This is a genomic window from Mycetocola sp. Y719 (assembly GCF_056713205.1).
The window spans coordinates 1,080,458-1,166,152 of the sequence record NZ_JBWYGY010000002.1 but is presented as its reverse complement, the minus strand read 5'-3'; the positions used below and the strand labels follow the sequence as shown (position 1 = coordinate 1,166,152).

95 protein-coding genes (1 of these 95 running past the window's edge) are annotated in these 85,695 nt (G+C 67.4%); 50 read left to right on the top strand and 45 right to left on the bottom strand.

Annotated elements, in window-relative coordinates; translation table 11 throughout:
- Window positions 1-954 (top strand): HNH endonuclease signature motif containing protein (locus AC1M0F_RS11865; RefSeq protein ID WP_480238431.1); only part of this gene is annotated, 954 nt, incomplete at its 5' end.
- A 370-nt stretch (window positions 955-1,324) separates the two neighbouring features.
- On the opposite strand, the gene AC1M0F_RS11860 is transcribed toward AC1M0F_RS11865, so the two are convergent.
- On the bottom strand, window positions 1,325-1,933 hold the full coding sequence (locus AC1M0F_RS11860) for a hypothetical protein (protein WP_480238430.1): 609 nt from the start codon (window positions 1,931-1,933) through the stop codon (window positions 1,325-1,327).
- A 147-nt stretch (window positions 1,934-2,080) separates the two neighbouring features.
- Here AC1M0F_RS11860 and AC1M0F_RS11855 point away from each other — a divergent pair, with 147 nt between their 5' ends.
- Window positions 2,081-2,449 carry a TFIIB-type zinc ribbon-containing protein gene (locus AC1M0F_RS11855; RefSeq protein ID WP_480238429.1) on the top strand — a complete coding sequence of 123 codons (369 nt, stop codon included), beginning with the start codon at window positions 2,081-2,083 and terminating at the stop codon, window positions 2,447-2,449.
- Between the two features lie 20 nt (window positions 2,450-2,469).
- Here the strand turns inward: AC1M0F_RS11855 and AC1M0F_RS11850 are convergent, their stop codons facing one another.
- Window positions 2,470-2,856 (bottom strand): thioredoxin family protein, encoded by a 387-nt coding sequence (locus tag AC1M0F_RS11850; RefSeq protein WP_480238428.1) that lies wholly within the window; start codon window positions 2,854-2,856, stop codon window positions 2,470-2,472.
- A gap of 107 nt (window positions 2,857-2,963) precedes the next feature.
- On the opposite strand from AC1M0F_RS11850, the gene AC1M0F_RS11845 reads away from it, so the two are divergent.
- From AC1M0F_RS11845 to crcB, 3 genes are read left to right on the top strand one after another with little or no spacing between them, the layout of a single operon-like run.
- Complete coding sequence (locus tag AC1M0F_RS11845) at window positions 2,964-3,470, top strand: universal stress protein (protein WP_480238427.1); 507 nt, start codon at window positions 2,964-2,966, stop codon at window positions 3,468-3,470.
- Window positions 3,467-3,892 (top strand): fluoride efflux transporter FluC, encoded by a 426-nt coding sequence (locus tag AC1M0F_RS11840; RefSeq protein WP_480238426.1) that lies wholly within the window; start codon window positions 3,467-3,469, stop codon window positions 3,890-3,892. The genes AC1M0F_RS11845 and AC1M0F_RS11840 overlap by 4 nt, the downstream gene beginning before the upstream one ends.
- Complete coding sequence (gene crcB, locus AC1M0F_RS11835) at window positions 3,889-4,263, top strand: fluoride efflux transporter CrcB (protein WP_480238425.1); 375 nt, start codon at window positions 3,889-3,891, stop codon at window positions 4,261-4,263. The genes AC1M0F_RS11840 and crcB overlap by 4 nt, the downstream gene beginning before the upstream one ends.
- Window positions 4,264-4,320: 57 nt before the next feature.
- Here crcB and AC1M0F_RS11830 read toward each other — a convergent pair whose 3' ends face one another.
- Window positions 4,321-4,932, bottom strand: a complete 612-nt coding sequence (locus AC1M0F_RS11830; RefSeq protein WP_480238424.1) for a DUF2238 domain-containing protein — start codon at window positions 4,930-4,932, stop codon at window positions 4,321-4,323.
- A gap of 44 nt (window positions 4,933-4,976) precedes the next feature.
- On the bottom strand, window positions 4,977-7,319 hold the full coding sequence (locus AC1M0F_RS11825) for a transketolase-like TK C-terminal-containing protein (RefSeq protein WP_480238423.1): 2,343 nt from the start codon (window positions 7,317-7,319) through the stop codon (window positions 4,977-4,979).
- Window positions 7,320-7,467: 148 nt separating this feature from the next.
- On the opposite strand from AC1M0F_RS11825, the gene AC1M0F_RS11820 reads away from it, so the two are divergent.
- The gene (locus AC1M0F_RS11820) at window positions 7,468-7,935 is read left to right on the top strand and encodes an Lrp/AsnC family transcriptional regulator (protein ID WP_480238422.1); all 468 of its coding nucleotides are present in this window, start codon (window positions 7,468-7,470) and stop codon (window positions 7,933-7,935) included.
- Window positions 7,936-7,942: 7 nt separating this feature from the next.
- Here AC1M0F_RS11820 and AC1M0F_RS11815 read toward each other — a convergent pair whose 3' ends face one another.
- A complete protein-coding gene (locus AC1M0F_RS11815) occupies window positions 7,943-8,761 on the bottom strand; it encodes an endonuclease/exonuclease/phosphatase family protein (RefSeq protein WP_480238421.1) in 819 nt (272 codons plus the stop codon).
- A gap of 117 nt (window positions 8,762-8,878) precedes the next feature.
- Between AC1M0F_RS11815 and AC1M0F_RS11810 the strand changes: the two genes are divergently transcribed.
- Window positions 8,879-9,607: a DUF72 domain-containing protein gene (locus AC1M0F_RS11810; protein WP_480238420.1), complete on the top strand. Its 729-nt coding sequence runs from the start codon at window positions 8,879-8,881 to the stop codon at window positions 9,605-9,607.
- Between the two features lie 24 nt (window positions 9,608-9,631).
- Here AC1M0F_RS11810 and AC1M0F_RS11805 read toward each other — a convergent pair whose 3' ends face one another.
- The gene (locus AC1M0F_RS11805) at window positions 9,632-10,255 is read right to left on the bottom strand and encodes a LysE family transporter (protein ID WP_480238419.1); all 624 of its coding nucleotides are present in this window, start codon (window positions 10,253-10,255) and stop codon (window positions 9,632-9,634) included.
- A 68-nt stretch (window positions 10,256-10,323) separates the two neighbouring features.
- Here AC1M0F_RS11805 and AC1M0F_RS11800 point away from each other — a divergent pair, with 68 nt between their 5' ends.
- From AC1M0F_RS11800 to AC1M0F_RS11775, 6 genes are all read left to right on the top strand, one after another.
- The gene (locus AC1M0F_RS11800; protein WP_480238418.1) at window positions 10,324-10,752 is read left to right on the top strand and encodes an Lrp/AsnC family transcriptional regulator; all 429 of its coding nucleotides are present in this window, start codon (window positions 10,324-10,326) and stop codon (window positions 10,750-10,752) included.
- Between the two features lie 9 nt (window positions 10,753-10,761).
- Window positions 10,762-11,223: a hypothetical protein gene (locus AC1M0F_RS11795; protein ID WP_480238417.1), complete on the top strand. Its 462-nt coding sequence runs from the start codon at window positions 10,762-10,764 to the stop codon at window positions 11,221-11,223.
- A gap of 3 nt (window positions 11,224-11,226) precedes the next feature.
- Window positions 11,227-11,760, top strand: a complete 534-nt coding sequence (locus AC1M0F_RS11790; protein ID WP_480238416.1) for a hypothetical protein — start codon at window positions 11,227-11,229, stop codon at window positions 11,758-11,760.
- A gap of 233 nt (window positions 11,761-11,993) precedes the next feature.
- Complete coding sequence (locus AC1M0F_RS11785) at window positions 11,994-12,653, top strand: TOPRIM nucleotidyl transferase/hydrolase domain-containing protein (protein WP_480238415.1); 660 nt, start codon at window positions 11,994-11,996, stop codon at window positions 12,651-12,653.
- A gap of 359 nt (window positions 12,654-13,012) precedes the next feature.
- On the top strand, window positions 13,013-14,236 hold the full coding sequence (locus AC1M0F_RS11780; protein ID WP_480238414.1) for an MFS transporter: 1,224 nt from the start codon (window positions 13,013-13,015) through the stop codon (window positions 14,234-14,236).
- A gap of 17 nt (window positions 14,237-14,253) precedes the next feature.
- Entirely contained in the window at window positions 14,254-15,642 is a 1,389-nt protein-coding gene (locus AC1M0F_RS11775) for a YibE/F family protein (RefSeq protein ID WP_480238413.1), read from the top strand.
- A 13-nt stretch (window positions 15,643-15,655) separates the two neighbouring features.
- On the opposite strand, the gene AC1M0F_RS11770 is transcribed toward AC1M0F_RS11775, so the two are convergent.
- From AC1M0F_RS11770 to AC1M0F_RS11760, 3 genes are all read right to left on the bottom strand, one after another.
- Entirely contained in the window at window positions 15,656-17,020 is a 1,365-nt protein-coding gene (locus AC1M0F_RS11770) for an FAD-binding oxidoreductase (RefSeq protein WP_480238412.1), read from the bottom strand.
- Window positions 17,021-17,096: 76 nt separating this feature from the next.
- Window positions 17,097-18,248, bottom strand: a complete 1,152-nt coding sequence (locus AC1M0F_RS11765) for an AI-2E family transporter (RefSeq protein WP_480238411.1) — start codon at window positions 18,246-18,248, stop codon at window positions 17,097-17,099.
- A 139-nt stretch (window positions 18,249-18,387) separates the two neighbouring features.
- Window positions 18,388-18,909: an N-acetyltransferase family protein gene (locus tag AC1M0F_RS11760; protein ID WP_480238410.1), complete on the bottom strand. Its 522-nt coding sequence runs from the start codon at window positions 18,907-18,909 to the stop codon at window positions 18,388-18,390.
- A gap of 511 nt (window positions 18,910-19,420) precedes the next feature.
- On the opposite strand from AC1M0F_RS11760, the gene AC1M0F_RS11755 reads away from it, so the two are divergent.
- From AC1M0F_RS11755 to AC1M0F_RS11740, 4 genes are all read left to right on the top strand, one after another.
- Window positions 19,421-20,257, top strand: coding sequence for a M23 family metallopeptidase (locus tag AC1M0F_RS11755; protein ID WP_480238409.1), 837 nt, complete (start codon window positions 19,421-19,423; stop codon window positions 20,255-20,257).
- Window positions 20,258-20,382: 125 nt separating this feature from the next.
- The gene (locus AC1M0F_RS11750) at window positions 20,383-21,285 is read left to right on the top strand and encodes an alpha-1,2-fucosyltransferase (protein WP_480238408.1); all 903 of its coding nucleotides are present in this window, start codon (window positions 20,383-20,385) and stop codon (window positions 21,283-21,285) included.
- 237 nt (window positions 21,286-21,522) lie between these two features.
- Window positions 21,523-23,106, top strand: a complete 1,584-nt coding sequence (locus AC1M0F_RS11745; protein WP_480238407.1) for a glycoside hydrolase family 16 protein — start codon at window positions 21,523-21,525, stop codon at window positions 23,104-23,106.
- A gap of 189 nt (window positions 23,107-23,295) precedes the next feature.
- A complete protein-coding gene (locus AC1M0F_RS11740; protein WP_480238406.1) occupies window positions 23,296-23,883 on the top strand; it encodes a sortase domain-containing protein in 588 nt (195 codons plus the stop codon).
- Window positions 23,884-23,951: 68 nt separating this feature from the next.
- Here the strand turns inward: AC1M0F_RS11740 and AC1M0F_RS11735 are convergent, their stop codons facing one another.
- The 5 genes from AC1M0F_RS11735 to AC1M0F_RS11715 all read right to left on the bottom strand — a co-directional run bounded on the left by AC1M0F_RS11735 (window position 23,952) and on the right by AC1M0F_RS11715 (window position 28,471).
- The gene (locus AC1M0F_RS11735; protein ID WP_480238405.1) at window positions 23,952-25,025 is read right to left on the bottom strand and encodes an alpha/beta fold hydrolase; all 1,074 of its coding nucleotides are present in this window, start codon (window positions 25,023-25,025) and stop codon (window positions 23,952-23,954) included.
- Window positions 25,026-25,557: 532 nt separating this feature from the next.
- Window positions 25,558-26,283, bottom strand: a complete 726-nt coding sequence (locus AC1M0F_RS11730) for a hypothetical protein (RefSeq protein WP_480238404.1) — start codon at window positions 26,281-26,283, stop codon at window positions 25,558-25,560.
- 80 nt (window positions 26,284-26,363) lie between these two features.
- Window positions 26,364-27,323 (bottom strand): alpha/beta fold hydrolase, encoded by a 960-nt coding sequence (locus tag AC1M0F_RS11725; RefSeq protein ID WP_480238403.1) that lies wholly within the window; start codon window positions 27,321-27,323, stop codon window positions 26,364-26,366.
- Between the two features lie 15 nt (window positions 27,324-27,338).
- Window positions 27,339-27,764 carry a YybH family protein gene (locus AC1M0F_RS11720; protein ID WP_480238402.1) on the bottom strand — a complete coding sequence of 142 codons (426 nt, stop codon included), beginning with the start codon at window positions 27,762-27,764 and terminating at the stop codon, window positions 27,339-27,341.
- Window positions 27,764-28,471, bottom strand: coding sequence for an SDR family NAD(P)-dependent oxidoreductase (locus tag AC1M0F_RS11715; protein ID WP_480238401.1), 708 nt, complete (start codon window positions 28,469-28,471; stop codon window positions 27,764-27,766). The genes AC1M0F_RS11720 and AC1M0F_RS11715 overlap by 1 nt, the downstream gene beginning before the upstream one ends.
- A 75-nt stretch (window positions 28,472-28,546) precedes the next feature.
- Between AC1M0F_RS11715 and AC1M0F_RS11710 the strand changes: the two genes are divergently transcribed.
- On the top strand, window positions 28,547-29,158 hold the full coding sequence (locus AC1M0F_RS11710; RefSeq protein WP_480238400.1) for a TetR/AcrR family transcriptional regulator: 612 nt from the start codon (window positions 28,547-28,549) through the stop codon (window positions 29,156-29,158).
- A complete protein-coding gene (locus AC1M0F_RS11705) occupies window positions 29,130-30,209 on the top strand; it encodes a nitronate monooxygenase (protein ID WP_480238399.1) in 1,080 nt (359 codons plus the stop codon). Before AC1M0F_RS11710 ends, AC1M0F_RS11705 begins: the two co-directional genes overlap by 29 nt.
- Before the next feature lie 2 nt (window positions 30,210-30,211).
- Here AC1M0F_RS11705 and AC1M0F_RS11700 read toward each other — a convergent pair whose 3' ends face one another.
- The 4 genes from AC1M0F_RS11700 to AC1M0F_RS11685 form a co-directional block, all read right to left on the bottom strand.
- Window positions 30,212-31,495: a coiled-coil domain-containing protein gene (locus AC1M0F_RS11700; protein WP_480238398.1), complete on the bottom strand. Its 1,284-nt coding sequence runs from the start codon at window positions 31,493-31,495 to the stop codon at window positions 30,212-30,214.
- A 52-nt stretch (window positions 31,496-31,547) separates the two neighbouring features.
- A complete protein-coding gene (locus AC1M0F_RS11695; protein WP_480238397.1) occupies window positions 31,548-32,252 on the bottom strand; it encodes an HAD hydrolase-like protein in 705 nt (234 codons plus the stop codon).
- Between the two features lie 85 nt (window positions 32,253-32,337).
- Entirely contained in the window at window positions 32,338-33,033 is a 696-nt protein-coding gene (gene nucS, locus AC1M0F_RS11690; protein ID WP_480238396.1) for an endonuclease NucS, read from the bottom strand.
- Window positions 33,034-33,100: 67 nt separating this feature from the next.
- Entirely contained in the window at window positions 33,101-34,363 is a 1,263-nt protein-coding gene (locus tag AC1M0F_RS11685) for an MFS transporter (RefSeq protein WP_480238395.1), read from the bottom strand.
- A 142-nt stretch (window positions 34,364-34,505) separates the two neighbouring features.
- On the opposite strand from AC1M0F_RS11685, the gene AC1M0F_RS11680 reads away from it, so the two are divergent.
- On the top strand, window positions 34,506-35,585 hold the full coding sequence (locus tag AC1M0F_RS11680) for a LacI family DNA-binding transcriptional regulator (protein WP_480238394.1): 1,080 nt from the start codon (window positions 34,506-34,508) through the stop codon (window positions 35,583-35,585).
- Between the two features lie 2 nt (window positions 35,586-35,587).
- On the opposite strand, the gene AC1M0F_RS11675 is transcribed toward AC1M0F_RS11680, so the two are convergent.
- The 9 genes from AC1M0F_RS11675 to AC1M0F_RS11635 form a co-directional block, all read right to left on the bottom strand.
- Complete coding sequence (locus AC1M0F_RS11675) at window positions 35,588-36,688, bottom strand: FUSC family protein (protein ID WP_480238393.1); 1,101 nt, start codon at window positions 36,686-36,688, stop codon at window positions 35,588-35,590.
- A gap of 48 nt (window positions 36,689-36,736) precedes the next feature.
- Window positions 36,737-37,198, bottom strand: a complete 462-nt coding sequence (locus AC1M0F_RS11670; protein WP_480238392.1) for an SRPBCC family protein — start codon at window positions 37,196-37,198, stop codon at window positions 36,737-36,739.
- A complete protein-coding gene (locus AC1M0F_RS11665; RefSeq protein WP_480238391.1) occupies window positions 37,195-37,803 on the bottom strand; it encodes a GNAT family N-acetyltransferase in 609 nt (202 codons plus the stop codon). The genes AC1M0F_RS11670 and AC1M0F_RS11665 overlap by 4 nt, the downstream gene beginning before the upstream one ends.
- 117 nt (window positions 37,804-37,920) lie before the next feature.
- Window positions 37,921-38,574 (bottom strand): response regulator, encoded by a 654-nt coding sequence (locus AC1M0F_RS11660; RefSeq protein ID WP_480238390.1) that lies wholly within the window; start codon window positions 38,572-38,574, stop codon window positions 37,921-37,923.
- On the bottom strand, window positions 38,571-39,746 hold the full coding sequence (locus AC1M0F_RS11655; protein WP_480238389.1) for a sensor histidine kinase: 1,176 nt from the start codon (window positions 39,744-39,746) through the stop codon (window positions 38,571-38,573). The genes AC1M0F_RS11660 and AC1M0F_RS11655 overlap by 4 nt, the downstream gene beginning before the upstream one ends.
- Window positions 39,747-39,873: 127 nt before the next feature.
- Entirely contained in the window at window positions 39,874-40,746 is an 873-nt protein-coding gene (locus AC1M0F_RS11650; RefSeq protein ID WP_480238388.1) for an ABC transporter permease, read from the bottom strand.
- The gene (locus AC1M0F_RS11645; protein ID WP_480238387.1) at window positions 40,739-41,665 is read right to left on the bottom strand and encodes an ABC transporter ATP-binding protein; all 927 of its coding nucleotides are present in this window, start codon (window positions 41,663-41,665) and stop codon (window positions 40,739-40,741) included. Before AC1M0F_RS11645 ends, AC1M0F_RS11650 begins: the two co-directional genes overlap by 8 nt.
- A gap of 170 nt (window positions 41,666-41,835) precedes the next feature.
- Complete coding sequence (locus AC1M0F_RS11640; protein ID WP_480238386.1) at window positions 41,836-42,402, bottom strand: RBBP9/YdeN family alpha/beta hydrolase; 567 nt, start codon at window positions 42,400-42,402, stop codon at window positions 41,836-41,838.
- A 37-nt stretch (window positions 42,403-42,439) separates the two neighbouring features.
- Window positions 42,440-43,753, bottom strand: coding sequence for an MATE family efflux transporter (locus tag AC1M0F_RS11635; RefSeq protein WP_480238385.1), 1,314 nt, complete (start codon window positions 43,751-43,753; stop codon window positions 42,440-42,442).
- Window positions 43,754-43,839: 86 nt separating this feature from the next.
- Between AC1M0F_RS11635 and AC1M0F_RS11630 the strand changes: the two genes are divergently transcribed.
- From AC1M0F_RS11630 to AC1M0F_RS11620, 3 genes are all read left to right on the top strand, one after another.
- On the top strand, window positions 43,840-44,199 hold the full coding sequence (locus tag AC1M0F_RS11630; RefSeq protein WP_480238384.1) for a VOC family protein: 360 nt from the start codon (window positions 43,840-43,842) through the stop codon (window positions 44,197-44,199).
- Window positions 44,200-44,266: 67 nt separating this feature from the next.
- Entirely contained in the window at window positions 44,267-45,223 is a 957-nt protein-coding gene (locus tag AC1M0F_RS11625) for an ABC transporter ATP-binding protein (RefSeq protein WP_480238383.1), read from the top strand.
- The gene (locus AC1M0F_RS11620) at window positions 45,220-46,839 is read left to right on the top strand and encodes an ABC transporter permease (protein ID WP_480238382.1); all 1,620 of its coding nucleotides are present in this window, start codon (window positions 45,220-45,222) and stop codon (window positions 46,837-46,839) included. The genes AC1M0F_RS11625 and AC1M0F_RS11620 overlap by 4 nt, the downstream gene beginning before the upstream one ends.
- Window positions 46,840-46,843: 4 nt before the next feature.
- Here AC1M0F_RS11620 and AC1M0F_RS11615 read toward each other — a convergent pair whose 3' ends face one another.
- Complete coding sequence (locus AC1M0F_RS11615; RefSeq protein ID WP_480238381.1) at window positions 46,844-47,275, bottom strand: Lrp/AsnC family transcriptional regulator; 432 nt, start codon at window positions 47,273-47,275, stop codon at window positions 46,844-46,846.
- A gap of 123 nt (window positions 47,276-47,398) precedes the next feature.
- Between AC1M0F_RS11615 and AC1M0F_RS11610 the strand changes: the two genes are divergently transcribed.
- The 4 genes from AC1M0F_RS11610 to AC1M0F_RS11595 all read left to right on the top strand — a co-directional run bounded on the left by AC1M0F_RS11610 (window position 47,399) and on the right by AC1M0F_RS11595 (window position 52,636).
- Window positions 47,399-48,430: an ornithine cyclodeaminase gene (locus AC1M0F_RS11610; RefSeq protein ID WP_480238380.1), complete on the top strand. Its 1,032-nt coding sequence runs from the start codon at window positions 47,399-47,401 to the stop codon at window positions 48,428-48,430.
- Window positions 48,431-48,440: 10 nt separating this feature from the next.
- Window positions 48,441-49,430, top strand: coding sequence for a citrulline utilization hydrolase CtlX (gene ctlX / locus AC1M0F_RS11605; protein ID WP_480238379.1), 990 nt, complete (start codon window positions 48,441-48,443; stop codon window positions 49,428-49,430).
- A 79-nt stretch (window positions 49,431-49,509) separates the two neighbouring features.
- The gene (locus tag AC1M0F_RS11600) at window positions 49,510-51,525 is read left to right on the top strand and encodes a M13 family metallopeptidase (protein WP_480238378.1); all 2,016 of its coding nucleotides are present in this window, start codon (window positions 49,510-49,512) and stop codon (window positions 51,523-51,525) included.
- 181 nt (window positions 51,526-51,706) lie between these two features.
- Window positions 51,707-52,636 (top strand): serine hydrolase, encoded by a 930-nt coding sequence (locus AC1M0F_RS11595; protein ID WP_480238377.1) that lies wholly within the window; start codon window positions 51,707-51,709, stop codon window positions 52,634-52,636.
- 1 nt (window position 52,637) lies between these two features.
- Here AC1M0F_RS11595 and AC1M0F_RS11590 read toward each other — a convergent pair whose 3' ends face one another.
- The gene (locus tag AC1M0F_RS11590) at window positions 52,638-52,985 is read right to left on the bottom strand and encodes an HNH endonuclease (RefSeq protein ID WP_480238376.1); all 348 of its coding nucleotides are present in this window, start codon (window positions 52,983-52,985) and stop codon (window positions 52,638-52,640) included.
- A gap of 147 nt (window positions 52,986-53,132) precedes the next feature.
- Between AC1M0F_RS11590 and AC1M0F_RS11585 the strand changes: the two genes are divergently transcribed.
- Window positions 53,133-53,540, top strand: a complete 408-nt coding sequence (locus tag AC1M0F_RS11585) for a VOC family protein (RefSeq protein WP_480238375.1) — start codon at window positions 53,133-53,135, stop codon at window positions 53,538-53,540.
- A gap of 129 nt (window positions 53,541-53,669) precedes the next feature.
- Here AC1M0F_RS11585 and AC1M0F_RS11580 read toward each other — a convergent pair whose 3' ends face one another.
- Genes AC1M0F_RS11580 through AC1M0F_RS11570 form a run of 3 tightly spaced genes read right to left on the bottom strand, consistent with a single transcriptional unit; the run spans window position 53,670 to window position 55,557 of the window.
- Complete coding sequence (locus AC1M0F_RS11580; protein ID WP_480238374.1) at window positions 53,670-54,077, bottom strand: NUDIX hydrolase; 408 nt, start codon at window positions 54,075-54,077, stop codon at window positions 53,670-53,672.
- Window positions 54,074-54,811, bottom strand: coding sequence for an esterase/lipase family protein (locus tag AC1M0F_RS11575; protein ID WP_480238373.1), 738 nt, complete (start codon window positions 54,809-54,811; stop codon window positions 54,074-54,076). Before AC1M0F_RS11575 ends, AC1M0F_RS11580 begins: the two co-directional genes overlap by 4 nt.
- The gene (locus tag AC1M0F_RS11570; protein ID WP_480238372.1) at window positions 54,808-55,557 is read right to left on the bottom strand and encodes an alpha/beta fold hydrolase; all 750 of its coding nucleotides are present in this window, start codon (window positions 55,555-55,557) and stop codon (window positions 54,808-54,810) included. Before AC1M0F_RS11570 ends, AC1M0F_RS11575 begins: the two co-directional genes overlap by 4 nt.
- A 110-nt stretch (window positions 55,558-55,667) precedes the next feature.
- Here AC1M0F_RS11570 and AC1M0F_RS11565 point away from each other — a divergent pair, with 110 nt between their 5' ends.
- The 3 genes from AC1M0F_RS11565 to AC1M0F_RS11555 all read left to right on the top strand — a co-directional run bounded on the left by AC1M0F_RS11565 (window position 55,668) and on the right by AC1M0F_RS11555 (window position 57,859).
- A complete protein-coding gene (locus tag AC1M0F_RS11565) occupies window positions 55,668-57,053 on the top strand; it encodes a glycine--tRNA ligase (RefSeq protein ID WP_480238371.1) in 1,386 nt (461 codons plus the stop codon).
- A 103-nt stretch (window positions 57,054-57,156) separates the two neighbouring features.
- Window positions 57,157-57,357: a hypothetical protein gene (locus AC1M0F_RS11560; RefSeq protein ID WP_480238370.1), complete on the top strand. Its 201-nt coding sequence runs from the start codon at window positions 57,157-57,159 to the stop codon at window positions 57,355-57,357.
- A 115-nt stretch (window positions 57,358-57,472) separates the two neighbouring features.
- Window positions 57,473-57,859, top strand: a complete 387-nt coding sequence (locus tag AC1M0F_RS11555; RefSeq protein WP_480238369.1) for a DUF4190 domain-containing protein — start codon at window positions 57,473-57,475, stop codon at window positions 57,857-57,859.
- 64 nt (window positions 57,860-57,923) lie between these two features.
- On the opposite strand, the gene AC1M0F_RS11550 is transcribed toward AC1M0F_RS11555, so the two are convergent.
- From AC1M0F_RS11550 to idi, 8 genes are all read right to left on the bottom strand, one after another.
- On the bottom strand, window positions 57,924-59,264 hold the full coding sequence (locus AC1M0F_RS11550) for a glutamyl-tRNA reductase (RefSeq protein ID WP_480238459.1): 1,341 nt from the start codon (window positions 59,262-59,264) through the stop codon (window positions 57,924-57,926).
- A gap of 61 nt (window positions 59,265-59,325) precedes the next feature.
- Window positions 59,326-60,210, bottom strand: a complete 885-nt coding sequence (locus AC1M0F_RS11545) for a prenyltransferase (RefSeq protein ID WP_480238368.1) — start codon at window positions 60,208-60,210, stop codon at window positions 59,326-59,328.
- Complete coding sequence (locus tag AC1M0F_RS11540) at window positions 60,197-60,535, bottom strand: lycopene cyclase domain-containing protein (RefSeq protein ID WP_480238367.1); 339 nt, start codon at window positions 60,533-60,535, stop codon at window positions 60,197-60,199. The genes AC1M0F_RS11545 and AC1M0F_RS11540 overlap by 14 nt, the downstream gene beginning before the upstream one ends.
- On the bottom strand, window positions 60,532-60,858 hold the full coding sequence (locus AC1M0F_RS11535) for a lycopene cyclase domain-containing protein (RefSeq protein WP_480238366.1): 327 nt from the start codon (window positions 60,856-60,858) through the stop codon (window positions 60,532-60,534). The genes AC1M0F_RS11540 and AC1M0F_RS11535 overlap by 4 nt, the downstream gene beginning before the upstream one ends.
- On the bottom strand, window positions 60,855-62,429 hold the full coding sequence (gene crtI, locus AC1M0F_RS11530; RefSeq protein WP_480238365.1) for a phytoene desaturase family protein: 1,575 nt from the start codon (window positions 62,427-62,429) through the stop codon (window positions 60,855-60,857). Before crtI ends, AC1M0F_RS11535 begins: the two co-directional genes overlap by 4 nt.
- A complete protein-coding gene (locus AC1M0F_RS11525; RefSeq protein ID WP_480238364.1) occupies window positions 62,426-63,313 on the bottom strand; it encodes a phytoene/squalene synthase family protein in 888 nt (295 codons plus the stop codon). The genes crtI and AC1M0F_RS11525 overlap by 4 nt, the downstream gene beginning before the upstream one ends.
- Window positions 63,310-64,380: a polyprenyl synthetase family protein gene (locus AC1M0F_RS11520; protein WP_480238363.1), complete on the bottom strand. Its 1,071-nt coding sequence runs from the start codon at window positions 64,378-64,380 to the stop codon at window positions 63,310-63,312. The genes AC1M0F_RS11525 and AC1M0F_RS11520 overlap by 4 nt, the downstream gene beginning before the upstream one ends.
- Window positions 64,377-64,952, bottom strand: a complete 576-nt coding sequence (idi, locus tag AC1M0F_RS11515) for an isopentenyl-diphosphate Delta-isomerase (protein ID WP_480238362.1) — start codon at window positions 64,950-64,952, stop codon at window positions 64,377-64,379. The genes AC1M0F_RS11520 and idi overlap by 4 nt, the downstream gene beginning before the upstream one ends.
- Window positions 64,953-65,009: 57 nt before the next feature.
- Between idi and AC1M0F_RS11510 the strand changes: the two genes are divergently transcribed.
- Both AC1M0F_RS11510 and AC1M0F_RS11505 read left to right on the top strand, forming a co-directional pair.
- Window positions 65,010-65,552 carry a MarR family winged helix-turn-helix transcriptional regulator gene (locus AC1M0F_RS11510; RefSeq protein WP_480238361.1) on the top strand — a complete coding sequence of 181 codons (543 nt, stop codon included), beginning with the start codon at window positions 65,010-65,012 and terminating at the stop codon, window positions 65,550-65,552.
- A gap of 30 nt (window positions 65,553-65,582) precedes the next feature.
- Window positions 65,583-66,185: a thermonuclease family protein gene (locus AC1M0F_RS11505; RefSeq protein WP_480238360.1), complete on the top strand. Its 603-nt coding sequence runs from the start codon at window positions 65,583-65,585 to the stop codon at window positions 66,183-66,185.
- Between the two features lie 6 nt (window positions 66,186-66,191).
- Here AC1M0F_RS11505 and AC1M0F_RS11500 read toward each other — a convergent pair whose 3' ends face one another.
- The gene (locus AC1M0F_RS11500; RefSeq protein ID WP_480238359.1) at window positions 66,192-67,664 is read right to left on the bottom strand and encodes an SDR family oxidoreductase; all 1,473 of its coding nucleotides are present in this window, start codon (window positions 67,662-67,664) and stop codon (window positions 66,192-66,194) included.
- 66 nt (window positions 67,665-67,730) lie between these two features.
- Here AC1M0F_RS11500 and hemE point away from each other — a divergent pair, with 66 nt between their 5' ends.
- The 12 genes from hemE (at window position 67,731) to AC1M0F_RS11440 (ending at window position 78,367) form a co-directional block, all read left to right on the top strand.
- Complete coding sequence (hemE, locus tag AC1M0F_RS11495) at window positions 67,731-68,843, top strand: uroporphyrinogen decarboxylase (RefSeq protein ID WP_480238358.1); 1,113 nt, start codon at window positions 67,731-67,733, stop codon at window positions 68,841-68,843.
- Window positions 68,840-70,372 (top strand): protoporphyrinogen oxidase, encoded by a 1,533-nt coding sequence (gene hemG / locus AC1M0F_RS11490; RefSeq protein ID WP_480238357.1) that lies wholly within the window; start codon window positions 68,840-68,842, stop codon window positions 70,370-70,372. The genes hemE and hemG overlap by 4 nt, the downstream gene beginning before the upstream one ends.
- A gap of 44 nt (window positions 70,373-70,416) precedes the next feature.
- Window positions 70,417-70,788 (top strand): hypothetical protein, encoded by a 372-nt coding sequence (locus AC1M0F_RS11485; protein ID WP_480238356.1) that lies wholly within the window; start codon window positions 70,417-70,419, stop codon window positions 70,786-70,788.
- Window positions 70,789-70,806: 18 nt separating this feature from the next.
- Entirely contained in the window at window positions 70,807-71,220 is a 414-nt protein-coding gene (locus AC1M0F_RS11480) for a phage holin family protein (protein WP_480238355.1), read from the top strand.
- Window positions 71,207-71,455, top strand: coding sequence for a DUF3618 domain-containing protein (locus AC1M0F_RS11475; protein WP_480238354.1), 249 nt, complete (start codon window positions 71,207-71,209; stop codon window positions 71,453-71,455). Before AC1M0F_RS11480 ends, AC1M0F_RS11475 begins: the two co-directional genes overlap by 14 nt.
- A gap of 183 nt (window positions 71,456-71,638) precedes the next feature.
- A complete protein-coding gene (gene hemQ / locus AC1M0F_RS11470; RefSeq protein ID WP_480238353.1) occupies window positions 71,639-72,361 on the top strand; it encodes a hydrogen peroxide-dependent heme synthase in 723 nt (240 codons plus the stop codon).
- Complete coding sequence (locus tag AC1M0F_RS11465; RefSeq protein ID WP_480238352.1) at window positions 72,358-73,539, top strand: ferrochelatase; 1,182 nt, start codon at window positions 72,358-72,360, stop codon at window positions 73,537-73,539. Before hemQ ends, AC1M0F_RS11465 begins: the two co-directional genes overlap by 4 nt.
- Entirely contained in the window at window positions 73,536-74,495 is a 960-nt protein-coding gene (gene hemC / locus AC1M0F_RS11460) for a hydroxymethylbilane synthase (protein ID WP_480238351.1), read from the top strand. Before AC1M0F_RS11465 ends, hemC begins: the two co-directional genes overlap by 4 nt.
- 8 nt (window positions 74,496-74,503) lie before the next feature.
- Entirely contained in the window at window positions 74,504-75,313 is an 810-nt protein-coding gene (locus AC1M0F_RS11455; RefSeq protein ID WP_480238350.1) for a uroporphyrinogen-III synthase, read from the top strand.
- A 107-nt stretch (window positions 75,314-75,420) separates the two neighbouring features.
- Complete coding sequence (hemB, locus tag AC1M0F_RS11450) at window positions 75,421-76,347, top strand: porphobilinogen synthase (RefSeq protein ID WP_480238458.1); 927 nt, start codon at window positions 75,421-75,423, stop codon at window positions 76,345-76,347.
- Window positions 76,344-77,666 (top strand): glutamate-1-semialdehyde 2,1-aminomutase, encoded by a 1,323-nt coding sequence (gene hemL / locus AC1M0F_RS11445; protein WP_480238349.1) that lies wholly within the window; start codon window positions 76,344-76,346, stop codon window positions 77,664-77,666. The genes hemB and hemL overlap by 4 nt, the downstream gene beginning before the upstream one ends.
- A 95-nt stretch (window positions 77,667-77,761) precedes the next feature.
- Window positions 77,762-78,367, top strand: coding sequence for a hypothetical protein (locus AC1M0F_RS11440; RefSeq protein WP_480238348.1), 606 nt, complete (start codon window positions 77,762-77,764; stop codon window positions 78,365-78,367).
- A 124-nt stretch (window positions 78,368-78,491) separates the two neighbouring features.
- On the opposite strand, the gene AC1M0F_RS11435 is transcribed toward AC1M0F_RS11440, so the two are convergent.
- Entirely contained in the window at window positions 78,492-79,475 is a 984-nt protein-coding gene (locus AC1M0F_RS11435) for an MDR family oxidoreductase (protein WP_480238347.1), read from the bottom strand.
- 32 nt (window positions 79,476-79,507) lie between these two features.
- On the opposite strand from AC1M0F_RS11435, the gene AC1M0F_RS11430 reads away from it, so the two are divergent.
- The 3 genes from AC1M0F_RS11430 (at window position 79,508) to AC1M0F_RS11420 (ending at window position 81,707) form a co-directional block, all read left to right on the top strand.
- Window positions 79,508-80,908, top strand: coding sequence for an MFS transporter (locus AC1M0F_RS11430; RefSeq protein WP_480238346.1), 1,401 nt, complete (start codon window positions 79,508-79,510; stop codon window positions 80,906-80,908).
- 47 nt (window positions 80,909-80,955) lie between these two features.
- Window positions 80,956-81,243, top strand: a complete 288-nt coding sequence (locus tag AC1M0F_RS11425) for a hypothetical protein (RefSeq protein ID WP_480238345.1) — start codon at window positions 80,956-80,958, stop codon at window positions 81,241-81,243.
- Window positions 81,244-81,455: 212 nt separating this feature from the next.
- A complete protein-coding gene (locus AC1M0F_RS11420; RefSeq protein ID WP_480238344.1) occupies window positions 81,456-81,707 on the top strand; it encodes a hypothetical protein in 252 nt (83 codons plus the stop codon).
- On the opposite strand, the gene trhO is transcribed toward AC1M0F_RS11420, so the two are convergent.
- The 3 genes from trhO to AC1M0F_RS11405 are packed head-to-tail and all read right to left on the bottom strand — an operon-like array spanning window position 81,704 to window position 83,576.
- Window positions 81,704-82,609, bottom strand: coding sequence for an oxygen-dependent tRNA uridine(34) hydroxylase TrhO (gene trhO, locus AC1M0F_RS11415; RefSeq protein ID WP_480238343.1), 906 nt, complete (start codon window positions 82,607-82,609; stop codon window positions 81,704-81,706). The two genes, AC1M0F_RS11420 and trhO, sit on opposite strands and share 4 nt — an antisense overlap.
- Window positions 82,610-82,654: 45 nt before the next feature.
- Window positions 82,655-83,002, bottom strand: a complete 348-nt coding sequence (locus tag AC1M0F_RS11410; RefSeq protein ID WP_480238342.1) for a DUF488 domain-containing protein — start codon at window positions 83,000-83,002, stop codon at window positions 82,655-82,657.
- Window positions 83,003-83,006: 4 nt separating this feature from the next.
- Window positions 83,007-83,576: a dihydrofolate reductase family protein gene (locus AC1M0F_RS11405; protein WP_480238341.1), complete on the bottom strand. Its 570-nt coding sequence runs from the start codon at window positions 83,574-83,576 to the stop codon at window positions 83,007-83,009.
- A gap of 135 nt (window positions 83,577-83,711) precedes the next feature.
- Between AC1M0F_RS11405 and AC1M0F_RS11400 the strand changes: the two genes are divergently transcribed.
- Both AC1M0F_RS11400 and AC1M0F_RS11395 read left to right on the top strand, forming a co-directional pair.
- Window positions 83,712-84,905: a thiolase family protein gene (locus AC1M0F_RS11400; protein WP_480238340.1), complete on the top strand. Its 1,194-nt coding sequence runs from the start codon at window positions 83,712-83,714 to the stop codon at window positions 84,903-84,905.
- 235 nt (window positions 84,906-85,140) lie between these two features.
- Window positions 85,141-85,695, top strand: the 5' portion of a protein-coding gene (locus AC1M0F_RS11395; RefSeq protein ID WP_480238339.1) for a 3-hydroxyacyl-CoA dehydrogenase. Its footprint extends 210 nt past the window's final position; only the first 555 of its 765 coding nucleotides appear in the window; the start codon lies at window positions 85,141-85,143; its stop codon lies beyond the right edge, outside the window.

Genomic DNA, 85,695 nt, shown 5'->3' with positions numbered 1-85,695 from the left:
CGGTTGGAGTTCCAGCCCGCCCCAGACGGGATGGCGTGGCTGAACCTCTACACGACCGCACCCCAAGCAACATCGATCTACACAACCATCCGCGACCGGGCCGTGGCGTTGAAGAACCCGGCCGAACCGCGGACTCTTGCCCAGCTCACCGCCGACGTCTGCACCGACGCACTCTCCGCGGCCTTGTCCGGAGAACTCACGTCCAGCTCGGCCGGAGTGCCCGGAAACGCCGGTGTCGGATCGCCGGCTTCGAGGTCGACCTCGACCTCGACTCCGAGCACGGCCGTCGGGTCCGGGTTCGGTGCCGACCCCGCCAGTGCGTTCCGCCGGATCCGTCCCACCGTCACGGTCACCGTCCCCGCGCTGACACTTCTCGGTATCACCAACGAACCGGGCACCCTGGAGGGGTATGGGCCGATCGACCCGGACACGGCACGACGGCTCGCCGGCCAATCGAGCACCTGGTTCCGGATGCTCACCGACCCGAAGTCCGGAGCACCGCTCGCCCTGGATTCGACGAAATACCGGCCGTCGAAATCGATGAAACGGTTCCTCGCCTACCGGGATGGGACCTGTCGGTTCCCGGGCTGTAACCGGGCGGCCCGGCACTGTGACATCGACCACACCACCGCGTTCGCGTTCGGCGGTCCGACCGAGTGCGAGAACCTGTCCCACCTCTGCCCGAAGCACCACCGACTGAAACACCAGACCACCTGGCACACCAGGCAGCTCGGCAACGGCGTCCAGGAGTGGACCTCCCCCGGAGGCCACACCTACGTCACCCAACCCGAGGTCCTGCTCACAGCCCCAGACCCGCCGCCGCAGTTTGCTGAACCGTACGCATCGCAGCCGCCGAAGGCGCTGCGAATCAGCCCAACCGACCAGCAGCCGCCGAAGGCGCTGCCGAGCGAACCAACGCAATCGCAGCCGCGGAACGCGCTGCCACCGTTCTGACGCACAGCTGCACATCCGGAACTCGCGGTCGACAAGAGGGCTGGATGAGTGTTTTCGGGGTGTCGAGTTATGAGGGGTGAGGCCAGGGGCGTCACCCGGGCGTCATGATCCGCGCGGCTCGGCGCCCCTGGCCTCACGCCTCATTGTTTGAGCTGAGGAGAAAATTCTCATCCAGCCCCGACACCCCAGCCCCGACACCCCAGCCCCGACACCCCAGCCCCGACACCCCAGCCCCGACACCCCAGCCCCGACACCCCAGCCCCGACACCCCAGCCCCGACACCCCAGCCCCGACACCCCGACCGCATTCCACCCCGACCGCACCCAGCCCGACACATTCGCCGCAGCTTCAAGCCCCAGCCCGAGACTCCTCAGTAGACAAACCGCAAAGCCAGGGCACACCCGATCGTCTGACCAGTGATCTCCGAGTAGTCGAGCACTTCCCCCGTCGACACTTCTTCCCGGGCATCGAACAGCTCAGTCGCCCTCCGTGCCACAAGGGATGTGTCCACAGTTCCGGTGATGTCCACCGCATTGATACTCAGGTTCATGCCGTACTCGTTCGTCGCCTGCCGGCTGACCCTGGTGATTACCGACAGGATCTCCTTGTCCATCCGCGCCTTGTGCGAAGCATCCATTCCGCGTGCAAGAACAAGTACTTGTGCGGGCTGCGCGAGGAGGGGGAGCAACCGGTGAAGGGTCCCGGACAGCTTCGACGCCAACTCCTTGCGGGCGGTCCGCTCAGACAGCGCCGCTGCATCGATCGACAGGACGACGCCGGTGGCCTGGTTCTTGCGCAGCGAGTCCACGCAGGCCGACACATCAGTGGCACGCACTGTGTCTACTCCATGCTGTGTAAGCCCATCGACGATCGCCGCGAACGTGGCGTCTTCGTCGCCGAGCACAAGGACGCGTGTCGCCGTTCCGGCGTAGCCCGTGCCGCCTGTCGAGGTGGCACGTTCAGGATGTCCCGTCGTCATGCGGCTCCAATCAGCCCAGTCGAGCAACCCGGTCGAGCATACACATCAGCACTGCAAAACCAAATGAACTGAGGATGGTTCTCTCAGGTACCGCAGGATGTCTGCTCATAGGATCGAACAGCTGGATTCAATCTCTGGAGGACCATCGTGAAGTGCCCCATCGACTCGGCAACGCTCGTGATGAGTGAGCGCAGCGGCGTGGAAATCGACTACTGCCCCGAATGCCGTGGCGTCTGGCTGGACCGCGGCGAACTCGACAAGATCATCGCCCGCGTCGAGTCCGAGCTTCCGGCCGCTCCTGCGACCCCGCCCGCCCCCGCAGCTCCTGCAGCCCCAGCCCCAGCAGCTGCTGACTGGGGAACTCGCGCCCCCCAGTACGGTGTGCCCGCCAACGACGCGTACCGCAATGGCGGCTACGACGAGCGCGAGCGCGGCTACGGAGACCGTGAACGCGGGTACGACGGCTACCCGCGCAAGAAGAAGAAGGAAAGCTGGCTCAGCGACCTGTTCGACTGAGCCGTCTCGTCAGGCTGCCGCTAGTTCGACGGAGCGGCCTGTTCGGCCGCTTCGGCCTCAGCGATCGACTTGCGAACCTCGTCCATGTCGAGACCCTTGACCGCGGTGATGACCTGGTCGAGCTGGGGCGGGTTCAGCGCGCCCGGCTGGGAGAAGACGAGGATCTGGTCGCGGAACACCATGAGGGTCGGAATCGACGTGATCCCGGCCGCCGCAGACAACTGCTGCTCGGCTTCGGTGTCGACCTTGCCGAACACGATGTCCGGGTGCGCTTCGGATGCCGACTGGAACGTCGGAGCAAAGGCACGACATGGGCCGCACCAGGCTGCCCAGAAGTCGACGAAAAGGATGTCGCTGTCTTCGACAGCGGAATTGAACGAGGTCGTTGTCAGATCGATGGTGGCCATGGCATCTGTAACACCGACCGGCTTTCACGGATTCCTCATTTCTGAAACACTGCTGTCATCGCAGAATTGCGATGCGGCGGAGGTGGACCCGCAGAGATGGGGAGTTCATGCCTGATCCGAACGTGATCATCGTGGGAGTCGTACAGCGCCAGCCGGCGTATGTCCTTCAGCAGGCGGCCGAGTTCGCCCTGAAGTTCGACGCCATGCTGGTCTGCGCTTCGGTCGACCCGAGCCGCTACCTCGTCGAACGGTTCTCCGACGGCCGGTTCACATCGATGCCGGTCGACCCGGAGATCCAGGACCTGCGTGTGGAGAGATTCGACGAGGCCCTGCGGGACAAAATCGCCGCGATCCTCGAGCCGACCGGAGTGCGCTGGAGCGTGCGCCCACTCGTCGGTGACCCGAGCCACGAGCTGATCGCCCTCGCCGACCGGGTGGATGCCGTGATGATCGTCGTCGGCACACGGTCCCCCGGATTCCGCGGCTCGATCCAGGAGTTCTTCAATGGCTCGGTGGCCGCGCATCTCGCCCACCGGCAGCACCGGCCGGTCGTCGTCGTGCCGCACGCGTCGACGTCGCCCGCGTCACCGCTGCCCTGGGAGCGCACCGAGTGAGCTCGGTGCACCTGCGACCGTCGTTCATCGCGCTCGTGATCATCGGCGGCGCCCTCGGAACGGCCGCTCGGGAAGCCGTCACCCTTGCGGTTCCGCCGATCGGCTCCCTCCCCGTTGCCATCTTCGCGATCAACGTTCTCGGCTCCTTCGCGCTCGGCCTCCTCCTCGAAGGCCTGGTCCGGAACGGCGAAGACACCGGGCGCAGGCAGCGCCTCCGCCTCTTCGCGGGGACCGGATTCCTCGGCGGCTTCACCACGTACAGCGCACTCGCGACCGACACGGACCTTCTGTTCAGGGCAGGTGACGTGGGCACCGGCATCCTCTACGCCGTGGGCTCTCTTCTCCTCGGCCTTGTCGCCGCCTGGGCGGGCATCGCCATCGCCGCGTGGCGCCACCGAGACAGCACGGCGGCCGGCGCATGACGCCGCTGCTGTTCATCGCGCTGGCGCTCGCCGGTGGGCTCGGCGCCGGCGTCAGGTTCGTCCTCGACGGGCTGATCCGATCGCGAGCGACGTCGGCGTATCCGCTGGGAACGTTCACCATCAACATCACCGGCTCGTTCCTCCTCGGACTGGTCACCGCCCTGGCACTCTCAGCGGTGCTTCCGCCTGAGCTCCAGCTCATCCTCGGCAGTGGATTCCTCGGCGGCTACACGACCTTCAGCACGGCCAGTGTCGAGTCGGTGCGGCTCGTGCAGCAGCGCCGCTACGGTGTCGCGCTCGCCAGCAGTGTCGGGATGCTCGTCGCTGCCGTCCTGGCCAGCTCGGCCGGGTTCCTGCTCGGCGGGCTCTGAGCCCACAGCCCCGAGCCCAGCCCGAGGCCAGCGCCTTGAGCGACGACTGTCACGGCGTCAGGCGTGTTCGTTCCGCAGCGTCTGTTGCGCCGGAACATACCGACTCTCGTCGAGGAGGGAACGGCCGAACAGTCCAGCGCAGAGTGCGCCAAGGCCGCCGGCGGCGAAGTCCGCGATCGTGTCGTCGTAGCCGACGAAGATGGATTCGTCGATGTAGGTGTGTCCCACCCACTCCGCCAGTTCCCACAACACCCCTGCGGCGAGTCCGAACGCCGTGGTCAGGGCAACGATCGCCCCGAGCGGGACGGGGGTCTTCGTCGGATCAGGCACGATGTCGAGGCGCACCGCAAGGATGTAGCAAACGGCGGCGGTGAGGCCGTTGAGGAAGAAGTGCACGACGAAATCGAGGTACTCGATCGCGTCGTACAACTCGAGCAACGCACTCCATGCGGCGATGAGCACAATGACGCAAAAGGCGATGTCGAGCCCGGGCCGGATTCCGAGGAAGCGCGGCACGACCAGCCCGACGAGCGCGAGGGCGAACACGGCGACGTCGACCCACGGCCAGCCGATCAGCGCGACCACGATGCAGACGGCACCGACCAGTCGAAGGCCGTCGGCGATCACCTCTGCGGCCCCGCGGGGGACCCGCAGAAAGGTCTGGATCATTCCCCCAGAATATCCACTGGGGGCTCGTCCGACAGGGGTTGCGCTCAGGCGATGACGTCGAGTGTGGCCCGCACGATGCTGTCGACGTCGATCCCGTGATAGCGGTAGACATCCTCGACATCGCCCGCCTGCCCGAACCTGCTCACCCCGAGGTTGCGGCTCTTCACCTGGTTGACGCCGGAGAGGAACGCGAGGGTGTGCGGATGCCCGTCGAGCACGGTGACGAGAGGAACGGCCCGGTCTCGTGGCAGGATCTGGTCCAGGATCCAGCTTGGTGCTGAGTCCTGTCCGTTGCGGCCCTGGACCGCCTCGAAGAGGAGACCGGGGCTGGTCACACAGATGACGTCGACGGGAGAACCCTGCGCCTCGAGCCGATCGGCTGCCGCCAGGGCATCCGTCACCATGGCCCCCATCGTGACGATCGTCGCGACCGGCTTCTCGACCGAACGGAGGGTGTACCCGCCGGCGACGACCTGTCGGCGGCGGCGTTCACGCGCGGCGGGGTCGCTGGGCACCTGCGCCAACTGCTGGTCGACCGGCTTCGTCGACAGACGGAGGTAGGCCGAGGTGCCGCCCTCGCGACCCAGCTGGGCCATGGCGGCGAGGAGCGTCCACTCGACGTCGATCGCGAATGCCGGTTCGTAGCTCGTGCACCCCGGCTGCTCCAGACCGATCGACGGCGTCTTGATCGACTGGTGCGCTCCGCCCTCAGGGGCGAGGGTGACCCCTGACGGAGTGCCGACGAGGATGGACTGCCCGCCCGCGTAGATCCCGTACGACCACGGCTCCAGGGCACGCTCCACGAATGGATCGTACAGAACCCCGATCGGGAACAGTGGCTGCCCCCATCTGCTCCACGTCGCACCGAGTTCACCGAGCAGGCAGACGAGGTTGACCTCGGCGATACCCAGTTCGATGTGCTGCCCGGTGGGCTTCTCGCGCCAGTGCATGATCGTCTCGGCGTCGTCGCTGAACCAGTCCTGACGTTCCTCCGTCGACCACACCCCCACCTTGTTGAGCCAGCCGGCCAGGTTCGTGCTCGAACTCACGTCAGGGCTCACCGTCACCACGCGACGAGCCGCGTCAGGCGCCGCCCTGGTGAGGTCGAGCAGCGCACGGCCGAGGGCCGCCTGGGTGGTCGCCGTCCCCGATGGCGTCCTGCCGAACTCGGTGGGAACGGCCGGCGGTGCGACAGCGACCTCGTCCTCGCGCCTGAGGGCATCGGCCGTCGACGCGCACAGCCGGCCGGCGGCGCTGTCTGCGTCGAAACGTGACCAGGGAGCATTCGGATTCTCGTCCATTCCCGCCGCGAGCTCGCGGTATTGCTCCATGGTGAGGAGAGAGGAGTGATTCTGCGGGTGACCCTCCGTCGGCAGTCCGTGGCCCTTCACCGTGTAGGCGATGATCACCGTCGGTTTGCTGTCGTCGATCTGTGCATACGCCTCGCGGAGGGCGCCGAGGTCGTGTCCGCCCAGGTTCCTGATGGCGGAGACGAGGGTGGTGTCGTCGACGGTGGCGATCACGCTTGCGATCGCGGCACTCTCCTCGCCGGCACCGGGGAGCCGGGTCCGAAGCTCACGTGCCGTGCAGCGCAGGAGGCGCTGGTACTCGGGATTGGACATGTCGACGATGCGGCGACGGAGAGCGTCTCCGCCGTCCAGTGCGAAGAGGTTCTCGAGCAGACGCCCGAAGCGCACCGTGAGGACCTGCCAGCCCGCGGCCGTGAACAGCGCTTCGATCTTTCCGGCGGCGATGTTCGGCACGACCCGGTCGAGGGACTGCCTGTTGAGGTCGACGATCCACACGATCTCGCCGAGGTCGGCGACGCTGGAGTCGAGCACGGCCTCCCAGATCGCACCCTCGTCGAGTTCGGCGTCGCCGACGAGCGAGTACTGCCTGCCACGACTGGGAACCCCGCTGACCGTCTCGGTGTACCGGCGCGAGATGGCGCCCCAGATCGGAGCGGTCGCGCCGATGCCGACGGACCCGGTCGAGTAGTCGACCTCGTCCGGGTCCTTGGCGCGGCTCGGGTAGCTCTGAAGGCCGCCGAACTCACGGAGTGTCGTCAGGTACTTCTCATCGAGTTTGCCGAGCAGGTAGTTGATGCTGTGCAGTACCGGAGACGCGTGCGGCTTGACCGAGACCCGGTCTTCCGCGCGCAGCTGGCCGAACCAGAGCGAGGTCATGATCGACACGATGGAGGCGCTCGACGCCTGGTGTCCGCCCACCTTGATCCCGGACGGCGTCACGCGCACCCGGTTGGCGTGGTGGATCATCGAGGTGGCCAGCCAGAGCACGCGCTTCTCGACGGTGGCAAGCGTGTCGAGCTCGACGTCTCCGTACGGCGATGCGTCCAGCGTCCTGCGGTCTTCGAGAAGTGCGTCCATGATGATGTCCCGGCTGTTCGGAAAAGCGCTGCGGTGCGCATTTCTGCCCTAGAGTCGACCATGAGACATCCTGTCGCGCAAGAGAGGTCACTCGAAATGCGCAGAACGTCCTTCACTCCTTCCCATTTCCCCAGCCGAGGTGAGCACAATGAGCACGAAGCGAACCGCAGACGCGATCGACACCCTTCTCCTGAACGCCCTGATCGCGGATCCGGATGCCACGAACGTCGCGATCGCCGAAACGACCGGCCTCGCCAGGAACACCGTGCGCGCCAGGCTCGCGCGGTACGCGGAGGAAGGCACGCTCCGCTCGTTCGACCGGAGGATCGACCCGGCGTTCCTCGGCTATCCGCTCCGCGCCTACGTGGTGACGAAGGTCACCCAGCGCAAGCTGGCCGCCGTCGGTGAGGCCCTCGGCGCGATCCCGGAAGTACTCGAAGTGCACGGGCTCACCGGCGTCACCGACCTCCTCATCCACGTCGTCGCCCGCGATGCCGACGATCTCTACCGGATCGCCGGACGCATCCTCGGGATCGACGGCGTCAAACGCACCGCGACCGGCTTCGCCATGCAGGAACTCGTGGGCTACCGGATCGGGCAGCTGAACAAGCAATAGGCGCGCGTCAGAACCGGATGCGCGCCTGCACCGGTTCGTGATCGGATGCCGCTGCGCCGTCGAAGCGCACCGCGTTGATGGCGATCGACTCCACGGTCACCGACTCGGTGACGAGGAGCCAGTCGATGCGCCTCCCGCCCTCCTTGGGTGCCCGATAGCCGGAGTACGTGGCCCACGCTGGCGTCAGTCGCTTGCGAGCGACCGACCAGGCATCCAGGAGGAAGCCTGGTTCGGTCAGGGCGCGATACGGGACCGATCGCACGCCGGAGTTCATGTCGCCCATGACGATCGCCGGGGTGCTGAGGCCTTCGACGAGGTCGCTGAGCATCGCGGCAGAGCGTGCCCGAGAGGTGCGGGAGATGTGGTCGAAGTGGGTATTGAGGACGGAGAACTGGATGCCGGTGGCTGTGTCGGTGAAGTCGGCGACGACCACGATGCGCGGGAGCATGTTTCCCCACGATCGCGACCCGGCGATGCGGGGGCTGTCTGACAGGGAGAGCTGACTCCAGTCACGCAGAATCACCCTGGTGCTGTCGTAGAAGACCGTGCACTCCTCGCCCTCGCCGTCGGCGTTCCTCCCGCGGCCGATGCGCCGGTAGGCGGCCCCGAGGGCCTGCGAGACGAAGTCGACCTGCTCGGGGAGTCCCTCCTGGATGCCGAGGATGGCCGGCCGTTCGAGCTGGAGGAGCTTCTTCAGAAGCGGTCGCCTGCGGGCCCACTGGTCGGGGCTGCGGCGGGGGACGCGAGCCATCCGACGCCGGATGTTGTAGGTCATCACATGCAGCTCCGGTGCGGCGACCGGGCCGATCATGGCGGCATCCGTCATCTGTCCAGCGTAGGGCGTGAGCGTGCGCACACCCGCGCGCACGCTGTTCACCGCTCCGTCGGCGTGATCAGACAAGGGGGTTGTGGCCCGTCACGGCGCCACTTATACGGTGGGCGGATGAGTCGCGTCTGGATCGGAACATCAGGGTGGAGTTATGACCATTGGAACGGCGTGCTGTACCCAGAGGGTCTCGCGCCGCGGGACCGGCTCGCCCACTACGTCCAGCGCTTCGACACCGTCGAACTGAATGCGAGTTTCTACCGCTGGCCGCGGGAATCATCCTTCGCGAGCTGGCGGAAGCGTCTGCCGCACGGGTTCCGCCTGACGGTGAAGGCGCCGCGCGGCCTCACCCACGCGAAGAAGCTCTACGCGCCCGAGGTGTGGATCGACAGGATCGCCCGGTGCTGGCACGAACTCGGCGACAAGCGCGCCGTTCTCCTGGTGCAGCTTCCGCCCGGAATGGCCAGGGATGACGCACGGCTCGGCTACTTCCTGGAGCGGATGCCCGAGTGGATCCCTGTCGCCGTCGAGTTCAGGCATGAGAGCTGGAACAACGAGGACGTGTTCCGCCTTCTCGAGGCACATGGCGCCGCCTATTGCGTGATGAGCGGCGCCAATCTTCCCTGCATCCTCCGGGCGACAGCGGGGTTCGCCTACGTCAGGATGCACGGCCCTGACCACGACCACCTCTACGGCGGCTCGTACTCGGACGACGATCTGAGGTGGTGGGCCGATCGCATCACCGAGTGGAGGAACAGCGGGACGGATGTCTACGTCTACTTCAACAACGACGGCGGCGGCAATGCCGTGCGGAATGCCGAGACGCTGAGGACAATGGTGGCCTGACGCTCAGCCGGCCTTCCCATTGCGTCAGGCTCCGGCGAGAACGACAACGACGAGCGTCGAGAGGCCCATCGCGAGAACCACGGCGGAGCCGCCGACGCTCAGGGCGCGCTGCCCTGTGCCGGTCAGACGGCCCCCGAGGACCGCGCCGACGCCGACGAGGCCGAGCTGCCACAGCCCGGAGGCGACAGCGACCCCGACGACGAACGCCGCGAGACTCCCATCCGGTCGAAGCGAAGCGTTCAGGGCCGCGGTGAGCGCGGCGAAGTACAGGAGTGTCGACGGGTTGATGGCTGTGAGCCCCGCGAAACGAGCGAAAACCCCTACGACCGACGGGGCGACAGGTGTATCGGACGCGCTCGGTGCCCCGATTCCAGATTTCCGCAGGCCGGCAGCGCCGAGCGCGACGAGAACGAGCCCGGCGATGATCGTCGGGGCTGCGCCGAGCGACTCGATCCACGGGGCGGCGACGGCGCCGACCGTCACGGCGAGCACACAGTAGGCCGTATCGACGAGGGCGACCGCGACGGCGCCCGCTGCTGCGACCCGAAAGCCGACCCCAACACCTTCCCTGACCAGAAGCACGCCGATCGCGCCCATCGGCATCGCGACACCGAGGCCGGCCAGCGTACCGACGAGAAAGAGGGACATGCGTCCAGTGTCGCGCTGACCCGCAGATCGATCTGTGCATCCTGCCGCTGACCAGATATATTCGCGGTGTGGACACCGTCGACAGTGCAATTCTCGGTCATCTCCGGAGAAACGGCAGGATATCTTTCAGCACCCTCGGCGGTCTCGTCGGCCTGAGCACGAATGCGGCTGCGGCCCGGGTGCGGAAGCTCGAGAAGGCGGGGGTGATCCTCGGCTATCGGGCAGTCCTCGCCGGGGACGTGCCGGTCGGCGCTGCCGGACTGGAAGCGTTCATCGATGTTCGCCTCCGCGCGGACGGCGACTCGGATGCCTTCCTCGCCTTCGTCGAGAACCTGCCCCAGGTGCGTGACGCCGTGCACGTGACCGGTCCGTACGACTACCTCCTCCACGTCGTCGTCGATGACACCGGTCGCCTCGACGCACTGCTCCGGCACCTGAAGACGGACGCGGGAGCCGCCCAGACCCAGACGCGGCTGGCGTTGCGAGCGCCCAGCTAGGCTGGCGGCATGAGCCGATTCGGACCCCTCGAAGCTCGGGGTGACTCCCTCGTTCTCGGCGACGCTGGCGGTCATCACGCCGAACTGACGGCATCCGCACTCGTACTCCGCGAGTACCAGGAACAAGCGGTTTCGCTCGATTGGTCTCGGATCGACGACGTGTCTCTGTCGGTTCCCGAGACGCGCTTCCGGTTGCCGGGACTCGCGACGACGATCGGGTTGGGTATTCTCGGCACGCTCCTCGTGTCCTGGGACATCGGCAGCGACATCGAAGACGGCACGCTTCGCGTCTCGATCCGTGGTGCGGATCCCGTCGTGATGCCGATCACCCGCCACCACGTGGGCGGATACTGGACGACAAGCGTGCGGGCGGCGTCCGCTCTGCTGGTCCGCCTGGTAAGCGACCCGGCATCCCGTCCGCTCCTCGACGACCCTGAGCGGGTCGTGAGACTGCTTGCATCGGGACGATGACGGATGCCTCCCGCTGACGGCGACCGAATCGTGGCCGAGATCCGCACCCTTCTCGACGATGCCGTCGCCCGGCTGACGGAGGCCGGTGCGCGGGACGAGGCGCTCGCCGAGTATGTGCCAGAGCGGCGAGTGCTCGGGGTGCCCAGGAAGCCGGTGCTGCGCTCCGTGGGCAGGGTCTGGCGGCTCGGAGTGTTCCTGCTTGCGCCCGACAGCACGCTCTACGAGACCGGCCTGGCGACGCGTGCCCTGGAGCCGGGGCGTCCCGCGTACCAGTCGGCGTCTGCGGAGCAGCGGCGGGAGTACCGGGCCGCGGCGACCCGCGGACGCTTCCCGCACGGGGAGACCGTCAACTTCGATGCGGTCGAGGTCGTGCTCGACTCTGATCACCTGCGCTCTGCGGCCGGTCGTCTCTTTCTCGCCGGCGATCGGGCCCGCGTGCGCTGGAACGCCTCTGCAGGAGATGCGGACGCCGTCGACTTCGACTCCTACCTCGCCGACCGGGTCGAGCTGCTCGCGGAGCCGCCAGCGGGGGCGTAGAGGGGACTGTCCCGAACTTCGGAGATTCTCGCCGATTCGGGCGTGAGCGAGCCGTTGAGTTGGGTTCTTCGCAAGATTTTCCGCAGTTGGGGACGGTACGGAGGCCGAACGCTGGGTTTCGGGAGGAAAATCCGGGGGTCCGACGTCCATACGTCGATTGGCCTGCCGTTCTTCCTCCCGAAACGCAGCCGCGCCACGCTGACGGAACACCGCTGACGCGACACAATGAGGCCATGGACGAGATGGTGCGGTTCCGCCACGCGGTCGCCACCTGGGCGACCGGCGAAGCGGGGGTTCCCGCGCCCACCGAGGTCACGGCGCTCGCCGGCTCCGTCGCGACGGCCGTTCTCGTCGAAGGCGACAGCGACCGGGTCGCACTCGAGGCACTCGCCGAGATCCGCGGCATCGACCTCGAGGACGAACACGTCGCCGTCATCCCGCTCGGCGGCGCCATGAACATCCGTAACTACGTCTCCCTCCTCGGTCCGCCAGGACTCGGCCTCGGCCTCGCCGGGCTCTGCGACATCGGCGAGGAAGGGTTCTTCCGCCGCGGCCTCGAGCATGCAGGTCTCGGCGCGAACCTCACCAGGGACGACATGGAGGCTCTCGGGTTCTACGTCTGCAGCGCGGACCTCGAGGACGAGCTCATCCGGACCCTGGGAGCGACGAACGTCGAGAACACGATGGATGCCCAGGGCGACCTCAGGGCGTTCCGGATCTTCCAGAACCAGCCCGCGCAGCGCGGCCGTGCCGTCGACGCCCAGCAGCGTCGCTTCCTCGGCTCGATCGGCGGAAGGAAGAGCCGGTATGCGCGTGCCCTGGTCGAGGCGCTCGGCAACGAGCACGCGCCTCGACCACTCGAGCACCTGCTCGACTTCATCGCCACACCGTGACCTCGCCGCTGTGCGACATCGCCGCGGCCTTCGACGGCTCCTCCAGGAGCCCTGCGAGGTGGAATGCCGTCGGCACCGTCGCGGCTAGGGTGTCCTCATGCCTCCCGCCGCCCTTGCAACAGGATGGGTCGGGTCGGCGGCGACGCGCAGCCCACGGCATCCTCACCAGAGTCTTCTCGCGAAAGTACGGCCTCGAGTACCGCGTGTTCCTCTTCATCGAGCGCCTGACCCGGTCCGGACCCCAGGACCGGGTGAGGCTGAGGCTCACGTCCGCCCGAGGCGTCGAATAGGCTGAACCGACAGCGCGCCGCACGCCGGAGTCGGCTTCGCACCTTTCCCCCACCAGACCCTGAACGGCGATGCCTGTGTCCACGACCACGACCGAGAAGACCACGGCTCCTGCCTTCCCGTGGATCGGCCTGCTCACCCTCGCCGGCGCGATCTTCGTCTCGGTGACGAGCGAGTTCCTGCCCACCGGCCTCCTGCCGGACATGGCCGAAGAACTCGGCGTGAGCCTGTCGACGGCAGGCCTCCTCGTGACGGTCTTCGCCGGCACCGTCGTCATCGCGACCACTCCGCTGGCGGCGCTGACCCGCAAGTACTCGCGCAAAGGCCTTGTGGTCGTCGTCCTCGGCGTGATCGCGCTCGCGAACATCCTCGCCGCGATCGCCCCCACCTACGAGATCCTCGTCGGTGCCCGCGTCCTGGGTGGCCTGGCGCACGGCCTGTTCTGGGCGGTGGTCGCCGCGTACTCCGCCCACCTCGTCCCGAAGCACCAACTGGGCAAGGCCGTTGCCATCACCTCAGGTGGAGCATCGGCCGCCTTCGTCCTCGGCGTCCCGGTCGGCACGGCGCTCGGACACGCACTGGGGTGGCGGGCGGCGTTCGCGATCATCGCCGTGATCGTCGTCCTGCTCGCCTTCGCGGTCGTGAAATTCCTTCCACCGGTGAACCACCACGTCGTGCTGAAGACCGGTGAGATCGCGATTCCGCTCTACAAGGACCGCAGCATCCGCGGCGTCGTCCTCCTCTGCATCGTCATCGTGATCCTCATCACCGGTCAGAACACCTTCTACACGTACATCGCGCCGTGGCTCGTCGACGTCGCCGGGTTCCCCGACACCTCGGTGGCCTTCCTCCTCTTCCTGTTCGGCGGAGCGGGTGTCATCGGACTCGTTCTGGCCGGGTACGCGTCCGACCGGTTCCCGAAGCGCGGCTTCGCCCTGGCCATCGCCGGCATGATGCTGGCGATCGCGGTTCTCGCCGTGTGGTCGGCGAACTCGGTCGTCGTGGTCATCGCCTTCGTCCTCTGGGGCGTCGCGTTCGGCGGTGTGCCAGCGATGCTGCAGACACGGATGCTGCACACCGCCTCGTTCAGGACGAGGGACGTCGCCGCGGCCCTGCAGACGACCGCGTTCAATGTCGGCATCGGCGGTGGTGCGCTGCTCGGCGGGATTCTCCTCGACCGCACGGGAATCCACTCCCTGCCCGCAGCCCAGATCGCGTTCCTCGGGATCGGTCTCGCCCTCATGATCGGCACGGACGCGTTACGGTCCGCACGTGCCAGACGACTCCAGCACTGACACCGGAAGGAACTCCCATGGGTCACAGCCACTCGCATCTCGACATGTCCCCACAGGCGGTCGCCACGCGTCGCCGCGCGAACCGGCTCCTCGCCGCGATACTGATCCCCCTCACGCTCGCGGCCATCGTCGCCATGTTCCTCCTCTGGCCCAGCGGAACCGCGAGCGACGTCGAGGTCGGCAACCCGTACTCGGCAACGGAGGGAGCGAGCTTCCAGGTCGGAACCGTCGAGAGCACCAGCGTGGCGACCTGCCTCTATCCATCCAGCGAGGAGTCCGAGGGGCAGAAATGCCTCGTCGCCCACCTCGACCCGGATCGCGGAGGAGCGATCGTCGAGGTCGAGGTTCCACCTGAGGTCATCCGGGAAGCCGACGTGAACGTCGGCGACCGCATCCGCTTCCTCGACCTGGGCGCCGCGGGCGAAGGCGCTGTCGCCCAGTACTCCTTCGTCGACTTCGTCCGCACCGCGCCGATGGCACTGCTCGCCGCCATCTACGCGCTCGTCGTGGTCCTCGTCGCACGCTGGCGCGGTTTCCGGGCCCTCCTCGGCCTGGCCGGCGCGTACGTCGTGATCGCCCAGTTCATCATTCCCGGGCTGATCGAGGGCAAACCGCCGCTGCTCCTGGGACTCGTCGGATCGACGGTGATCATGGTGGGGGTGCTGTATTTCGCCCACGGTTTCTCGGCGAGGACGTCGACCGCCCTGCTGGGGACGATCTTCGGCCTGATCACGACAGCACTCATCGCCGCGTGGGCGACAGGCTCCGCCCATCTCACCGGACTGAACGACGAGCTGGACTACTCGCTGTCGTACGCATCCGGGTCGATCTCGCTGTCAGGGATCCTGTTGTGCGGGCTGATCATCTCCGGGCTCGGCGTACTCAACGACGTGACCATCACCCAATCGTCCGCGGTGTGGGAGATGCACGAGCTCGCTCCCGGTTCGAGTGCGAAGCGGCTGTTCGCCGGCGCCATGCGGGTCGGACGGGACCACATCGCCTCCACGGTGTACACGATCGTGTTCGCATACGCCGGGGCGGCGCTCCCGCTCATCATCCTGCTGTCCCTGCAGGATCGCCCGTTGGTCGAGACGATCACCAGCGGCGAACTGGCGGTGGAGATCGTGCGCACCCTCGTCGGCTCGATCGGCCTCGTCCTCGCCATCCCGGTCACCACCGCGATCGCCGTACTCGTCGTGAAGGCGGTCGGCACGAAGGGCGAAGGAGCCCCAGCGGAGAGCCAGGAGCCCGTCGACGTGACCGACGAGCCCACGGGTTCCCGTGCTCTCGCGTCTGAGGATTTCCCGGTGGCGGATGTTCCGATCACGAGGCGGGAACTGCGCCGGGAACAGGCATCCGATCGCACGTCATGGGGTCCAGCGGGCTGGGACGACGAAGACAACTGAGTCCGGAGCCCGCTCACCGGGAGGCGGGCACCGGGCGGATGTTGTGGTTCTGGTTGAAGAGGTTGTCTGGGTCGTACCTGTGTTTGATCGCTGACAGGCGCTCGAGCACCTGCGGCGGATAGATCAGCCCAGTGGCCTCCCCGGCTGCGGCATTCGAGAAGCCACCGTACGAACCCTGCAGGTGGGGAGCGAGCCTGCTCCACTCGTCGTGCACGCGCTGCTGGGCTGCGGCCGGAGCGTCGGCAGGCAGGAACGCCGCTGAGATGACGAGCGCCTCGCTGTCCCGCCAGGGGAAGGATGTCGCATCCTCCTGGACCCGGTTGAACGCCCCCGCGAGACTGCGGATCATGAGAACGGAACCCTCGAGCCGTCCGTAGAACCCCGTCAGCCCGGCGATGAGCTCATCGTCGAGTTCGCGCGCGAAGGCATTGTGGATCAGGATGGTCATCCCCTCGGGCGGATGAGCCTCCTCGAGGACGTCCGCGTACCGCTTCGGCTGGATATCGGCTGAGATCAGCCCCGGCAGTGCGAGGAGCGGACCGATCGCGGCGCTTGCTCCCGCCTCGTCGTCGCCGGCGAAGCACACGAACAGCTGGATACCACCAGGCATGCCCGGGAAGTCCGGCATCGAGGCGAAGGTGATGTTGAGTTCCTCGGGGGCGTCGCGCATCACGCTGCGCCATCCGGAGAGCACGGTGTCGAGGTGGTCAGGGCGGTACCGGATGACTCCCGCGTATACGCCGGTGAGTCGATGCGCCCGGAAGACGAAGCTCGTCGCGATCCCGAAGTTGCCGCCGCCGCCACGGAGAGCCCAGAAGAGATCTGGATGCTCGTCGGCGCTTGCCGTGACGATGGCACCGTCTGCGGTCACCACGGTGGCCTCGACGAGGTTGTCGACGGTCAGGCCGTGGGAGCGCACCATCCAGCCGATCCCGCCGCCGAGGGTCAGCCCGCCGACGCCCACGCTGACCGTGTCGCCTGACGTGAGCGCCAGTCCCAGGTCGCCGAGGGTGGTCGCGACGGTACCCCAGAGCGCGCCGGACCCGATCCGGACCAGCCCTGCGGCCTCGTCGAGAAGCTCGATCTCGTCAAGGCCGCGCAGATCGACGACGAGCCCGCCGGTGTTGGTGCTGAACCCGCTGCCGCTGTGGCCACCTGACCGCACCGAGAGGACGAGCCCGTGCGCGCGGGCGAACCTGATGGCGGCAGAGACGTCCGAAGCGTCGGAGGGCCGCACGACGACGGCCGGCTCGCCGACACCGCTGTAGACGGTACGTGCGTCGTCGTAGCCGTCGTCTCCTGGGAGGAGAACTGTGCCGGTCAGCGCGTCAGAAAGGTCGCCGAGTGCCCGCCGGTCGAGAAGATGTGAGGATGTCACGATCACTCCGAAATATCTCGTGTGTCCGCGACAGTCTTCTCCTGACGTCCAGGAGGGTCAAGACCCCCTGGGCAGGTCAGGCGCCGCTCGGCGAGACCTTCGAGTCCTGGATCGGGAAGACGACCTTCTGGATGATGATGATCGCCGATGCCGCAACGGGGATGGCGACAAGTGCGCCGAGGATTCCACCGATCGCCCCGCCGGCGACCGCGGCGATGACCACGATCGCGCCCGGTACGGCCACCGCGCGGCTCATGATGCGTGGGCTCAGCACGTATGCCTCGATCTGCATGTAGATCAGGTAGTAGATGCCGGCGAACAGTGCCGTAGTGGGGGAGACGAAGAGGCAGATCAGGGTGTTGATGATCGAGGCGGTGAGTGTTCCGACCAGCGGGACGAGCGATCCGAGGAACGCGATCATCGCGAGGAGGAACGGCAGCGGAGCCCCGATGATCGACAGGAAGATGAGGCTGAGGATGCCGTTGCACAGGGCGAGGCTGAGCTGACCGACGACGTAGCGGCCGACGGCGCTCGTGATCTCTTCGGTGATCTTCGCGAAGCCGACGCGGCGGTAGGCCGGAACGAACCGGAAGGCCACGCCCTTCATGGAACGGAGGGAGGCGAGGAAGTACAGGGTGAGGATGAGGACGATCGTGGCGCCGGTCACACCGCTGGCGACTCCAGCTCCGACTGCGGCGAGCCCGCCGCCGATCGCGACGAGGTTCTTCGGGTCGCTGATGAAGTCGATGGCGCCGGTCAGGGCATCCGCAATGCTCAGCGATCCGCCGAACGCGCTCTCCAGTTGCTTGATGAAGTCGCTGGTCTGGACCTCCTTCTGCAGGCGCGGGAAGTCCTCGACGAGGTTCGCGGCCTGCTCGACGAGGACGGGGATGACGGCGAAGAGCAACCCGGCGAACGTCCCGAGGACGGCAATGACGACGAGCAGGATCGCGAGACCGCGCGGGATGCGTTTCTCCAGCCAGGTGACGAGGGGATCGAGTCCCAGCGATAGGAAGATGGCGAGGCCGATGTAGACGAGCACGGTGCTGAGCTGCCCCAGGATGCCCGCGATCAGCAGCGCGGTGAGAACGCCGAGGCCCCCGACGAGCCCGATGCGGTACGCGGCGATGCTGAAACCCGCAGCACCGGCGCCGCGCTGCAGCGCGAAGTCCGGCTTCAGGTCGGCCTGGTCGACGTCGGCCGTGATGTTCTTGTTCTTCTTACGCATGGTCCCCACACCTCGTTCGAGCCCGGCGGCGGCCGATGCCCTCGACTCCATCGTGCCGCACTGAGCGGATGCCGCCGGTCGGCTCGCCGAATGCCACAAGGGGTGGCTACACTTCTTTCGCCGTTCGGCGGAGGGCCGGTCAGACGTCCTGCCCATTGCGGAGCATCCGGATGGCCGTGAGGTCGCCGCCATGGTGCCGAGTGGGGTCCCGGCTGCCATCCGGCTCGAAGCCGTTGCGACGGTAGAACGCCTGCGCCCGCGGGTTCCGCTCTGCCACCCATAGTTGTGCCGACTCATCCGGGGCGAGGACGGCATCGAGGAGCTGCTGGCCGATGCCGCTGCCGTGATGGGCGCGGAGAACGTAGAGCATCCGCACTTCGAGCTCCTCCGCCGGAGCGTGGCCCGGATGCTCGCGAGCAACGTACGGGCCGACCAGCGCGAAGCCGATGATCTCGTCGTCGACCTCTGCGACCACGAGACGTCTTCCGTCATCCTCGCGGCGCAGCATCCGCTCCCACATGCCGATCCGGCGGGCCTCGGTGGAGTGCTCCCAGAACTCCGGATCGACCAGTGAATCGTAGGTTTCGACCCAGCATTGCTGGTGGATACGGCCGATATCGGCGGCATCCTCGAGGGTTGGATTGCGCAGAACGACGGTCATGAAGGACGACCGTACCCGCTTGCGACGGAGGCGACCACCCAAACTGGGAGTGTCCTCTCAGGTGGCTTCGGCTATCCTCAGAGGTACCCGAAATCGGGCGAGGGCTATTATGTTCCCGTCCACCACTGAACATCAGCGTCAGCCTGACCGCGACACGCGCCGTGAAAAACGGTCGTGCCGGGGCCTGAATTCTGGCGCGCGGAGAATTTTTGTGATGATTGACGAGACCAGCCGAGAGCCCGAACGGGCGGCAAGCGACTCCGCAATCGACCCCAATTCGGCCCTCCCCACCCGCAGGAGCCTGCGGGAAGCAGCCGCACGATCATCGGCGCCTGTCCCAGGCTCCTCCAGCACTGCTGATGCGTCAAGCACTGTTGATGCGTCCAGCGCTGTTGATGCGTCCAGCACTGTTGATGCGTCGACGGTGACGGTGGCCGCGCCGGTTACTGTCGCACCAGCGGTCGCCGCAGCCGTGCCCGTCGCCCCCCCTTCCTCCCCATCGACCGCGTCTGTGCCCGTCGCAGCCCGTGTAGCCGGCTCGCAGCCGAAGGCATCCGCCCGCCCTGTGGCGAAGCCGTCACGGTGGAAGTCGATCCGTTCCCTCCTGATCGTGGCCGTCGCCGTCCCCGGTATCTTCGGCACGGTCGCCCTGCCCGCCTACGCGTTCACCTCCGAGGAGAGCACGGTTCTCGCGCAGACCCATGACACCGGGGCCCAGTCGCTCACGGTCCCCGACTGGACCAGGCCGGAGCTCGCCCGGGACTCCTACTCGGCGACGTCGGCCGAGGAACTGCAGGCCGCGAAGGCGGCAAAGGCCGCAGCAGAGGCTGCCAAGCTCGCCGCGAGCCGGTCAAGCCAGTCGAACGGGTACGGCGACTACGTCTACAACGCCAACGACCCCGAACTGACCGCCTTCCTCGCCGGAAAGAGCGACACCTGGATTCGTCCGGTCGCCGCAGGGATTTCCTCCCCGTACGGTCCTCGAGGTCTCGTCTGCAACGGGGCCGGGTGCTCGAACTCATTCCACGACGGGGTCGACTTCGGCGCCAGCTGCGGAACGCCGATCAAAGCTGTCTCCGCCGGACGGGTCACCTTCACCGGTTCTGCCGGAGCATACGGACAGCGCGTCATCGTCGACCACGGTGGTGGAATCGAGTCGATCTACGGGCACGTCCAGACCGGCTCCTTCACAGTGTCCGTCGGGCAGCTGATCGAAGCAGGCACCGTCGTCGCCGGCATCGGTGCGACCGGAGTGGTGAGCGGATGCCACCTCGACCTCAAGATCCGCATCGCCGGGAACTTCACGAACCCCGTGCCGTACATGGCATCCAGGGGCGTCACGCTCTAGCCTCCCGCACGACCACGTACCCCGCCTTGAGGCGTCACATGTTCGGGGGACTGTCCCCGTGAGGGTTGCTCACCCTATCGTTGGCTCCACTCTCCCGCTGGTGGTCCCGTCGCCGGCGGCGCGACGTGGCATGGCCACAGGAATGGTGGGACGTGCGCTGGCGTGTGAAAGACAAAGAGATCCTGCTCACCCTGCAGGGCGGGCTCGGCAATCAACTGTTCGAGTGGGCCTTCACCCGTGCGCTCGAGGACTCCGGACGGACTGTTCTGATCGACAGCGTGCGCTGCCGGGGTGATCGTCCCCTCGTGATCGCGCCGCTGATCAGGTCCGACCAGCGGTTCTCCCGGTTCTCCGGGCTCATTCTCGCGTTCGCACAGAAACGGGGGTGGATCAATGACGGGTCAGGCCTCCGCCTGGTCAAACAGAAGAAGTCGGGGCACGACCGCTCCGTGCTCGAACGGCTCGGCGGCCGCTCGTACCTGATGGGTTACTTCCAGTCGCCGCACTACTTCACCGCGTCGGCCGATGGCGTGCGCGAGGCCGTCAGCGGCCTGCTCGATTCCATGCTGACCCCCTCCGGGCGGCGTCTTGCCCTGGAGCTCTCCAGCGACCCCCACAGCGTCGCCGTCCACGTTCGCCGCGGTGACTACCTGGCCGTGCCGCACAACACCGCCAGGCACGGCGTCCTCGGCAAGGACTACTACGATCGCGCCCTCGCCCACCTCGACGCCCTCGGGCATCGAAACCGGGTGTGGTTCGGCGACGACCCTGAGTGGATGACGGCGAACCTCGTGCGGGAGGGTGACCGTGTCTGCCCGACGGATGCCACGCTGCAGGACGGAGGGGAGATCGCGTTGATGTCCGCGTGCTCATCCAAAGTCATCGCCAACAGCACCTTCAGCTGGTGGGCCGGCTGGCTCGGGCCGCCAGCGACGGCCGAGAATCCGGTGATCGCGCCGGCCGTCTGGTTCGCCGATGAACACAGCGATGCCACCGAGCTCGTCCCCCCCGAATGGCTCAGGTTCTAGTTGAGAGTCCCGGTCGGCGTGTCGAACTTTGTTGCATCCGTGAACCTTTCTCATTAAATCGCAGGTCGACGGTGCAATTCGATTGCATACTCTCCTATCAATCGTCGAAAAAACTGCGTTTCACACAGGTAATTGCCAGCTAAAAGCAGTTACGTTAGCTCGGTCTTTGCCCCCCACTATGGGGGACAAACCCACAGGGCCTCTCGGCTCATCCCGACGAATAGGCATACATAACTCGTGCGAAAAAAGATACTCACATCGACCATGGTCGCCGCGGCACTGACCGCCGGCTTCCTCATCCCTAACGCAACATCCGCCGCCCCGGCCAGCGCCGCAGCGGCATCCACCGAGACAGTGGTCTCGTTCAGCAGCACCGGCTGGAACTACTACCGCGGTGCTGCTGCCCCCACCTCGACCTGGAAGACGAAGGCCGCCTCCTGGGCGACGGGCAAGGCGCCCTTCGGCTTCGGCCTCAACACCGGCACCCTCGGAACGAAGCTCCCGAACAGCTTCACGAAGAAGCCGCTGGCGTCGTATTTCCAGAAGTCGTTCTCGCTTGACGCCGTTCCCGCCAAGGGCATCACGCTCACCACGTGGGCCGATGACGGCGTCATCGTCTACGTCAACGGCACCGAAGCGGTTCGCAAGAACCTGAAGGCCGGCGAGGTCAAGGACACCAGCTACGCGACCGCAGCTCCCCAGACCGTGAAGGCCAAGGCCAGCAAGATCACGGTGACCGTTCCGGCATCCGCGCTCAAGACGGGCGCGAACCTGATCTCGGCACAGGTCCAGTCCAACTGGCGCGCCACCCACAACATCAGCTTCGACGCCCAGGTCACCCTGGAGAAGTCTGCAGCGGTGACCCCGCCGACGACGCCGGCCAAGCCGCCGGTCACTCCTCCGACCACCGCGCCGACCACCCCTCCGAAGCCGACCACCCCGGTCGCTCCGACGCCTCCCACCACCCCGACGGCGCCTGACACCGGCGCCGGCGCTGCGTGGGGCACCCCGGCCTGGCAGGACAACTTCACCTACAAGAACGCGTCTGGCCAGCCGGCCATCGACCCGTCCAAGTGGAACGTCCGAGACCGCAGCAACCTCGGCCTCCTCGCCGACGTCGCGGTTCCGACCAAGGACCAGGTGACCGTCGACAACAACGGCATCGCCCACCTCAAGGCTGACTGGCTCGACACCCCGATCCAGCGCCCGGCAGGCGCAGCAGGTGCCCCGGTGCTCACGCACAAGACGGGCTACATCGACCAGCGTGTGCTGAAGAGCGGCGACATGTCGTACGCCCAGCAGTACGGCCGCTGGGAGATCCGCGCCAAGACGCCGACCGGCCCGAAGACCTACGGCTCGCTCGCTGCCTTCTGGCTGCGTAACTCCAACTCCGGCGAGATCGACATCATGGAGGCCTGGGGCTACAACGAGAAGGCTGCCCCCGGCGGCCAGAAGATCGACACCGCGACCACCACCATCCACAGCAAGACCATGGGTGGCGGAGAGAAGTTCTTCTGGACTCACTCCCAGCAGGGCGCGACCTCCAAGCCGTGGGATGGTTTCCACACCTACGCGTTCGAGCTGACCCCGACCTACGCGGCGATGTACGTCGATGACGTGAAGATCGCTACGGCAACGCCGAAGACGCACCCGATGCTCTGGAACAAGGAGTACTTCGGCTCGCCGCTGCACGTGCGCCTCAACCTGCACGTCGGCCCTTCGGCTGAGTACTGGGGTCTCCCCGACCCGAAGAACAAGAGCTGGACGCAGCCGCTGGACTACCAGGTCGACTACGTCAAGATCTGGAAGTACCAGGGCTAATCGGCCCTGATTCGGCTCCGGCCTGATCATCACAGCGAAGGGCCCCGGCATCCGTGCCGGGGCCCTTCGTCGTTCCCGCGTCCCTGCCCGTGAGCGGATGCCGGCGGTCTCCACGGTGTTGGCGGTGGCGGTGCACCGTCCTGTCGCCTAGCGTTGAGGCGAGCGGCAGATGCGGCGGACGGGAGCGACATGACCACGAATCGCTCCTTCTCTGCGCTGATGCGCGCAGCATCCGCCCTTCTGCTCGCCGTCGCGCTCGGGGTGAGCGGTCCGCTGGCGGCAGGGGCCGTGCCGGTGTCGCCGGTCGCGTCGGGTGAGACCACGGTCCGCACAGCGACGCCCACTATTCTCGGCACCCTGCGGATACCGCGCTTCGGGGCGGAGTTCGCCGTGCAGATCGGCGAGGGAATCGGGGAGCGGGACGTCCTCAACCACATGGTCGGTCACTTTCCCCGCAGCGCTGCTGCAGGCGGTCTCGGCAACTTCGCGCTGGCCGGGCACCGGGTCACCTATGGCAAGCCGCTCTACAACATCCACACTCTCGTCATCGGCGACCCGATCTATGTGGACACGGCCGAGGGGCGTTTCGAGTACCGTTTCCGCTCGTCGGAGTACGTCGACCCGTCTGCCATCGAGGTCACCTATCCGGTGCCGCACCAGAGCGGCTCAGCGGTACGCGATCGCATCATCACCTTCGTGGCCTGCAGCCCCATGGGGTCGACCGCTGAACGGGTGATCGCCTACGGCGTCTTCGAATCGTTCACACCGGCCGGCTGACCCGGCGGATCAGGTTTGCCCTCGGCTGCCTCAGGGCGCACGTCGCACGGCGCGCCCTGAGGCAGTGTTCAGGCGAGGAACGTCGTGATGAGTTCGACCATCTTGACCGGAGCCTGTTCGGCGACCCAGTGACCGACGCCGGGGATGGAGACGGACTGGACGCCGGGCGCGGCAGGGGCCAGGCCGCCACCGGCCGCGAGACCCCAGCTGTTCTCGCCCCCGATGCCGAGGACCGGGATGGTGAGCGGAACGCCGGAGCGCACGATGTTCTGCTCCAGCGTCTCCGACCAGGCGCGGTATAGCCCGAAGCTCGCACGCAGGATGTCCCTGTTCCGGGTGTACAGGCCGATGTAGTACCTGATCGCGTAGTCCGGGAGGGTCTGGCCTCCGCCCTGGACGGCGAACTCGTACCGGTAGTACTCGTTCGCGTTGCTCTTGACCATGTTGACGATCAATTCGTCGTTCACCCGATTGAATGCGATGTGCCAGAGCCTGTTGTTGTCATGCTCCGGCACGAAGTACGGCGGGCCGTACGGGTTCTCGCCGACCCCGGGAGGGCCGGGGATCTCTGCGACGACGAGCCGGTCGACCCGGTCGCGGTGGTCGGCTGCGAGCGCGTAGCTGATCACGTACCCCGTGTCGTGGCCGACGACGGAGAACCGTGCGTAGCCCAGCCTGGTCATCAGAGCCGCCAGATCGTTGGCGAGTGTGCCGGCGTCGTAGCCGCTCGCCGGCTTGTCGGTGAGGCCGATGCCACGCTGGTCGACGGCGACGACGGTGTACGTCTCCGCGAGGGCTGGCATCATGAGCCGCCACGCGTACCAGTTCTCCGGCCAGCCGTGCACGAGGAGCAACGGCGGACCGTTCCCCCCGATGACCACGTGCTGGCGGATGCCGTTCGCTTTCACGAATTTGTCTTTGAACGTCTTCGTGAATCCCGCCGGGAGCCGTGGCGCGTCTGCGACGGACCCGTGAGGGCCCCGGTTGGAGGCGAACGCTGTAGACGAACCGGTGGTGGATGCCAGCGCGATGCCGGCGGCGGCCGCGCCGCCGACCACAAGGCCGCGGCGCGAAACCCCGTTCCCGGGGGGTGACGATGCGGCGTCAGCGCCCGGTTCGGGTTCTTCGGAAGTAGTGGACATTGTGGTCTCCTCTCGTGAGACACAGGTCGGAGTGTTCAGTTGCGGTGACCGAGGCTCGGAGAAGGGCGGATGGTGCACGACCCCAGGCTTGTCAGCCTGGGCAGCTGGACACGGCTTCAGCGCTCTTGTGGGGCTCCGGGCCGCGAACCGCCCGATCAACAAGAAATTTCCGCGCGAAAGCGCTACCAAGATGCGGGGCTCGCTGTCGGGCGGGACCGATGGCGCTCTGCCTCTGCACCCAGGGAGGGAAGGCGAGGAATCCTCGGCATTCCGGAATCTACCCCTGTTGAGAGGCGACCGCAACAAGAAGTCCGAAGAGCCTCACGTTCGCCTCAATCGCCGTTTGGGGTGCTGGCCGTAGAACCATCTTCGTCAGCCGCCCGACCACACGAAGAAGCTCCTCACCCCGCAAAGCGTGAGGAGCTTCTTCGTTTGTACGCCCTGACTACCCGCAACCCGCGCGCGCGCCAGGCCCGAGCTCGGCGAGTTGATCTCGCGATCTTCACCTGTCGCCGAGACTCGACGGTGCTACTCAAGACAGGGCGATCTCGTCCACCTCGATCGACACGATGACCGGGTCCGGTACCTTGTGGCCGCTCTCATCGGTGAGGTGCACCGATCGCTTCGTCGGGAACATGAAGCCGTCGAACTCTTTATGTGCCCAGCTATAGTGCGCAGAGTCCCGATTGCTCGGGCCCAAGACGTCAGGGGAGTAGTCGTGGCGTCGAATCAGGCCGCTGTCGTCGATGTAGTAGGTCTGAACCGTGGAGTGAGTGGTCAGATGCTCCGGGAACGCAACTTGCAGGCGGCGCCACGTCTCACCGTCCTCGTCCCAGGGTTCGAGCTCTGTGAATGTGAAGCCTGGCTCAGCGAAGGTGAAGGGTTCAGTCAGGTAGTTCCACATCGCGTAGCCGGCGAAGTAGACAGAGTCCAGTTGGTCCCATGGCGTTTCCAGCACGTGTCCCGCGAAGGCCGCTCGTGGGTTGACGCGTTCCTCGATGACGTCGTCCCCAGTGGTCATGACAGCGACTCGATCTGGAGTGTAACGGCTTTTTCGCCCCGCGCCCCCGAATGGACTGTGGCTCGCGAATTGGCGGTGTAGATCGATCGAGACGGTGTAGTGGTCGAGAAGGCCGGTCTGGCCTTTGATGTCCCACAGCACGCCACCGTTGGTGACCTGGGCGGTCAGTGTATTGAACGATCGCCACCGTTCGATGTCTCCATGCGCGGCGATGACGATGTCTTCTAAATTTGTCATGAATGCTCTCCTTTCTGAGCGGGCTCCGGCGCCGGGTCGATGAATCGACCCGGCGCCGGTGTGGTCGTGAGGGCTACGAGCTAGCTCGCGTTGCTCATCGCCCGACCGTCACGGATCGGGGCGAGGAACGCGGTCATCGCTGCGAGCACCTGGTCGGGTGCCTCCTCGGCGACCCAGTGTCCGGCACCGGTGATGACCACGGTCTCCACGTTCTCGGCGACGGCCTGGAGGGCTTCGCCGACGTGGTCGCCGTAGCTCCGCTCGCCGCCGATTCCCAGAAGCGGAGTGGAGAGCTTGCGAGTGGCGCGCTCGCCGTTCTGCGCCAGTGTGGCGTCGAAGGCTCGGTAGAAGCCGAGGCCGCCGCGGAGGGAGTCGGGGTTGGAGAGCATGGCGATGTAGTAGTCGGTGACCTCGCTGGGCAGGTTTCCGCCCTGGACCTCGAACTCATAGCCATAGAAGACGTCTTCGCGTCCCTCGATCAGCTTTTCCGCCAGGTCCTCGACCCGGTTGAACGAAAGGTGCCAGAGCTTGTTGTTGACAGGGGCAGGCACGAAGAACGGCGGGGCGGGGGTCGTTCCGGGAGCTCCGGGGATTTCCAGGAGTGCTGCGCGCTCGACCCGCTCGGGGTGATCCGCGAGAAGGGCGTAGCTGATCGCGAGCCCGGTGTCGTGGCCGGCGATGGCGAAACGGTCCTCACCGAGTGCGTCCATGAGTGCGACGAGGTCGTTCGCGAGGGTCGCCGTGTCGTATCCGCCCTGCGGCTTGTCTGACAGGCCCATTCCGCGCTGGTCCACAGCGATGACCCGGTAGTTCTTCGCCAGCTCAGGCATGATCAGGCGCCAGGCGTACCAGGATTCGGGCCAGCCGTGCACGAGCAGGAGGGCAGGACCCTCGCCGCCGACCACGGCGTGCAGCTTCACGTCGCCGGCCTGGATGTACCGGCTGGAGAAGGTGTCCGCAAAGCCGTCTGGCAGGTTGGGGGCTCCGGAAACGGACCCGAGGCCCTCGGCGGATGCGAACTGGGTAACAGAGGTGTTCATTTTCTTCTTTTCCTTTTAGTGTGTGGGTTCGGCGGAAGTGTCGAGCCCGATTGGACGTTCGATTTTCGAGACGTGGTAGTGACTGATCTGCCAGTTCCCGGAGACGTTCCGGAGCATGGCGGTGAGGTGAACCGGGATCATGGTTCCATCGGGTCGGTGAAAGTCGACGTCGACGTAGGCAAGCAGGTCGTCGATCGTGACCTCTCGCAGTTCGAGGACCCGGAAGGAGGCTGTGAGCCCGACCGGCTGCTTCGCGTAATAAGCGGTGACCCCAGCGCGACCCACGGAATGTGTCTCGTCGAAGCCCTGGAAAATTGCGTCCTCTGTGAAGGTGGATGCGACGTCGCCCGGACGGTGCTCGCCGATCGCGGTGGCCCATCTCTGGAGCACACCGGTCACGATCGTGGCCCGGCCGACGGCATCCGTCTGGGCGACATTCATTAGTTGCCCGCGCTCTGGCCGCCGTCGACGTGCAGGAACTCGCCGGTGACGAACGGAGCCTGCTCGAGGTACAGGACGCCGTGCACGATGTCGTCGATGGTTCCCATGCGGCCGACGGGGTGCAGTCCTGCGTAGGTGTCGAAGGTCTCGGGCGAGTGGAGCGGCGTCTTGATGATGCCGGGGGAGACCGCATTGAAGCGGATGCCGCGCGCTGCGTACTCGATTGCGAGGGACTTGGTCACCGCTGCTGTGCCACCCTTGGTGAGGGACGCGAGAGCAGAGGGCACGTTCGTGAGGGCGTGCTCGACCAGGGTGGTTGTCACGTTCACGACGTGACCGGAACCCTGCGCGGACATCTGCGCGACGGCTTTCTGGGTGATGTGGAAGAATCCGCCCAGGTTGACGCTGAGGGCGGTGTCGAAGTCCTCGATCGTGTAGTCGAGGAACGGCTTGGCGATGAAAATGCCAGCGTTGTTCACCAGCGTATCCACCCGACCGAACGAGTCAACCGCCGCGGCGACAACTGCTTCGGCGACCGACGGGTCCGAGATGTCGCCGGCAACGGTGACCAGGTCCTGGTCGTCCGATGGTGCGATGGTGCGAGAGTTGGCGACGACGGCGTAGCCGAGTCGTCGGTACCCCTCGACGAGCCCTGCACCGATGCCTTGTGAGCCTCCGGTGATGAGGGCTACCTTGCGTGATTCCATTGTTTACTTCCTTACTAGATGGTCGGTCGTCTACCGACATAGACATTTATAGCCGACCGGTCGTATAATTGCAACATGGGAAGAAAATCAGATGCTGGAGACCGGATACTCACAGCTGGCACCAAGCTTTTCGGCCAGCGCTCGTACGGCACGATTGGCGTGGCCGAGATCGCGGCGGAAGCCCAGGTGCCGAAGGGGAGCTTCTACTACTTCTTCCCGTCCAAGCAGGCTCTCGCTCTGGCGGTCATTGACAAGCACTGGGAGAATCAGCGCGCCGAATGGCTGCGCGTCCTCACTGCACCCGGCCCCGTCACGGAACGTCTTCGTGAGCTGTTCGTCCTGACGACCGAAGTGCAGCAGCAGGCCGTGAATGGCACTGGGGCCGTCGTCGGCTGCCTCTTCGGGAACCTCGCGCTCGAGGTCAGCGGCCAGGACGACCCGGTGAGGTCCCGGCTCCAGGAGATCTTCGAGGAGCAGATCGACATCGTGGAGGCTGCGCTCCGCTCAGGGGATGAGGCCGGCGAACTGACGGTGGCAACGCCGCGCGAGGCCGCGAAGTCGATCGTGGCCCAGATCGAGGGCATGGTCCTCTTCGCCAAGCTGTTCAACGATCCCGCGCAGCTGGACGCGCTCTGGCAGAACAGCATGCGACTGCTCGGTGTCGCGGACTCCCGGGCGACAGCCTGATCCACGGAACACGAACCTCATGACGTCGCTCCTCACCGACATCGGCGCCACCCTCCCCGTGCTCGCTGCGCCCATGGCAGGGGGGCCGACGACCCCCGCGATGGTCGACGCGGCGGCATCAGCGGGAAGCATCGGTCTGCTCGCCGCCGGCTACAGGACTCCCGCGGATGTCGCCGAACAGATTCGTCTCGTCCGGAGCGCCACCTCACGGTTCGGGGTGAACCTCTTCGCCCCGAACCCGATCGCTGTCGACCCGTCCGAGTACCGTGCCTATGTTCGTCGGATGCAGGTCGAGGCCGGGCGACGCGGGATGGCGATCGATGACGGCGAGCCGCGTGAAGACGACGACGCCTGGCAGGAGAAGGTCGATCTGCTCACGCAGGACCCGGTGCCGGTCGTGAGCTTCACCTTCGGCATCCCCGACCCGCGGACGATTCGAGTTCTGAAGGCCGCGGGGAGCGTGATCCTCCTGACCGTGACATCTGCCGGCGAGGCGGAAGCAGCGATCGCGGCAGGCGCGGACGCACTCGTCGTCCAGGCTTCGGCGGCCGGAGGCCACTCGGGTACCTTCACCCCGAGGGAGACCCCGCCCGAACTGCCGATCGGCGTCCTGCTGCGCCGTGTGCGGTCCGTCACCCGGCGACCGCTCATCGCAGCAGGTGGCGTCTCCACTCCCGGCAGTGTCGTGGACGCATTGACGGCAGGGGCGGATGCCGTCGCTGTCGGCACAGCGCTGTTGCTGACGCCAGAGAGCGGCGCTTCCCAGACCCACAAGGACGCGCTCGTCGACCCGCGATTCACCCACACCGTCGTCACGCGCGCCTTCACCGGTCGGCCGGCGCGGGCCCTGCGCAACGACTTCACCGAACGGCACACGGCCGCGGCGCCCTCCGGGTACCCGGCACTTCACCATCTGACGAGTCCGCTCCGGCGGGCGGCAGCTGCCGCCGGTGACCCGCAGGGGCTTCACCTCTGGGCCGGAACCGGGCACGCGAGGATTCCGACCGGTGGCACCGCTGACGTCCTTGCGTACCTCGCCTCAGGCGTCTAGGTTCAGCGTTTGTACGGCGCCGTCCCTGGGCCGACGTCGTACCGGGCGAGTGCGTCGGCATCCTGGGCGAGCCGGGAGACGCGCCTCGCGGTGTCGAGGGCATCGACCGGATCGTCCGCCGCTTCGGCGAGGGCGAGCTGGCGCTCGGCCTCGGCGAGCCGGGTCCTGGCGTCGGGGCCGACCCGCCCGCGGTTGCCGGCGATGAACGACGACGCCACATCCAGGTGACTGCGTGCGGAGAAGAGAGCGCCGCGAAGCGCCTCCCGCGCAGAGTCGAGTCGCTGCTGCCGGCTGCGGGCGCTCGACAGCGCCGCATCGAGCCGAGACTCCGCCTCGCGGAGGGCGTCCAGTCGGGCCAGTGGGTCCGGCAGGTCGGTGCGCACTGCCGCGCCGGCGAGTGCTGCGGTCACAACGGACATGGCCGACGAGATCTCGGTTGCCGCCTCAGGCACCTCGGCGGCATCCCTCAGCCGGCGTGCCTCATCGACTGCTGCGCGCGCGCGTTCCACGGTGGTGGCGAGCTCGGCGTGTGCTGCGTCCAGGCCGGCCGCAGTTCTCGACACGCTGTCGAGCGCGTGCCGCGCAGTGAGCAGCTGCTCGGCGGCGTCGTCCAGGGCCTCGGCCGCGGTCTCCCGCTCCGCAACCCTGGCCTGTGCGCGCTGGAGCGCTGCACGGGCGTGCGTGAGGGCGCCACGGGCGCGAGAGGGGGCATCCGTCACCGAAGCGATCGTGCCTGGCGCGAACTTGCCGGCGAGCCGTTCCAGGGTGGCCTCCGCCTCGGTCAGGCGTGCTTCGGTTGCGGAGACGCCCTGATCGAGTTCGCCGAGCCGGTTCGGAGCGTCTCGCTCGATCGCGCGTCTTTCGTCGAGGCCGCTGGTCTGGGTATCGATCACCTGGTTCACGGCTGTGCACAGCTCGAGGATCCGCTCGTTCCAGCGTCGACGCTGGGAGTCGCTGTCGGGCACTTCGTCTGCGAGCTGCTGGTGCAGGCGGAACGCCTCACGCAACCGATCGCGGGCGGACGTGACAGTGGCGGCAAAGTCCTTCGCTGCTGCATCTCCGAACTGGGCAGCGGCGAAGTCGACCTCCTCCTCGGCCCTGTGCACAAGGTCGTCTGCGCGCACGAGCGCGACTCCGGCCTGCTGCTCGAGGGCGGCGAGGGTGTCAGAGGTCCCTCTGCCGAGCCTCTTGCGTCGCGCGGCGGAGGCGCGGATTCCGGCGAAGACACCGAGACCGACCGTTCCGAACACGATCAGGGACGGGAGCCACCAGAGTCCGTCAGTCATGACTCGACCCTATGGCGCAGCGGTGGGAGGACGCCGAGAACGGGGCGGGCAGTCAGCCCAGGAGGAGCTTCGAGAGCTGGTCCGCCGAGTGCACGACAGCCATCGCGTGGGTCGCTTCCGCCGGGGACCCGTAGCCCCACTCGACCATGATGGTCGGGATGCCGTGGACGGCTGCGCCTTCGACGTCGTGGTGGCGGTCGCCGACGAGCACGGTGTGCGTGAGGTCGACGCCCTTCTCGGTGAGCCGCACGATGGCCTCAGCGACGACATCCGCTTTGGCGCTCCTGGTCTCGTCTTCAGAGGCGCCGCAGATCACGGTGAAGTAGTCGAGCAGGCCGAAGTGGCCGAGCACGGCGTTGATCTGCGATTCGGGCTTGCTGCTCGCGATCGCCAGAGGGATTCCACTCGCGGCGATCTTCTTTATCAGGCCGGCGATGCCCGGGTAGACCGCGGATCCGGTCCACGGGCCGTCGACGTCGGAGATGCCGCGGTAGACCGTGAGCGCGTCGAAGGCCTCGGTCGGGGACATGCCCGCACGCAGTTCGAGCGATTCGAGCATCGGAGGGCCGACCCAGTGCAGCAGCTCGTCGTCGGAGGGTACAGGAAGGTTCAGCGCGGCGAACATCTTGGCCAGTCGCGCTACGATGCCGGGGGCTGAGTCAGTGATCGTTCCGTCGAGGTCGAAGAGGATGCACGACCAGGTGCGGTTGACGATGATGGAGCCCGTGCTCGTCAGTTCAGGAGAGGAAATAGACATAGGGACTCCTATAGTAGGCAGTTTCGCGGGCAACGCGACAATTTGTCGGGAATGCCTCCGCCCCTGCATCGCCGGCGGGCGGGAGTCAGAACAGGCGACCGTCGGCGTTGTCGAGGCCTCGCATCGCGTCATAGTCGAGAACGAGGCACCGGATGCCTCGATCCTCGGCCAGCGTTCGCGCCTGCGGCTTGATCTCCTGGGCAGCGAACACGCCCCGAACTGGGGCAAGGTGCGGGTCGCGATTCATCAGCTCGAGATAGCGGGTGAGCTGCTCGACGCCGTCGATGTCTCCGCGGCGTTTCAGCTCGACGGCCACGGAGGCTCCTGCCGAATCGCGGGCGAGGATGTCCACAGGACCGATGGCGGTCATGTACTCGCGCCTGACCAGGGTGTGGCCGTCACCGAGGAGGTCGATCTGCTCGGCGAGGAGCTTCTGGAGGTGCGCCTCGACGCCGTCCTTCTGGAGACCGGGGTCGACGCCGAACTCATGGGACGAGTCCGAGTAGACCTCGTACAGCGACACGATGAGCTGGTCACCGGTCTTCGCGTGGGTGACCTTCCAGAGCTCGAGGATGCCGGCATCCGCCTGGTCATCGTCGGGTTCGGAGACACTGAGTGTGCACGGCGGGCTCATCCAGTTGAGGGGCTTGTAGCTGCCGCCGTCCGAGTGGACCAGCAGGCTGCCGTCGCTCTTGAGCATGAGCAGGCGTGTCGCGAGCGGAAGGTGCGCCGAGAGTCGCCCGGCGTAGTCCACCGAACACTTCGCAATCACCAAACGCACTCGACGAGTTTAGCTGGCGTTGGCCGGGCGGGATGCCGCGCGGCGGTTCGTCCGTCGCAGCTGTCGGTCATGCGTCCGGAATGTCTGCATGTGCGACGGATGAACGGCGGTGTTCCCTGGCCGCGGGGCTGGCGAGCCCGGAGAGCACCACGAGGATCAGCACCACGTACAGGGCGTTGAGCAGGCCGACGTAGTCGCCGAGGATGCCGATCAGGGGCGGTCCGACGAGGAAGGCCAGGTAGCCGATCATGGCGACGGCACTCACGCGGGCAGCGGCGTTCGCGCCTTCTGCGGCAGCCGACATCCCGAGCGGGAATCCGAGTGCGCTTCCCAGTCCCCAGAGCACGGCGCCGACGACGATCACGCCGAGGTTCGGGCCGAGGATGAAGACGAGGAGGCCGACGATCGCCGAGATCGCGGAGACCTGCAACACGAGCACGCGACCGAAGCGGTCGATGAGGGGCCCGCCTGCCACACGGCCGATGGTCATGGCAGAGACGAACACTCCGAACACGAGCGCCCCTGTGGCTTCGGACTGGCCGTGGCCCTCGACCGTCGCGAGCGCGAGCCAGTCGTTGGCGCTGCCCTCGGCGAAGGCCATGCCGAGCATGATCACGCCGATGAGGATGAGCCGCACGTCTGTCCAGACCGACAGGTTGGCTCGCAGCCGTGATTTCCAGTCGCTCGTGTGGGAGTGGGTGGGGGTCTCGTCACCGAGTTCGTCGCGCAGCGGCACGAACCGAACGGAGATGACGGCCGTCACCGCGATGAGTACGGCCATGGCGATGGCGTGCCACGTCACGTCGATGTCGAGAACGGATGCCGCTGCGCCGATGGCGGCGCCGATCACGGTTCCGAGGCTGAAGCACGCATGCATCAGCGGCAGGACCGTCTTGCCGAGTTCGGTCTCGGCCGCGGCGCCCTCGACGTTCATCATCACGTCGACCGTTCCGTTGCCGAACCCGAACAGGGCGAGCCCGACGAAGACGAGGACCGGTGAGAAGACGACGCCGGCGCCGATGCCGATGAGCACGAGACCGACCGAGACGAGGCTCAGGGCCAGAACCATCCCCGACCGGGCGCCCAGGCGGACGAGCAACGCAGCGGATGCCATCAGGCCGAGGATCGAGCCGACACTCATTCCGAGGATCAGGATGCCGATCGACCCGGTGGACACGTCGAGGTTGGACTTGATCTCAGGGAGCCTCGCCGCCCAGGTCGCGATGCTCAATCCGGAGAGCGTGAAGATCACGAAGATGGCGTTTCGCCAGGCGACGAGTTCGTTCCGGGGGCGGAGGGCGGGAGAAGGAGACAAAGAAGTGGAAGCCATATCGATTTCGGAGAGGTTCTGAGAAGAGTACTGGGGTCGAATCGATTCGAGTCGACTTCGCCTAAGCTAGCCGAGAGCGCAACAACTCTCAAGCGGACCCGTCGAATTCGACGCCGCGACGGTTCGATCGAAGAAGGAGCGCATGAACGGCCAGGCAGAGGCATCCGGCGAGGGCCGGCCAGGCGCGCGCCCGACGCTGGCCGCCGTGGCCGCGCGGGCCGGGGTCTCACCCTCGACCGCGTCGCTCGCGTTCAGCGGACGCGGTCCGGTCTCCGACGACACTCGGGCCAGGGTCCTCGCCGCGGCAGCCGAGTTGCAGTACGGCGGTCCGGACCCGCTCGCCCAGTCGCTTCGGCGCGGGCACAGCGGCATCATCGGTGCCCTCATCCCCGCGCGGATCGGGGTGTCCTTCCGTGACCCCGTCCTCATCCAGACCCTCGACGGCCTGGCCGAGGAGATCAGCGCCATCGGTGCCGGGCTCCTCCTGATGCCGGACCTCGGCGACGGGCAGGTCACGGTGACCACCGCCCCCGTGGATGCCGTCGTGCTGGTCGGCTGCAATGCCGACGCGCTCGGCACGCTCGACGTGCTCAAGCGACGGAACATCCCGATGGTCCAGATCGAGGGGGCGGACGACACCGGCGTCTACACGATCAGCGTGGACAACCGGGGAGGCAGCCGCATGCTCGCGCAGCACCTCCGGGACCTCGGTCATCGCCGGGTCGCGATCGTCGCACTCGGGCTCGACCGGGACCGCAGTGTCGGGCCGCTGACCGCCGCGAGCGAGGCCGCAGCGACCGTCACAACCACGATCGAGCGGATCGCCGGTGCCCGCGACGTCTACCCGGAGATCAGCGGCATGATCGCCGGCGGCAGCCGCAGCGACGCCGGCCGGGAAGCAGCGCTCGCCCTTCTCGATGTCCCCGCCGCAGACCGGCCGACCGCGATCATCGCGCAGAGCGACCTCCTCGCCGCCGGGGTTCTCGCTGCGGCGGACGAACTCGGCCTGAGCGTTCCTGAGGATCTCAGCGTCGTCGGATTCGACGGCATCCGCGTCGACGGTCTCGAGCGGTCGCTCACGACCGTCTGGCAACCCTCACAGGGCAAGGGTGCTGCCGCGGGGCGTGCCGTCGTCGAGATGCTCGCCGGTCGTACGCCTGACCCGGTCGCGTTCGACGTGAGGTTCCAGCCTGGTGACACGACCGGCCCAGTGCCGGCCTGACGTCAGGCGTCAGACGCTGCAGGTGTGCTCGCGCGCATGATCGCGAGGATCCGGCGCAAATCCATGGCCACGGTCGCCGCGGGGCTGAGTGACGACGGAGCGAATTCGCGCTGCTCGTCGAACTGCGCGAGCAGAACGTCGAGCGTCTCGTCGGCCGCTGCGACGCTCTCGGTGATGTCGTCTCCGGCAATGCGGGCGGTCAGCACAGCGGCGACCGCTTCGACGGTGTTGCTCAGCGGCTCCCGGAGTGCCTCAGGGAGCTCGGCGGGGAACGGACTGTCCCAGATCGCTGTGGCCAGGACGCCGGTGAGATCGCGGACGTGGAAGGTGATGGTCTCGAGGTCGGTGAGATCCTCGTAGTCCTTCTGGAGGTCGCGGTGGTGCAGTTTCGCCCGCGGGTTGAGCTTGCGGCTCTCGTCGGCGTGGCTGACCGCGGTGCGAACGTTCTCGGCTGTGGTGGCGAGTGCGTCGCTGCGCCCTGCCCACTCGTCATGCTCCGGCGGCCAGCTCTCGACGAGGGCGGCCGCGATGTCGCGCAGGTGGGACGCGAGTTGTGAGCGGAAATCCGCGAGCTGCACGACGGCGGCAGTGAGGTTGAGTGGCGGGAACACGAGCAGGTTCACGGCGAGCCCGACGGCGACGCCCACCGCTGTCTGCACGAGGTATCCGGTCGAGTAGTCGTCGGCGTTCGGGCCTCCGATGATCAGCACGAACAGCGCGGCGACGGCCACGTAGTCGCCGCCGGCAGTCAGCCAGCGGCTCCCGGCGATGAGCACACCGATCCCCACGACGATGGAGATGGAGAAGACATTCGGCTCCCAGAGCAGGATGACGGCTGCCGCCAGTGCGATGCCGATGGCGAGGGCGACGATCGTCTGGACGCCCTGCCTGACCGATCCCATCAGGGTCGGCGACATGCTGATGAGCGCGCCGAGCGGCGCGTAGTACGGGTAATCGTCGGCGACACCGGGCATGAGGGGCGCGACGAGCCAGGCGATCCCGACGGCGATGGCGGTCTTGATGGCGAGGAGCAGCCGCGGGTGGAGGAGCCAGGACTTCAGGCGTGTTCCTGTGCGGTGAACGTCGGGGACAGCTGGGGGCATGCCTTCATCATCACAGGGGCGCGCTGGGAGAGCTATCCGTGAGCGGCCTCAGCCGAACACATCCGTCTGCCCCAGGTGCGAGATCAGCGCGTCGAGCACGCTGTCCCAACCGTCGTGCACGTCGTCGCCTGACAGGCCGTCATATCCGCGCAGATCGAAGGTCAAGCGCGTGAGCTCACCCAGATCCCTGATCGTCACTGTGACGAGTGGGCAGTCGTCCGGGTCGTCGTCGGGGCTGCCCCAGGTGAAGACGAGCTTCTCGGGTGGAACGACCTCGCGGTACTCTCCACCCGTCGGATATCGTTCGCCGGTTGCGTCGTTGACGATCGTGCACGAATAGCGACCGCCGACGCGGGCATCGATCCGGACGTCCTCCCGAGGGGTGCTGAATCCGGCCGGATGCCACCAGTGGGCGGTCTCGTCCGGGTTCGTCCATGCCTCCCAGATCTCGATGGGCGTCGCGTCGATGTTGCGAACGAGCGTGAAGCCCTTCGTGGTGTCGATCGTCATTCTGCGTCTCTTCTCTGTTGTCGTCGTTCCCGGGTTCGTACCTTCGCGGCCGGCCACTCCCGGTCGAGCATCGCGTAGACCCCGGTGTCCTCCCAGCGGCCCTTCACGAACAGGTCCTCGACGAAGTGTGCCTCCTCGCGCATCCCGAGCCGCAGACACAGGCGAACGGATGCCGTGTTCTCGGGAGTGAGCGACGCGAAGATGCGGTGCGCCCCCATCGTCTCGAAGCCGACGGCCATCAGCGCCAGGGCGGACTCGCTCGCGTAGCCATTGCCTGTGACGTCCGGATGGAAGACCCAGCCGATCTCGAGCGTGGCGTTCTTCGCCTTCTCGATGGTGAAGTACATCTGGCCGATGACCCGGTCGTCGTCCGTGCGCTGCACGGCGAGCTGGAGGTAGTCGCCGTCCTTCTCCAGCCGCGTCCTCCCGGCATCCTGGGCGACCTTCGCGGCCACGGTGTCGCGGTCGCGCGGCTCGTAGAGGAGGTATTCGCAGACATCCGCCCGCGACTGCCAGGAGTGGATGGCGTCGACGTCGGCATCCGTTTCGAGACGGAGGATCAGCCGCTCGGTCTCGATGGGCCCACGGAACTCGAATGCGCGCATGCCTCATGCTAGCGAGCGGTCCTCAGCGCGCGAGATTGCAGTCACGCACTTAAAATCGCGAACTCCGGGTCCGTTGGGTGCGCAACTGCTATGTCGCGGGACGGAGGGCAGGCGAGCTCAGAGCAGGCCGAGTTCGAGCGCGAGCGTGACCGCGCGGGTACGGTCGCTGACGCCGAGCTTCTCGAACGCGTGGAGGAGGTGCGTCTTCACAGTCGCTTCGCTGATGAACAGCCGCTTGGCGATGACCGGGTTGCTGTCGCCGGTCGCCACCAGGCGCAGGACGTCGAGTTCACGGGCGCTGAGCTTCGGCGGTGTCACGGCGGCACCCTGGCGCATCCGGTCGACGAGTTTCGCCGCGATGGCCGGCGCAAGCACCGTCTGGCCGCCCACGACGGAGCGCACGCCGGCGACGATCTCGTCCTGAGGTGCCGCCTTGAGCAGGTATCCGCTGGCACCCGCTTCGATGGCGCCGAGGATGTGGTCGTCGGTCTCGTACGTGGTGAGGATGAGCACACGGGTCCCAGGCACAGTGGCGATGATCCGGGCCGTCGCCGCAGCGCCGTCGAGCTCCTCGCCACCTGGGACGGGCATCCGGAGATCCATCAGAACGAGATCCGGCCGGTGTTCCTGGGCCAGGGCCACCGCCTCCACGCCGTTCGCCGCCTCGGCGACCACCTCGATGCCGTCGGCGAGCGAGAGCAGGGAGGCGATGCCCGACCGGACGATGGGGTGATCGTCGGCCACGACGACGCGGATCGGCTGTTCGGTCATTCTGACGCGTCCTTTCCGAGGGGGATGTCGACGGTGAGTTCCGTTCCAGACGTGCGGACGGCATCCGCGACGGTCAGCGTGCCGCCGACGAGCCCCACCCTGTCGCGCATGCCGCTGAGGCCGAAACCGCGCTCGTCACCGGGCTGGAATCCGTCGAGACCGCGTCCGTCGTCCGTCACGCGGAGGCTCACGGCGCTGTCGCCCTGGACGACGGTGACGGATGCCGTCCGTGCCTGCGCGTGCTTCCTCACGTTGGCGAGACCCTCCTGGGCGCAGCGCAGCAGGACGACCTCGATGTCTCGAGGCAGATCGGCCAGAGTCGTCTCAGTGGTCACGGTGACGCCGGTCTCGCGGGAGAAGCGCTCGCCGAGCCGGTCGAGGGTGTCGGCGAGTGACGCGTCGCTCGCGGGCAGGCCCGCGTTGGCTGTCACGAGGGCGCGCGCTTCGCTGAGCGCGTCACGGGCCGTGGACTCGATGAGTTCGAGCGTCGAATCGGGAGCGGGTTGCTCGAGGCGGGCGCGCTGCGCGAGCATGACGACGCTTGTCAGGCTCTGCGCGATCGTGTCGTGGATCTCGCGGGCGATGCGTTCGCGTTCTGCGGTCGCCCCGGCATCCCTGCTCATCAATTCGAGCTCGCCCTGTGCCGCCTGCAGGTCGTCCAGCAGACGCTGCCGTTCTTCGCCGTACTCGGCGATGCTTGTGATCCAGAGGCCGAGAGCCAGGCTGAAGCCGAGCGAGAGACCGCCGACGAACAGGGCCTGGATCAGCCCTTCGATGCCGTCGCCCAGCCCGATGAGAAAACCTGAGGTCATCACGGCGGCCGCGCCGATGTTGGCGAGAACGGCCTGCTTCCGGCTCAGCGAAACCACCCAGATGAGCGGGAACACGATGAACTGGGTGGTCAGCATGTTGGGTTCGAACGCGGCACCCACCCCCACCACGACGGCGAGGAGCGCCTGAAAGGTGATGCTCGGCCACACCGACGTCGGTGCCGGGTCTCTGTCGGCCGCCCCGACCAGTCCGCGGCCGAGCACGAAGTAGACGATGCACAGCAGGGCCAGCGAGATCCATGCTCCCCACTGGTCGATCCCATCGGACGCGAACGCGACAACGATGCCGACGACGAGAGTCGTCGCCGTCACAGCGACATCCCACCATTTCGGATTGTTCACGGCACTACTCTCTCGTACTCGGGTCGGCCGGCCGGCCGGGTGGCGATGCGAATCTCGGGAGGAAAATCAGGGGGTCGGTCCCCCTATGGACGACGGACCACCTGATTTTCCTCCCGAGGCAGCAACGTCAGCCGTCCTTGCGGATCCAGCGGAAGGTGAGCCGGCAGAGCACCAGGCCGACCACGCACCAGATGAGGAGGTTGACGGCGACCCAGCCGAGATCCCATGTGCCGTTCTGCTCGAGTGCGGCGAAGCTCTCGGGCAGGAAGACGGAGCGCATGCCCTGGGCGAGCCACTTGAGCGGGAAGATGCTGGCGATGTTCTGAAGCCACTCAGGCAGCATCGTGAACATGAGATAGACGCCGGAGATGAACTGCAGGACGAGGACGATCGGGATCACGACGGCCGTCGCGCTCTTTCCGGACCGAGGGACCGATGACAGCGCGATGCCGAGGACGGCGCAGGTGACGATGCCCAGCAGGTAGAGCCACGCGAATGTCGCCCACTTCTCGGGCTCCGTCGGCAGCTCGATCGAGAACACGACGCGTGCCACGAACAGGAGCAGCACGACCTGGGCGAGCGAGGTGACGAACACCTGGCCCATCTTCCCGATGAAGTAGCTGATCATCGGGAGCGGGGATCCACCCAGCCGTTTGAGGGTGCCGTCGCTCTTCTCCATGGCGATGTCGGTGGCGAGGTTCTGCACCCCGGAGAGGAGGATGCCTGCTGCGACCATTCCCGGGAGGAAGTAGGCGCCCTGGCTGATGCCGCCGCTGCCGTCCGGGTTCGTGCCGACGTTGCCTGCCGTGCTGAATGCCGTGGCGAAGATCGACAGCATCACGACCGGGAAGAGGAAGGTGAAGAACACCTGGTCGCCGACCCGGAAGTACACCCGGATCTCGTAGCCGATCCGCTTCAATCCGAGACGGATGCCGCGGCCGCGCGGGAGGGCGGGAACCGGCGACGCCGGGGTCGGCCTGGTGAGGGTCTGGTCAGACATGGGCTGCTCCTGTCGATTCGGCAGGGTCTGCGACGGTGCCGGTTGCGCTCGAGGCCCCGACGAGACCGAGGTAGACGTCTTCGAGGCTGGGTCGGATGACCTCAAGGTCGCGTGGCTCGCTGTCGCCGGCTGCAACGAGCCGGGAGACGAACGCGGCGGGGGCGTGTGTGCGTTCCTCATGGATGCCGTCACCGTCACGCCAGCGGACGACCGGCACACGGGCATCCGCCCCGCCGATGGTGTCGACAGGACCGATCTCGACCAGCCGTCCGGCCGCGATCACGGCGACGCGGTCGGCCAGCTGGGCGGCCTCGTCGAGGTAGTGGGTGGTGAGGAGGATGGTGGTGCCGTCGGCCTTCAGCGAACGGATGAGTTCCCAGAAGTGGCGGCGGGCCTCGGGGTCGAAGCCTGTGGTCGGCTCGTCGAGGAAGAGCAACTGCGGGCGACCGATGACACCGAGGGCGACGTCGACACGGCGACGCTGCCCGCCGGAGAGCTTGCCGATGCGGGTCTTCGCCTTCTCGGTCAGGCCGACGGCGGCGATGACATCATCGACGTCGCGTGGGTTCTCGTAGTAGGCGGCGAATTGCTCGACCTGCTCGCGGACCGAGACGTGTGCGGCCTCGGCGCTCGACTGGAGCACGATACCCAGTTGCGCCTTCCAGGCGAGGCCGGCCTTCTGCGGGTCGACGCCGAGCACGCTCACGTCGCCGCTCGTGCGGTCGCGGTAACCCTCGAGGATCTCGATGGTGGTGGACTTGCCGGCACCGTTGGGGCCGAGCAGCGCGAAGGTCTCTCCGCGGTGGATGTCGAAGCTCACGCCGTCGACGGCGGAGAGGGCGCCGTAGCGCTTGGCGAGGTTGCGGACCCTGACGACGGGCTCAGTGGGCTCGTGGGGTCCTGGGCTTGATGGGGTCATGGTTACAGGATGGCGCGCATCCGGCGGTTGCGACAGCGGTGGTCTGGCTGATTCCCGGGTCAACCGATCGGTGGATGCCGTTGCACCGGCACGCGCGGGTCTTCCGGCTTCGCGCGGGTGGAAAATCACCCGCGCGAAGCCGATTCGCCCGCGCGAGCGTTCCGTGAGGACTACGCCGGCGACGCGGCGAGCATCGCGTCGAGTACCGGTAGCAGTTCGGGGATCGAGCGACAGCCCTGCCGTTCGACGAAGTGACCTCCTCCGGGGATGATCGTCAGCGGCGCATCGAGGCTCCTGGCAAGTGCTGCGGTCAGCGGCGGGTCCACCGTCGTGTCGTCGTCCGAGCCGAAGACGTGCCGAAAGCGTGCTCCGGCCGCGATCGCCGCGAAGTCGACCGGCTGTGCGGTGAACGGGTTCAGCTGCGGGAGATTCGGCAACGGCTGCGCGAAGCCGGCGACGAGGACCAACCCGCGCAGGGTCCACGGCCGCGGAAGAGCGTCGAGCACGCGCAGGGTGGTGATCGAACCGAGGCTGTGACCGACGAGGATGGTGTCGTCGTCGACCTGCCCGACCGCAGACCCCAGGGTGTCGAGCCAGGCGTCGAGCTGCGGATGCTTCGGATGCGGAAGCGCAGGGACCTCGACGACATCCGCTCCGTACCGCTCGACGAGCCACGGGAACCAGTGCCTGCGCGGCGCAGCGAGGTACCCGTGTGCGACGACGATCCGTGAGGGCATGAGTCGAGTGTGCCAGTCCTGCGTGCGAGGTGACGGCTCAGACGCCGACGCGCATCCAGGCGGTCGAGCGCGCCCGCCAGCCGAGGGTGGCGGCCCTCGCGGCGATGTACCCGATCGTGAACGCCGCCGTCAGCAGGGCGAGACCCGTCGTCCCCGAGGGTGCGGCGAGCAGCACCCAGACCGCAAGGGGCACGAAGAGCGCCACGTTGAGGATGCCGGTGAGCGCGAGATAACGCGCGTCGCCCGCCCCGATGAGCACACCGTCGAGCACGAAGACGAACCCCGCCAGCGGCACGCTCACCCCGAGCACGACGAGGCTCGGCGCCAGGAGCGCGGCGAGCTCGGGGTCACTCGTGAAGAGCAGCCCGGCGACACCGGACGTCGCGATGACGACGAGCCCGAGGACCACCCCTGAGCCGACGCCCCACTGCAGGCAACGGGCGAGCACGGCGCGGACGCCGACCGTGTCAGCAGCGCCCAGGCCCTTGCCGATGAGCGCCTGGGCAGCGATGGCGAGCGAATCGAGGGCGAAGGCGATGAGAGTGAACACCGTCATCACGATCTGGAACCCGGCGAGCTCCACCGTTCCGAGATCGGTCGCCACGAACACGGCCAGCAGGATGGCCGCGCGCAGGCTGAGCGTGCGCACGAACAGCCAGCCGCCGGAGATCGCGGAACCGGAGATACCAGCGCGATGCGGCCGGATCGATGCGCCCGTCCTCCGCGCGTGGGCGAGCACGACGACGATGTAGACCGCGGCCATCCCCCACTGGGCGATCACCGTCCCCAGGGCCGATCCGCCGATACCGAAGCCGAGCACGTAGATGAACACGAAATTGAGGGCGACGTTGATGCCGAAACCCGCGATGGCCACGATCAGCGGTGTGCGGGTGTCCTGCAGCCCGCGCAGCAGCCCCGTCGCCGCGAAGACGAGGAGCATGGGGGGGAGTCCGGCCATCGAGATCGAGAGATAGATGGATGCCTCGACCGCGACATCCGGGGCGGCGCCGAATGGCGCGAGCAACAGCGGAGTGGCCAGGGCGCCGACCGCCGCGAGGACGATTCCGAGGCCGAGCGCGAGCCAGAGGCCGTCGATCCCGACGGAGACGGCGCCCGGTTCGTCCCCTGCTCCGAGCCGGCGGGCGACGGCGGGAGTCGTGGCGTATGCGAGGAAGACCATGAGGCCGATGATCGTCTGGAGCACCGCTCCTGCGAGCCCGAGGCCGGCGAGCGGTGTCACGCCGAGGTGCCCGATCATGGCCGAGTCGGCCAGCAGGAACAGCGGTTCGGCGAGAAGCGCGCCGAGGGCGGGGACCGCGAGGCGCAGGATGTCGCGGTCGACTTTTCGCACGCCTTCGAGCCTAGCCCCGGCCCCTGTCACCGGTTCGGCCGTCGCGAGGGTTGCCGCCGCACCGGAGCCACGGCTAACGTCTCCCCATGATCGGTGAACTCCGCAGCGTCGTCCTCGACTGCCCTGACCCTGACCGCCTTGCAACGTTCTACGGCGAACTCCTCGGAATGGAGCGGATCATCGACAGGGACGACTGGGTCGCGCTCAGGAAGCCGGATCGAGGTCCTCGGGTCTCGTTCCAGCGAGTCGATCCGTACACCCCGCCGCAGTGGCCAGGCCAGCTGGTGCCACAGCAGCTGCACATCGACGTCACCGTCGACGACCTCGACGAGGGAGAGGCCCAGGTGCTCTCCCTCGGTGCAACGGATGCCGGATACCGCGAAGACGACTTCCGGGTTTACCTCGACCCAGCCGGGCATCCGTTCTGTTTGTGTGTCGACGACTGACCGACGCTGCCGCGACACGCGAGGGAACCCCTTAACAACATCCGGTGCGAGGCGTAATGTCCGCAGCATGAGCACTGTCATTTCGGCGCATGACCTGCGAAAGCACTACGGTCACACGCGGGCTCTCGACGGCCTCGACCTCTCCGTGGCCTCGGGAGAGATCCATGGCTTCCTCGGTCCGAACGGCGCAGGCAAGTCGACCACGATCCGGATCCTCCTCGGCCTGGCCAGGGCGACGTCCGGCAGTGTGTCCGTCTTCGACAGGAACCCCTGGACGGATGCCGTTGCGCTCCACCGCCGGATGGCATACGTCCCCGGCGGTGTCGCCCTCTGGCCGACGCTCACAGGTGGCGAAGCCATCGACCTGCTCAGCAGGCTGAGGGGCATCGACGATCCTGTGCAGTACGCCGCCCGTCGTGCCCACCTCATCGAGGTCTTCCAGTTCGACCCGAGCCGAAAGGGCCACACCTACTCGACGGGGAACCGCCAGAAGGTCGCGCTCATCGCCGCATTCGCCACCCCGGCCAGCCTGTACCTGCTCGATGAGCCCACCGCCGGCCTCGACCCGCTGATGGAGGCGGTGTTCCGCCGTGAGCTCGGCGCCCTGGTCGCCGAGGGCGCCACGGTGCTCCTGTCGAGCCACATCCTCAGCGAGGTGGAGCAGCTCTGTGACCGGGTGAGCATCATCCGCTCAGGCCGCATCGTCGAAACCGGGACCCTCGCCGAACTCCGGCACCTCACGCGCACCGAAGTCGCCTTCGCGGTCGACGGCCTCAGCGAGACCGACCTGCAGGGGATCCCCGGCAGCCACGACCTCGTGATCGACGGCGCCCGCGCGAAATTCACGGCAGACAGCGACGAACTCGTGGACGTTCTTCCGACCCTCGCCGCTCTCCGGGTCCGAGGACTGACCGTGACGCCGCCATCGCTCGAGGAACTGTTCCTGCGCCACTACGGCGACCTGACGGCGGACGTCGCGCGCAAGACCAGGAGAGCGGCCCGCCACACCCGGGCCGGCCGATGAGCACCCTGGGAACGCTGGTCCGGCACCGGATGCGGCGTGACCGAATCCAGATCCCGGTCTGGCTGGCGTCGGTCTCGGCTCTCGTCCTCTTTTCGGCGCTCGCCCTGCAAGACACCTTCGGCAGTCTCGAGGAGCGCACCCTTCTCGTCCGGCTGGCCGCCGCCAACCCGAGCATCATGTTCATCCGCGGTGTCCCGCAGGGTACAGACGCTGACGCCGTGCTCATCTTCACCATCCTCGCGTTCATCGGCGTTCTGGTCGGTCTGATGAATACCTTCCTGGCGGTCAGGCACCTCCGTGCTGAGGAGGAGAGCAGACGCGCGGAACTCGTGGCCGCGACGCCAGCAGCCCGCTCATTCCCTCCTCTGGCAACGCTCGTCTACGGACTCCTCGTCAACCTGACGCTCGCGGTGGCGGTCGCCGGATGCCTCCTGATCGCCGGCCAGGAACTCGCCGGCTCGATCGTGACCGGCCTGTCCCTCTGCGGCGTCGGCATCGTGTTCCTCACGGTCGGCGGTGTGGCATCCGAACTCATGCCGAGCGCACGGGCCGCGAACGGAGTGGCCGTCGGCGCGGTGCTGCTTGCCTACCTGCTGCGCGGGATCGCGGATGCCTTCGGCACGGTGTCGGCGGACGGCCTGTATGTCGAGAGTGGCTGGCTCAGCTGGCTCTCCCCGATCGGCTGGGCCCAGCAGACGCACCCATTCACCGAGAACAACCTTGCGCCCCTGCTTCTGCACGTCGCCCTCGCCGCCGTGCTCGTGGGGTCCGCTCTCCTCATCATGGCGCGCAGGGACACGGGAGACAGCGTCCTGGCGAGCAGCGGAGGTCGCGCGACAGCGAGCCGAGCGCTCTCCGGCCCCTTCGGCCTGGCCTGGCGGCTGCAGTGGCCCTCGATCATCGCCTGGTGCGCCGGCGGAGCGGCCTTCGGCATCTTCGGAGGATCACTCGGAACGGCGATCGCCAGCTCCGACCTCGGGGACAGTCCGATCGCCGATCAGCTCGCCCGGCTCTCGCGGGGCGGTGACACCCTGACCGAGGCGTTCATCTCGGTCATCTTCACGATCGTCGGAATCGTTGCTGCAGGAAGTGCCATCCAGGCCGTCGTCCGGCTGCGCCAGGAGGAGTCGCTCGTCGGCGGACAGCTCGTCCTCGCCACTCCGATCTCCCGGTTCCGCTGGGCGGGCGGGTACGTGACGGTGGGGGCGATCGCCATCCTGCTCGTCCTTACCGCGGGCGCCGTGGCATCCGTTCTCGCAGCCCTCGCGGTCGGGGCGCCGGAGGAGAGCATCGAGGACTCGGTTCTCGCCGCGCTCGCTCAGCTTCCTGCGGCGCTGCTGTTTCTCTGCGCCGTGTCGCTCGTGTGGTCGCTCATCCCTCGGCTCACCTCAGGGATCGGCTGGGGTCTGCTCGCGCTCGCCGTGTTCCTCGGCGTCTTCGGCAGCCTGGTCGGGCTGCCGGAGTGGACGGCGGAGCTCTCGCCGTTCAGCCACACCCCCGTGCCGTCCGGCGAAGACACCGACTGGAGTGGAGGCATCGTGATGCTTGGCCTGCCGCTGGTCGCGGGCGCCGCGGCGCTGCTCCTCTTCCGGCGCCGGGACGTTGCCGTGGGCTGACGGGTCAGCGCATCACCGACGTGAGCAGCAGACTCGTCTCGCTGTTGAGCACGCCGTCGACCGACCTGATCCGCCCGAGAACCCGGTCGAAGTCCGCGAGACTCGAGGTGCGGAGTTCGGCGACGAGGTCCCAACCCCCGTTCGTCGAGTGAAGGGCCTCGATTTCCGGAAATCCGCGCAGCTTGCGGATCACGGCGTCTGTCGACCGTCCCTCGACCTCGATGAGCGACACGGCGCGAACGGTGTCGAGCTCGCTGTCGTCACGGATGCGCACCGAGAAACCGACGATGACGCCTGCCGACACGAGTTTGTCGAGGCGGCTGGTCACCGTCGCCCGGGAGACCTCGAGCGTCCTCGCCAGCTCGGCGACGGGCGCTCGGCCGTTCTCGCGCAGGGCCGCCAGAAGTCGTCGGTCCAGGTCGGTGAAGGATGCCATGAGCAGAGTGTACAACCGGGTCTGTCGTTGTGGCGGACTACCCCGTCAAGACTGAGCGAATTGCTCATTGTCGTTGCAGATCGTCGATCCGTAGCGTTGACAGCGAAGAAGGAGGTCACCGGAATGACCAGATTCGTCGACGTGCGAAACATGGTGCGCTGGGCCTCGGCCGCCGGCGTCGAGAGCATCATCGCCGGGATGGCGCGATACGTCGAAGATGACTTCCGTCGCTGGGAAGCGTTCGACAAGACGCCCAGGATAGCGAGTCACACCCCGTTCGGCGTGATCGAGTTGATGCCGACGAGCGACAACGAGACCTACGCATTCAAGTACGTCAACGGGCACCCGTCCAACCCCGGCAGGGGTTTCCAGACCGTCACCGCGTTCGGTGCCCTCGCCGACGTGCACAACGGCTATCCGGTGTTCATGGCGGAGATGACGCTTCTTACGGCGCTGAGGACGGCAGCGACGTCGGCGATGGTCGCGAAACACCTCGCCAGGCCAGACTCCCGGCGACTGGCGCTCATCGGGACCGGCAGCCAGTCCGAGTTCCAGGCCCTCGGCTTCCGTGCCGTGCTCGGCATCGACACTCTCACGGTGTGGGACACCGACGAGAAGGCGATGCAGAAGTTCGCCCGCAACATGGCGCCGCTCGGCTTCGACGTGACTCTCGCCTCGTCGGCGAGGGAAGCCGTTCGTGGCGCGGACATCGTGACCACGTGCACGGCCGACAAGACCCAGGCCACCGTGCTCCACGCGGACTGGATCGAGCCGGGGATGCACCTCAATGCGATCGGCGGTGACTGCCCTGGCAAGACCGAGTTGGACGCCGCCATCCTCGACACCGCCGATGTGTTCGTCGAGTACACCCCGCAGACCCGGATCGAAGGCGAGATCCAGCAGGCTCAGGCGGACTTCCCGGTCACCGAGCTCTGGCAGGTCCTCCTCGGACGCGCGGCCGGACGGTCGTCCCGCGAGCAGGTCACCCTCTTCGACTCGGTCGGCTTCGCGATCGAGGACTTCTCCGCGCTGCGATACGTCAGCGACGCGGTGGTCGGTACCGACTTCTTCGACGTGCTCGACCTCGTTGCGGAGCCTGAGGATCCGAAGGACCTCTTCGGTCTCGTCGGCGTGCTGTCCCCCGTCGGCACCTGAGGCGGCAGGCATGTCCGCCCAGGCGCCGTCGTCCGTCATCCTGATCCGGCCGAGTCGATTCCGTCCCAATCCCGAGACCGCGCAGGACAACGCGTTCCAGTCGCAGGCCACGGGTGAGGACCCGGGTGAACTCGCCCTCCGGGCGTACGACGAGGTCACCGCAGTCGCCGAGGCCCTGGACCGGGCCGGGGTGACGGTCCACCTCTTCGACGACGAGGAGCACACACGCCCGGACAGCGTGTTCCCGAACAACTGGCTCTCCACCCACGCCGGTGGTCACGTCGCGCTGTTCCCGATGTTCGCGGCGTCGAGGCGAGGGGAACGCAGGACGGATGTCGTCGAGATGCTGAAAGCCGGCTATCGCGTGCAGACGGTCACCGACTACTCCGGACTGGAACCTGACGGTGTCTTCCTGGAAGGCACGGGGGCCATGGTGCTCGACCACGAAGCACGGATCGCCTACGTCGCCCGCTCCAACCGGGCCGACCCCGTCGCCCTGGAGCGGTTCTGCACGGATTTCGGCTACGAGCCCATCGCGTTCGACGCCACGGACGAGCACGGCGTCCCGGTCTATCACACCAACGTCATGATGTGCATCGCCACCGACTTCGTGCTCGTCGGTCTCGATCTCATCAGCGTCGAGGCCCGGCGCAGGGAGGTCGCGGACCGGCTCCGCGGCCGCCGCAGGTCCGTTCTCGCGCTGTCGCACCACCAGATTCGCGAGTTCGCCGGCAACGCCATCGAACTGGAGGGGGAGGACGGGCGGATCCTGGCGATGTCGACGCGTGCCCTCGACAGCCTCGACGAGAACCAGAGGGCGGTCATCGAGAAGAGTTGCACCGTGCTTCCCCTGTCGATCCCGACGATCGAACTCGCCGGGGGATCGATCCGCTGCATGATCGCAGGCATCCATCTCGAAGCGCGCCCCGTCGCCCCCGAGTGGTCGGAAGTGGCTGGGCCCTCGTACGCGGAACTCAGCGATCCGGTCCCGGCGGCCTGAGCCGGACATCTCGAGTTCGCTGTGACGCCGGGCGAGAATTGCCCGCCCGGAAACATCCGCAGTCTCCTAGGGTGGAATCATGACTGACGCTGCTCTTCCCTCCGGCATCACCCTCGACGAGCTCGACCCGGCGGTGCGGCCGCAGGACGACCTGTACCGGCACGTCAACGGGAAGTGGCTCGACCGCACGGACATCCCGTCGGACAAGGCGCGCTGGGGATCGTTCCACATGCTGGCCGAGGAGGCCGAGAAGGCCGTCCAGACGATCATCCTCGAGGCACAGGATGCTCCTGAGGACGAGAACACGGACCCTGAGCAGCGCAAGGTAGGCGACCTCTACGCGAGCTTCATGGACGAGGACCTGATCGAGGCCCTCGGCGCCACCCCGATCGCCGGGCAGCTCGCCGCGATCGAGAACGTCAACTCGATCGAGCAGCTCGTTCGCACCACGGCCCAGTTCGATCGCGCCGGAGTGAGCGGATTCTTCCAGCTCTACGTCGACAACGACCCGGGTAACCCCGAGCGCTACCTCGTCCTCGTCGAGCAGGGCGGCATCTCGCTGCCCGACGAGAGCTACTACCGCGAGGAGAAATTCGCGTCGATCCGTTCCGCATACGTGTCGCACGTGCAGCATCTCTTCGAACTCGTCGCAGACGGCATCCCCGGCGGTGCGCAGTTCCGCAACGCCGCCGCCCGCGCGCAGCACGTGTTCGACATCGAGACGGCCATCGCCGCCGTGCACTGGGACAACGTGCGCTCCCGCGACAGTGAAGCCACATACAACCTGCACACCTGGGATGAAGCCGGCGCACTGTTCGACGGTGGGCCAGCCGGCCGTGCCCTCATCGACGGATGGCTCGAGGCGCTCGGCGCCCCAGACGGGGCGTTCGACGAGCTCGTCGTCCGCCAGCCCAGCTTCTTCGCCGGCCTGGCGCCCCTGCTCGTGACGTCGAAGCTCGAGGCCTGGAAGGACTGGCTGGCGTGGAAGGTCATCCACGGGGCAGCACCGTACCTCTCGACCGAGTTCGTGGAATCCAACTTCGCCTTCTACGGACGCACTCTCTCCGGCACCCCCGAGATCCGCGACCGGTGGAAACGCGGCGTCTCCCTCGTCGAGGGCGTCCTGGGCGAGGCCGTCGGCAAGATCTACGTCGACAGGCACTTCCCGCCGCAGGCCAAGGCGTCGATGGACGTGCTCGTCCAGAACCTCGTCGAGGCCTACAGGCAGTCCATCACGACGCTCGAGTGGATGGGCAACGACACCCGCAAGCGCGCGCTCGAGAAGCTCGAGAAGTTCACCCCGAAGATCGGCTTCCCGTCGAAATGGCGCGACTACTCCGGTCTCGACGTGCAGCGCACCGACCTGATCGGCAACGTCCGCAGGGCCAGTCTGTTCGAGTTCAACCGCGAGCTCGGCAAGATCGGCAAGCCGCTGGACCGGGACGAGTGGTTCATGACGCCGCAGACCATCAACGCCTATTACAACCCCGGGTTCAACGAGATCGTCTTCCCTGCGGCCATCCTCCAGTTCCCGTTCTTCGACGAGAACCGGGATGCCGCGGCGAACTACGGTGCGATCGGCGCCGTCATCGGTCACGAGATCGGGCACGGCTTCGACGACCAGGGATCGAAGTACGACGGTGACGGCAAACTCACCGACTGGTGGACGTCGAAGGACCGGAAGGCGTTCGAGAAGCGCACGGCGTCGCTGATCGCCCAGTACAACGCCCTCGCCCCAGCGCAGGTGCCCGACCACCACGTCAACGGCGCCCTCACCATCGGTGAGAACATCGGCGACCTCGGAGGCCTCTCGATCGCGTGGAAGGCGTACCTGATCTCCCTCGCTGGGGAGGCGCCGCCGGTCGTCGACGGACTCAGCGGGGCCGAGCGTTTCTTCCTCTCCTGGGCCCAGGCCTGGCAGCAGAAGGCGCGCGACGCCGAGGTGATCCGTCTGCTCGCCATCGACCCGCACTCCCCGAACGAGTTCAGGTGCAACCAGATCGTCCGGAACATCGACGAGTACTACGAGACCTTCGGAGTGACATCCTCCGATGCGCTCTGGCTCGACCCTGCGCAGCGGGTCACGATCTGGTAGATCGCCCCCTCGCGATCGCGGCAAGTCTGCGATACTGGGGACACGGCCACGACGCATCGCTCTCCCGTCCGTGTGGCGGACGGGACGGCATCAGCACTCCCGGCCGGGATCCAGAAAAACTCTGATCGGGACGACCGCGAGAGCGGGTGTGGGGACGCGCCGATCCACTCAACGGAGATTCATGCCAGTGGCACCGTCGACGCAACACCCGGCTGCACCGCAGTCACGAGGCAGATCACGGCAGCGTGAGCGGCGCCGCGCACGGCACCGCTCCGCTGAGCCTGCAGAGACGTTCTCGAGAAGCCTCAAGGCCCTCGGTTACCTGGCCCGCAACGGCGTGCAGGTGTCCGCGCGCGTCACCGATCTGTCGACCGGCGCCGAACTGCTCAGTGTCGACGACTACGTGGTCATGCCGACCGCGTCCATCGGCAAAGTGCTGCTCCTCGTGGACGTGGCCGCGCGGCTGGACGACACCGAGTTCGCGGCTCTGACCATCCTCGACCGCGAGTCGAACGACTCGGTCGGCGACTCAGGCATCTGGCAGCACCTCCAGGCACCGTCGCTGCCCGTCGCCGACCTCGCCGCGCTCGTCGGTGCCACGAGCGACAACCTCGCCACGAACGTGCTGCTGCGTCTCATCGGCCTTGACTCCGTGCGCAGGCGCGCCGAGTCCATCGGCCTCAAGCGCACGGCCCTCCTCGACCGGGTTCGCGACCACCGCGGACCGGACGACGCACCGCACCTCTCCGTCGGCTCGATGAAGGAGATCGCGTGGCTGTTCTCCGCGCTCGCCAGGGGTGAGATCGTCGACCAGTCCACGAGCCAGAGGGTGGCCGGCTGGCTGTCGCTCAACGCGGACCTCTCGATGGTCGCCTCTGCATTCGGCATGGACCCGTTGTCGCACCGCTCGGGTGATCACGGCATCCAGATGTTCAACAAGACCGGTGTGGACGCTGGAGTTCGAGCCGACGCCGGTGTGGTGCGCGGACCGCGGGCCGGGGTCGCATACGCGATCGCCGTGTCGTTCGCCGACACGGACCTGTCGACGAGGCTTGCCGTCTACGACGCGATGCACACAGTCGGACTGGACCTCGTCGAGTACATCCACTAGTTCACTGGTGGCCGGGCACGGCACTATCCGTGACAGGAGTCTTCTGGGGTTCGGCACCGAACTCCAGTGCGAGCATCGCGGTGATCTCCACGTGGCGCAGCAGGAACGCCCGCTCGTCGAGCCGCTTCCGCCGCAGCCACCGGGTGACCTCCTCGTTGCACTTGCTGGCATTGCAGGAGCCGCACGCCGGCGCAATGTTGTCGAGTGTGTAACGTCCGCCGCGGGAAAGCGCCAGGACGCAGTCGCGCTGAAGCGGCTTGTCGATCGCGCCGCAATACGCACAGCCACCCCAGGCCGACTTGAGAGCCGTCCACTGCGCGTCGCTGAGATCGTGCTCGACACGATCCATCCTGCGCTTCCGTCTTCGAGCGGCTCTGACCTTGCGACTGTGGTTGAGCGCCATCGTCCCAGCATAGGCACGTCGACCGCGAAGGTCGGGAAGCAGAGAGGGCATCGCGTGGTTGCACTCGTCACCGATGCAGTGAGAGGACACACGATGGGCAAGGTTCTGCAGATGCGACTCGTCGTCGAGGCCGACGATTACGACGCGGCTGTCGCGTTCTACCGCGACGCGCTCGGGCTGGACGAGGAGGCCGCCTTCGAGGGCGATGGGGACGCGCGCGTCATGATCCTCGACGCCGGACGGGCGACCCTCGAGATCGCCAACAGCGCGCAGAAGCGGATGATCGACGACGTCGAGGTCGGCAGGCAGGTCGCGCCGAAGATGCGCGTGGCTTTCGAGGTCGCGGATGCCGCTGGCGAGGCCGACGAACTCACTGCGGCCGGGGCGACGCTCGTGGCGCCCGCCACTCTGACGCCGTGGAACTCGCTGAACGCGCGGCTCGATGCGCCGGACCTGCACATCACGCTGTTCCAGGAGCTGGACCAGCCCGCGGCCCGCTGATCGCACGTCGACAGGCTCAGTGACCGGGGGCGTCGCGTTCGCAACGGCGGAGTTTTCGCGAGTCCGAGCGAGTTTCGCCCACTGATGGCGTGGGTCGACGAAATTCTCCGACGTTCGGGACGGTGAAGTTCAGTCGATCAGACCCAGCGCCGCCAGCCGCCTCAGCACCTCGGCGCCGGCGGGCGGGCACCGGTGCAGGTCCCCTGTGGTCACCCAGTGCAGCTCGCTCACCTCGGCACTCGGCTGCGGTTCTCCCTCGGTCTCGGCCGAGAACACGACCATGCGCACCTGCCTGCCGTCCGGCTCGCCATGCGCCTGCGTCACGACAGTGAACAGCTCGCGGACGGATCCGGGTACGAGCTCCACCGCCACCTCTTCGCGGGTTTCACGGGCGGCGGCATCCGCTGCGGACTCTCCGTCGTCGATCTTGCCGCCGGGGAGGTAGATAACGTCGCGGCCGCGGGCGGTGACCATGAGCATCCGGCGATCCCGGAGGAGTGCGACAGCGGCGACCTCGATGTCGGGGAGGCCGGTCACCGAATCTCACCGGAGTCTGCACCCACGGATGCCTCGTCGCTTGCCCGTTCGAGCAACGCGACGGCATCGCGGACGGCGACGAGCGTCTCCTCGCGGTGCAGGATGCGGAAGTGCCCGTCGACGGGGAGCAGGACATTCGTTGCGCCTTCGAGGACGCTTCCGTCCGGCACGTGTGGGTCGAAGCCGCCGAAGATCGACACGATGTGCCCGTTCGCGCTCGCCTGGCTGCCGAGGCTCACGATCGTCTCGTCCGTCGGGAGGAACGCCCTCAGCGTCCTGCCGATCACGTACTTGGCGTAGCGGGAACCGCCGAAGGGGGTGGCGATGGCGACCAGCCCTCGCAGGTGCAGGTCGTCGCGTCGTGACAGCAGCAGATGCTTGCCGACCAGCCCGCCCTTGCTGTGAGCCACGATCATCCGTCCGGCCGGATTGGCGGTGACCTGCGACAGGGCGCGCGCGAGACGCTCAGACGTCTCGACGATCGGCCGCCGGTTGTAGCCCAGCCCGTGCACGACACTGATCGGGTAGCCGGCCGCGTTGAGGTTCTCGGCGATGGGGCGGAGAAAGCTCCAGCGTTCGTAGACGCCGGGAATGAGGACGATGGTCGGCTTGCCCGGCTGACCGGTGCCGAACGAAGCAGGCACCCGCCATCGCAGCACCGACCCGGTGTGCACGACGGCGGCGTCGACGTAGTCGCGCGCCCAGATCCGGGCCTTGTTCAGCAGTTCGTTCATTGCCGTCCCTCCGCGTGGCGGGCGATGTGCGCGGCTACCGTCCTGCCGTTCGTCATCATCACCTCGTGTCCTGTTCCGTGCACCTCGACGAGCCTCGACCGCGGGATCACCGCGACGATCCGGTCGACCCAGCTCCTCGGACAGAGCTTGTCTTCACTCCCTCGCACGACGAGTGTGCGTGCCTTCACGTGCGGCATGGTTTTCTCCACCCGGTGATCCATCATCGTCCGCAGGGTCTTGAAGTACCAGCGCGGCCCGGCCTTGACGTAATAGACGAGCCCGTACCCGAGCACCCGGGCTTGCGCGCCCCAGAGGTCCTGCGCCAGCCGGACGGCCTGGATCCTGGCGCCGCGCTCGTCGGGGTTGACGGTGGGACTGATCAGCACGACGCAGTCGAAGACGTCAGGATGCCGTGCAGCGGCTTCGACGGCGACCTGGGAGCCCATGGAATGCCCGACGAGCACCGGGTCCGCGATCCGGAGCTGGTTGACGAGCTCCGCGATCAGATCGCCCGACTGCTGCATGTCGAGAGGAGCCTCGGGCTCAGGAGCATCGCCGAAGCCGGGAAGGTCGAGCGCGTAGACGCGACCGGTGGCGCCGAGGGCGTCGGTGAGGTCACCCCAGTATCGGCGTCCCATCCCGATCCCGTGGAGCAGGATGTAGCTCGGTCCTGTGTGCACACCGCTCTCGGCGATCACGGTCACCCGCTCGCGAGACCGGAACTCGGTGGTGTGCGGAGCAGGCATGGCGCCAGTCTACGGACGACACCTGTCCGGCGACCGGGCGTGAGCCGCGCGGCTAAGCTTGAGAAGCGTCCGTGCAGCCGGCACGGGCCCCGTTCGCATCAGGAGCCACAGTGGCCGCATCCAGCCGTCTCGACTCAGTCATCGCCCTCGCCCGCCATCGCGGATTCGTCTTCCAGGCCGGTGAGATCTACGGAGGCTCGCGATCCGCCTGGGACTACGGCCCGCTCGGTGTCGAGCTCAAGGAGAACATCAAGCGGCAGTGGTGGAAGTACATGGTCACCCGGCGTGACGACGTCGTCGGGCTCGACTCCAGCGTCATCCTCCCGAAGAAGGTCTGGGAGGCATCCGGCCACGTCGGGGTCTTCACCGACCCGCTCGTCGAGTGCCTGCACTGCCACAAGCGGTTCCGCGAGGACCACCTCCTCGAGGCATTCGAGGAGAAGAAGGGCCGTGCCCCGGAGAACGGCATGCTCGACATCGCCTGCCCGAACTGCGGTACCCGTGGTGAGTGGACGCCTCCTCGCGACTTCAACATGATGCTCAAGACGTACCTCGGCCCGGTCGAGGACGAGTCGGGCATGAACTATCTGCGCCCCGAGACCGCGCAGGGAATCTTCGTGAACTTCGCCAACGTGCTGCAGGCCGCGCGGATGAAGCCGCCGTTCGGCGTCGGCCAGATCGGCAAGTCGTTCCGCAACGAGATCACGCCGGGGAACTTCATCTTCCGGACCCGCGAGTTCGAGCAGATGGAGCTCGAGTTCTTCGTCGAACCCGGTTCGGACGAAGAATGGCACCAGTACTGGATCGACTACCGGTTCGCCTGGTACACCGACCTCGGCATCGACCCGGAGAACCTGCGCCTCTTCGAGCACCCGCAGGAGAAGTTGTCGCACTACTCGAAGCGCACCGTCGACATCGAGTACAAGTTCGGCTTCGTCGGTGGCGACTGGGGCGAGCTCGAGGGCGTCGCGAACCGCACCGACTTCGACCTGACGACCCACGCCGAGCACTCCGGCAAGGACCTCTCGTTCTTCGACCAGGGCAAGAACGAGCGCTGGGTGCCGTACGTCATCGAACCGGCGGCCGGCCTGACCCGCTCACTCATGGCGTTCCTCGTCGACGCGTACCACGAGGAGGAAGTGCCGAACGCGAAGGGTGGAACGGACAAGCGCACCGTGCTGAAGCTCGACCCGCGCCTCGCGCCGGTCAAGGCAGCGGTGCTCCCGCTCAGCCGCAACGAGGCACTGTCTCCTGTGGCCAAGAAGATCGCCGCCGAGCTGCGCGAATCGTGGAACATCGACTTCGACGACGCCGGGGCCATCGGCCGCCGGTACCGCCGCCAGGACGAGGTCGGCACACCGTACTGCGTCACCGTCGACTTCGACTCGCTCGAAGACCACGCCGTCACCGTGCGTGACCGAGACACCATGGCGCAGGAGCGGGTGCCGATCGACAAGCTCTACCTCTACCTCGCAGAGCGGCTCAAGGGCGCATAGCTTCCTTCCGCGTCAGAAGACAGGCCGCCCCGAACGGGGCGGCCTGTCTTCTTGCCCGGTTGTGGCCGGCATGGATAGGTTGAGGGACCACGAAGGAGCACCCATGGACACCGTTCTGATGATCGTTCTCGGCCTCGTCGCCGTCGGCGCCGTGACGGTCGCCTTCCTGCTCGCACGCCGTGATGCCCGGGCTCGTCGATTCGAGGCGCTGCCGGGAACGGACCGGTATCCGCCCGAAAGAGTCGAAGCCGAAGCGGCGTCCGGGGGAGCGCACATGGTCCGAGGCGGGGGCAATCCCCTCTGACCAGCGCCTTTTGTCCCGTGAAGACGGGGACAACTGCCCATGCCACACACCGTCACGGTCGTTGACACCCCATGGCGGTACTGCCAGCATGGAACCCGGCTTACGAAGGAGCACAATGACTGACAACAACACCCCGCCAGTACCCCCGGCCGGTTCGAACCAGCCCTACGGCCAGAACCCGCCCCAGGCTCCGCAGTACGGTGCCCCACAGCAGCAGGCACCGTACGGTGCTCCGGCATACGGCCAGCCCGGCCAGCCGAACCCGAAGTGGAACGTCCTCTCGATCATCACCCTGGTGAGCGCGGTCATCGGCTTCTCGCTGATCTCGATCGTCCTCGGCATCATCTCGCTGAACCAGATCAAGAAGACCGGCGAGCAGGGCAAGGTCCTCGCGATCATCGGTATCATCATCGGCGCGCTCTACACGATCGGCTACATCATCGCGATCTTCGCGTTCATCGCCCTCCTGGGCACTGCCGGCTCGATCGACTACTCGTACTGAGAACCCGCAAGAACGCCCCGCCACGAATTCGTGGCGGGGCGTTTTTCGTGCGCGGGGGCGACGGTCAGGACGCCGCTTCGTCTTCCACGAGCTCGATGACGTTCTCCTGCTCGATCTCGACCGTCAGTCCGAGGAGCGCGTCGAGCGCGTCGAGGTAGCGCTGGGCGTCTCCCGCCCGGGCGAGCTCGCGGGCGCGGACGGTCGGCGCGTGCAGCAGCCGACCCATCATGTGCCGCAGTGCCTGCTCGGCGACTCCGTTGGGGTCCCTGGGGGCGACCCGGGCGATCTCGGCCTCGAGCACGTCGTGCGCCCGCTTCCTCAAGGCGACAACGGCGGGAGCGAGGCTCTGCTCGTCGGTCACCGTCGCGAACTTGCGCGCTGCCCTGTCCACGATCTGGTGGGCGTGATCCGTTGCCTGCAGTTCCTCGAGCGGGGCGTGGATGCGGATCGTCTCCAGGTCGAGCAGGTCGACGCCGTGCACGCCAGCGACATCGGGGTCGACGTTGCGCGGCAGACCGAGGTCGATCACGAGCTGGCCGGCCGAGTGGTCGACAGGGCAGCCGGGTGTGGCGTCGTGTTCGAAGGCGGGCAGGTTCTCGCTGAGTGCTGCGCGCCCTGCGGTGAGCGCCGCCGCGTCGAGGACGAAGCCGGATGCCGTCGTGCAGGTGACGATGATGGTGGCGTCAGCGGCCTCGCGGGCGAAGGCATCCGCTTCGACGGCACGGATCGAGTGGCTCGCGGCGAATCGGGCGGCGCGGCCGGAGGGGGAGTAGACGGCGACGTCGGTCACCCCGCGGTCGCGGAGCGCGGCGAGGCTGGCGCCGGCGTATGCGCCTGTACCGATGAGGAGCACGCGGACCCTCGACCAGTCGACGATACGGCTCTCCGCGAGGTCGAGGGCCAGCCGGACGATCGAGCGGCCGGCGCGGCCGAGTGGGGTGTTGTTCTTCACCCCGCGTGATGTCTGGGATGCCCGCTGGAACAGCCGCTCGAGGTCGCTCGTGGTGGTTCCTGCTTCCCGAGCGGTCTCGAGCGAGCGCCGCACCTGGCCGGCGATCTCACCCTCGCCGACGATGACGGATTCGAGCCCGGCAGACACGGCGAAGAGATGCCGTGCGGCCTCTTCATCCGTGTGGACGCTCCAGGTCTCGTGCAGCTGACCGGCCGGGATTCCCGTTGCCGCACTGATCGCGGCCGTGGCCGCTTCGATTCCGACCTGCTGGCCGGCCGTGACCGGTTCGTCGAGGTCGATGTAGGCCTCGAAGCGGTTGCAGGTCGAGATGACGACCGCTCCCGCGACACATTCCGAGTGCCCGGTGATTCGTCGACCGACCGACTCGGCGCCCCCGGAGAGTCGCTCGAGCAGGTCGAAGGAGGCGTTTTTGTGACTCGCCGTCAGACACATGAGCACCCTCCAAGGATAGCCGCTCCCGGAGAGTGGTCATGTCGTGTCCGCCCCGAGCGGATCAGCCGCGGAGGAACACCCAGGCGATCAGCAGCATCGTGACGAAAAACCCGACGGCGTAGTTCAGCCAGAGAAAGTGCTTCCAGCCGCGGTTCGCGCGCTCGGAATCGGCGTCGCTGAGCGCGCGGTATGGCCACGCCGCGGCGATGTACGGAACGGCGAGGAGCGCCGCGAGCGGCCCCGGCCACTCCGTGACGAGCATGAGCAGGCCGGCCAGGGTCCAGGCGGCGATGGCCAGCCTGACCGTCGTCTTTGCCCCCATCACTGTGGCGATGGAGGCGATGCCTCCTGCGCGGTCGGGCAGGATGTCCTGCACGGCGCCGAACGCGTGGCTGGCCATGCCCCAGAGGAAGAACGCTCCGAGCACGGCGAACAGCGCGGGGGTCGGTACGGCCCCGGCGAGGACCAGCCCGTAGACCGCAGGGCTGACGAAGTGGATGCTCGACGTCACCGAGTCGAGGAAGGGCCGCTCCTTGAACCGGAGACCGGGGGCTGAGTACGCGACGACGGCGAACAGGCTGACCGCGAGGACGAGCCAGGATGCCGGCCCTCCGAGCAGGACGAGGACAACGAGAAACGGGACGCAGGTCACGGCCGCGGCGATCAGCGTCCAGCGGTGCAGGCTGCGGTCGAGAAGGGCTCCCTCCACACCGCCCTTGCGCGGGTTGGCGAGGTCGGACTCGTAGTCGAAGACGTCGTTGATGCCGTACATGGCGAGGTTGTACGGCACGAGGAAGAAGATCGTGCCGACGACGAAGGCGAGATCCACCGTCCCGGTGGTCAGGAGGTAGGCGGCGGCAAAGGGGAACGCCGTGTTGATCCAGCTCAACGGGCGGGAGGAGAGCAGGAGCTGACCGGCGACGTGGGCTGGGCTAGTCGTGCTCATCGGCATCCCGCCGTGAGGTCCGGCCGAGGAGCAGCCAGAGCGATGGGAGAAGCAGGAGACCGGCAAGCGGGTAGGCGAAGTCCTCCAGGGGCGCGGATCCGAGAAGGATGCCCGCGAGATGCTCCGGCTCGTAGACCATGAGACCGGTGGCGATCATGACGTTGTCGAAGATCGCCGTGAGCACCATGAGTGCGATTCCCGCGGCGACGACGGGGAGCCACCACCGGCGGATCAGGACCTTCCGGTCTTTCGCGGCGGCGAGTGCGATCGCCAGGACGGCCGCGGCGACGAGCAGGAAGACGAGGCTGAGCGTGAGGTACGTCATCGGCGGACCGCCCGTGTCCGGAAGAGGGTGTCTGCACCGGTGATCAGCACCATGGTCAGGTAGCAGAGGAAGGCCAGGAAGAAGAGCTCCTCGAGCGGGAGCTCAGGGGCGACCACGATTCCGGTCATGAACGCGGTCTCTCCCCGGTAGAAGATGCCGAGCCCGATGCCGAAGAGGTCCCAGAGCACGAAGAACACGACCCCGGTGATGAGGACGATCGTGGCGCGGCGGGCATCCCGCCAGAAGAAGAGCGTGAAGCGCCGGTCAAGGAGCACCATGCAGCCGATGGCGGCCAGCAGGGTGAGCAGGTACACGACGCTCATAGCGGCTCGGGGAGCGGGCCTGTGCTGAGATCGCCCCTGATCCGCTTGAGGACGAGCTCTGCACTGATCAGGCACATCGGGAGCCCGATGCCAGGAACAGTGGTCGCTCCGGCGTAGTACAGGCCGTCGACGTGGGACGAGACGTTCTTTCCGCGAAGGAACGCGCTCTGCCTGAGGGTGTGCGCAGGGCCGAGCGAGGTGCCGCGCCACGAGTTGAGGTCATCTCTGAAGTCTCGCGGGCCGACGGTCCTCCGCACAACGATGCGCTCGGCGAGGTCGGGAATCCCCGCCCACGTCGAGATCTGGGCGATCACCTCATCGGCGAGCTCCTCGACGAGCGGCGACCCGTCGCCGTCGTCTCCCCCCGAGCCGATGCCTGGGTCAGCCGGGACCGGGACGAGCACGAAGAGGTTCTCGCCTCCGTCTGGCGCCGCGCCGGCGTCGGTCGCGCTCGGGCGGCAGACGTAGATCGATGCAGGATGCGGGATCGACGTGGTCTCTCCGAAGATGCGGTCGAAGTTGTCGTGCCAGTCCTCGGTGAAGAACAGGCTGTGGTGGGCGAGCTCGGGGAGTGCGCCTTGCACGCCGAGCATCAGCAGGACGGCGCCAGGGCCTGGCACCCTCTTCGTCCACCAGGACTCGGGGTAGGTCTGCAACGCACGCGGCAGCAGCGTCGTCTCCGTGTGGTGGAGGTCGGCTGCGGAGACGACGACATCGGCGGTGAGCCGGTGCCCTGTGCCGTCGGCGTCGGTGTACCGCACGCCGGTCGCCCGCGCCCGCTTGCCGCCCGCCGTCGTGATCGCGGTCACCGTGGCATCCGTCGTCACGGTCACTCCGGCCGACTCCGCCAGCGAGGCGATCCGTGAGATCACCTCGGAGAATCCGCCGCGGGGGTAGTAGACGCCGTCCTCGAGGTCGAGGTGACTCATCAGGTGGTACAGGCTCGGGGCGATGAACGGCGACGAACCGAGGAAGACGGCGGGGTAGCCGAGGATCTGTCGGAGCCTCGGGTCGGTGAACGACCGGGAGATCAGGGTGTCGAGGGGCTGCAGGAGCAGGCGCGCCAGCCGCCCGGTTCGGCGCACCACGTCGCGGGTGATCGCCGTCCGGTAGGACTGGAAGGTGCTGTAGAGGAATCGTCTGACCGCGATCTCGTACGTGTCCCGTGCCGAAGCCAGGTAGCGGGTGAGTGCAGCGCGCCCGCCTGGTTCGATCCGTTCGAACGTGTCGAGGTTGGTCTCGCGGTCTGCCGCGATGTCGATCGGATCCGGGTGCTTCTCGAAGAACACCCGGTAACCGGGGTCGAGTCGGTCCAGGGTGAGTTCGGCGTCGGCCGAACTGCCCATCAGCCGGAAGAAGTGGTCGAAGACCTCAGGCATGAGGTACCAGGACGGGCCGGTGTCGAATCGGTACCCGTCCTTTTCCCAGCTCCCCGCACGACCGCCGACCTCGCTTCTGGCCTCGAGCAGGGTGACCGTGAATCCGTCCCTCGCCAGGAGGCCGGCGGTCGCGAGTCCGGCGATACCGCCGCCGACAACGATCGCCGTCCGGCCTGCGTTCGCGGCGCTCACAGCGGCCTGGACGGCATCGTCGAGCGGGCGAGGATGGCAAGCTTCGTGCGGGTCGAGACCCTGACCCTTGTGGCGAGCAGTTCGGAGGCCGGCGTCGACCGGACCCGGTCGGTCAGCACGCTGAACAGGCCGTGCGCCGCTGCCACGGCCCTGCGGCAGTCCTTCGGAAGTTCCGGGATGACGGCCCCTGCGGCATCGAGGTCGGCCTGGATGTCGGCGACGAGCCCCGACTTCTGAGCCTCGGTGAGGCGCCCGGGGTCGATGTCGGGGAAGTAGTTGCGCCCGAGCACGGTCCAATCCACGGCGAGGTCGCGGAGGAAGTTGATCTTCTGGAACGCCGAACCGAGTCGCCTGGCGCCCTCTTCGAGTCGCATGCGCTGCGCGTCGGTCATCTCGTGGTCCCTGAGGAACACCTTGAGGCACATCAGCCCGACGACTTCGGCGGAGCCGTAGATGTACTCGTCGAGTTCCTGCCTCGTGAAGTCGACGGGGCTGAGGTCCCTGCGCATCGACGCGAAGAACGGAGCGGTGAGGTCGACGCCGATGCCGCTGTCGCGTGCGGTGGTTGCAAAGGCGTGGACGACGAGGTTGGTGCTGTACCCGTCCTGGATGGCGGCCACCGTCTCGGCTTCGAGCGCGTCGAGCAGGGCCCGCTGTCGGTCGAGTCCGAGGCCCGCCTGCTCCGCTGCACCGTCGACGACTTCGTCTGCGACCCTGACGAGGGCGTAGATGTCTTCGACGCGATTCCGGATGCCGCCGGCGAGCAACCGGGACGCCATGCCGAACGAGGTGGAGTAGTCACGGATGATCCGGGACGAACTCCGATGGGCGACACGCGAGTAGAGGGAGAGGTCGCTGGACGCGGCCGGCTTCCTGGCCATCATGCCGTCCGCACCACTGCATGGCGTGCGACCTCGCGCAGGTGGGCGGTCAGGGCGGGAGGCAGCGACGAGCTCTCGATGAGATCGACGGCACGCGAGACGTGGTCGGCGATGAGCGCGTCGACGAAGCTGCGTGCCCCGCACTCCTCGAGGGCTGTGCGCAGGATGATCCCGTCGGCGTCGGAGAGACCGGGCTCTCCGAGAGCTTCTTCGATGCGAGGCCAGTGGGCGGTGGACCTGGCGTGGGAGATCAGCGGGGTCTCCTTGCCGTTGCGCAGGTCGTTCAGCACGCTCTTCCCTGTGACATCCGCATCTCCGAAGACGCCGAGCAGATCGTCGCGGAGCTGGAAGGCGATGCCGACGAGCCGGCCGAACTCGCCGAGCGTGCCCAAGGTGTCCGCGTCCGCTCCTGCGAGCAGCGCGCCGGCCTTGAGCGGGGCTTCGAACGAGTAGCTCGCCGTCTTCTGCTCGGTCATGTCCATCACGTCGGTGAGCGATGGCACCAGGACGCGGGCGCTGAAGGCGACGTCGGAGAGTTCGCCTGCGGCCGTGACGAACACGCTCCGATCGAACAGGTCGAGGAGCGGACCGCGGATGTCTTCGCCGACAGAGAGCCGTGCGATGAATCCCTGGGCCGCCTGGATGAGGAGGTCGCCTGCGAGGATCGCTGATGCCTCTCCCCAGGTCCGTGCGGCGGCGTCTGTCGCGCCGCGAGCCGAGGCATCAGCGGCGAACGCTCCGACGAGGTTGGGGACGCCGCGGCGGACGATGTCGTGGTCGATGACGTCGTCATGCAGGAGGAACGCCGTGTGGAGGAGCTCGAAGGCCGTGGCGATTCGCAGGGCCGAGTCGTCGTCTCGTCCGCCGAGGTCACGGTAGACGCCGACGACGAGGGCCGGCCGGAATCGCTTGCCACCCATGCTTGCCTCGCGGGCGGCTTCCCAGAGCAACCGGTAATTGTCGCCGTACGCGGTCGCCAGGCTGATCCGGTCGGCGAAGAAGGTGTCAAGGCGGTCCTGGACCGCGTCGTGGACATCTGTCCCCGCGAAATCGGTCAGCACGTTCGTCACCGTGCCTCCCGTTTGAACCCAGAACCGCCGAGAAGCGGGAGTTCGGCCGCCTGCAGCACGAGCCAGGGGCTGAACGCCCACGGCGTCGCGGCGATCGACCGGCCGAGGGCCGCCGGGTCGACCCAGGCCGTGTCCATCACCTCGAGCGGGTTGGGCACCGGGTCACTGTCCGCGCGCGCCAGGTAGACCGGGCACACCTCGTTCTCGACGATGCCGGAGGCATCGACGGCGCGGTACCTGAAGTCGGGGAGCGCGAGTTCGAGGCCGGTGATGTCGAGCCCCAGTTCGTAAGCGGCCCTTCGATGCACCGAATCCGCCGATGATTCGTCCGGCTGCGGGTGGCCGCAAAAGGAGTTCGTCCAGACCCCCGGCCAGGTCGACTTCCCGAGGGCGCGACGGGTGACGAGGATCTCGCCTGCTGCGTTCTGCACGTGGCAGGAGAAGGCCAGGTGCAGAGGAGTGTTGGCGCTGTGCACCGTCGCCTTGAGGTCGGTGCCGACCACTTCACCGGCGGCGCCGAGCAACACAACCCGCTCGACGGTCTCCTGAAGGTGCATGTCGTCATTCCTCATTTTTGCTAGCCAAGTGAGTAAATAGATTAGCATGAGTATTTCTCGTATGATAGCGAGATGGCTACCGACCACCTTCCCGCGCGACCTGCGGCGTGGATGCTCGATCCGAGAGTGATCGACCCCTCGCAGGAGCTCGTGGACCGTGCGTCGATGGACGACGCCGAGGTCGATTCTGTCGTCCGGGTGCTCGCCGCACTTCGCGCCTGGTCGGATGCAGAGCTGAAGATGAGCCAGGCGTCGCAGAAGCACATGAAGCTCAATGCGACCGACATGAAGGCGCTTCGATTCCTCATGGCGTCGCGCAACACGGATTCGATCGTCACGCCCGGGTTGCTGGCCGAGACGCTGCACATCTCGAGCGCGTCGACCACCAAGATGCTCGACCGGCTGGAGCGCGCCGGGCACGTCATGCGCTCGCCCCACCCGACGGATCGCCGGGCGCTGATGATCACGGTGACGGATGCGACGCGCTCAGAGGCGAGGGAGACCGTCGGCCGGATGCACGCCAGGCGCTTCGCCGCGGCGGCACGGCTCAGCCGGGAGGAGCGCGACGTCGTCATCCGGTTCCTCAACGATCTCGGCGACGGTCCCGACCAGTAGGATCGGCAGGCAGCGGTCGAAGGAGGAACGATGCTCCGCAGACTGATCGTCATCCTGATCGCCGGTGTCCTTGCCGTCGGCGCGCTTCTTGCGTACTCCTCCGGGCTGGACGTGTCCTTTCCAGGGGCAGCGCCTGCCACGGCTCCTGCAGCGCCCCCTGTCCCCGTCGATCCGGTCACCCAGCCCTCCGGGCTTCCCGCAGCACCATCCGCAGCAGCCGAGGCTGCTGTCGTCGTTCGCGTCGTCGACGGGGACACCCTCGTGGTCGACCGCGGCAACGGCGATGAACGGGTACGGCTCGTCGGGGTGGACACGCCGGAGACCGTCGCCCCGAACTCACCGGTCGAGTGTTTCGGGCCTGAGGCTTCCGCATACGTCACCGGCCTCCTCGCCGGGGCAACGGTGAGCCTCGACCCCGATCCGAGCCAGGCAGACGCCGATCGCTACGGCCGTCTGCTCCGCTACGTCTGGGTGGCGACGGATGCGGGCGGCTGGAACTCGGTCGAGGTGATGCTGCTCACCGGTGGATTCGCCGAGCCGTACCGGGACACCCACTCGCGAAAGGCCGGCTTCGACGCGCTGGGCGCAGACGCCATGGCCGCCGGGCGCGGTCTGTGGGGCTCGTGCCCGTGACCTCTGTCAGGACGGGCGGCTCTCGGCCTCGAGCGTGATCCGATTGGCCATGCCGTTGAAGATGATGCCGTGGAACGGAAGGATGGCGAACCAGTAGAGCCGCCCGGAGAGCCCCATCGGGAAGAAAACGGCTCGTTGGCGATAACGAGACCCGCCGTTCTCACCCGGCTCGATCTCCATCTCCAGCCAGGCCTTCCCCGGAACGCGCATCTCGGCGCGGAGCCGGAGGCGGCGCTCGTGCTCGAGGGACTCGACCCGCCAGAAGTCCAGAGCGTCACCGGTCTGCAGCTCCTGCGCGTGCCTGCGTCCACGGCGCAGGCCGACGCCTCCGACGAGCTTGTCGAGCCAGCCACGCAGTGCCCAGGCCAGGGGGAACGAATACCAGCCGTTGTCGCCGCCGATGCCCTCGATGACCGTCCAGAGCTGGGCGGGCGTGGCATCCGTGTCCCTGACCTTGAGATCGGTGAACACCGTGTGCCCCGCCCACTCAGGGTCGCTCGGCAGCGGGTCGCTCGGCGCCCCGACCACTGACGCGTTCTGCCAGCTGGTCTCGACGGCGCCGTCGCGCATCTTCGCGAGGGCAAGGCGCACGGCGCGGCGATAGCCGGTGAGGCCGCCATCAGGGGGAGCGATCACATCGTCGATGTCGTGCTCGCGCATGATGCAGTCGTACTGGAGCGACTCGACGATCGGCACGGCGATCGACCGCGGGATCGGTGTCACGAGGTTCACCCACTGCGACGCCAGCCAGGGCGTGAGAACCGGCAGGGCGGCGATTCCACGCTGCGGAAGTCCTGCCTCGAGGGCGTAGCCGTTCATCATCTGGCCGTAGCGGAGGATGTCGGGGCCGCCGATGTCGAACGTCCTGTGAATTTCGGAGGGCAGGTCGACGGCGGCCAGCAGGTAGTGCAGCACGTCGCGGATGGCGATCGGCTGGATCCGGTTGCGCACCCACTTCGGCGCAGGCATGTACGGCAGCACCTCGGTGAGGTGCCTGATCATCTCGAACGAGGTGGAACCCGAGCCGATGATGACCCCGGCCTGGAACGCGACGGTCGGCACGCCTGAGGCGAGCAGCGTCTCGCCGACGAGCACCCGGGAACGCAGATGGCGCGACAGCTTGGGAGTGTCCGGATGCAGTCCGCCGAGGTAGACGATCCGGGAGACCCCGGCCCCTGCGGCGGCGGATGCCACGCTCGCGGCAGCGGCGCGCTCCTCCGATTCGAAATCTCCCCTGCCGGTCATCGAGTGGACGAGGTAGTAGACGACGTCGATGTCGTCGCAGGCGTTTGCCACGGCATCCGTGTCCTCGAGCGTGCCCTCGACGATCTCGACCTGCCCGGCCCACGGCACGTCGACGAGCTTCTGCGGTGAACGCACGAGCACGCGAACCCGGTGTCCTGCATCGAGGAGCCGGGGGACCAGGCGCCCGCCGACGTATCCGGTCGAGCCGGTGACGAGTACATGCTTCGCTGTCATGCCGAGGACCATACGCCACCCACCCCCGGATCTGGCGGGAGGTGAGGAATTTGACACAATGAGTGCGTGCAGCTTTCTCAGAACCACCCGCTTGAAGCAGGACTCACCCACGATTCCCGGCTGATCACCGCGTATGGCGGCAGTCGTCCCGACGTCACCCCGGTGTGGTTCATGCGCCAGGCCGGCCGCTCGCTCCCCGAGTACCGCGAACTGCGCGTCGGGAACGCCATGCTCGATGCCTGCCTCACCCCCGAACTCGCCAGTGAGATCACACTGCAGCCGGTGCGCCGGCATGGTGTCGACGCCGGGATCTTCTTCAGCGACATCGTCGTGCCGCTCAAGCAGGTGGGCGTCGATGTCGAGATCGTCCCGGGAAAAGGCCCAGTGCTCGGCACGGCCGTCCGCACCGCTGCCGACGTCGACAGGCTCGTCTCGCTCGACCCCGCCCAGCTCGACGAGACGCTCGCCCCTGTCGTCGATGCTGTCGGGCTCACCGTCGCCCAGCTCGGCTCGACTCCGCTGATCGGCTTCGCCGGGGCTCCGTTCACTCTTGCCGCCTATCTCGTCGAGGGTGGGCCGTCTAAGGACCACATCCACGCACGCACCCTGATGCACGCCGATCCGGATGCCTGGGCACGCCTGATGGAATGGGTTGCCGAGGTCACCGGCCGGTTCCTCCGCGCGCAGGTGCTCGCAGGGGCGTCGGCGGCTCAGCTGTTCGACTCCTGGGCGGGTGCCCTCTCACTCGACGACTACGTGCGCCACGTGGCACCGGCATCCGCCCGTGCCCTCGAGCACGTCCGCGACCTCAGCTACACGACGGCTCGAGCCGAGCCTGGCGATCGCGAGACGCACAACGTGCCGATCGTGCACTTCGGAGTCGGGACGGGCGAACTGCTCAAGGCCATGCATGACATCGGGGCCGATGTGGTCGGAGTCGACTACCGCGTGCCGCTCGACGAGGCGTCGCGTCGCCTCGGTGGCGTCGTGCCCATCCAGGGCAACATCGACCCCGCCCTCCTCTCCGCCCCGTGGCCCGTGCTCGAAGCGCACGTCCGCGACGTGCTCGAGCGTGGCACGAACGCGCCGTCGCACGTGCTGAACCTGGGCCACGGTGTTCCGCCCGAGACCGATCCCGCCGTGCTCACCCGCCTCGTCGAGTTCGTTCACGCGCAATGATCGAACCCAGGCACGTCGTCGTGATCGGCGGAGGGGTCGCCGGACTCGTCGCCGCCCTTGACTGCGCCAGGGTGGGCATCCGCGTCACTGTGATCGAAAGCGCAGAAGCCCCCGGGGGCTCTGTGGCCACCGAGACCGTCGCCGGGATCCGGGTGGACACAGGTGCCGAGAGCTACGCGACCCGTGGGGGGACCGTGCGGTCCCTCGTCGACAGCCTCGGTCTCTCGGACGCCGTCGTCGCTCCGGCGGCTGCGGGAGCGTGGGTGAGACTCGCGGGCGGCCGCTCGGCTCCGCTGCCGAAGGCCGGGCTGCTCGGCATCCCGTCGAACCCGCTCGCGGAGGACGTGCGCCGCGTGATCGGCTGGCGTGGAGCGATCCGCGCCTACATGGATCGTCTCCTTCCCGTCCTCACCATCGGCAAAGAGCACAACCTCGGCGACCTCGTCGGGCGCCGGATGGGCAAGGCGGTCCTCGAATCCCTGGTCGCCCCCGTCACCCGCGGCGTCTACTCGGCGGACCCGGCCGACCTCGACGTCACCCGTGCCGCCCCTGGCCTCAACCGGGCACTGACCGTCACCGGTTCGCTGTCAGGCGCCGTCGGCCTGCTGCGGGCGGATGCTCCAGCCGGTTCAGCCGTCGAGGGCCTCCGCGGCGGGATGTCGACGCTCGTCGACGCCCTCGCCGCCGAACTGCGGGAGCGCGAGGGTGAGCTGCTCCTCGGCACGGCGGTGACCTCGCTCGCCCGCGTCGACGACGCGCCCGACGGCGACGACTCCGCGTCATTCACGCCGAACTGGCAGCTGACCCTCGATGACGAGCGCGTCATCGACGCGGACTTCGTGATCGTCGCTACCCCGGAGGCGGGAGCGCTCGAGCTTCTTTCTCCGTTCTCGGCGGAGATCGCGACAGCGGAACCCTCAGACACCCCGACCGTCGAACTCGTCACGTTCGTCCTCGACGCTCAGGCACTCGACGCAGCGCCCCGCGGAACGGGCGTCCTGGTCGCCGAGTCCGCCCGACAGTCCGTCACCGCGAAGGCGCTCACTCACTCCACCGCCAAGTGGGCGTGGCTGAGAGACGAGGCACGCGCTGAGCATCCTCACCGCCACGTCATCCGCCTGTCCTATGGGCGACAGGGGACTGAGAACCCCACCGTCGGTCGGCCGGATGCGGACGTGCGGTCGCTTGCCCTCCATGACGCATCGGAGATCCTCGGCGTCCCTCTCGAGGACGCGGCCGTCGTCGGCTTCGCCAGGACCGTGTGGAAGGGCACGCTCCCCGGCGCGGCCACGGGCCAGCGGGAGCGGGCGGAGACCCTGCGCGCCGCGACCGCCGCCATCGGCGACATCGACGTCACAGGAGCGTGGCTCTCGGGCACAGGACTGGCCTCCGTCGTGCCGGACGCGCTCGCCGCCTCTGGCCGGATCAGGCACCTCGTGGCCTCGTCCTACCTCGACTCGGGACTTCTGGGCGACGGGCATACCAGAACAGGCATGGACAAAACCACCCCGGACGAAAGAGCCGAGTAGGGTCTACGCTTGACACGCTGGTAGCGCGACGAAACGGAGTGAACATGAGGGGCAAGCTGATTTTTGTGGCCGGACTGGCCACCGGATATGTGCTCGGATCCCGCGCGGGTCGTGCACGCTACGAACAGATCAAGAAGAACTGGCTGAAGGTCTGGAACACGGACGCCGTCCAGGACAAAGTCGAACTCGTCGAAGGATTCGCCAAGGCACGCGCGAGCGAGCTTCCGAAGGCGCTTTTCGACGGAGTGAAGAAGGTCTCGACCGCCATCGGCGGCGAGGGGACACCGGGCCAGAAGCTCGACGCCACCATCGCCAAGACGAAGGATGCCGTCGACGACGTGGTCGACAAGGTCAAGCCGGAGAGCTCGACGCCGTCGAAATCCTCGAGCACGTCAACGCCACGCACCACCAAGTAAACGTCGGGAGAGTTCGACATGACGGACCGCACCGTGAACGACAAGAGCCGTGAATCGCTCATCACTCTGATCGGCAACCTGCCATCTCTGGTGACGAACCTGATCCAGGCCGAGATCGAGCAGCTCAAGACGAAGGCCAAGCACCTCGGCAGCTATGCGGGCAAGGGCGCGATCTTCGTCGTCATCGCGCTGGTCTTCCTGTTCTTCGCCATCGGCACGCTCGTCGCCGTCGGTATCCTCGCCCTCGCGCTCGTGATGCCGGCCTGGCTCGCGGCGCTGATCGTCTTCGTCGCGTTCCTGCTCGTCGCGGTCGTGCTCGCGCTCATCGGGGTCAGCTACTTCAAGAAGATGGGCGAAGACCCGGGCCCGATCGAAAGCGTGAAGAAGGACATCCGAGCCGTAAAGGGAATGGGCGAATATGACCGCTACTAATCCGGCGATCCCGTCGACCGAGCAGGCCAGGGCCGAACTCGCCTCCACGCTCAACGCCATCGAGGACAAACTCAACGTTCCCCGCAAGGTGTCCCGCGCCGTAGCGCGCGGAAAGGTCACTGTGGCACGGCTGAAGCGTGAGAACCCGACAGCGCTCGTCGCCGGGATCACCGCCGTCGCCGTCGCGGCAGGCACAGCAGCCTGGGCAATCACCCGGGCCATCGTCAACCGCTAGGAGCGGCCTTCCCTATCGTGGCGTCCGGCTGGGCGCCGTCGCGCAGGGTTCCCAGGAGATCGCACGGCATTCAGGATGCTTTCCGCGTTTTTCTCCTGATAAGCGTGTGATCTCCTTTTCGCGCGGACCTGCCGCGTGCGTACAGATTTGGGTAGGGCGAGATAAAGAGTGATGATGTTAGGTATGACTCACCCGGCCTCTGCCGAGGCACCCTCGTCCCTGAATAATCCCGAACCCGAAGAGAACCCGACCGGCTTCACCCTCTGGGCCGTTCTGCGCCGTGACCCCGATCATCGAGCGCACCTGAGCGACCACGCCGTCTTCGAACTCGACGGTGCCGTCGCCCGCGTCGAGGCCGACGGCGTGAGGGTCCGCGGCTTCTACGACGTATCAGGGCTCAAGGCAGACGCCGACCTCATGATCTGGATCCACGGCGACACTGCCGACGGACTGCAGCGTGCGCTCCGCGTGTTGCGCCGGACGAACATCCTCCGTCCTCTGCTCCCCACCTGGAACGCCATGGGCGTCCACCGCGAGGCCGAATTCAATAAGCGCCACGTCCCCGGCTTCCTCCGCGATATCGAGCCGAAGGACTGGCTCACGGTGTACCCGTTCGTCCGCAGCTACGAGTGGTACCTGCTCCCGGACGAGGAACGCAGCGCGATGCTGGCCGACCACGGGCGCAAGGGCGCGGCGTTCCGCGGCGCGATCGCCAACACCGTCTCGGCATTCGCTCTCGGCGACTACGAGTGGATCCTCCCGATCGAATCCGACGAGCTCGTCGAGCTTGTCGACCTCATGCGTGAGCTCCGCGCGACGGATGCCCGCAGGCACGTCCGCGAGGAAGTCCCGTTCTACACCGGTCGCCGCATCGCGACCAACGAAATCCCGGAGGTCCTGCAGTGAGTGAACTCGTCCTCGGCGCGTCCGACGCCGCCGCGTCCGGTGAGGCGCACGTCACCGAACCTGTCGCGTACGACGCCATCCTGCTCGCCGGCTTCGGCGGGCCAGAGGGTCAGGACGACGTCATCCCGTTCCTGCGCAACGTCACCCGCGGCCGCGGCATCCCCGAGGAACGCCTCGAGGAGGTCGCGCACCACTACCGCCACTTCGGCGGCGTGAGCCCGATCAACGACCAGAACCGCCAGCTCAAGGCAGCACTCGAGGCTGAGCTCGCCTCGCGTGGCATCGACCTGCCCGTGCTCTGGGGCAACCGCAACTGGGACCCGTACCTGCGTGACGCCCTCGCCGAGGCGAACGACCGCGGCTTCACGAAGCTCATCGCCATCGCCACCAGCGCGTACTCGTCGTACTCCAGCTGCCGGCAGTACCGCGAGGACTTCGCGATCGCCCTCGACGAGACGAATCTGTTCGACCACATCTCGATCGACAAGGTGCGCCAGTTCTTCGACCACCCAGGATTCGTGACACCGTTCATCGACGGTGTCCGTGATGGGCTCACGCAGATCCAGCGCGACAACCCGGGTATCGATCTGTTCAGCGAGGTCGAGGTGCTCTTCTCCACCCACTCGATCCCGTCCACGGATGCCGCGAAGTCCGGCCCCGCCGAGCGCGGTTTCGGCGAAGGCGGGGCGTACGCCGCCCAGCACAACGCCGTCGCAGAGGTCGTCATCGAGTCGGTCAAGCGTGAGCTTTCCCTCGACGGCGAGCTGGCCTGGCAGCTCGTCTACCAGTCCCGCTCAGGCCCGCCGAGCATGCCGTGGCTCGAGCCCGACATCAACGACGCCATCGCCGAACTGCCCGCCCGCGGCATCCGCGCCGTCGTCATCGTGCCCCTCGGTTTCGTGAGCGACCACATGGAGGTGCTCTGGGACCTCGACAACGAGGCGACGGAGACCGCCGGTGAGCAGGGCCTCTACTCAGTGCGCGTCCCGACCCCCGGCACCCACACCGCATACGTGACCGGGCTCATCGACCTCGTGCTCGAGCGGCGCGACGGGACCCCTGTCGCCGACCGTCCGGCGATGACCGACCTCGGACCCTGGTACGACGTGTGCCGCCCGGGATGCTGCGAGAACGTTCGTCTCGGATTCAAGCCGGCTCTTGCCGGACTGAAGCCATGACCCTCCTCATCGGAACGCGGGGCAGCGCTCTCGCGATGGCCCAGACCGGCGAGATCGCCGATGCGATCACGGGTGCCACCGGTGTTCCCACCGAACTCGTGCCGGTGACGACCCACGGAGACGTGTCGCGTGAATCGCTGGCCAGTCTCGGCGGCACCGGGGTGTTCGCGTCCGCGCTGCGCGAGTTCCTCCTGCGCGGCGAGTGCGACCTCGTCGTGCACTCGATGAAGGACCTGCCGACCGTCGCGTATGCCGGGCTGCGGATCGGAGCAGTGCCCGAGCGCGCTGACGCACGTGACGTGCTGTGCGCGCGCGACGGACTCACCCTCGCCACGCTCCCTGACGGAGCGCGCGTCGGCACGGGTTCACCGCGACGGGCGGCTCAGCTCGCGTCACAGCGCCCTGACCTTCGGATCGTCGACATCCGCGGCAACGTCGGAACCCGCCTCGGATTCGTGACGGACGGCGAACTCGACGCCGTCGTCCTCGCCGCCGCAGGACTGGGCCGACTGGGCCGGCTCGACGCCGTGACAGAGTACTTCGACCTCGGAACCTGGCCGACGGCCCCCGCCCAGGGCGCCCTCGCCATCGAAGTGCGGACGGCGGCATTCGACGACCGTGAAGGAAACGTCGCCGTGCTCGACGCCATCGATGCGATCGAGCACCTCGAGACCCGTGCGACGGCGACAGCGGAGCGTGCCGTCCTCAACCGACTCGAGGCCGGTTGCGCCGCGCCGATCGGCGCCCACGCCGTGATCACGGCAGGCGGGATCCGGCTGACCGCAGCCGTCTATGCGCCCGATGGCTCTGATTCCCTGACCCTCACCGGGGAGGCCGATTTCGCGACCTCAGCCGGACACGAGATCATGGGGACGGCGGAGACCGTCGGCAGTGCCCTGGCTGACGACCTCCTGGCCCACGGAGCGGCACACCTCGCACCACTCAGGCAAAGCTGAAGGCAATCATGATGTCCACACCCGCACACCCCAAACCGCTGAAGGGCTGGCGCATCCTCGTGCCCCGCGGCGGTCCGTGGGGTGACAGCGTCGCCGCCGACCTGCGCGCCCGTGGGGCGACTCCCGTCGTCGCCCCGATGATCAATTTCGCCCCGACGGAGGACCCCGAGCGGCTCACGTCCTCACTCGCTGCCCTCGCAGACGGCAAATTCGACTGGCTCACCGTGACCAGCGCCACCACTGTCGACGTCATGTACTCGCAGGGAGTCCGGATCCCCGAGCGGACGCGGGTCGCCGCCGTCGGAGAGACGACCGCCGCCGCGCTGCAGGCCGTCGGCTACCGGGTCGACCTCGTCCCGGCCAAAGACAACTCCGCCAAGGGAATGCTCAGCGAACTCACCCGCCTCGAACCGAAACCGAAACGATTCCTGACGCTGCGGTCCGAGATCGCCAAGCCGCTCCTGACCGAAGGGCTCGTCGCTGCCGGACATGACGTCGAATCCGTCGTCGCTTATCGGACCATCGGTGAACCGGTGTCTGAGAAGATCATCACTGACGTCCGCTCCGGCAGGATCAACGGCATACTCGTCACGAGCGGCAGCGTGGCGCGGCAGGTCGTCGACCAGTTCGGTGCCCTGCCCGAATCCACGCTCGTCGCCGCCATCGGACCCCGAACGGCGAAGGATGCTGCCAGCTACGGGCTCACCGTCCACGTCGTCTCGCGGCACCAGACGGTGGCTGCGCTGCTCGACACGATGGTGGCCCTCGTCGAGTCCGGCGAGGCACCCAGGGCGGTTGAGGCAGCCAGGGACGTCTGACCTCGGTCGGCCGCAGGCCACTCGGCAGGGTTCCAGCCGCGGGCGCGTAGGCTTGGCGGGTGAACGTACCCGTGATTCGCCCCCGCAGACTCCGTCAGACCCCTGCCATGCGCCGCCTCGTTTCCGAGACGCGGGTGCACCCGGCCGAACTCATCCTTCCGATGTTCGTCAGGGAGGGCGTCAGCGAACCCGTTCCGATCACATCGATGCCCGGCGTCGCGCAGCACAGCCTCGACTCGCTCAAGCGCGCTGCGGCCGAAGCCGCGGAAGCCGGCGTCGGTGGAGTCATGCTGTTCGGGGTTCCGAGCACGCGTGACGCGATCGGTTCGCAGGCGACAGACCCGAACGGCATCCTCAACGTCGCGACGGCCGCACTTGTCGCTGAGGTCGGCGACGCTCTCGTCGTGCAGACGGATCTCTGCCTCGACGAGTTCACCGACCACGGGCACTGTGGTGTGCTCGACGATTCCGGCCGGGTCGACAACGACGCCACCCTGGAGCGTTACGTCGAGATGGCCCTGGTCCAGGCCGACGCTGGGTCCAGCATCCTGGGCCTCAGCGGAATGATGGACGGCCAGGTCGATGCCGTCCGCACCGCCCTCGACGAGGCCGGTTTTCTCGACACCGCGATCCTCGCTTACTCGGCGAAGTACGCGTCGGCGTTCTACGGTCCGTTCCGCGAGGCCGTCGACTCCCAGCTGAACGGTGACAGGCGCACCTATCAGCTCGACCCGGGCAACCGGCGTGAGGGCATGCGCGAGTCCACCCTCGACATGTCCGAGGGTGCTGACATCGTCATGGTGAAGCCGGCGGGGAGCTACCTCGACGTGCTCGCAGATGTCGCGGCCATGAGTGATATTCCAGTGTGGGCATACCAAGTCTCCGGTGAGTACGCCATGATCGAGGCCGCAGCGGCGAACGGGTGGATCGACCGCAGGAGGGCGATCGAGGAGTCGATCGTCGGCATCCGGCGTGCGGGGGCCGATGCCGTCCTGACCTACTGGGCGACCGAGCTCGCCGGGTGGCTCCGATGAACAACGAAGAGCTCTTCAGCCGCGCCAAACAGTCCATCCCCGGTGGGGTCAACTCTCCCGTCCGTGCCTTCGGCTCGGTCGGAGGAACGCCCCGCTTCCTGGTGAGGGCGGCAGGTGCGACGGTGACGGATGCCGACGGCAGGGACTATATCGACCTGGTCGGTTCGTGGGGACCTGCGATCCTCGGCCACGCCCACCCCGACGTGGTGCGCGCGGTTCAGGACGCAGCAGCCCGCGGGCTCTCCTTCGGTGCATCGACGCCTGCAGAAACGGAACTCGCCGAACTGGTGAAGGAACGCGTCTCCGCTGCCGGCGTCTCGCCGATCGAGAAGCTGCGTCTCGTCTCCACAGGCACAGAGGCGACCATGACGGCGATCAGGCTCGCCCGCGGCTTCACCGGCCGCGACCTGCTTGTGAAGTTCGCCGGCCACTACCACGGCCACTCCGATGGTCTCCTGGCGGAGGCAGGTTCGGGCCTGGCCACTCTCGCCATGCCGGGCTCTGCCGGAGTGACGGCGGCAACAGCCGCCCAGACACTTGTTCTGCCGTACAACGACCTCGACGCCCTGCGCGCCGTGTTCGCCGAACGCGGCGACCAGATCGCCGCCGTGATCACCGAGGCGGCCGCCGCGAACATGGGCGTGCTCGCCCCCGACCGCGGATTCAACGCCGCGCTCGTCGAGCTCGCCCACGACAACGGCGCACTCGTCATTCTCGACGAGGTGCTCACCGGTTTCCGCGTCAGCTCCTCCGGCTACTGGGGTCTCTCGCTCGCAGACGGCCCGGTCTACCAGCCCGACCTGTTCACCTTCGGGAAGGTCATCGGCGGAGGTATGCCGCTGGCGGCATTGGGTGGCCGATCCGACATCATGGACTATCTCGCCCCTGTCGGCCCTGTGTACCAGGCCGGAACGCTCTCGGGCAATCCGGTGGCTGTGGCCGCAGGCATCGCAACGCTCGAGCGGGCTACCCCGGCCGTCTATGCCCGCCTCGATGAGGCATCCGCTGCACTGTCCGCCGCGGTCTCCGACGCTCTCAGCCATGAGGGTGTCGCCCACGTCGTGCAGCGGGCGGGCAACCTCTTCAGCTTCGTCTTCGCCGAGGAACGCCCGCGGAACTACGCCGAGGCACAGGCGCAGGAGAGCTGGCGGTACGCACCGTTCTTCCACGCCATGCTCGACGGAGGCGTGTCGCTTCCGCCGAGTGTGTTCGAGGCGTGGTTCGTCTCCGCCGCCCACGACGAGCGGGTCATCGGCCGGATCGTCGATGCCCTGCCCGCTGCGGCCCGTGCTGCTGCGTCGGCCGTGAAACCGGCCTGACCGGTTACGGCCGTGAGGACGGCGACAAGCTGGGTGTTACCTCTTTGTGAGGTTTCACGACGGCGTTTTCCTCCGGGCACCGGCAGACTAGGGTGATGGCTCGCCTCCTGCTGCATTCCGATCGTCTCGAAGTTGTTTTGTCGACGGCCGAGAAGACGCTCGCACTTCGCCGGGAGAACATCATCGTGCCTCGCTCGTCGATCCGTTCGGCCACGCTCACCGACGATCCCTGGATCTGGGTCCGTGGCATCCGCGCGCCGGGAACAGCCATCCCACTGACCCTCGCCGTCGGACAGTGGAAGTTCCACGGAGGCAAGGACTTCCTCGTTCTCAAGGGCACGAAGCCCTCAGTGGTGATTGATATAGCCGACGAGGAATTCGCCAGGGTCATCATCACCACGAAGCATGGGATGGAGCTGGTCTCCAAACTGCAGGACGATGTGAAGCCGGTGAAGAAGTCGCCGCGCGTGCGCAAGACCACACCGCAGGTGACGCCCAAGCCCAAGCGCGTGGTGAAGCCCAGGACGGATGCCGAGGCCCAGACGGATGCCGCAGCGCCAGTCACCGCAGACGGCGACGCCGTCGTGAGCACAGCCACGGCGACGGCGGCCGCGAAGGCCCGCGCACCACGGAAAAGCAAGCCATCTGCATCTTCCGAGCAGCCTCCCGCACCGGTCGACACCCAGCCAGACACGATCTGACGACGCCGGCTCGACACAGTCGGTCGCACGGCCGGGGCTGCACGCGCGGGTCTTTCGGCGTCGCGCGGGTGTTTTTCCACCCGCGTGAGGCCGATCCGCCCGCGCCACGAGGCGGGTCCGGCCGTCAGGCGTTGACGTCGACGACGGTACGGCCGCGAACGCCGCCCTCCAGGATGCGCGTGGCGGCATCCTTCGCTGCGTCGAGGGGAACGACCTCGGTCATCCGGTCGAGGAGGCTCAGGTCGAGATCGCTCTCGAGCCTGGACCACGCCTCCTGCCGGAGGGCGAGCGGGGCGTCGACGGAGTTGATCCCGACGAGGCTGACGCCGCGGAGGATGAACGGCAGCACCGTAGCGGGCAGGTCGGCTCCCTGGGCGAGTCCGCATGCCGTGGCCACACCGCCGTACCTGAGTTGCGCGATGGCGTTGACGAGCGTCGTGCTGCCGACCGCGTCGACGACGGCCGCGTAACGCTGGGATTGCATCGGCTTGCCCGGCTCGGACAACGTGGATCGGTCGAGAAGTTCGGTGGCGCCGAGCGAGCGCAGGTAGTCGCCCTGGCTCTCGACCCGGCCGGTAGACGCGACGACCTCGTGTCCGAGTGCGGAGAGGAGAGCCACGGCGACCGACCCGACACCGCCGGCGGCACCCGTGACGAGAACCGGGCCGTCACCCGGTTCGACTCCGTGGCGCTCGACGGCGAGCACCGAGAGCATGGCGGTAAACCCCGCAGTCCCGATGGCGGCCGCGCGCAGGGGACCGACGGCATCCGGAACACGGACGAGATTCGCGCCGTCGACACGTGCCCGTTGCGCCAGGCCTCCGTGGTGGCTCTCACCCAGGCCGTCGCCGTTGAGCAGGACCCGGTCGCCGGGGGACCAGTCGCCGGAATCCGACGATTCCACCGTGCCGACCAGGTCGATGCCGGGGATGAGCGGCCACGTGCGCACCACGCCCGGCCGGCCGCTGAGGGCAAGGCCGTCCTTGAAGTTGATGCTCGAGTACGCGACCGTGATGGTTGTGTCTCCGGCCATGAGGTCGTTGTCGGTGAGGTCGCGGAGGGAGGCATCCTCTTTCTCCACCCACCAGGCTTTGAACGTCGTCGTCATACGGCCAGCCTAGGCCGGGGGAGAATGGGTGGATGCCGCGCTCGGGAACCCTCAACCGGCCGCTGGCGCTGCTCGTCGCAGGCACGTTCTTCATGGAGACGCTCGACGGCACGATCATCCAGACGGCCGCTCCGGCGATCGCCGCCGACTTCGGCGTGCGCGCGGTAGACATCAACGTGGCGATGACGGCCTATCTGCTGACCCTGGCGATCGGTGTGCCTGTCAGCGGCTGGCTCGCCGACCGGTTCGGCACGAAACGGATCTTCTGCATCGCCATCGTGATCTTCACCGTGGCGTCTGCCCTCTGCGCGGTCAGCACCACCCTGCCGATGCTGTGCGCGATGCGCGTGCTGCAGGGCATCGGCGGTGCGATGATGGTGCCCGTCGGCCGACTTGCGGTGCTGCGGTCGATCGACAAGCGCGACCTGCTGGATGCCATGGCCTACCTGACCTGGCCGGCGCTTCTCGCACCGGTGCTCGCGCCGGTGATCGGCGGCGTCCTCGCCGACACCGTCGGCTGGCAGTGGATCTTCCTCATCAACATCCCGATCGGCGTCATCGCCTTCCTGGCGGCGCTGAAGTACGTGCCCGCCATCGACGAACGCTCGACGGACCGGCTCGACTGGTGGGGGTTTCTGCTCGTGGGGGTGGCTCTCGCTGCGCTCGTCCTCGGCATGGAGCAGGTGGGAGGCGGCCCGACCGACTGGCTGCTGGTCGGCATCCTGCTCGTCGTCGTCGCCGGTGTCGGGGTGCTAGCCGTCCGGCGGATGCTGCGCGCGCGGCATCCTCTTCTCGACCTCTCTGCGTTGCGACTGCACACGTTCCGCGTCGGAAACGTCGGAGGCGGCGCGTACCGTCTCCTCATCGGTGCCGCTCCGTTCCTGTTCGTCCTGCTCTTCCAGTCGGGATTCGGCTGGAGCGCGTCGCAGGCCGGGCTCCTGGTCATGGCGGTCTTCCTCGGCAACATCCTGATCAAACCGGTAACGAGTCCGCTGATCCGACGGTTCGGATTCCGCCGGGTGATCGTGGGCGCAAACCTCTGCGGCGCACTCGTCTACGTCGGTTGTGTGTTTCTCACGGCGGACACCCCGATCCTGGTCACGGCGCTCCTGCTCTTCGCCAGCGGCGTGTTCCGGTCGATCGGGTTCAGCGGGTACAACTCGATCCAGTTCGCGGATGTGCCCCCCGAGCTCACCTCACGGGCGAACACGCTCGCGTCGACCATGCAGCAGGTCGCGATCGGGCTCGGCATCGCGGCAGCCGCCCTCATCGTGAGGGTCACCACGCTGGCCGCGTCTGCTGTCGACCCGGGGCAGCCGGACCTCGGCTACGGCTGGGCGTTCGCGGTGGTCGCGGTGCTGTTGCTGTTCCCGGCGATCGAGGCGGCGCGGATGCCGTCGCACGCGGGTGCAGAGGTCGCTGCCCGGCGCTAGTTCGGCTACGGCCAGAGTGCGATACCGGGCGCGGATATGGTTGCCACATGAAACGCATCGACTACTACGGCCGCTCATTCACCGTCTCGGATCGTTATGCAGAGGCGTTGGTCGGCTACCTGAACCACCTCGTCGAAACGGGCCAGCCACAGGGACAGTTCTTCACCATGCGCTGCTACACGGCCGACCCGACCGTGGTCATCGAGGTCACCGCCCAGTTCGTGGCCGGCGTTCCGCTTCTCGTCTACCCGGCGGATGCCGCCTTCGACGGCGTTGAGGAGATCGTCGACGAACCGGGCGCGATCACGCAGTTGACCGCCTTCGCTGCGGCGTAGCCGCCCGGCCTGCATTCCGCCGCACGTTTTGCAGGAGATCGCACGGTTGTCAGGCGAAAAGTGGGGAAAGCATCCTGATAATCGTGCGATCTCCTGACAATCGCGCGGTGCGCCGCCCGCCCCGCCGTCCCGTCACGTTCCGCCGACAGCGCAAGGCCTTGCCCGCACGGAGCCCACGCGCCTAGCGTCGGGGAAAACGAAGGAGACACCAGATGAGTGACATCGAGAACGGTTCGCCCAAGAACGCCCTGCCAGACGGCCTCTCGGCCACGCCCGAGGTCGTCGACGCCCAGTTCGTCGAACAGGGCTACAGCGAAGACATCGTCTCATCGCCCGAGATGCGCGGCCAGGAGTACGGCGGAGACAACGAACTGCTCAAGGAGCACTACAACGCCGACGATGCCGACCCCGAGGCTGCGGACGAGATCCTCAACGACCAGATCGACGGCCGCACCGACGGTTAGGCCGTGACGGCCGCGTGCGTCTCGCAGAGGGGCGCCGCGGCCGCGTGCTCCGTGCACAGGACGAGCTGGGTGCGGCAGGAGGCATCCGCACAATTCTGCATGTGCTTGCTGGGCGTCCCGCAGACCGCGCAGGTGCCGACGACGGCCGCGTGGTCGGAGAAGTCCATCGACATGCGGTTGTCGAAGACGTAGAGCGAGCCCTCCCAGAGGCCGTCATCGCCGAAGGTCTCGCCGTAGCGGACGACTCCGCCGTCGAGCTGGTAGACCTCGCCGAAACCGCGGCTCTTCATCAGCCCTGAGAGCACCTCGCAGCGGATGCCGCCGGTGCAGTAGGTGACGACGGGCTTGTCCTTGAGGTGGTCGTACTTGCCGCTGTCCAGCTCGGCGACGAATTCCCGCGTGTTCGACACGTCGGGGACGACCGCGTTGCGGAAGTGCCCGATCTCCGCTTCGAACGCGTTCCTGCCGTCGAAGAAGACGACATCGTCGCCCCGGTCTGCCACGAGCTCGTGGAGTTCGGCCGGCTGCAGTTTGGTTCCCCCACCGACGACGCCGTCGGCATCCACCTGAAGTTCCCCCGGCGCCCCGAACGACACGATCTCGTCGCGCACCTTGACCACGAGCCGGGGGAAGTCGAGGCTCGCCCCGTTCGCGTCTAGCCCGGTTCCCTCCGACCACTTGACGTCGAGGTTCTTGAACGCCGGGTACTCGCGGGTCTTGCGGAGGTACTTCTTCACCGCGCCGAGTTCGCCACCGATGGTGCCGTTGAGACCGTCCTTCGACAGCAGGATCCGGCCGCGCAGGTTGAGGGACTCGGCGAGGTCTCGCTGCCAGAGCCTCACGGCATCCGGGTCGGCGAGTGGCGTGAAGACGTAGTAGAGAAGGATCTTCGAGATGGCCACGGTTCGATTTTAGCCGTTGCTCGCTGGATGCAGGCCGGGCGCGGATCAGGCCGATTCGAGGAAGTCCTTCAGCACCAGCGCGTGGTTGGCCTCCCGGTCCTTCGATCCGTACAGCAGGGTCACGGTGGGATGCGTTGCGATCAGCTCACGAACCTCGGCGGTGGCGGGGTTCTGCGCGAGCTCGGCACGGTAGTGGTCTGCGAACTCGACGAACCGGTCCTGGTGGTGGTGCCATTCTGTGCGCAGTTCGGGACTCGGCGCTACGTCCTTGAGCCACAGGTCGACCGCGGCGCGCTCCTTCGTGACACCGCGCGGCCACAACCTGTCGACGAGCACCCGGAATCCGTCTGTGTCGTCAGGGTCGTCGTAGACGCGTTTCAGCCGGAGTGCCATGGGCTCATCCTGTCAGGGCGTAGTCGATGGTGAGCAGGCCCGAGTCGTACGTCTTGCTTCGTACGAGCCGCATGGCACCGGTCGAGAAGCCGTCAGGGAACGCCCGGCGCCCCTCACCGATCGCGATCGGGCAGATCCGCCACTGGAGTTCATCGACACCCCCGGCCTCGAACAGCTGACCGGTGATCGACAGGCTGCCCCAGACGACGACGTCTCCTGGTGTCTCGTCCGCGAGCCGGCGCAGGGTCGCCGCCGCATCGCCCGCCACGATCCTCGCATCCGGATGCTCACCCCACGGCGCCCGATCGAGCGAGCGGGAGAACACGACCTTGTCGAGAGAGTTGAGCTTGTCGGCGATGATTTCGCCCCTGGACTGGTCCGTGGGCCAGAACCCCGCAAACATCCGGTAGGTCACGCTGCCGAGGACCATGAGTGAGACGGAGTCGAGCTGATCGAGCTGGTCCCTGTCAGAGTCGGTCCAGTCAGGGACGGCTTCGAAGAAGCTGACGTCGCCGTCCTTGTCCGCCGCGAAACCGTCGAGGGTCACGAGCTGCTGAACGATGATCCTGCCCATCCGGATGCTCCTTCGCATTCTGTCGTCCGGACCACCGTCTCACCGGATGCGTCGTCGGTCAAAGGGGGGATCGGGCGCTGGCCCGCCACGCGGCATCCGTCGTACGCTCGGAGGGAACCGACCGATCGGAGCACCATGTCACCCGCCGTCATCGTCGACGCCATCCGGACCCCTTCCGGGCGCGGCAAACCGGGCGGGTCGCTGAGCGGCATCCACCCCGTCGACCTGCTCGCGCAGACCCTGCAGCACCTCGTCGCCCGGACGGGGATCGACCCGGTCCTCATCGACGACGTCATCGCCGGCTGCGTCACCCAGGCGGGCCGGCAGTCCTCCAACATCGCCCGCAACGCGGTCCTGGCCGCAGGGTTCCCCGAGAGCGTGCCAGGCACGACCATCGACAGGCAGTGCGGATCGAGCCAGCAGGCCGCGCAGTTCGCCGCGCAATCGATCCTCGCAGGGACGAGCGACATCGTCATCGCCTGCGGCGTCGAGCAGATGTCGAGGCAGCCGATCGGCTACGCGAGGCTCGGCGAGGATGCGGCAGGCCCGATGGTGAGGGAAAGGTACCCGGATGGCCTCGTCCACCAGGGCATCTCGGCGGAACTCATCGCCGCCAGGTGGAGCATCGACCGGGCCGAGCTCGACGCATTCGCCGCCCAGTCCCATGCACGCGCGACGTCGGCGATCGACCGCGGCCTGTTCGGGCAGGAGATCGTGCCGGTCACCGTGACGGATGCCGACGGCAGGCTGTCCCTCGTCACCGTCGACGAGACCGTGAGGAGGGGCACGACCGCAGACGCGCTCGCCACCCTGCCTCCGGCGTTCCGCACCGATGAGTACGCGGAGAGGTTCCCCGAGATCCGGTGGGACATCACGGCGGGCAACTCATCGCCGCTCACCGACGGCGCCTCGGCCGCCCTGATCATGAGCGAGGAGAAGGCCGAAGAGCTCGGCCTGACCCCGCTGGCACGCTTCGTCGGATTCGCCCAGGTCGGCAGCGACCCGATCGAGATGCTCACCGGCGTCATCCCGGCCACCCGGCGGATCCTCGAGCGCACCGGCATCCCGACCGACGAGATCGACGTCTTCGAGGTGAATGAGGCTTTCGCCTCCGTTCCGCTCGCGTGGCAGCGCGAGTTCGACGTCGACGCCGCCCGGCTCAACCCGTGGGGAGGGGCGATCGCGCTCGGCCATCCGCTCGGTGCGTCCGGTACCCGCATCCTGGCGACGCTCGTGAACTCGCTCCAGACCGGCGGCGGCAGGTTCGGTCTCCAGACGATGTGCGAGGGCGGCGGCATGGCCAACGCGACCCTCATCGAGCGGATCTGACCCGGCTTGCCGGCGCCCGACAGGAGAAATCCGTTCAGACGCACACTCAACAGGACGAACCCGCTGATTTCCGGCCCCGGTTCCTGTCGAGCGTCCCACACCGCGTTGTAGACACGGCACAAGGGCGCCGCGGAGAGGTGGGGTCGCGACCGTCGCCGACGACAACCGGGGTGGAGCGCCACCGCGCCGCCCCCTAGGCTCGCAGCACACCGCTCAGAATCGAGAGGATCCAGCAATGAAGCTTGACGGAGCATCCGCCCTCATCACCGGGGGAGCATCGGGTCTCGGAAACGCCACCGCCACCCGGCTGGCCGCAGCAGGCGTCTCCGTGGTGATCGTCGACCTGCCGTCATCTGCCGGGGAGAATGCCGCGGCGAAGCTGGGCGCGAACGCCCGGTTCGTGGCCGCAGACGTCGCGAACGAGAGCGATGTGCAGGCCGCGGTCGACGCCGCCCGCTCGCTGGCGCCGCTCAGGATCGTGGTGAACTGCGCCGGTGTCGCCACCCCGGGCAAGGTCCTCGGGCGGGACGGCATCCTCGCCCTGGCCGACTTCAGCCGCGTTCTCCAGGTCAACCTGATCGGTACGTTCAACGTCGTTCGGCTCGCAGCGGCCGCCATGTCCGAGTCGGAACCTGATGCCGAAGGAGAACGTGGTGTCATCGTCAACACGGCATCAGTCGCCGCATTCGACGGGCAGATCGGCCAGCCCGCCTACGCAGCATCGAAGGGCGGTGTGCACGCCATGACGCTGCCGCTCGCCCGCGAATTCGCGCGGTACGGCATCCGGGTC

Bases quoted from the DNA above. Each gene is read 5' to 3' on its own strand.
- AC1M0F_RS11860 (WP_480238430.1), bottom strand. From the start codon at position 1,933: ATGACGACGGGACATCCTGAACGTGCCACCTCGACAGGCGGCACGGGC.
- AC1M0F_RS11850 (WP_480238428.1), bottom strand. From the start codon at position 2,856: ATGGCCACCATCGATCTGACAACGACCTCGTTCAATTCCGCTGTCGAA.
- AC1M0F_RS11845 (WP_480238427.1), top strand. From the start codon at position 2,964: ATGCCTGATCCGAACGTGATCATCGTGGGAGTCGTACAGCGCCAGCCG.
- crcB (WP_480238425.1), top strand. From the start codon at position 3,889: ATGACGCCGCTGCTGTTCATCGCGCTGGCGCTCGCCGGTGGGCTCGGC.
- AC1M0F_RS11830 (WP_480238424.1), bottom strand. From the start codon at position 4,932: ATGATCCAGACCTTTCTGCGGGTCCCCCGCGGGGCCGCAGAGGTGATC.
- AC1M0F_RS11825 (WP_480238423.1), bottom strand. From the start codon at position 7,319: ATGGACGCACTTCTCGAAGACCGCAGGACGCTGGACGCATCGCCGTAC.
- AC1M0F_RS11820 (WP_480238422.1), top strand. From the start codon at position 7,468: ATGAGCACGAAGCGAACCGCAGACGCGATCGACACCCTTCTCCTGAAC.
- AC1M0F_RS11815 (WP_480238421.1), bottom strand. From the start codon at position 8,761: ATGACGGATGCCGCCATGATCGGCCCGGTCGCCGCACCGGAGCTGCAT.
- AC1M0F_RS11810 (WP_480238420.1), top strand. From the start codon at position 8,879: ATGAGTCGCGTCTGGATCGGAACATCAGGGTGGAGTTATGACCATTGG.
- AC1M0F_RS11805 (WP_480238419.1), bottom strand. From the start codon at position 10,255: ATGTCCCTCTTTCTCGTCGGTACGCTGGCCGGCCTCGGTGTCGCGATG.
- AC1M0F_RS11795 (WP_480238417.1), top strand. From the start codon at position 10,762: ATGAGCCGATTCGGACCCCTCGAAGCTCGGGGTGACTCCCTCGTTCTC.
- AC1M0F_RS11790 (WP_480238416.1), top strand. From the start codon at position 11,227: ATGCCTCCCGCTGACGGCGACCGAATCGTGGCCGAGATCCGCACCCTT.
- AC1M0F_RS11785 (WP_480238415.1), top strand. From the start codon at position 11,994: ATGGACGAGATGGTGCGGTTCCGCCACGCGGTCGCCACCTGGGCGACC.
- AC1M0F_RS11780 (WP_480238414.1), top strand. From the start codon at position 13,013: ATGCCTGTGTCCACGACCACGACCGAGAAGACCACGGCTCCTGCCTTC.
- AC1M0F_RS11775 (WP_480238413.1), top strand. From the start codon at position 14,254: ATGGGTCACAGCCACTCGCATCTCGACATGTCCCCACAGGCGGTCGCC.
- AC1M0F_RS11765 (WP_480238411.1), bottom strand. From the start codon at position 18,248: ATGCGTAAGAAGAACAAGAACATCACGGCCGACGTCGACCAGGCCGAC.
- AC1M0F_RS11760 (WP_480238410.1), bottom strand. From the start codon at position 18,909: ATGACCGTCGTTCTGCGCAATCCAACCCTCGAGGATGCCGCCGATATC.
- AC1M0F_RS11740 (WP_480238406.1), top strand. From the start codon at position 23,296: ATGACCACGAATCGCTCCTTCTCTGCGCTGATGCGCGCAGCATCCGCC.
- AC1M0F_RS11735 (WP_480238405.1), bottom strand. From the start codon at position 25,025: ATGTCCACTACTTCCGAAGAACCCGAACCGGGCGCTGACGCCGCATCG.
- AC1M0F_RS11730 (WP_480238404.1), bottom strand. From the start codon at position 26,283: ATGACAAATTTAGAAGACATCGTCATCGCCGCGCATGGAGACATCGAA.
- AC1M0F_RS11725 (WP_480238403.1), bottom strand. From the start codon at position 27,323: ATGAACACCTCTGTTACCCAGTTCGCATCCGCCGAGGGCCTCGGGTCC.
- AC1M0F_RS11720 (WP_480238402.1), bottom strand. From the start codon at position 27,764: ATGAATGTCGCCCAGACGGATGCCGTCGGCCGGGCCACGATCGTGACC.
- AC1M0F_RS11715 (WP_480238401.1), bottom strand. From the start codon at position 28,471: ATGGAATCACGCAAGGTAGCCCTCATCACCGGAGGCTCACAAGGCATC.
- AC1M0F_RS11710 (WP_480238400.1), top strand. From the start codon at position 28,547: ATGGGAAGAAAATCAGATGCTGGAGACCGGATACTCACAGCTGGCACC.
- AC1M0F_RS11700 (WP_480238398.1), bottom strand. From the start codon at position 31,495: ATGACTGACGGACTCTGGTGGCTCCCGTCCCTGATCGTGTTCGGAACG.
- AC1M0F_RS11695 (WP_480238397.1), bottom strand. From the start codon at position 32,252: ATGTCTATTTCCTCTCCTGAACTGACGAGCACGGGCTCCATCATCGTC.
- AC1M0F_RS11685 (WP_480238395.1), bottom strand. From the start codon at position 34,363: ATGGCTTCCACTTCTTTGTCTCCTTCTCCCGCCCTCCGCCCCCGGAAC.
- AC1M0F_RS11680 (WP_480238394.1), top strand. From the start codon at position 34,506: ATGAACGGCCAGGCAGAGGCATCCGGCGAGGGCCGGCCAGGCGCGCGC.
- AC1M0F_RS11675 (WP_480238393.1), bottom strand. From the start codon at position 36,688: ATGCCCCCAGCTGTCCCCGACGTTCACCGCACAGGAACACGCCTGAAG.
- AC1M0F_RS11670 (WP_480238392.1), bottom strand. From the start codon at position 37,198: ATGACGATCGACACCACGAAGGGCTTCACGCTCGTTCGCAACATCGAC.
- AC1M0F_RS11665 (WP_480238391.1), bottom strand. From the start codon at position 37,803: ATGCGCGCATTCGAGTTCCGTGGGCCCATCGAGACCGAGCGGCTGATC.
- AC1M0F_RS11660 (WP_480238390.1), bottom strand. From the start codon at position 38,574: ATGACCGAACAGCCGATCCGCGTCGTCGTGGCCGACGATCACCCCATC.
- AC1M0F_RS11650 (WP_480238388.1), bottom strand. From the start codon at position 40,746: ATGTCTGACCAGACCCTCACCAGGCCGACCCCGGCGTCGCCGGTTCCC.
- AC1M0F_RS11645 (WP_480238387.1), bottom strand. From the start codon at position 41,665: ATGACCCCATCAAGCCCAGGACCCCACGAGCCCACTGAGCCCGTCGTC.
- AC1M0F_RS11640 (WP_480238386.1), bottom strand. From the start codon at position 42,402: ATGCCCTCACGGATCGTCGTCGCACACGGGTACCTCGCTGCGCCGCGC.
- AC1M0F_RS11630 (WP_480238384.1), top strand. From the start codon at position 43,840: ATGATCGGTGAACTCCGCAGCGTCGTCCTCGACTGCCCTGACCCTGAC.
- AC1M0F_RS11625 (WP_480238383.1), top strand. From the start codon at position 44,267: ATGAGCACTGTCATTTCGGCGCATGACCTGCGAAAGCACTACGGTCAC.
- AC1M0F_RS11620 (WP_480238382.1), top strand. From the start codon at position 45,220: ATGAGCACCCTGGGAACGCTGGTCCGGCACCGGATGCGGCGTGACCGA.
- AC1M0F_RS11615 (WP_480238381.1), bottom strand. From the start codon at position 47,275: ATGGCATCCTTCACCGACCTGGACCGACGACTTCTGGCGGCCCTGCGC.
- AC1M0F_RS11610 (WP_480238380.1), top strand. From the start codon at position 47,399: ATGACCAGATTCGTCGACGTGCGAAACATGGTGCGCTGGGCCTCGGCC.
- ctlX (WP_480238379.1), top strand. From the start codon at position 48,441: ATGTCCGCCCAGGCGCCGTCGTCCGTCATCCTGATCCGGCCGAGTCGA.
- AC1M0F_RS11600 (WP_480238378.1), top strand. From the start codon at position 49,510: ATGACTGACGCTGCTCTTCCCTCCGGCATCACCCTCGACGAGCTCGAC.
- AC1M0F_RS11595 (WP_480238377.1), top strand. From the start codon at position 51,707: ATGCCAGTGGCACCGTCGACGCAACACCCGGCTGCACCGCAGTCACGA.
- AC1M0F_RS11590 (WP_480238376.1), bottom strand. From the start codon at position 52,985: ATGGATCGTGTCGAGCACGATCTCAGCGACGCGCAGTGGACGGCTCTC.
- AC1M0F_RS11585 (WP_480238375.1), top strand. From the start codon at position 53,133: ATGGGCAAGGTTCTGCAGATGCGACTCGTCGTCGAGGCCGACGATTAC.
- AC1M0F_RS11575 (WP_480238373.1), bottom strand. From the start codon at position 54,811: ATGAACGAACTGCTGAACAAGGCCCGGATCTGGGCGCGCGACTACGTC.
- AC1M0F_RS11570 (WP_480238372.1), bottom strand. From the start codon at position 55,557: ATGCCTGCTCCGCACACCACCGAGTTCCGGTCTCGCGAGCGGGTGACC.
- AC1M0F_RS11560 (WP_480238370.1), top strand. From the start codon at position 57,157: ATGGACACCGTTCTGATGATCGTTCTCGGCCTCGTCGCCGTCGGCGCC.
- AC1M0F_RS11555 (WP_480238369.1), top strand. From the start codon at position 57,473: ATGACTGACAACAACACCCCGCCAGTACCCCCGGCCGGTTCGAACCAG.
- AC1M0F_RS11550 (WP_480238459.1), bottom strand. From the start codon at position 59,264: ATGTGTCTGACGGCGAGTCACAAAAACGCCTCCTTCGACCTGCTCGAG.
- AC1M0F_RS11545 (WP_480238368.1), bottom strand. From the start codon at position 60,210: ATGAGCACGACTAGCCCAGCCCACGTCGCCGGTCAGCTCCTGCTCTCC.
- AC1M0F_RS11540 (WP_480238367.1), bottom strand. From the start codon at position 60,535: ATGACGTACCTCACGCTCAGCCTCGTCTTCCTGCTCGTCGCCGCGGCC.
- AC1M0F_RS11535 (WP_480238366.1), bottom strand. From the start codon at position 60,858: ATGAGCGTCGTGTACCTGCTCACCCTGCTGGCCGCCATCGGCTGCATG.
- AC1M0F_RS11525 (WP_480238364.1), bottom strand. From the start codon at position 63,313: ATGATGGCCAGGAAGCCGGCCGCGTCCAGCGACCTCTCCCTCTACTCG.
- idi (WP_480238362.1), bottom strand. From the start codon at position 64,952: ATGAGGAATGACGACATGCACCTTCAGGAGACCGTCGAGCGGGTTGTG.
- AC1M0F_RS11510 (WP_480238361.1), top strand. From the start codon at position 65,010: ATGGCTACCGACCACCTTCCCGCGCGACCTGCGGCGTGGATGCTCGAT.
- AC1M0F_RS11505 (WP_480238360.1), top strand. From the start codon at position 65,583: ATGCTCCGCAGACTGATCGTCATCCTGATCGCCGGTGTCCTTGCCGTC.
- AC1M0F_RS11500 (WP_480238359.1), bottom strand. From the start codon at position 67,664: ATGACAGCGAAGCATGTACTCGTCACCGGCTCGACCGGATACGTCGGC.
- hemG (WP_480238357.1), top strand. From the start codon at position 68,840: ATGATCGAACCCAGGCACGTCGTCGTGATCGGCGGAGGGGTCGCCGGA.
- AC1M0F_RS11485 (WP_480238356.1), top strand. From the start codon at position 70,417: ATGAGGGGCAAGCTGATTTTTGTGGCCGGACTGGCCACCGGATATGTG.
- AC1M0F_RS11480 (WP_480238355.1), top strand. From the start codon at position 70,807: ATGACGGACCGCACCGTGAACGACAAGAGCCGTGAATCGCTCATCACT.
- AC1M0F_RS11475 (WP_480238354.1), top strand. From the start codon at position 71,207: ATGACCGCTACTAATCCGGCGATCCCGTCGACCGAGCAGGCCAGGGCC.
- hemQ (WP_480238353.1), top strand. From the start codon at position 71,639: ATGACTCACCCGGCCTCTGCCGAGGCACCCTCGTCCCTGAATAATCCC.
- hemC (WP_480238351.1), top strand. From the start codon at position 73,536: ATGACCCTCCTCATCGGAACGCGGGGCAGCGCTCTCGCGATGGCCCAG.
- AC1M0F_RS11455 (WP_480238350.1), top strand. From the start codon at position 74,504: ATGATGTCCACACCCGCACACCCCAAACCGCTGAAGGGCTGGCGCATC.
- hemB (WP_480238458.1), top strand. From the start codon at position 75,421: ATGCGCCGCCTCGTTTCCGAGACGCGGGTGCACCCGGCCGAACTCATC.
- hemL (WP_480238349.1), top strand. From the start codon at position 76,344: ATGAACAACGAAGAGCTCTTCAGCCGCGCCAAACAGTCCATCCCCGGT.
- AC1M0F_RS11440 (WP_480238348.1), top strand. From the start codon at position 77,762: ATGGCTCGCCTCCTGCTGCATTCCGATCGTCTCGAAGTTGTTTTGTCG.
- AC1M0F_RS11435 (WP_480238347.1), bottom strand. From the start codon at position 79,475: ATGACGACGACGTTCAAAGCCTGGTGGGTGGAGAAAGAGGATGCCTCC.
- AC1M0F_RS11430 (WP_480238346.1), top strand. From the start codon at position 79,508: ATGCCGCGCTCGGGAACCCTCAACCGGCCGCTGGCGCTGCTCGTCGCA.
- AC1M0F_RS11425 (WP_480238345.1), top strand. From the start codon at position 80,956: ATGAAACGCATCGACTACTACGGCCGCTCATTCACCGTCTCGGATCGT.
- AC1M0F_RS11420 (WP_480238344.1), top strand. From the start codon at position 81,456: ATGAGTGACATCGAGAACGGTTCGCCCAAGAACGCCCTGCCAGACGGC.
- AC1M0F_RS11410 (WP_480238342.1), bottom strand. From the start codon at position 83,002: ATGGCACTCCGGCTGAAACGCGTCTACGACGACCCTGACGACACAGAC.
- AC1M0F_RS11405 (WP_480238341.1), bottom strand. From the start codon at position 83,576: ATGGGCAGGATCATCGTTCAGCAGCTCGTGACCCTCGACGGTTTCGCG.
- AC1M0F_RS11400 (WP_480238340.1), top strand. From the start codon at position 83,712: ATGTCACCCGCCGTCATCGTCGACGCCATCCGGACCCCTTCCGGGCGC.